Annotated in this window: 92 protein-coding genes and 1 pseudogene (2 of these 93 cut by a window edge); 44 read left to right on the top strand and 49 right to left on the bottom strand. The window is 68.1% G+C overall.

The window, feature by feature from the left end; genetic code table 11:
* On the top strand, nucleotides 1-853 hold the 3' portion of the coding sequence (locus QNM97_RS20810; protein ID WP_283820132.1) for a 3-oxoacyl-ACP reductase. Its footprint begins 515 nt before the window's first position; 853 of the gene's 1,368 nt are visible here — the last part of the coding sequence; its start codon lies off the left edge, out of view; its stop codon occupies nucleotides 851-853.
* The gene (locus QNM97_RS20815; RefSeq protein WP_283820133.1) at nucleotides 853-1,776 is read left to right on the top strand and encodes a MaoC family dehydratase; all 924 of its coding nucleotides are present in this window, start codon (nucleotides 853-855) and stop codon (nucleotides 1,774-1,776) included. The genes QNM97_RS20810 and QNM97_RS20815 overlap by 1 nt, the downstream gene beginning before the upstream one ends.
* Before the next feature lie 72 nt (nucleotides 1,777-1,848).
* Here QNM97_RS20815 and QNM97_RS20820 read toward each other — a convergent pair whose 3' ends face one another.
* The 3 genes from QNM97_RS20820 to QNM97_RS20830 form a co-directional block, all read right to left on the bottom strand.
* The gene (locus tag QNM97_RS20820; protein ID WP_208793909.1) at nucleotides 1,849-2,457 is read right to left on the bottom strand and encodes a TetR/AcrR family transcriptional regulator; all 609 of its coding nucleotides are present in this window, start codon (nucleotides 2,455-2,457) and stop codon (nucleotides 1,849-1,851) included.
* A 70-nt stretch (nucleotides 2,458-2,527) separates the two neighbouring features.
* Nucleotides 2,528-4,963 (bottom strand): helix-turn-helix domain-containing protein, encoded by a 2,436-nt coding sequence (locus QNM97_RS20825; RefSeq protein ID WP_283820134.1) that lies wholly within the window; start codon nucleotides 4,961-4,963, stop codon nucleotides 2,528-2,530.
* Nucleotides 4,954-6,780 carry an Hsp70 family protein gene (locus tag QNM97_RS20830; protein ID WP_283820135.1) on the bottom strand — a complete coding sequence of 609 codons (1,827 nt, stop codon included), beginning with the start codon at nucleotides 6,778-6,780 and terminating at the stop codon, nucleotides 4,954-4,956. Before QNM97_RS20830 ends, QNM97_RS20825 begins: the two co-directional genes overlap by 10 nt.
* 281 nt (nucleotides 6,781-7,061) lie before the next feature.
* Between QNM97_RS20830 and QNM97_RS20835 the strand changes: the two genes are divergently transcribed.
* The 3 genes from QNM97_RS20835 (at nucleotide 7,062) to QNM97_RS20845 (ending at nucleotide 13,980) form a co-directional block, all read left to right on the top strand.
* Nucleotides 7,062-10,307: an IniB N-terminal domain-containing protein gene (locus QNM97_RS20835; RefSeq protein ID WP_283820136.1), complete on the top strand. Its 3,246-nt coding sequence runs from the start codon at nucleotides 7,062-7,064 to the stop codon at nucleotides 10,305-10,307.
* 203 nt (nucleotides 10,308-10,510) lie between these two features.
* Nucleotides 10,511-12,427 carry a dynamin family protein gene (locus QNM97_RS20840; RefSeq protein WP_283820137.1) on the top strand — a complete coding sequence of 639 codons (1,917 nt, stop codon included), beginning with the start codon at nucleotides 10,511-10,513 and terminating at the stop codon, nucleotides 12,425-12,427.
* A complete protein-coding gene (locus tag QNM97_RS20845) occupies nucleotides 12,427-13,980 on the top strand; it encodes a dynamin family protein (RefSeq protein WP_283820138.1) in 1,554 nt (517 codons plus the stop codon). Before QNM97_RS20840 ends, QNM97_RS20845 begins: the two co-directional genes overlap by 1 nt.
* On the opposite strand, the gene QNM97_RS20850 is transcribed toward QNM97_RS20845, so the two are convergent.
* Both QNM97_RS20850 and QNM97_RS20855 read right to left on the bottom strand, forming a co-directional pair.
* Nucleotides 13,949-14,503 (bottom strand): hypothetical protein, encoded by a 555-nt coding sequence (locus QNM97_RS20850; protein WP_283820139.1) that lies wholly within the window; start codon nucleotides 14,501-14,503, stop codon nucleotides 13,949-13,951. The genes QNM97_RS20845 and QNM97_RS20850 overlap by 32 nt on opposite strands.
* Before the next feature lie 31 nt (nucleotides 14,504-14,534).
* The gene (locus QNM97_RS20855; protein WP_283820140.1) at nucleotides 14,535-15,743 is read right to left on the bottom strand and encodes a glycoside hydrolase family 3 N-terminal domain-containing protein; all 1,209 of its coding nucleotides are present in this window, start codon (nucleotides 15,741-15,743) and stop codon (nucleotides 14,535-14,537) included.
* Nucleotides 15,744-15,757: 14 nt separating this feature from the next.
* On the opposite strand from QNM97_RS20855, the gene QNM97_RS20860 reads away from it, so the two are divergent.
* From QNM97_RS20860 to QNM97_RS20880, 5 genes are all read left to right on the top strand, one after another.
* Nucleotides 15,758-16,345 (top strand): universal stress protein, encoded by a 588-nt coding sequence (locus QNM97_RS20860; protein ID WP_283820141.1) that lies wholly within the window; start codon nucleotides 15,758-15,760, stop codon nucleotides 16,343-16,345.
* A 112-nt stretch (nucleotides 16,346-16,457) separates the two neighbouring features.
* Complete coding sequence (locus tag QNM97_RS20865; RefSeq protein ID WP_283820142.1) at nucleotides 16,458-17,699, top strand: DUF6745 domain-containing protein; 1,242 nt, start codon at nucleotides 16,458-16,460, stop codon at nucleotides 17,697-17,699.
* A 65-nt stretch (nucleotides 17,700-17,764) separates the two neighbouring features.
* Nucleotides 17,765-18,268: a DUF8820 family protein gene (locus QNM97_RS20870; protein ID WP_283820143.1), complete on the top strand. Its 504-nt coding sequence runs from the start codon at nucleotides 17,765-17,767 to the stop codon at nucleotides 18,266-18,268.
* 68 nt (nucleotides 18,269-18,336) lie between these two features.
* Nucleotides 18,337-18,537, top strand: coding sequence for a DUF2613 domain-containing protein (locus tag QNM97_RS20875; protein WP_283820144.1), 201 nt, complete (start codon nucleotides 18,337-18,339; stop codon nucleotides 18,535-18,537).
* Nucleotides 18,538-18,581: 44 nt separating this feature from the next.
* Nucleotides 18,582-22,919, top strand: a complete 4,338-nt coding sequence (locus tag QNM97_RS20880; RefSeq protein WP_283820145.1) for an alpha-(1->3)-arabinofuranosyltransferase — start codon at nucleotides 18,582-18,584, stop codon at nucleotides 22,917-22,919.
* A gap of 59 nt (nucleotides 22,920-22,978) precedes the next feature.
* Here QNM97_RS20880 and QNM97_RS20885 read toward each other — a convergent pair.
* A pseudogene (locus QNM97_RS20885) lies at nucleotides 22,979-24,265 on the bottom strand (acyltransferase family protein); the annotation flags it as partial.
* Here QNM97_RS20885 and pgfA point away from each other — a divergent pair.
* Entirely contained in the window at nucleotides 24,189-25,385 is a 1,197-nt protein-coding gene (pgfA, locus tag QNM97_RS20890; RefSeq protein WP_283820146.1) for a cell envelope lipid trafficking protein PgfA, read from the top strand. The pseudogene QNM97_RS20885 and the gene pgfA sit on opposite strands and share 77 nt — an antisense overlap.
* A 29-nt stretch (nucleotides 25,386-25,414) precedes the next feature.
* Here the strand turns inward: pgfA and QNM97_RS20895 are convergent, their stop codons facing one another.
* Nucleotides 25,415-26,680: a polysaccharide biosynthesis protein gene (locus tag QNM97_RS20895; RefSeq protein ID WP_283820147.1), complete on the bottom strand. Its 1,266-nt coding sequence runs from the start codon at nucleotides 26,678-26,680 to the stop codon at nucleotides 25,415-25,417.
* A 131-nt stretch (nucleotides 26,681-26,811) separates the two neighbouring features.
* On the opposite strand from QNM97_RS20895, the gene QNM97_RS20900 reads away from it, so the two are divergent.
* Both QNM97_RS20900 and QNM97_RS20905 read left to right on the top strand, forming a co-directional pair.
* Nucleotides 26,812-27,753, top strand: a complete 942-nt coding sequence (locus tag QNM97_RS20900) for an HpcH/HpaI aldolase/citrate lyase family protein (protein ID WP_079931378.1) — start codon at nucleotides 26,812-26,814, stop codon at nucleotides 27,751-27,753.
* Between the two features lie 28 nt (nucleotides 27,754-27,781).
* On the top strand, nucleotides 27,782-29,554 hold the full coding sequence (locus QNM97_RS20905; protein ID WP_283820148.1) for an MmpA family trehalose lipid delivery protein: 1,773 nt from the start codon (nucleotides 27,782-27,784) through the stop codon (nucleotides 29,552-29,554).
* On the opposite strand, the gene QNM97_RS20910 is transcribed toward QNM97_RS20905, so the two are convergent.
* Nucleotides 29,494-30,627, bottom strand: a complete 1,134-nt coding sequence (locus QNM97_RS20910; RefSeq protein ID WP_283820149.1) for a glycosyltransferase family 4 protein — start codon at nucleotides 30,625-30,627, stop codon at nucleotides 29,494-29,496. The two genes, QNM97_RS20905 and QNM97_RS20910, sit on opposite strands and share 61 nt — an antisense overlap.
* 98 nt (nucleotides 30,628-30,725) lie before the next feature.
* On the opposite strand from QNM97_RS20910, the gene QNM97_RS20915 reads away from it, so the two are divergent.
* Nucleotides 30,726-31,454, top strand: coding sequence for a class I SAM-dependent methyltransferase (locus QNM97_RS20915; RefSeq protein ID WP_283823271.1), 729 nt, complete (start codon nucleotides 30,726-30,728; stop codon nucleotides 31,452-31,454).
* A 475-nt stretch (nucleotides 31,455-31,929) separates the two neighbouring features.
* The gene (locus QNM97_RS20920) at nucleotides 31,930-33,219 is read left to right on the top strand and encodes an HNH endonuclease (RefSeq protein WP_283820150.1); all 1,290 of its coding nucleotides are present in this window, start codon (nucleotides 31,930-31,932) and stop codon (nucleotides 33,217-33,219) included.
* 503 nt (nucleotides 33,220-33,722) lie between these two features.
* Here the strand turns inward: QNM97_RS20920 and QNM97_RS20925 are convergent.
* The 8 genes from QNM97_RS20925 to QNM97_RS20960 all read right to left on the bottom strand — a co-directional run bounded on the left by QNM97_RS20925 (nucleotide 33,723) and on the right by QNM97_RS20960 (nucleotide 44,043).
* Nucleotides 33,723-34,415: a hypothetical protein gene (locus QNM97_RS20925; protein ID WP_283820151.1), complete on the bottom strand. Its 693-nt coding sequence runs from the start codon at nucleotides 34,413-34,415 to the stop codon at nucleotides 33,723-33,725.
* A 49-nt stretch (nucleotides 34,416-34,464) separates the two neighbouring features.
* Nucleotides 34,465-37,017, bottom strand: coding sequence for an ABC transporter permease (locus QNM97_RS20930; protein ID WP_283820152.1), 2,553 nt, complete (start codon nucleotides 37,015-37,017; stop codon nucleotides 34,465-34,467).
* A gap of 3 nt (nucleotides 37,018-37,020) precedes the next feature.
* The gene (locus QNM97_RS20935; RefSeq protein ID WP_502874945.1) at nucleotides 37,021-37,929 is read right to left on the bottom strand and encodes an ABC transporter ATP-binding protein; all 909 of its coding nucleotides are present in this window, start codon (nucleotides 37,927-37,929) and stop codon (nucleotides 37,021-37,023) included.
* 93 nt (nucleotides 37,930-38,022) lie between these two features.
* Nucleotides 38,023-39,051, bottom strand: coding sequence for an esterase-like activity of phytase family protein (locus tag QNM97_RS20940; protein ID WP_283820153.1), 1,029 nt, complete (start codon nucleotides 39,049-39,051; stop codon nucleotides 38,023-38,025).
* Nucleotides 39,052-39,106: 55 nt separating this feature from the next.
* A complete protein-coding gene (locus tag QNM97_RS20945) occupies nucleotides 39,107-40,933 on the bottom strand; it encodes a phosphoenolpyruvate carboxykinase (GTP) (RefSeq protein WP_283820154.1) in 1,827 nt (608 codons plus the stop codon).
* Nucleotides 40,934-41,222: 289 nt separating this feature from the next.
* A complete protein-coding gene (locus QNM97_RS20950) occupies nucleotides 41,223-41,627 on the bottom strand; it encodes a DUF6802 family protein (protein WP_208793891.1) in 405 nt (134 codons plus the stop codon).
* Nucleotides 41,627-43,204, bottom strand: coding sequence for a hypothetical protein (locus tag QNM97_RS20955; RefSeq protein WP_283820156.1), 1,578 nt, complete (start codon nucleotides 43,202-43,204; stop codon nucleotides 41,627-41,629). The genes QNM97_RS20950 and QNM97_RS20955 overlap by 1 nt, the downstream gene beginning before the upstream one ends.
* The gene (locus QNM97_RS20960; RefSeq protein WP_283820157.1) at nucleotides 43,201-44,043 is read right to left on the bottom strand and encodes a hypothetical protein; all 843 of its coding nucleotides are present in this window, start codon (nucleotides 44,041-44,043) and stop codon (nucleotides 43,201-43,203) included. Before QNM97_RS20960 ends, QNM97_RS20955 begins: the two co-directional genes overlap by 4 nt.
* Nucleotides 44,044-44,188: 145 nt before the next feature.
* Between QNM97_RS20960 and trmB the strand changes: the two genes are divergently transcribed.
* The 3 genes from trmB to QNM97_RS20975 all read left to right on the top strand — a co-directional run bounded on the left by trmB (nucleotide 44,189) and on the right by QNM97_RS20975 (nucleotide 49,473).
* Nucleotides 44,189-45,007, top strand: a complete 819-nt coding sequence (gene trmB / locus QNM97_RS20965) for a tRNA (guanosine(46)-N7)-methyltransferase TrmB (RefSeq protein ID WP_502875065.1) — start codon at nucleotides 44,189-44,191, stop codon at nucleotides 45,005-45,007.
* Nucleotides 45,004-45,729 (top strand): NYN domain-containing protein, encoded by a 726-nt coding sequence (locus tag QNM97_RS20970; RefSeq protein WP_283820159.1) that lies wholly within the window; start codon nucleotides 45,004-45,006, stop codon nucleotides 45,727-45,729. The genes trmB and QNM97_RS20970 overlap by 4 nt, the downstream gene beginning before the upstream one ends.
* Before the next feature lie 114 nt (nucleotides 45,730-45,843).
* Nucleotides 45,844-49,473, top strand: coding sequence for an MMPL family transporter (locus tag QNM97_RS20975; RefSeq protein ID WP_283820160.1), 3,630 nt, complete (start codon nucleotides 45,844-45,846; stop codon nucleotides 49,471-49,473).
* A 4-nt stretch (nucleotides 49,474-49,477) separates the two neighbouring features.
* Here QNM97_RS20975 and QNM97_RS20980 read toward each other — a convergent pair whose 3' ends face one another.
* Complete coding sequence (locus QNM97_RS20980) at nucleotides 49,478-50,746, bottom strand: AI-2E family transporter (protein WP_283823273.1); 1,269 nt, start codon at nucleotides 50,744-50,746, stop codon at nucleotides 49,478-49,480.
* A 151-nt stretch (nucleotides 50,747-50,897) separates the two neighbouring features.
* Between QNM97_RS20980 and QNM97_RS20985 the strand changes: the two genes are divergently transcribed.
* Both QNM97_RS20985 and QNM97_RS20990 read left to right on the top strand, forming a co-directional pair.
* On the top strand, nucleotides 50,898-52,073 hold the full coding sequence (locus tag QNM97_RS20985) for a lysylphosphatidylglycerol synthase transmembrane domain-containing protein (RefSeq protein WP_283820161.1): 1,176 nt from the start codon (nucleotides 50,898-50,900) through the stop codon (nucleotides 52,071-52,073).
* 28 nt (nucleotides 52,074-52,101) lie between these two features.
* Complete coding sequence (locus tag QNM97_RS20990; RefSeq protein WP_283820162.1) at nucleotides 52,102-52,590, top strand: DUF3054 domain-containing protein; 489 nt, start codon at nucleotides 52,102-52,104, stop codon at nucleotides 52,588-52,590.
* A 46-nt stretch (nucleotides 52,591-52,636) separates the two neighbouring features.
* On the opposite strand, the gene QNM97_RS20995 is transcribed toward QNM97_RS20990, so the two are convergent.
* A complete protein-coding gene (locus tag QNM97_RS20995; protein ID WP_283820163.1) occupies nucleotides 52,637-54,274 on the bottom strand; it encodes an NTF2-like N-terminal transpeptidase domain-containing protein in 1,638 nt (545 codons plus the stop codon).
* A gap of 639 nt (nucleotides 54,275-54,913) precedes the next feature.
* Here QNM97_RS20995 and QNM97_RS21000 point away from each other — a divergent pair.
* The gene (locus QNM97_RS21000) at nucleotides 54,914-55,678 is read left to right on the top strand and encodes a pirin family protein (protein WP_283820164.1); all 765 of its coding nucleotides are present in this window, start codon (nucleotides 54,914-54,916) and stop codon (nucleotides 55,676-55,678) included.
* Between the two features lie 218 nt (nucleotides 55,679-55,896).
* Here QNM97_RS21000 and QNM97_RS21005 read toward each other — a convergent pair whose 3' ends face one another.
* A complete protein-coding gene (locus tag QNM97_RS21005) occupies nucleotides 55,897-56,466 on the bottom strand; it encodes a hypothetical protein (protein ID WP_283820165.1) in 570 nt (189 codons plus the stop codon).
* A gap of 32 nt (nucleotides 56,467-56,498) precedes the next feature.
* Here QNM97_RS21005 and QNM97_RS21010 point away from each other — a divergent pair, with 32 nt between their 5' ends.
* Both QNM97_RS21010 and QNM97_RS21015 read left to right on the top strand, forming a co-directional pair.
* Nucleotides 56,499-58,493 carry a M13 family metallopeptidase gene (locus tag QNM97_RS21010; protein ID WP_283820166.1) on the top strand — a complete coding sequence of 665 codons (1,995 nt, stop codon included), beginning with the start codon at nucleotides 56,499-56,501 and terminating at the stop codon, nucleotides 58,491-58,493.
* On the top strand, nucleotides 58,477-59,040 hold the full coding sequence (locus QNM97_RS21015) for a potassium channel family protein (RefSeq protein ID WP_283820167.1): 564 nt from the start codon (nucleotides 58,477-58,479) through the stop codon (nucleotides 59,038-59,040). Before QNM97_RS21010 ends, QNM97_RS21015 begins: the two co-directional genes overlap by 17 nt.
* 50 nt (nucleotides 59,041-59,090) lie before the next feature.
* Here the strand turns inward: QNM97_RS21015 and QNM97_RS21020 are convergent, their stop codons facing one another.
* Nucleotides 59,091-60,218, bottom strand: a complete 1,128-nt coding sequence (locus QNM97_RS21020) for an NDMA-dependent alcohol dehydrogenase (protein WP_283820168.1) — start codon at nucleotides 60,216-60,218, stop codon at nucleotides 59,091-59,093.
* 239 nt (nucleotides 60,219-60,457) lie between these two features.
* On the opposite strand from QNM97_RS21020, the gene QNM97_RS21025 reads away from it, so the two are divergent.
* The 3 genes from QNM97_RS21025 (at nucleotide 60,458) to QNM97_RS21035 (ending at nucleotide 64,635) form a co-directional block, all read left to right on the top strand.
* Nucleotides 60,458-62,692 (top strand): MMPL family transporter, encoded by a 2,235-nt coding sequence (locus QNM97_RS21025; RefSeq protein ID WP_283820169.1) that lies wholly within the window; start codon nucleotides 60,458-60,460, stop codon nucleotides 62,690-62,692.
* An 80-nt stretch (nucleotides 62,693-62,772) separates the two neighbouring features.
* A complete protein-coding gene (locus QNM97_RS21030; RefSeq protein WP_283820170.1) occupies nucleotides 62,773-63,729 on the top strand; it encodes a R2-like ligand-binding oxidase in 957 nt (318 codons plus the stop codon).
* A 48-nt stretch (nucleotides 63,730-63,777) separates the two neighbouring features.
* Nucleotides 63,778-64,635, top strand: coding sequence for an alpha/beta fold hydrolase (locus tag QNM97_RS21035; protein WP_283820171.1), 858 nt, complete (start codon nucleotides 63,778-63,780; stop codon nucleotides 64,633-64,635).
* A gap of 21 nt (nucleotides 64,636-64,656) precedes the next feature.
* Here QNM97_RS21035 and QNM97_RS21040 read toward each other — a convergent pair whose 3' ends face one another.
* Together QNM97_RS21040 and QNM97_RS21045 are read right to left on the bottom strand one after the other, a co-directional pair.
* Nucleotides 64,657-64,839 carry a hypothetical protein gene (locus tag QNM97_RS21040; RefSeq protein WP_283820172.1) on the bottom strand — a complete coding sequence of 61 codons (183 nt, stop codon included), beginning with the start codon at nucleotides 64,837-64,839 and terminating at the stop codon, nucleotides 64,657-64,659.
* Nucleotides 64,836-65,141, bottom strand: a complete 306-nt coding sequence (locus QNM97_RS21045; protein WP_283820173.1) for a hypothetical protein — start codon at nucleotides 65,139-65,141, stop codon at nucleotides 64,836-64,838. Before QNM97_RS21045 ends, QNM97_RS21040 begins: the two co-directional genes overlap by 4 nt.
* 271 nt (nucleotides 65,142-65,412) lie before the next feature.
* On the opposite strand from QNM97_RS21045, the gene QNM97_RS21050 reads away from it, so the two are divergent.
* From QNM97_RS21050 to QNM97_RS21070, 5 genes are all read left to right on the top strand, one after another.
* Nucleotides 65,413-66,366, top strand: coding sequence for an ABC transporter ATP-binding protein (locus QNM97_RS21050; RefSeq protein ID WP_208793874.1), 954 nt, complete (start codon nucleotides 65,413-65,415; stop codon nucleotides 66,364-66,366).
* Nucleotides 66,363-67,100: an ABC transporter permease gene (locus QNM97_RS21055; RefSeq protein ID WP_283820174.1), complete on the top strand. Its 738-nt coding sequence runs from the start codon at nucleotides 66,363-66,365 to the stop codon at nucleotides 67,098-67,100. The genes QNM97_RS21050 and QNM97_RS21055 overlap by 4 nt, the downstream gene beginning before the upstream one ends.
* Before the next feature lie 173 nt (nucleotides 67,101-67,273).
* Nucleotides 67,274-68,491: a sensor histidine kinase gene (locus tag QNM97_RS21060; RefSeq protein ID WP_502875066.1), complete on the top strand. Its 1,218-nt coding sequence runs from the start codon at nucleotides 67,274-67,276 to the stop codon at nucleotides 68,489-68,491.
* Complete coding sequence (locus tag QNM97_RS21065; protein WP_283820176.1) at nucleotides 68,491-69,126, top strand: response regulator; 636 nt, start codon at nucleotides 68,491-68,493, stop codon at nucleotides 69,124-69,126. Before QNM97_RS21060 ends, QNM97_RS21065 begins: the two co-directional genes overlap by 1 nt.
* 302 nt (nucleotides 69,127-69,428) lie before the next feature.
* Nucleotides 69,429-70,145 (top strand): slipin family protein, encoded by a 717-nt coding sequence (locus QNM97_RS21070; protein ID WP_283820177.1) that lies wholly within the window; start codon nucleotides 69,429-69,431, stop codon nucleotides 70,143-70,145.
* A gap of 154 nt (nucleotides 70,146-70,299) precedes the next feature.
* On the opposite strand, the gene QNM97_RS21075 is transcribed toward QNM97_RS21070, so the two are convergent.
* Both QNM97_RS21075 and QNM97_RS21080 read right to left on the bottom strand, forming a co-directional pair.
* Nucleotides 70,300-72,471, bottom strand: coding sequence for a 3-hydroxyacyl-CoA dehydrogenase NAD-binding domain-containing protein (locus QNM97_RS21075; RefSeq protein ID WP_283820178.1), 2,172 nt, complete (start codon nucleotides 72,469-72,471; stop codon nucleotides 70,300-70,302).
* 33 nt (nucleotides 72,472-72,504) lie between these two features.
* Nucleotides 72,505-73,716, bottom strand: coding sequence for an acetyl-CoA C-acetyltransferase (locus QNM97_RS21080; RefSeq protein ID WP_208793871.1), 1,212 nt, complete (start codon nucleotides 73,714-73,716; stop codon nucleotides 72,505-72,507).
* A gap of 130 nt (nucleotides 73,717-73,846) precedes the next feature.
* On the opposite strand from QNM97_RS21080, the gene QNM97_RS21085 reads away from it, so the two are divergent.
* Complete coding sequence (locus QNM97_RS21085) at nucleotides 73,847-75,016, top strand: TetR/AcrR family transcriptional regulator (protein WP_283820179.1); 1,170 nt, start codon at nucleotides 73,847-73,849, stop codon at nucleotides 75,014-75,016.
* A gap of 100 nt (nucleotides 75,017-75,116) precedes the next feature.
* Nucleotides 75,117-76,046 carry an adenylate/guanylate cyclase domain-containing protein gene (locus tag QNM97_RS21090; RefSeq protein ID WP_283820180.1) on the top strand — a complete coding sequence of 310 codons (930 nt, stop codon included), beginning with the start codon at nucleotides 75,117-75,119 and terminating at the stop codon, nucleotides 76,044-76,046.
* On the opposite strand, the gene QNM97_RS21095 is transcribed toward QNM97_RS21090, so the two are convergent.
* From QNM97_RS21095 to QNM97_RS21110, 4 genes are read right to left on the bottom strand one after another with little or no spacing between them, the layout of a single operon-like run.
* The gene (locus tag QNM97_RS21095) at nucleotides 76,019-77,122 is read right to left on the bottom strand and encodes a sulfate/molybdate ABC transporter ATP-binding protein (protein WP_502874946.1); all 1,104 of its coding nucleotides are present in this window, start codon (nucleotides 77,120-77,122) and stop codon (nucleotides 76,019-76,021) included. The two genes, QNM97_RS21090 and QNM97_RS21095, sit on opposite strands and share 28 nt — an antisense overlap.
* Entirely contained in the window at nucleotides 77,119-77,901 is a 783-nt protein-coding gene (locus QNM97_RS21100) for an ABC transporter permease (RefSeq protein WP_283820181.1), read from the bottom strand. Before QNM97_RS21100 ends, QNM97_RS21095 begins: the two co-directional genes overlap by 4 nt.
* Before the next feature lie 17 nt (nucleotides 77,902-77,918).
* Nucleotides 77,919-78,686, bottom strand: a complete 768-nt coding sequence (gene modA, locus QNM97_RS21105; RefSeq protein WP_283820182.1) for a molybdate ABC transporter substrate-binding protein — start codon at nucleotides 78,684-78,686, stop codon at nucleotides 77,919-77,921.
* A 57-nt stretch (nucleotides 78,687-78,743) separates the two neighbouring features.
* Entirely contained in the window at nucleotides 78,744-79,163 is a 420-nt protein-coding gene (locus tag QNM97_RS21110) for a TOBE domain-containing protein (RefSeq protein WP_283820183.1), read from the bottom strand.
* A 185-nt stretch (nucleotides 79,164-79,348) separates the two neighbouring features.
* Here QNM97_RS21110 and QNM97_RS21115 point away from each other — a divergent pair, with 185 nt between their 5' ends.
* Nucleotides 79,349-80,362: an ATP-binding cassette domain-containing protein gene (locus QNM97_RS21115; RefSeq protein ID WP_283820184.1), complete on the top strand. Its 1,014-nt coding sequence runs from the start codon at nucleotides 79,349-79,351 to the stop codon at nucleotides 80,360-80,362.
* On the top strand, nucleotides 80,359-81,216 hold the full coding sequence (locus QNM97_RS21120; RefSeq protein WP_283820185.1) for an ABC transporter permease: 858 nt from the start codon (nucleotides 80,359-80,361) through the stop codon (nucleotides 81,214-81,216). Before QNM97_RS21115 ends, QNM97_RS21120 begins: the two co-directional genes overlap by 4 nt.
* Nucleotides 81,217-81,550: 334 nt before the next feature.
* Here the strand turns inward: QNM97_RS21120 and QNM97_RS21125 are convergent, their stop codons facing one another.
* Nucleotides 81,551-82,861 carry an ROK family protein gene (locus QNM97_RS21125; RefSeq protein ID WP_283820186.1) on the bottom strand — a complete coding sequence of 437 codons (1,311 nt, stop codon included), beginning with the start codon at nucleotides 82,859-82,861 and terminating at the stop codon, nucleotides 81,551-81,553.
* Nucleotides 82,862-83,386: 525 nt separating this feature from the next.
* Here QNM97_RS21125 and QNM97_RS21130 point away from each other — a divergent pair.
* Nucleotides 83,387-84,469 carry a sigma-70 family RNA polymerase sigma factor gene (locus tag QNM97_RS21130; RefSeq protein WP_283820187.1) on the top strand — a complete coding sequence of 361 codons (1,083 nt, stop codon included), beginning with the start codon at nucleotides 83,387-83,389 and terminating at the stop codon, nucleotides 84,467-84,469.
* Between the two features lie 12 nt (nucleotides 84,470-84,481).
* Here the strand turns inward: QNM97_RS21130 and QNM97_RS21135 are convergent, their stop codons facing one another.
* Together QNM97_RS21135 and QNM97_RS21140 are read right to left on the bottom strand one after the other, a co-directional pair.
* Nucleotides 84,482-85,639, bottom strand: coding sequence for a GGDEF domain-containing protein (locus tag QNM97_RS21135; protein WP_283820188.1), 1,158 nt, complete (start codon nucleotides 85,637-85,639; stop codon nucleotides 84,482-84,484).
* A gap of 108 nt (nucleotides 85,640-85,747) precedes the next feature.
* Entirely contained in the window at nucleotides 85,748-86,164 is a 417-nt protein-coding gene (locus QNM97_RS21140) for a VOC family protein (RefSeq protein ID WP_283823275.1), read from the bottom strand.
* Nucleotides 86,165-86,326: 162 nt separating this feature from the next.
* On the opposite strand from QNM97_RS21140, the gene QNM97_RS21145 reads away from it, so the two are divergent.
* Nucleotides 86,327-87,031 carry a histidine phosphatase family protein gene (locus QNM97_RS21145; protein ID WP_283820189.1) on the top strand — a complete coding sequence of 235 codons (705 nt, stop codon included), beginning with the start codon at nucleotides 86,327-86,329 and terminating at the stop codon, nucleotides 87,029-87,031.
* Nucleotides 87,032-87,049: 18 nt separating this feature from the next.
* Here the strand turns inward: QNM97_RS21145 and QNM97_RS21150 are convergent, their stop codons facing one another.
* The 4 genes from QNM97_RS21150 to QNM97_RS21165 form a co-directional block, all read right to left on the bottom strand.
* Nucleotides 87,050-88,075 (bottom strand): phosphotransferase family protein, encoded by a 1,026-nt coding sequence (locus tag QNM97_RS21150; RefSeq protein ID WP_283820191.1) that lies wholly within the window; start codon nucleotides 88,073-88,075, stop codon nucleotides 87,050-87,052.
* Nucleotides 88,072-89,289, bottom strand: a complete 1,218-nt coding sequence (locus tag QNM97_RS21155) for an acyl-CoA dehydrogenase family protein (RefSeq protein WP_283820192.1) — start codon at nucleotides 89,287-89,289, stop codon at nucleotides 88,072-88,074. The genes QNM97_RS21150 and QNM97_RS21155 overlap by 4 nt, the downstream gene beginning before the upstream one ends.
* A 97-nt stretch (nucleotides 89,290-89,386) precedes the next feature.
* The gene (locus QNM97_RS21160; RefSeq protein ID WP_208793857.1) at nucleotides 89,387-90,085 is read right to left on the bottom strand and encodes a TetR/AcrR family transcriptional regulator; all 699 of its coding nucleotides are present in this window, start codon (nucleotides 90,083-90,085) and stop codon (nucleotides 89,387-89,389) included.
* Nucleotides 90,082-90,798, bottom strand: coding sequence for a TetR/AcrR family transcriptional regulator (locus QNM97_RS21165; protein WP_283820193.1), 717 nt, complete (start codon nucleotides 90,796-90,798; stop codon nucleotides 90,082-90,084). Before QNM97_RS21165 ends, QNM97_RS21160 begins: the two co-directional genes overlap by 4 nt.
* Nucleotides 90,799-90,919: 121 nt before the next feature.
* Here QNM97_RS21165 and QNM97_RS21170 point away from each other — a divergent pair, with 121 nt between their 5' ends.
* On the top strand, nucleotides 90,920-91,894 hold the full coding sequence (locus QNM97_RS21170; RefSeq protein WP_283820194.1) for an oxygenase MpaB family protein: 975 nt from the start codon (nucleotides 90,920-90,922) through the stop codon (nucleotides 91,892-91,894).
* Nucleotides 91,895-91,910: 16 nt separating this feature from the next.
* On the opposite strand, the gene QNM97_RS21175 is transcribed toward QNM97_RS21170, so the two are convergent.
* The gene (locus tag QNM97_RS21175) at nucleotides 91,911-93,194 is read right to left on the bottom strand and encodes an alpha-hydroxy-acid oxidizing protein (protein ID WP_283820195.1); all 1,284 of its coding nucleotides are present in this window, start codon (nucleotides 93,192-93,194) and stop codon (nucleotides 91,911-91,913) included.
* Nucleotides 93,195-93,264: 70 nt separating this feature from the next.
* Nucleotides 93,265-93,777, bottom strand: coding sequence for a hypothetical protein (locus tag QNM97_RS21180; RefSeq protein ID WP_283820196.1), 513 nt, complete (start codon nucleotides 93,775-93,777; stop codon nucleotides 93,265-93,267).
* Between the two features lie 111 nt (nucleotides 93,778-93,888).
* Here QNM97_RS21180 and QNM97_RS21185 point away from each other — a divergent pair, with 111 nt between their 5' ends.
* Both QNM97_RS21185 and QNM97_RS21190 read left to right on the top strand, forming a co-directional pair.
* Entirely contained in the window at nucleotides 93,889-95,046 is a 1,158-nt protein-coding gene (locus QNM97_RS21185; protein WP_283820197.1) for a sensor histidine kinase, read from the top strand.
* 10 nt (nucleotides 95,047-95,056) lie between these two features.
* Entirely contained in the window at nucleotides 95,057-95,698 is a 642-nt protein-coding gene (locus QNM97_RS21190) for a response regulator (protein WP_283820198.1), read from the top strand.
* A 99-nt stretch (nucleotides 95,699-95,797) separates the two neighbouring features.
* Here the strand turns inward: QNM97_RS21190 and QNM97_RS21195 are convergent, their stop codons facing one another.
* On the bottom strand, nucleotides 95,798-96,418 hold the full coding sequence (locus QNM97_RS21195; RefSeq protein ID WP_283820199.1) for a LysE/ArgO family amino acid transporter: 621 nt from the start codon (nucleotides 96,416-96,418) through the stop codon (nucleotides 95,798-95,800).
* A 72-nt stretch (nucleotides 96,419-96,490) separates the two neighbouring features.
* Here QNM97_RS21195 and QNM97_RS21200 point away from each other — a divergent pair, with 72 nt between their 5' ends.
* Nucleotides 96,491-97,411 carry a LysR family transcriptional regulator ArgP gene (locus tag QNM97_RS21200; protein ID WP_283820200.1) on the top strand — a complete coding sequence of 307 codons (921 nt, stop codon included), beginning with the start codon at nucleotides 96,491-96,493 and terminating at the stop codon, nucleotides 97,409-97,411.
* Here the strand turns inward: QNM97_RS21200 and QNM97_RS21205 are convergent.
* Complete coding sequence (locus tag QNM97_RS21205; RefSeq protein WP_283820201.1) at nucleotides 97,402-98,766, bottom strand: MFS transporter; 1,365 nt, start codon at nucleotides 98,764-98,766, stop codon at nucleotides 97,402-97,404. The genes QNM97_RS21200 and QNM97_RS21205 overlap by 10 nt on opposite strands.
* Nucleotides 98,767-98,823: 57 nt before the next feature.
* The gene (gene ku / locus QNM97_RS21210; RefSeq protein ID WP_502874947.1) at nucleotides 98,824-99,810 is read right to left on the bottom strand and encodes a non-homologous end joining protein Ku; all 987 of its coding nucleotides are present in this window, start codon (nucleotides 99,808-99,810) and stop codon (nucleotides 98,824-98,826) included.
* A 72-nt stretch (nucleotides 99,811-99,882) separates the two neighbouring features.
* Here ku and QNM97_RS21215 point away from each other — a divergent pair, with 72 nt between their 5' ends.
* Both QNM97_RS21215 and QNM97_RS21220 read left to right on the top strand, forming a co-directional pair.
* Nucleotides 99,883-102,330 carry an ATP-dependent DNA ligase gene (locus tag QNM97_RS21215; protein ID WP_283820203.1) on the top strand — a complete coding sequence of 816 codons (2,448 nt, stop codon included), beginning with the start codon at nucleotides 99,883-99,885 and terminating at the stop codon, nucleotides 102,328-102,330.
* A 35-nt stretch (nucleotides 102,331-102,365) separates the two neighbouring features.
* Nucleotides 102,366-103,136 carry a dienelactone hydrolase family protein gene (locus tag QNM97_RS21220; protein WP_283820204.1) on the top strand — a complete coding sequence of 257 codons (771 nt, stop codon included), beginning with the start codon at nucleotides 102,366-102,368 and terminating at the stop codon, nucleotides 103,134-103,136.
* 11 nt (nucleotides 103,137-103,147) lie between these two features.
* Here the strand turns inward: QNM97_RS21220 and QNM97_RS21225 are convergent, their stop codons facing one another.
* Nucleotides 103,148-103,996, bottom strand: a complete 849-nt coding sequence (locus QNM97_RS21225; RefSeq protein ID WP_283820205.1) for an SDR family NAD(P)-dependent oxidoreductase — start codon at nucleotides 103,994-103,996, stop codon at nucleotides 103,148-103,150.
* Nucleotides 103,997-104,138: 142 nt separating this feature from the next.
* On the opposite strand from QNM97_RS21225, the gene QNM97_RS21230 reads away from it, so the two are divergent.
* Nucleotides 104,139-104,876: a metallophosphoesterase gene (locus QNM97_RS21230; RefSeq protein WP_283820206.1), complete on the top strand. Its 738-nt coding sequence runs from the start codon at nucleotides 104,139-104,141 to the stop codon at nucleotides 104,874-104,876.
* A 344-nt stretch (nucleotides 104,877-105,220) separates the two neighbouring features.
* Here the strand turns inward: QNM97_RS21230 and QNM97_RS21235 are convergent, their stop codons facing one another.
* From QNM97_RS21235 to QNM97_RS21270, 8 genes are all read right to left on the bottom strand, one after another.
* A complete protein-coding gene (locus QNM97_RS21235) occupies nucleotides 105,221-107,488 on the bottom strand; it encodes a solute carrier family 23 protein (RefSeq protein ID WP_283820207.1) in 2,268 nt (755 codons plus the stop codon).
* 166 nt (nucleotides 107,489-107,654) lie between these two features.
* Complete coding sequence (locus QNM97_RS21240) at nucleotides 107,655-108,125, bottom strand: DoxX family protein (protein ID WP_283820208.1); 471 nt, start codon at nucleotides 108,123-108,125, stop codon at nucleotides 107,655-107,657.
* Nucleotides 108,126-108,200: 75 nt separating this feature from the next.
* Nucleotides 108,201-109,220 (bottom strand): YdcF family protein, encoded by a 1,020-nt coding sequence (locus tag QNM97_RS21245; protein ID WP_283820209.1) that lies wholly within the window; start codon nucleotides 109,218-109,220, stop codon nucleotides 108,201-108,203.
* A 229-nt stretch (nucleotides 109,221-109,449) separates the two neighbouring features.
* A complete protein-coding gene (locus QNM97_RS21250) occupies nucleotides 109,450-110,955 on the bottom strand; it encodes an NAD(P)(+) transhydrogenase (Re/Si-specific) subunit beta (protein ID WP_283823276.1) in 1,506 nt (501 codons plus the stop codon).
* A gap of 35 nt (nucleotides 110,956-110,990) precedes the next feature.
* Nucleotides 110,991-111,296 (bottom strand): NAD(P) transhydrogenase subunit alpha part 2, encoded by a 306-nt coding sequence (locus QNM97_RS21255; protein WP_006369335.1) that lies wholly within the window; start codon nucleotides 111,294-111,296, stop codon nucleotides 110,991-110,993.
* A complete protein-coding gene (locus QNM97_RS21260; RefSeq protein WP_283820210.1) occupies nucleotides 111,296-112,381 on the bottom strand; it encodes an NAD(P) transhydrogenase subunit alpha in 1,086 nt (361 codons plus the stop codon). The genes QNM97_RS21255 and QNM97_RS21260 overlap by 1 nt, the downstream gene beginning before the upstream one ends.
* A 278-nt stretch (nucleotides 112,382-112,659) precedes the next feature.
* The gene (locus QNM97_RS21265) at nucleotides 112,660-113,904 is read right to left on the bottom strand and encodes a cutinase family protein (protein WP_283820211.1); all 1,245 of its coding nucleotides are present in this window, start codon (nucleotides 113,902-113,904) and stop codon (nucleotides 112,660-112,662) included.
* A gap of 58 nt (nucleotides 113,905-113,962) precedes the next feature.
* Nucleotides 113,963-115,343 carry the 3' portion of an alpha/beta hydrolase family protein gene (locus QNM97_RS21270; protein ID WP_283820212.1) on the bottom strand. Its footprint extends 188 nt past the window's final position, so only the last 1,381 of its 1,569 coding nucleotides appear in the window; its start codon lies beyond the right edge, outside the window; it ends in the stop codon at nucleotides 113,963-113,965.

A 115,343-nucleotide genomic window follows, 5' to 3' on the forward strand; every position in this document is an offset into this window, starting at 1 on the left:
GCTCACCGGCCTGGAGTCGACGCTGCGCTTCGTGCTGTCGGCGAAGTCGGCCTTCGTCGACGCCCAGGTGATCCGGGTCGGCGCCGACGACGCCACCGCTCCCGCGAGCTGGGACAAGCCGCTCGAGGGCAAGGTGGCCGTGGTGACCGGTGCCGCCCGCGGTATCGGTGCGACGATCGCCGAGGTGTTGGCCCGCGACGGCGCCCACGTGATCTGCGCCGACATCCCGGCTGCCGGTGAGGCCCTCGCCGAGACCGCCAACAAGGTCGGCGGCACCTCGCTGCCGCTCGACGTCAGCGCACCCGACGCCGGCGAGAAGCTCGCCGAGCACGCGCTCACCCGCCACGGCGGTATCGACATCATCGTCAACAACGCCGGCATCACCCGCGACAAGTTGCTCGCGAACATGGATGCGGCGCGCTGGAATTCGGTGATCTCGGTCAATCTGATCGCGCCGCAGCAGCTGGTCAACGCGCTCGTCGAGAAGGACGCGTTGAAGCCCGGCGGCGCGGTGATCGACGTGTCGTCGATCGCGGGCATCGCGGGTAACCGCGGCCAGACCAACTACGGCGCCTCCAAGGCCGGCGTGATCGGTCTCGTCGACACCTATGCCCCGCTGCTCGCCGAGAAGGGCATCACGATCAACGCGGTCGCCCCCGGTTTCATCGAGACCAAGATGACCGCCGCGATCCCGCTGGCCACCCGCGAGGCCGGTCGCCTGATGAGTTCGCTGCAGCAGGGCGGGCAGACCGTCGACGTCGCCGAAACCGTTGCCTACTTTGCCAATCCGGCCTCCAACGCCATCACCGGCAACGTGGTCCGGGTCTGCGGCCAGGGATTCCTGGGGGCGTGATGAGCAAGACCATCACCCTCTCGTCGCCGCCGAGCACCGCCGACGTCTACTCCAAGGCGGTCACCGCGATGCTCCCGGTGATCGGCAAGCCCGCCCGGATCCGCGCCGACGCGGCCATCCCGGACCGGCGCTACCGGCTCGGGAACATCCGCATCGATCCGGATCGGCTGCTGGCCTACACCCGGGCGACCGGACAGCAGTTCGGCCCGACGTTGCCGATCACCTATCCGTTCGTGCTGCAGTTCCCGCTGGCCATGAAGATCATGACCGACGGCGACTTCCCTTTCGGCGCAGTCGGTTCGGTGCATCTGGAGAACACGATCACGCGACTGCGTCCGATCGGGATCGACGAGCCGCTGACCATCGAGAATCACGCCGAGAATCTGCGTGAACACCGCAAGGGCATGCTCGTCGACATGGTCTCGGAGATCAGCGTCGGCACCGAGCTGGTGACCCGGCAGGTGGCGACGTTCCTCAAGCAGCAACGCACCAGCCTCTCCGACGAACCGCGCGGGCCGGCTCCGCGGGATCAGGCGCCACCGCCTCCGGATGCGGTGCTCGCAGTGGATCTGGCGAAGATCCGCGAATACGCGGCCGCCTCGGGGGATCGCAATCCGATCCACATGGGCGATCTCACCGCCAAGGCGTTCGGCTTCCCGAAGGCCATCGCGCACGGGATGTGGAGTGCGGCAGCGGCTATCGCCAATGTCGAGGCGCAACTGCCCGACGCCGTCACCTACACGGTGCGGTGGGGTAAGCCAATTCTGTTGCCGGCCAAGGTGAACGTCTACACGCATAGGGTGGACGGCGCCGGGAGCACAGCGAGCGGGCCGAATACCTACGGCGCCGGGAGCTTCGATATCTCGATTCTGAACCGGCGCAAGGGGTATCCGCATCTGACGGCGACCACCCGCACCAACTGAGACACCACGGATACCAGAACTCCCGCCCGGCACTGCCGGGCGGGAGTTCTGCGTTCCTACCGGTGATTCGTCTCAGGAGGGGGTGTGGATTCCGACGCCCTTCAGACCGCGCCAGGTGATGCCGACCAGCAGATCGGTGGCGGTCTCGAGGTCGACGTCGCCCTCGCTCATGCGGTCGGCAACGGCCTCACCGGCGCCGACGAGGGCGATCGCGGTGAGCTCGAAATCGATGTCGAGCGCCCCCTCGACCGTGGTGCCGCGACGGATCAGATCCGACACCATGTCGACGATGTGGCGACGGCTGGTGCTGACGGTGTCGGCGAAGGCCGCCGAGCCGACGGCCACGCGGTAGAGGACCCGCCAGGACTCGCGGTTCTCATCGACATAGCGGAGGAATTCCCGCACCACCGTGCGGGCCTGCTCGCTCTGACGGAGTTTGGGATCGAAACCGACTGCCATCGCGTCGATGAATCGGCCGCCTTCGCGGGCGATACATGCGCTGAACAGCTCTTCCTTGGACCCGTAGTACAGGTAGAGCATCGGTTTGCTAATCTTCGCCTGGGCTGCGATCGAATCCATGGACGTGTCCCGGAAGCCGTTCTCGGCGAACACCGAGACCGCGGCGTCGAGCATCTGCTGCTCGCGCACCGCGCGGGGCAGTCGTTTGGTCCCGCCGACCATGATGGCTCCTCACACTCGCCACACCCCCGCCACGCGGCAGGGATCAGATCATCTTACCGTTCAGTAAGATTCAGCGGTAACCAGCCGCCCGCAACGCGGCGAGGACCTCCGATCGAGACCCACCTCCGAAGCGCCGGCGAATACGGGCGACGTGATGCTCGACGGTCTTGGCCGAGATGAACAACCGAGCGCCGATCTCGGCGTACGTGCAGCCGGCGAGAAGCTCGTGGGCCACCTGCGCCTCACGATCGGTCAACGGCCCCGATGGTGGGCTGAGCTGCGGGGATGGCGCTTCGGCGCTCGTCAGACGCGGGCTCGACAGGTCGGGTGCGGCGGTGTCGGCGCACAGACGGGCGGCGTCCGTCGGTGCGCCGATGGCGACCAGTCCGGCGCGGGCCTGCACCACCCGCGGATCGTCGATCGGTGTTGCGGCGAAGGCCAGATCGTGCACGACACGCGCGGCCGCCGCCAGGGTCGCGGTGCGCTCGTCGCCGGGATTCGCCGACAGTGCCGTCTCGAGCCGGGCGAGCCGGTCCTCGGTGCCCATCCGGTCGCCGGCGGCGGCGCACGCGCGGATCGCGTACCAGTTCCACGTCACCGCCCAACCGCTCATGGTTCCGATTCCGGCGACGACCTCGTCGAATGCGGCGACCTGACCCCGTACGCGCGCCTGTTCGCCCGCTGCGGCGAGTGACAGCCACAACTCGCCGAGGGTGAGGGTGTCGGCGAGCCCGAACTCGACGGCGGCCGCCGCACGCAGTGTCTGTCCGCAGCCGCCGGGAGTCGGCAGCGGGCCGAGCGCGGCGACCTCCGCACGCACCCGATCGGCGGGCGTGGGCGTGACCGGCGCAAGCGTCGGCGCGCCCGCCGCGGTGTGCGGATCGAGCAGCAGCGCAATCCACCGCAGGGCGAGATCACGGCGGTCGGCGTCGAAGACCTCGTCGGCCACCACCCGGGCGGCGAGGACATCCCCGGATTGCACGGCGAGCATCAGCGCGGGCCACGCGATGTCGTCACGATCGGTCAACATCGGCAGCGCCCGCAGCAGTCCGTCGAGCGTAGCGCCGCCGATCGGCTCACCGAACAGGGCTCGCAGCGCGTCGCGTTGCGCCGTGCGCGCGGCCGTCGGCGCCGCACCGGTATCGGTCAGGTAGTGGGCGGCGGCGTCGCGATCCCCGACGTCGAGCAAGGCGCGGACCGCCGTGATCGGTTGCGTCGCAGCATACTTAGGGCCCAGCCAGCGAATGAGGTCGGCGGCGTGCGACGGCCGGCCGGCGGCGAGCGCGATCCGCGCCGCCAGAACGGTCGGGGCGACGTGCGTGACCGCGGGACTCGTTGCAGCTCCGATGATCTCGTCGACAATCTGTGATGCACGGTGGACCTCACCGGCGGCCAGCGCCAGATGTGCTCGGCGCATGGCGATCTCGGACGCATCACCACCGGCGCCTGCGGCCGCGGTCAGGAGCACCTCCGCCTCCGACGCCGACGCCCGGGCCGCCGCCTCGAGCAGCGCCGCACTCACCCGGGGCTCACGAATACCCAGTTCCGCTGCGGCCATCGCATCACCCGGCGAGATCGACCCGACTCCCATGCGGCGCACCACGCTCGCGCGCCGTACCTGCGCAACACGCCCCGGACCCAGCGTCTCCACCAGCGGCCCCTGAGCGGTCGGCACCAGGGTGTCGGCGCTCAGGAGCAGACCACTGCCCCGAGCCCGGTCGACCGCGGTGATCGCGCTCTGCTCGTCGATGTCGAGGACCTCGGCGACCACCGAGGTGTCGAGCCCGTTGCCCTCGACGGCGACGGCGAGGGCGCCGAGCACGGCGTCATCGAGATGCTCCAGGCGCCGCCGGTACGCCTTCCGTGCGAGCACCGCCGCCCTCTCGACGGGATTGAGCGGAGGCGAATCCGGATGTGCCGCACCGAACTCGGATGCCAGCGTCACGAGGATCTCGTCGATGAGGCCCGGTGCACCCGCGCACGTGCGTCGGATGTGGGAGGCCTGCGTCGGATCGAGGTCGACGCGCCGCAGCAGGGCACGATCGAGCACCCACGCGGTCGACACCGGAGTGCACACGCGAACTCCGCCACCCGGACGGGACCGTTGGATGAGACCGGTGATCATGGTGTCGCGCAACCTGTTCTCGGTCGCGGCGAGCACGGCGAGGTGACCGTCGTCGAGCGCCGAACGCAACCGGGCGATGCTCGCGACGGGCCAGGCATGGACGTCGTCGGCGACCACGACGGGCCGGCGACCGTGGGTGTCGGGCGTCTGCGCATCCCGTGGGATGCCGACGACGACCCGCGCACCGGCGGCACGCAGGCGTTCGGCGAGGCTCGTCAGCGCCCGCGACCGGCCGCTGCCGGGCGGACCGACCAGAACGGCGAGATCGAGACCGCAATCGTGGTGGCCGAGTTCGTCGACGACGCGGAGCGCCCAGGGATCGGAATCATCGGCGGGCAGAGGCGCCACGGCGGGGGCCGCGAGGCCCTCGCTCACGGGCACGCCGGAAGTCCGACGAGACCACAGGTGATCTGACCGACGCCACCGAGGACGTCGCCGGGCAACTGGCGCACCGCGCCACCGATTCCGCCACCCGAGCCACTGTTGCCGGAGCCGGAGCCGCCGGACGACGTACCACCGCCGGAGCCGTCGTCGGTGCCGCCGGTGTCGGTGTTCCCGGTGCCGCTACCGCTGCCCGTGCCCCCGTTTGTCGCGCCACCGTTGTCGGTACCCCCGTTGGAGGTCGACGGCTGCGGTGCCGCGGTGGACGCGGCCGGTTGACCGGGCTGCGCGCCGCTCGAGGCGGCCGGGGCACCGGCGGCCGTCGAGGTGGGCGCTCCGGTGGTGGCAGTGCGCCCGGCGGTTCCCGTCGTCGCGGCGGCACCGCCCGACCTCGACGTCGTCGGGCCACCGGCCGCGGCGGACGCCGCCGTCGATCGCGCGGGGGTCGATGCCCCGTGTGCTCCGCTGGGCACCGCACCCTCGGCCGGCGCGGGTGTCGCCGGCTTGGTCGAGCCGACGAGTCCGGTACCCACCGACAATCCGGCGGCAGTGAACACCGCGATGACCGCCACACCGAGCGCGACCAGAACACCGCGCTTGCGATTGGAGAGGCGTTGCGCCGGAGCACTTTCGGAGACCGGTGCCGGTTCGACGGCGTGGATCGGGGCGGGTGCGGGCAGGGGCGCGGCCGCGGCAAGCAGCGCGGTGGCGTCGTCGGGGCCACCGGCAGCGGCAAGACGGTCCGCAGCAAGACAGTCTGCGGAGATCAACGCCGCGCCCACCGCGGCGGCGCCCGACGGATCGGGGTCGAGGATCACCGGGATGTGCAGTGCAGATTCGAGCAGTTCGGAGACGATGGGGACCGACGAGCCGCCGCCGACCGCGACGATCGCCGCCACCCGACGCGGATTGACGCCCGCGGCGGCGAGCGCGTCGCGCACGAGGCTCACCGATTCCAGCACCGGCCCACGCACCAGCTCGTCGACGTCCTCCCGCACGAGCCGGGCCTGCGTGCGATGCTCTCCGACCGAGATGTCCACGGCGGTACCGGTATCCGTCGACAGCCGCTCCTTCGCGGTGCGGCAGCGCCCGCGGAGTTCGGTGAGGTCGGCGAGGATCGAGAGATTGTCGACGGAGGCGCCCAACGTGTGGCCGAGCCCGGTGGCCTCCAGGGTGTGATCGAGCAGTAGCCGGTCGATGTCGCGGCCGCTCACCAGCGTCGAGGTCAGCGGGCGCGTCAACGGTGTCGGATCGGTGCCGGCGGCGAGCACCGTCACCGTGGTGGCGGACGCACCGAAGTCGTAGACGACGACGGGATCACCGTCGGCGAAGGCCCCCGTGCTGTGTTCGGCGGCGGTCACCGCGGTCACCGCCGCACTCGTCCAGTCGCAGCGGTCCGCGGTGAGCCCGGTGGCCGCCTGCACCGCGCGGCCGACGTCGGCGATCACCGCCGGAGACCACCCGTCGGGGACCGCGAACGTCACATGCACGGTCTGGGGGTCCGCGCCGGTGGCATCGAGTATCTCGGTGAGCAGCCGATGGACGGCCTGCGCGTAGAGCGCCTCGGCGAACACCGGATCCCCTGCGGCGTCGACGAGACCGACCGGATCGCCGATGCGATGCAAGAAGTCGTCACGTCCGGCGAGCTCGACCGTCGGACGGGTGACGGTACCCGCCCAGCCGTCGGCGTACGCACCGACCGCGATCGAGAGGTCGGTGCCGATCTTGATGCCGATCGCCAACGCGGTCGCCGCCTCATGATCGCCCACACCCCCGGCCGGCTCGGGTGTCGCGTCATGCCGGATGTCGACGGTCATCGTCTCTCCTCAGTCTCCTCAACCGGCGTGGACGCGCCGGGTGACCCGCAGGTCACACTGCTCATCATGTCGCGACAGCCCGGCGTGTCGTTAGCCGACGGGGCAAAGATGGGGGATTTTCCCCGCATTGGTCACCCGGCGCATGGGCCGTAGGGGGAACACCCCCTCGCCGGGCGTGTCAGGGGGTGGCCGGGCAAGGGGGGATTTTTCCCCGATGTGCCGGCCCGGCGGTCGCCATAGCGTGGTCGTCATCCACCGCATGTCATTTGAGGAGACTTCCCATGAGCAGCAACAATGCCGTTCTCGACTTCATCCTGGGGCTGTTGCGCGACGACGAAGCCCTTGAGGGGTATTGCCGATCGCCGCAGACCGTGCTCGCCGCGGCCGGACTCAGTGGGGTCAGCCCGGCCGAGGTGGCCGCGGCGGCACCGTTGGTCGCCGGCGGCGGCACCGGTGGCGCGCTCGGCGCCATCGCCGGTGCAGGCGGCGCTGTGGGTGCAGGCGGCGCTGTGGGCGGCGGGGCGCTCGGCGGGCTGGGCATCGGCGGCGGGGCATTGGGCGGACTCGGTCTCGGCGGCGCAGCACTGGGCGGACTGGGCCTCGGCGGCGCAGCGCTGGGTGGTGTTGGGCTGGGTGGTCTCGGGCTGGGCGGTGTGAACGTCGGCGGATTCTCTCTCGGCTCCATCGACTTCGGCAGCGTCCTCGGCGGCATCGGGGTCGGCGGCGCCGATCTCTCCGGATTCGCCTTGACCGCAATCGATCTCGGCGGCATCGCCTTCGCCGAGCTGGACCTCGCCGGACAACTCGCGGTCGGACTCGCGGCGACCCTGGCCGCAGGCGTCGGCGCGGGCGGCGCAGTCGCCGGCCAACTGGGTGCCGCGCTCGGCGGCGCATTCGACCTGCTGCTCGGCGGTGACGCCCTGGTCGGGGGTGCACTCGGCAGCGGAGCCGAGATCGGCGGCCACCTGGCAACGACGCTGATCGGTGCGCTGGGCTTCGGCGGCGAGCTCGCCGCCCAACTGTCGTCCTCGCTCACCGCGGTGCTGTCCGTCGGTGCCGGTCTCGTGGGAGCAGGAAGTGCCGAACTCGGCGCCGTACTGTCGGCCGGGCTGACCGCGGGTGGCCAGATCGCCGGAGCGTTCGCCGCGTCGCTGGGCGCCACCCTCGGTGCCGCGCTCGGTGCGGGCGGAGCCCTCGGAGCCGACTTCGCGGCCGGACTGACCGCAGGCCTGGACGCCGCCACCGCACTCGGTGCGAGTCTCTCGGGTGTCCTGGACCTCGGTGCAGGCGCGTCGGCCGCGCTGGGCACCGCGCTGACCGGCACATTCGCCGCGGCAGGTGAGGTCGGTGCCGAACTGACCGGACTTCTCGACGCCGGCGCCGTCGCCTCCCTCGCCGGCGAGCTGACCACCACCCTGTCGGGTGCACTCGCGACCGGTCTGGCCGCCGGCGGTTCGGTGGCCGCCGGGCTCGGCGGTGCGCTGGGCGCCGCGCTGGCCGGCAGCGCAGCCGCTGCCGGTGGCATCGCGTTGACCGCGGGCGCCGGGGCCGGCACCGCGATGTCGGCGGCACTGACCGCGGCACTCGGGATCGGTGGCGCGGGCGGCGCCGGACTGACGGCCGCACTCGACTCCGCCCTTTCCGGCGGCATCTCCACGGCCCTGTCCGGTGGACTCGCGACGGCCCTCGACGCACACACCGACCTGGGCGCCGCTCTCGGAGCAAGCCTGACCTCGACCCTGGGCGCAGGCGGTGCCGTCGCCGGCGACCTCGGTGCCGCGTTGGGTGCCGCGCTCGCCGGCGGAATCGACGCCGACGGCACCGTGAGCGGCCTGCTCGCCACCGGCGCGGGCCTCGACACCGCGCTCGGCGCCACCCTGAACTCGACCCTCGGCGCCACGCTCGGCTCGGCGCTCGGCGCCTCCACCGCACTCGATCTCGGCGGCGCGCTGGCCGGGGTGCTCGACACCGCCGGGGTGGGCGGCGCGCAACTGTCGGCGTTGCTCGACGGTGGCCTCGCCGGGGGGCTGGCGACCGAACTCGGCGCCGTCGGCGGACTCGGCGGCGACCTCGCCGCCGCGCTCGGCGGGTCGCTCGGCGGGATGCTCGCCGCGGCCACCGGCATCGACGGAAGCCTCAGCGGCGCAACGCAAGCCACATTGGGGCAGGTCCTCGCGGCCGACCTGGGTACCGCTCTGGGCGTCGACGGGGCACTGATCGGGCAACTCGGGGGCGCCCTCGACGCAGCACTCGGTGATCAGCTCGCCGGTGGTGGACTGGTCGGGGGTGGGCTGATCGGGGGCCTCGACTCCGCGGCGCTCACCGCGACGACCGGTGAGCTGTCCGGCGCGCTGTCCTCCGCACTCGGCGGTGGCGGCGAGATCGGCTCCGCGCTCGGCGGATCGTTCGGGGCCGTCCTCGGTTCGGCCCTCGGCGGCGACCTCGGCGGCGCCGTCGCGGGCTCGCTCGTCGACGGCGCCGATCTCGGCACCGCTTTGACCTCGGCGCTCGGCGGCGCCTTGAACCTCGACACCGGCCAGGCCGGGTCGATCACCGCGGGCCTCACCTCGACACTCGAAGCCGGCGGCGGCATCGACCGGATCGTCGACGCCGACCTCGTCGCCGTCGCGCAGCCCGCCCTGACACTCGGCCAGAACGGCATCGTCGGCAGTGGTGTGATCTCCGCCGGCGGTGGCGCAGCCCTGCAGACCGCGGCGATCGCCGACGGCCTCGCCGGCGCCGGCTCGGACCTCACCGGCGGTCTGGGGCTCTCGACCGATCTGAACCACACGCCCGACCTCGGACTGGGACTGACGGGCACGTCCGACGCGGGCCACCACCTCGGCGCAACGGTGGACGGGGCGTTGGGCGGCAGCCTCGGCGCGCTCGGCGGCGCCGGACTCACCGGCGCGGGTATCGGCGAGTCGGGCATCGGCACCGGCACCGATCTGGGCACCGGGCCCACCAACGTCGGCAATGATCTGACCGGTGGTCTGGGCCTCGGTGGGGGCGGCGCGGCCGCCGGCGGGCTCGGTGGCGAGATCGGCTCGCACCTCGGTGGGCTGACCGGCGGTGACGCCGGCGGTTCGATCGACGGTCACGGCCTGGCCGGTACAGCACTCTCCGGCCTGCAGAACGCGACGACCACCGAGGGCACCGTCACCGAAAGCGGCCACGGCGCACTCGGATCGATCGCCCAGGTCGGCGCGAACGGTATCGGCCTGGGACCGGGCACCACCGATCCGGGCACCGCCGATCCGGGCTCGACCGATCTGACGGCCGGAGGTTTGGGGACCGGCGCAACCGATTCCGGCGCAACGGGTTCCGCGGCCGCGGACAACCCGCTCGGCCACACCCTCGACGCCACCACCCACGCGACCGGCGATCTCACCTCGGGCCTGTCCGGAGGACTCGAGAGCGGCCTCGGAGGTGGCTTGACCGGCGCCGATTCCGGCACCGAGTCCACGACCCCGCATCCCGATGCCGGACACGGCATCGGGGGCCACGAAGGACTTCTCGGCGGCTGACGACGTCCACCGTCGCGCGCGTGGCCTCACGGCTCGCGCCGCCGAGGAGATGGTGGTCGGTGATCTCCTCGGGGATCACCGACCACATCCCCCCTGCCCTTTCCCTGCCCGCGTGACCGGAGCCGCGGGCAGGGAAAGGGTCTTCGCTTTCTCACCGGGATGCCGCGACCCGAAGGCACCGGTCGGGCTACCGTGGGAGCACCATGTCGCACACATCCGCCGAACAACAGGTCATGTATCCGGCCGCGCCACAAGACAACACGCCGAATACTCCCGCGCCGCACGGCGCCGCGCCCGCTTCCTCCGATCTTCGCCCCACCGGATCGACGATCGCCGATCTCATCGGTCGGGTCGCGGCACTGGCGGCACAGACCCGGCGCGACGACCTGACCGCCCGCTTGCAGGGCGCCCACGCAAGACTCTCCGATCCCCGACTGCGCATCGTCGTCGTCGGCAACCTCAAACAGGGCAAGAGCCAGTTCGTCAACGCGTTGCTGAACCTGGGTGTGTGCGCGGTGGGCGACGACGAGAGCACCGCCGTGCCCACGCTGATCTCCCACGCCGAGCAGCCCGCCGCCCAGCTGGTGGTCGCCGGCACCGACCAGCCGATCCCGATCCCCTTCGACGAGGTCACCGCCGTCACCCCCTCCAGCACCCACACCCAGGGACGCGAGGTGATGCGACTGGAGATCACCGCGCCCGGACCACTGCTGGCCGACGGACTCGTCGTGATCGACACCCCGGGCGTCGGGGGCCACGGACATCCTTATGCCGCAACAACTCTCGGAATGGTCGCGGCCGCCGATGCGGTGTTCATGGTGACCGACGCCAGCCAGGAGTTCACCGCACCCGAGATGGCGTTTCTGCGTCAGGTGGTCGATCTGTGCCCGACCGTGGCCTGCCTGCTCACCAAGACCGACCTCTACTCGCACTGGCGTCGGATCGCCGACGCCGACCGCGGACACCTGCAGACCGCGGGCATCGACATCCCGCTGCTTCCCGTCTCGTCGACGATGCGCGCCCACGCCCTGCGTCTCGGCGACGAACAACTCAATGCCGAGGCGGGTTTCGCCAACCTCTATCGGTATCTCCGGGAAACCGTGGTGCCCTCGGCACGGCGGTCCGCGCGCACCGCGGCCGGCACCGACCTGCGGACCGTCTCCGAGCATCTGGCCCTGACCCTGGGCAGTGAGCTTGCGGCACTGAAGAATCCGGAGACCGCCGATCGTGCGGTGCGAGGTCTGCGCGAGGCCCGGGCCAAGGCCGAGGAACTGCGTCGGTCGTCCTCACACTGGCAGCAGACCCTCACCGACGGGATCTCCGACCTGGCCGCCGACATCGATCACGACCTGCGGGACCGGCTGCGGGCGGTGACCCGGGAGGCCGAGCGCGCCATCGACGACGGCGATCCAGAGAAGGACTGGGATCGGTTGTCGGAGTGGCTGATCGATCAGACCGCGACCGCGGTCGGCGACAATTTCGTGTGGGCGCATGAACGCTCGGTGTGGCTGGCCGAGCGGCTCGCGGAGCACTTCGCCGAGGCCGGCTACGCCGATCTGCCGGCCATCGACATCGCCGGTGTCGACGGCATCCTCGATTCCGTCACCGAGCTCAGCGCGCCCAACACGTCGTCGATGTCGATCACCCAGAAGGTGATCGTCGGGATGCGCGGCTCCTACGGCGGCGTGCTGATGTTCGGGTTGATCTCCACGATGATGGGTATGGCGCTGATCAATCCGGTGTCGGTGGGTGCGGGATTGTTGTTGGGCAGCAAGGCTTATCGCGACGACAAGCAGGCCCGGCTCGCCGATCGCCGCAACAAGGCCAAGGTGGTGGTGCGGTCGTTCACCGACGACGTCAGCTTCCAGGTCGGCAAGGAATCCCGCGACCGGTTGCGCACGATGCAGCGTATCCTGCGCGATCACTTCGCCGAGATCGCCGAACAGGCGGCCCGTTCGATCAACGAGTCGCTCAGCGCCGCGCAATCGGCGGCGGCACTGGAGGATTCCGAGCGCGCCACCCGGGTGGCGACGCTGGAGAGCGAGTTGTCGGCGGTGGCGGCGCTGCGTCGGGCGGCCGAGGAGATCACCGGAAACCAGATCACCGGACCGGCCGCCTGATGAGTCCCGCACCCGGCCGCACTCCCCAGGCTCCCGACCTCATCGCGGCCGCGCGCACGGCCATGGCCGGCGATCGACGCGCACTCGATCGAGTCGAGGAGTGTGAACGACAACTCCACGCGCCCTTGCGGATCGCGCTCACCGGCTCGCTGAAGGCGGGCAAGTCCACCCTGCTCAATGCCCTGGTCGGGCAGGACATCGCGCCGACCGACGCCACCGAGTGCACGCGGGTGGTCACCTGGTATCGCCGGGGCCGCACGGCGTCGGTCACCGCATGCGTCGATGACGGTGCCGCCGTTGCGGTTCCGGTGACCCGCATCGACGGCCGGCTCGGCTTCGACCTCGGGACCCTGACCGCTGATCGTCTCGATCGCATCGAGGTCACCTGGCCGACACGGGCGCTCGAGCATCGCGCGCTGGTCGACACCCCGGGGCTGGCGTCGTTGTCGTCGGACCTGTCGGCGTCGACCGAACGTCTCCTCGCACCCGAGGACGGGCGACCTCGGGTGGATGCGGTCGTCTATCTGCTGCGCACGCTCACCGCCGCCGATTCCGCCATGCTGCGGCGGATCACGGCGGCCATGGGCTCCTCGGCCGGTCCGCTCGGGGTCGTCGGGGTGGTCTCCCGGGCCGACGAACTCGGCGCCGGGCGGGTGGATGCGATGCTGTCGGCGCAGGAGATCGCCGCACGTCTGACCGGCGAACTCACCCGCAGCGGCCTGTGTCACTCGGTCCTCCCGGTGTCGGGGCTGCTGGCGTTGGGGGCACAGACGCTGCGGGAGAGGGAGTTCCGGGCGCTGCTCGCACTGGCCTCGGTGTCCGCCGACGATCTGGAGTCAGCGCTGCTGAGCATGGACCGATTCACCCGCCCGGACATCCTGCCCACCGTCGACCCGCAGGCCCGGCAAGCCCTGGCCGACCGGCTGGGCGTCTTCGGCATCCGACTGGCGGTGACGTTGATCCGATTCGGGACGACGACGTCGTCGGCACTGTCGGCGGAGTTGCTGGCGCGCAGCGGTCTCTCGGACCTCAGCTCCCTGATCACCGTGCAATTCGGTCAGCGGGCCTGGCAGCTCAAGTCGCATTCGGCTCTGCGGACCCTCGACGGAATCCTCGCCGGAAGCCCGGAACCCGCGGCAGCCCAACTGCGTTCGTCGGTGCGACGTGCGCTCGCCGACACCCACGGCTTCCGCGAGCTGCGGTTGATCGGCGCCGTGCGGGCCGGACGAATCGGTCTGCCCGCCGAGACACTCGACGAGTTGAGCCGACTCGTCGGCGACCGGGGCGTGTATCCGTCTGTGCGCCTCGGACTTGCGCACGACGCCACCCCGAATGAGGTGCGCGGCGCGGCGATCGCCGCGGTCGGCAGGTGGCGTACCCGAGCGGCACATCCGCTGGCCGATCCGCAGGTCGTCGACGCGGCCACGGTGGCGGTGCGCAGCGCCGAGGGCATCCTCGCCGAACTCGGACGGCCGGACCCGTCGACCGGCCCGCCCATCAGCCGGGCCACCGGTGCGACCCTCAGCGCAGGGTCGCACCGCCGTCCGGAATGAGGGCCAGCACACCCGCGAGAACTCCGGCGAGCGCCGCCGCCGACGGCAGATAGCGCGACACCCACACCATCGGCAGGACCGTATCGGTATCGGCGGGCAGCGAATTCGTCGTCAGGATCCACGCGACCGCCAGCGCCGTCACGAGCGCCGCCGAGCCGAGCAGCACGGGCCGAGCCGCTGCCGCACCCTGACGCACGAGCAGCGCACCGAGGACCGCCGCGACGACGGCCAGCACCGCGACACCCGCGGCGACCAGCAGCGCGATGGACACGGTGGTGGAGACATCGGCGGCACTCGCGCCCTGATTGTCGGCCGCGAGCTCGGCACGCAGAGCAGTCGTCAACGCGTCACGCGACATCAGCACCACCACCGCGGCGACGACCAGCAGGACCACCTCGAGCACCGCGAACCCGACGGCCAGATGTGTGCGACGCGTGCGCACGACCGGAGGCTGCGCCAACGGGGTGACGGCAACGCGCGGACGTGGTGGCGGTGGCCGATGCGGCGGGTGGGGATCACTCATGCGGGTTCACCCCGCTTTCCTCCGGCGGTCATCAGCACCGCAGTTGTCCCTTCGCCTTGAGGATGCGCACGACCGACTCGTCGACGCGCGACTGGCGCAGTTGCCCGGAACGAACCGCGGACTCGAGGCTGTCGAGGACGGCGGTCACCTTGTCGGTGGTGATCCACAGGGCGATGTCGCCGCCGGCGACGAGGAAGCGCTGCACCGCCTGCGGCAGCGGATACCGCTGGGTGATGGCACCCATCCCCGACAGGTCGTCGGAGAAGACGACGCCGTCGAAGGCCGGGCCGCCGTAGGGCTGCCCGGTCCGCAGCATGCGCATGGCGTTGACGCTCAGGCTGGCCGGTGTGTCGCCGACGGTGAGTCCGGGCACGATCAGATGCCCGACCATCACCGCCGCGTTTCCCGGATTCGCCAGCAGCGTCTGGTAGGGGACGAGATCGCTGCGCTCGAGTTGCGTGAGCGGCGGCGTACGCACGACACCGAGGTGGGAGTCGCCCGAACCGTGCCCGTGCCCCGGGAAGTGTTTGAACACCGGCATCACGCCGGCGGATTGAAGTCCCTCGGCGAACGCCTGGGCGTATCGGGCCACCGTGGCCGGGTCGTCGGAGAACGAGCGGTCACCGATGACCGCGTCGTCGGGTTCGTCGCTGACGTCGGCGTCGGGGGCGAAGTCCACGGTGATACCCAACGCCCGCATCTTCTTGCCCTCACTCGCCGCGAGGGCACGGACCTGCTCGGGTGTCTTGGTGCGCGCGAGTTCACGCGCCGACGGGCTGTCGATACCGAGCGAGGACAACCGGGAGACACGGCCGCCTTCCTGGTCGACGCTGACCATCAACGGGATCGACGAGGCAGCGGTGACCTTCTCGAGGGCGCCCTGGTCGGTGAGGATCGATTTGTCGGTCCAACTGCCGATGAAGATGCCGCCCACCGGCTCTCGCTTGACCAACGACAGCGCGTCGTCGGTTCCGGTCACGCCGACGACGATCGACTGACCCAACTTCTGTCGCAGCGACATTTTCGCCAGCGTCGCCGCACCGCAACCGACGGGCGCGGCGGCACTCGTCGACGCGGGCGGGGACGACCGCGTCGACGCCGACGAGGACGCGCTCGACGATGTCGGCGCGGCCGACGAGGAGGAATCGGTGCCGCAGCCAACCACGGCGATACTGGTCACCGCCACCAGCGCGATCAGGTCACGAACCTGGCGAAAACGGCGTCGTCGAGTTGGGCCCATGGCACGAGTGTTGCATGTACCCTTGGGCAATGGACTCTCGACACCGGGAGCAGGGCGCGCGGATCGACTCCGCCCCGGCTGAGTCCGTGTCCGGCTCCGGTCCGGTTCCCCAGTCGGTGATGATCGCGTTCGACGGCGGCGCCAACTCCGAACGGGCCATCACCTACGCCGCCCACTTCCTGCGGGCGACGACAGCGCACGTGGTCACGGCCTGGCAGCCGGGCACGCTCAATCCGGCCCGGCTGTCGAGTCTCTCGGCCGGCATCCAGCCCTTCGTCGACACCTCTCCGCTCGAACTCGACGTCGATGATGCCCTGCGCACGGAGGCCGCCGAGACCAACACGCGTGGCGTCGAGATGGCGCGGAACGCGGGCCTCGAGGCGACCGGAACGCTGGTGGAGGTGGAGTCGACGGTGTGGGGTGCCCTGGTCGCCGCCGCCGATGCCCTCGACGTCGACCTGTTGGTGACGGGCACCCGCGGCGACTCCGGACTCAAGGCGCTCCTGCGATCCAATGTGGCCTGCCGCGTGCTGAAGCACTGCCACCGACCGGTGTTCATCGTTCCGGCCAAGTGCGACAAGCAATTTCCGGTGACACCGTGATCCCAGGTGACACCGTGATCCCCGCGGCGTCTTGCGCTCACGCGCCGGTGGTGCCATCCTTGACAGTCATGACTACCGGAAAGGCGGCCACCGCCTCCCTCGCGTGAGCCCCGTGCCGTTCCACCCAGCCGGCATCGATCGCCGGAAGATACTCTCCAGCAATCATTTTCCACCAACACCACCAGGTGACTCGGAGTCGTCGGCGATCGCCGACCACCTGATCCACACCCGCGAGGCCTGGCTCGAGCACGGACTCGACACCCGGCGGGCCGATCGCACCACCACCGAAGCCGCGATCTCCGATCTCTACCGGATCGCCAAACACCCTCCCCCACAATTCATCTGGGAGAGTTCGCCGCACGCAGCAGTGCGGTCCATCCGGACCGAGAAGCTCGACACCACGACAGCTCCCGGACGTGACGACGCCTCCAATCGGATCGCCGCGATGCTCACACGCTCACGCGACGCCGTCGAGAAGCGTCTCGATCGGCTGACGCCGACCTTTCCGAATCCGCACGTGAGCCCCGGACGCACACAGACCCTGAGCCCGGCGGAGGCACTCGAGAGCGGGACCGACGTCGTCGACGTCATCCGGGAAACCATCCGGGACTCGTTGCGCACCAGCCTCTTCGACAACATCGGCCGTCCGATCAAGTCGACGCTGCCGGTGATGCCCGGCGTCGGCACGTGGTTCGGTCAGCATGAGGCGCATCGCAGCGCGTTCGGGCTCGTCGTCCACCGATGGGGGTTGGTGCGGCTGCCGCCGGGCGAGGTCGAACTCCTCGAGATCACCACGGCCCTAGCCGTTTCCGCCGGGTGGTGGTGGGCATTCGACGACGTCTGCGTCCTTGCCGAACGGCCCGTATCGGTGCGTACCGAACCCATCCCGCACAGCCCGCACGGCACACGGCGGCTGCATTCCGACGACGGTCGCGCCGTCGCCTACGCCGACGGCTGTGCCGTCCACGCCATTCACGGAACGATCGTGCCGCAGTGGGTGATCGACGATCCGACACCCGAACGCATCGCCGCCGAACGCAACATCGAGATCCGCCGCACCGCGATCGAACGCATCGGCTGGGATCAATGGATCGACGACGCCGGGATGCAGCTGATCGACGAGTCCGACGATCCCGGTAACGAGGCGGCCACTCTCACGCTGTACGCCAGCCCACGGCAATGGCGGACCAATCAACGAATCCTGTTGGTGACCAACGGCTCCCGGGAACGCGACGGCCGACGCCGACGCTACGGCATCCACGTGCCCGGCTGGGTGCCCACCGCGCTGACCGCCGCGGCCTGGACCTACGGTCTCGACGCCGCCGACTACGCCCAACTCGTCCGCCGAACCTGAGGCGCATCCCGCCTACCACCGCACCGGAACACACCACCGCATCAGAACACACGGGAGACACACACATGATTTCACCGGCATCGGCCACCACCACCCTCGCCGAACTCACCGAGCAGAGTGGTCTCGGCGTCCTCGATCACCTCGACACCGCACTCACCATCCCGGTCACCGCAGGGCTGCAGGCGCAGGGCGACCTCCTCGTGGTCCCGTGGCGCATGGTCGCCGCCGCCGAGGCGCGGTCGGGGGCGTCGATGACGCCCACACCGGTGCCGCCGACAGGCATCGAGATCCTCCGTAGCGCCGGCGGCGGCAACCCGCACACCCTGCTCGCCGACGGGGAGTGCACCTGGACCGGGCGATGGTTCGTCGATGGCGACGGCTTGACCCTCGGCGTCGTCGACGCATCGTCGGTTGCCTATCTGCTGCATCCCGAGCACGGCGCGAGCGGGATCGCCCCCGGCCGGTACGTCATCCGCCGCCAACGCGAGGCGGCCGACGAGCTCTACGGACTCGCCTGGCCGTTCAGCCGATTCAGTCGCTTGGACGGGTCCCGGCTGGTTGCCGACTGAACGCGGGCACGGCGAGGCGCCCGCGCACTCACGCGAGCGCTCTGCGCGCCGATGGTAGTTTGGCCACCATGCGCAACAACCGCCTGATCGCCGGAGCCGTCGCCGGAGTTGCCGGCATCCTGGTCGGACTCGGCGCGGTGCTCCTCGGCGGGGTCCTGTCGGCGCAGACGAGCCCGTCGACGGACCTGAACAACATCACTCCGAACAGCGGCTTCGTGCAGGGCTCGGTGGACTACGGATCACGGGGTGGCTCCGGCGACAGCCAGTGAGTTCGAGCGACCCGGCCGCAGTGAGCTCGAGCGACCCGGCCGCAGTGAGCTCGAGCGACCCGGCCGCGCAGCGCACGCTCGACCGCCGCGGTGTGGCCGTCGCCGCGCTGGTCGCGCTGGTCGTCTCGTTCCTGCAGTCGCCCGGCCTGACCGCCGCCGACACCAAACTCGACCTCACCGCCAACCCGCTCGGCTTCCTCGCGCGCGCGGTGCACCTCTGGACGCCGCAGGCACCGCTGGGCCAGGTGCAGAACCAGGCCTACGGCTACTTCTTCCCGCACGGGGCGTTCTACGCGGCCGGTGAGCTGATCGGTCTTGCGCCGTGGGTGACCCAGCGGCTGTGGTGGGCGGTGCTCCTGTTCGTCGGCTTCGTCGGTCTCGTCCGTCTCGCCGAGGCGCTGGCGGTGGGATCGATGGGCTCACGTCTGCTGGCCGGCGCGATCTTCGTGTTGTCGCCGCGGGTGTTGACGACGATCGGCTCCATTTCGTCGGAAACACTGCCGATGATGCTGGCCCCCTGGGTGCTGCTGCCGGTGGTACATGCGCTGGATCGCCGCGACGACACGCCCGTGTGGCGGCACGCGATGCGCTCGGCGGTGGCCGTCGCGCTGATGGGCGCGGTCAACGCGGTCGCCACGCTCGCGGCATTGGGCGTCGCGGTCGTGTGGTTTCTGCTGTGCGTACGCACCGACGTGCGCCGGTGGTGGCGCTTCGGGGTTGCCTGGGCGGCCGGGCTGGCACTGGGGTGCGCGTGGTGGATCGTGCCACTGCTCATCCTGTCGCGGGTGTCGCCGCCGTTCCTGGATTTCATCGAATCCTCGCGGGTGACCACCGAGTGGACGTCGCTGACCGAGGTACTGCGCGGCACGAGCTCATGGACGCCGTTCATCTCCACCGAACGCGTGGCGGGCGCCGTGCTGGTGACCCAGCCCGCCGCGGTTCTGGCGACCGGCACCCTGGCCGCCGCCGGATTGGCCGGATTGTGCATGCGGCACATGCCGTATCGGCGACGCTGGATCGCGATCCTGACGATTGGGCTGCTGCTCATGTGCACCGGATACGCGGGCGGGCTCGGGTCACCGATCGCCGAGCCGGTCCGGGTGTTCCTCGACGGCCCGGGCGCATTCCTGCGCAACGTCCACAAGTTCGAGCCGTTCGTCCGGCTGCCGTTGGTGCTCGGTGTCGCACACCTGTTGGCGCGCGTTCCGCTGCCGGGGTCGGCGCCCGCCCGAGAGTGGTTGGGGGCGTTCGCACATCCGCAACGATCACGGCCGGTGGCCGCGGCGCTGGTCGTCCTCGTCGCCGCGGCCGGCGCCGGCTCGCTGATGTGGACCGGCCAACTCGCCCCCGACGGCGCGTATCGCGCCATCCCGGACTACTGGACACAGACCGCGTCGTGGCTCGGTGCGCACGCCCACGACGGTGTATCCCAGGGCGGTGTCTCCCCGAACGGCGTCGAACAACGGGCGCTTGTCGTTCCGGGCGCACCATCGGCCGACCAGTTGTGGGGATTGACGCGTGACGAGCCACTGCAACCACTTGCCGACTCCCCGTGGGCCATCCGTGACGCGATCCCGCTGACGCCGCCGGGGGCGATCCGGGCTCTCGACTCGGTTCAGCGCGATCTGGCCGACGGGCGGGCATCGCCGGGGCTCGCTGCGACACTGTCCGATCAGGGGATCGGCTTCGTCGTGTTACGCGCCGACCTCGACCCCGACACCTCGCGGTCGGCGCGTCCGCTGCTGGCCCAGCACGCCCTCGACGGGTCACCCGGCCTGACCCGCGCCGCGTCGTTCGGTCCGCTGGTGAGCCAACCCAGCGCCAAGGGTGTGGTGCGCGACAACGGTTTACGCCCACCGATGCGCGCAATCCAGATCTACCGGGTCGACGCGGCGGGCGGAACGGGTCCGTTGCTGACCGATGCCGCGTCGATGCCGCGTGTCGCCGGAGGTCCCGAAGCGCTTGCCGCACTGGCGGATCTGCGGGCACGGTTGGGTGAACCACCTGCCGGCCCCACACTGATGCAGGCTGACGCACAACGCGCAGACCTGCCGTCGGCGCCGGTGATCCTCACCGACACCCCGGCCGACCGCGAGACCGATTTCGGCCGCGTCGACGACCACAGCTCGGCGATCCGTGCGCCCGGCGATCCGCGCCGGACGCAGAACGCGGCGCCGGATTATCCCGTTGCCGGACAACCACTCACCGAAGGGCAGTGGCTTCTCGACAACCAGCCGGACGGGGTGCGGGTCTCGACGTCGGGGTCGGCGGCCGATGCCACCCAGCCCGGGCAGACCTCACCGGCGAACTCCGCGGCCGCCGCCTTCGACGGCGATCCCTCCACGGCGTGGGCGTCGGCGGGTCTCACCTCGGCGGTCGGACAGTGGATGCGCCTCGACTTCGACCGTCCGCGAAGCGATCTCGCCCTGCGACTGACAACAGCGAAGGCACTCGGCCCGGACGTCTCGTCGATCGTGGTGACCACCGAGGCCGGGTCGACCATGGTCTCCGGTCTCCAACCCGGCAAGCCCGTGACGGTCACCGCACCGAGCGGACCGACCCGGTGGGTGCAGATCCGCGCCTCGGCCACCGACGACGGCAGCGCCGGAAACCAGTTCGCGCTCGGCGAGGTCGGGGTCATCGATCTGGCGTCCGGGCTGCCGCTGACCATCCGCCACCGCGTCGTCCTACCCCGGGTTGCACCGGGTACACCGGTGGCGGGATGGCTTCTCACCCAAGAACTCTCCGGGCGCTCCACGTGTGTGAACCAACCCGGTGGCCCGGACGACGACTCACCCGCGGCGCGGGTGCTGTGTGCGTCGGGTCTGGGGTTGAGTCCCGAGACACCGGGGGTGATGACGCGCGCGCTCTCGGTCCCCGACGGCGTCGACGTCACGCCCGCGGTGGTGCTGCGACCCACACCCGGGGACGGACTCGACGCGTTGCTGCGCACGCCGGCAACGGTGCGGGCGACCGGGGCGTCAGAGGTCAACGATCCGCGCGGGTCGAGCCAGGCCGCCGTCGATGGCGACCCCGGAACCGTATGGACCGCAGCCGAACCCACCAAGAAGGGCGACAAACCCACTCTGACCCTGACGCTGCCGGCACCGCAGGAAGTGCAGAGTCTGCGGATCCTCGCGCCCGCCGGCGGCTATCCGGCCGCGCCGACCGAGGTGGCGGTGGATCTCGGGACCGGCCCCCAACGGGTCCACGTCGGCGCCGACGGCGTCGTCGGTCTGCGGCCGGCGGTCACCGATCGCATCACCCTCACGATGCTCGACCGCACCGACCTCCTCGACGTCAACAGTCTCGGATTCGCCAGTCGCGCACCGGTCGGCATCGCCGACATCACGATCTCCCCCGCCCCGCCCACCGCGCCACCACTGAGCAGGCCCATCGACATCGGCTGCGATGCAGGCATCGGGATCACGGTGTCGGGTCAGGTCATCGGCCTGTCGGTACACACCACCGCCGCCGCGTTGCGTGACGGGGAGCCGGTGGTGGCCCGCCCGTGCTCATCGGCGCCGATCCGTCTGCCCGCGGGCGAGCAGGAGTTGTCGGTGAATCCGGGGCGGGCGTTCACCGTCGACACCACCTGGTTGGGCAACACCGCGATGCCCGGTGCGACGGCCGCCGGTGCCGTGACCCGTCCGAAGGTCGAGCAGTGGCAGTCGACTGCGCGCAGCGTGCACGTCGATGCTGCGCCGACCGCCCGGATTCTGTCGGTGCCGGAGAGCGCCAATCCCGGATGGGTGGCCGAATTGGGCGGTCGTACACTCGATCCCGTCGTCGTCGACGGCTGGCAGCAGGGGTGGCAGGTTCCGGCCGGCGCATCCGGCACGGTGACGTTGAAGTTCCGGTGGGACAGCGTCTACCGATGGTCGCTGATCGTCGGATTCGTGTTGCTCGCAGTACTTTTCGCAGCAGCGTTCCTCCCGTGGCGACAACGGGCCGGCCTGCCCCCCGCTCCGGTTCCCGTTGCGCCGGTGGGCGGTACGGCGGTGGGCGGTACGGCGGTGGCCTGCGTCGGTGCGCTCGGTTGGCTGGCCGCGTCGTGGCTGTTCGCCGGATGGTGGGCGGTGCTGATCAGCGTGGTCGCCGGGGCGGCGGTCGTACTCGCCCGGTCGCGGGTGATCGTGGTCGCCTGCTTCGTCGCGATGATGCTCGCCACGGTGGGATTGGCGTCGGGGCCCTGGCATGCGACGACCGGGTACCACGGCTTCTCGTGGTGGGTTCAGTTGCCGGCGTTCGTCGCGGTGTCGCTGGTGATCTCCTCGGCGATGCCGGCCTCGGTACGGCGTTGGTTCTCGCGGCTGCGCGCCCGCCGCGCGCTTTCGCGACGGCGCAACCAGTCCCGGGTCGGTTCCTCGACGAAGGCGTAGCTCGCCGCCGAGATCCCGATCGAGAGCACCGCGGTGAGGCACCACACCAGGATCGTGTTGCCGGAGAACGGCACGATCCCGAAGAGCGGGAACACCACGGCGAGCACTGCGACGTGCCAGATGAAGATGCCGTAGGACCAGCGGCCCAACGCCGCCATGACCGGTGAGATGAGGAATCGGAACCGCGCTCGCACCCGCGGCGAGTTCCCGAACGGCTTCTCGCATACCAGGGGTGCGAGCAGGGCGAATGCGCACAGCGCGCCGAGCGCCATCTTCACGGCGAACTGCCACGGCGCGAGGACGCCGAGCCCGGTGGGTCCGGCGATCGGCGTGCACGCCAGACCGTAGGAGACGACGAACAGTGCCAGCATCGGCCACCGACGGGCACCGATGCGCTCGATGACGCGGGTGATCCTCGACTGCTCACCGAAGTCGGCGGCGCCGGCCACCTCGGCGATGACCAAGCCCGCGACGAACCACGGCAGGTGACCGAACACCCAGTTCGTCGGCTCGGTTCCGTCGGGAAGCGGCAGCGCCCGGGCCACCCAGGCCCAGCCGAGGCTGATCACGCCGAGACCCAGCAGTGCGGGTACCCGGGCGCTCACCCGCGCTCCGCGCAACCACATCAACGCGGCTCCGAGGATCGGCAGCAGCAGGTAGAAGGCCACCTCGACCGACAGGCTCCACATCTGGGTCAGTCCGGCGGTCAGCGACAGCGGCACGAACACCTGGGTGAGCGTCAGATTGGCGAGCCAGACAGTGAGGTCGGCGCCGCGCGCCTCGGGCAGCAGCGTCAGTACCACGACGACGACCACCACGTATGCCGGCCAGATGCGTACCACCCGGTGCCGCAGATATCGCCGCACCGAGGGCGGGCGAGCCTGCCGATGCGCCGCGGCCACCCAGTTGCGCCACAGCAAAAACCCCGACAACGCGAAGAACAGGGCGACGGCCAGATCGAGCCGGCCCAGGATCGGGCCGATCACCGGCGTGCTCACCACACCGGTCTGGAAGGCGACGTGGGTGGTCAGGACGCCCAGCGCCGCCACCGCACGCATGCCCTCGAGTTGCGGGAAGAATCGCCGGTATTCGGGGGCGCCGGGAGCGCAGCGAGCGGGCCCGGTCGACGGGGCGCCGGGAGCGCAGCGAGCGGGCCCGGTCGACGGGGCGCGGGTGGTGCTTGTGGCATCGGGCGTGGGCTGGGTGGACATTCTGGAGAACACCGTAGCCGTCCTGAGGCGGGTGTGGTGACCGCGTACGCTCGCCGTTATGCCCGAGCCCGGCGCCGACGACCGCCCCCGCCCGAGCCGCTGGTCGACGCGCGACCTGCTCGGGCCGACCATCATCTTCTTCGGCGGATTCCTCCTGGCGGCCGCGCTGGCGCTGCCGACACTGCTGGTGGGCCAGCTCGAGCTCATTCCACTCTCAACCGACGTGACCACCGTCGCCACCAGCGTCCCGACCGGTGCCGAGGGCGAATCAGGGTCGCCCGCTCCGACTGCCACCATCCTGGATCGCTGCTCGCTGAACACCCCGACCGCACGTACGCTGCCGGCCACGCTGGTCCGGCAGCAACGCGTGGTCGCGGTCCGCCCGGCCGACAAACGGGTGATCACCCTGCAGGCGGGCACGTCGGTGCAGGGCGACCGCATCTGGCTCGACGGCCGCATCGCCGACGCCGACGCCGCCCGCCCCGGATCCGAGGTGCCACCCGCGTCGGGCGAGTCGGCGTGCACCGATCCGACGTTGTCGGCGTTCAAAGATCGCGTGACCCTCTCGCGCCGCTCCGCGACACCCGATCTTGGCGCCAACAGCAACGGGGCGCAGGGCAATTCGGAGATCCAGTACGACAGCAACGCGGTGCCGGTCGCGGCGCCGGACCGCACCGGCTACACCTACGTCCTACCGTTCGGGGTGAGCGTCGCCGAGCACACCTTCTTCGATCCGACGACCCGGCGGTCGGTGCCGCTGACACCCCAGGGCGACGCGCAGGTCGACGGCCGCAGCGCGCAACGCTTCGTCGCCGAGGTCCCCGACACCGACCTCGACGCCACCCGTTCCGGGGTGCCCGACGGCGCGCCGCCGACCCGGATCACGCGCCCGGCGTCGTGGTTCGGTGTCGGCGGCGATCCGGCGCGACAACTCACCGCGACCCTGCATCAGAGCTCCCGGTGGGAACTGTCGGTCGACACCTCGACCGGCACGATCCTCGACGAGCGGGTCACCATCGATCAGGCCTATCGTCTCCCCGACCCGGCGTTCGGCGACTTCCGCCTGACGAATCTGCAGGCGACCTTCGCCTACGACGACGCCACCCGGAGCCGGTTGTCCGATCTGGCCGGGAGTCTGTCGACGCCGCTGGTGATCTGGGGTCGGGTCGTACCGATCGCCGCCGCGGTCCTCGGCGTCGTCGCCGTGGTCGGCGGGCTGGTGCTGACGATCGGGTCGCGTCGGGCGGGCGAGTAACCCGCTAACCCGAAGCAGCCCAACGATCGTCACGCCGGCCGGCGCACCTCGTCCGCCTCGATGGGCGTGCGGCTCATCGCCCGCACGCAGTCGATGCCGGTCGCCACGGCGGCCGCGGTCACGGCCACGGCGGCCGTCACCGCGAGCGCAACGACGGAATCGACGACGCAGACGATCACGATCACCTCGATCCCGACGACCAGCCAGGTCACCGCGGAGGCGCGGGTGCGATCGGCCGCGATCGCCGACAACAGCAGAACCTGCAGCACGGCCATCGCCGAGCCGGTGTAGGCGAACAGCCACAGCAGTCCCACCAGCGGTCGGTAGGCGTCGCCGACGACGAGTGGCACCAACGGACCCAGAGCGGCGGCGGCCACCGTGAGGATCGCCCCGATCGACGCGACCACCGCCACCGCCTGACGCAGGGCGGTCCGCGAGCGCGCGGGATCGGCGAGCCGCGGATAGAAGACGACGCCGATGGCCTGTGGCAGCCAGAAGGCGGCCTTGGTCGCGACCGCGCCGAGGGCATACACCCCGGCGTCGTCGGGGTGCAGCACGGTTCCCGACAGCAGCAGGTCGATCGAGACCGCCACGATCAGCACCAGTTGCACCTGCGAGGCGCGCAGCACTCCCGCGGCACCCACCCCGGTGGTGGTGGTGTCCGGGTTGGCTCCGTTCACGCCGGGGGGTCGCCGGGTGCGGCCGGTATCGGCGCGGCGGACCACCCCGACCGCCGACCACACGACGGCAGCGGCGACGGCCGTGCCGAGGGTGCCGACGGCGAGCCCCCACGTCGGGCCGGCGCCGAGAGCGAAGGCCACCAGCATCGGCACCGACCGCGCGATGCCGACCGCCCCGAGTACCCACGCCAGCGCGCGGAACTCACCGAGCCCCTGAAGGACGCCCTGACCGGCGGCGATCACCACGAGCAGCGGCGCAGCCGCGAGGGCAGCAGCCGTGGCGGCCGCGCCGGTCCGGGCCACCGCGACGACCACCGGGACGGCAACGAGCGCGAGTACGACGACGGCCGCAACCGTCGTCGCCGTGACCCGGGCGAGCCCGGAACCGCGTCCGCGGACCACCTCGCGGGCGATCACCGACTGCAACGCCAACGCAGGGACACCGAGGACGAGCATCGCCGACAGCAGTCGCGCGAACTGCCCGTAATCGCCCGGCGCAAGCCACCGTCCGGCCCCGACATAGACGACATAGGCCGCGAGATTCGCCGTCATCGACCCGGCGGCCACCGATCCCAGCGCGCCCACCAGCCCGCGCATCCGGATCGCTGTCGCCATGCGCTCAAGTGTGCCGCACCGCGGCGTGCCGAGTGTTCGCGCTGTTGGGGACGTCGGGGCCGGCGGGCACCGCGGCGGGGTGTGAAACGATGGAACGGATTCATCGTCGATCACCACTCGAGAAGGCCAGGATGTACGACCAGCAGAACACCACCGTCGACCCCGACACGAGCGACATCGGCTCGCGGATCGACCCGGTACTCGCGCGCAGCTGGCTGCTCGTCAACGGTGCCCAGTACGAGCGGTTCGCCCCGGCCGCCCGTTCGCGCGCCGACATCGTCGTTCTCGACATCGAGGACGCCGTCGCACCCAAGGACAAGGTCGCCGCCCGCGAGAACGTGCTGCGGTGGCTGGCCACCGAGTCCGACGACCATCCGGGCGGACCGGGAGACTGGGTGCGGGTCAACGGTTTCGGCACTCCCTGGTGGGCCGACGACCTCGACGCGCTGGCCACGACGTCGGTCGGCGGGGTGATGCTGGCGATGGTGGAGTCGGTCGACCACGTCACCGAGACCGCGAAGCGTCTGCCCAACGTGCCGATCGTCGCACTGGTCGAGACCGCCCGCGGACTGGAGCGGATCAGCGAGATCGCCACGGCGAAAGGCACTTTCCGTCTCGCATTCGGCATCGGCGATTTTCGGCGGGACACCGGCTTCGGTGACAACCCGGCCACCTTGGCCTATGCCCGGTCGCGGTTCACCATCGCCGCCAAGGCCGCCCACCTGCCCAGCGCCATCGACGGCCCAACGGTGGGGTCGGGGGCGCTGAAGTTGTCGGAGGCGACCGCGGTGAGCGTGGAGTTCGGCATGACCGGCAAGATCTGTCTGACCCCCGACCAGTGCGCCCCGGTCAACGAGGGGCTGTCGCCGTCGCCTGACGACATCAGTTGGGCGCGTGAGTTCTTCGCCGATTTCGAGCGAGACGGCGGCGAGATCCGCAACGGATCGGATCTGCCGCGCATCGCCCGCGCCACCAAGATCCTCGACCTGGCGCGCGCCTACGCCGTCACCGAGTCCGACTACGACGTCGATCCCGGACACGCGTCGGCCCCCTCCGACACCTACCACTACTGATCCGCGGGCGAGGGAAGACGTTGCGCCCGTGACCAACCCGCGGCTGCTACCGATCCTCTACGGGGTCGGCGCGGTGCTGTCGGCGGTGATCGTCGGACCACTGTTCGGCGGCGGGTACCTGCTATACCGGGATGCGGTGTCGACGCCGCGGTCCTTCGTCACCGATGCCGCGCTCGGGATCGGTCCGCTCGCACCTCGTGCGGTTCCCCAGGATTGGTTCGTGGCGGTGGCCGGGTCGGTCGTCGGCGGCGGCGTGGTGGTTCTGGTGGCCCTCGCTGCCGCGGTGCTGTTCGCGGCGGTGGGGTTCGGGCGCTTGGCCTTTCGGCTGGTCCCCGGGGCCGGACGCTCCGGAGCGGTGGCCGCGGCCGTGGTCACGGTGTGGAACCCCTTTGTCGCCGAACGCCTGCTGCAGGGAAACTGGAGTCTGCTCGTCGGATACGCCGCGCTCGGGTGGATCGTCGTGGCCGTCGCCGATGTCGCCGAGGGGCGCGCACGTGGGCGGTGGGTCGGGTGGGCGCAGGTGGGTGGGTTGCTCGCGGTGGCCGGGTTGACGCCGACGGGGTCGGTGATGGCGGCAGTGATCGCCGGGGTGACCGCGGTGTCCTGTACCGGTATCCGACGGTGGCGCATGTTTGCCGGACTCGGTGCGCTCTGGGTGTGTTCGGCGTTGCCGTGGTTGATGTCCGCGGTGATCGGTAGTGGATCGATCGCCTCCGACGGACCGGCCGGCGTACGCGCGTTCTCGCTGCGGTCCGAGCCGCTGCTGGGTCCGCTCGGCACCGCACTGGGTTTGGGTGGCATCTGGAACTCCGACGCCGTGCCGACGAGCCGCACGATCTGGTGGGCCGCGATCGCCACCGCGTGCTTGCTCGTGGTGATCGTCGCCGGATCGGTGTGGTTGTGGCGCAGCCGTTCCGCGTCGCCGGCTCCGGGTCTGTTGCGTGGTGTGGCAGCGTTGGCGGCGGTCGTCGTGCTGCTGGTGGCGGTGACCGCGGCGGGCCCGGGGCAGGCGGCACTGGGGGCTGTCGTCGACGCTGTTCCCGGTGCCGGCTTGGTGCGCGATACCCAGAAGTTCTTGGCCCTGGTGATGCCGTTCGTGGCACTGGCTTCGGCGGCCGCGGTGGTGGCGCTGCGGCGTTATGTGCCTGCGGGTTTCGCGCTCGCGGCCATTGCTCTGCTGGTGATCGCCCCGTTGCCGGATCTGGCGTGGGGGGTCGGCGGCCGGATCACTCCGGCGCACTACCCCGACGACTGGACGAAGGCTGCCGCCATGGTGCCCGCCGACCGCGGTGCGGTGGCGTTGTGGCCGCCCGGCACGGTGCGCCAATACTCCTTCGCCGAGGGACCGTCGCTGGACCCGACGACCCGGATGGTGCGTGCGCCGGTCATCGAATCGGGCGAGCTACGGGTCGACGGCGTCGTCGTCGATCACGCCGATCACACTGCAGCGCAGGTGAATCGTGTTCTGCGCAGCGGAGCGAACCCGCGTGCGCTGTCCGACCTCGGCGTCGGCTGGGTGCTCGTCGAGCGCGGTCCCCAGACCTCCGTTCCAGCGGAGCTCGCCGATCTGACACCGGTGGTTTCGGGACCCGATCTGATGCTGTTCGATCTCGGCGGGGCGGTGACGCCGCGGGCGTCGTCAATGTCGCGGGGCTGGGCGTGGGCAGGACACGTCATCTGGGCGCTGCTGATGGTCGTCGGCGCTCTCGCCGCGGTCATCGAGAGGTTGGTGAATGTCGTTCAGCGACAGGCGTCGCGCAGGACGCGGAGCATCTCGTCGCACGTCGTCGACCACGAGTAGCGCTGGGACTTGCGCTGCGCCGCGCGGCCGAGCCGGCGCGCCTCGTCCGGGTTGTCGACGAGTTTACGGGTGGCGCTGAGGAACTCGTCCATCCCGTCGACCAGCAGACCGGTCCGCCCGTCGTCGATCGATTCGGCCAGCCCGGCCGAACTCCGATACCCGATCGTGGGCACGCCGTGTTGAGCAGCTTCCATCACGGCGAGCCCCCACCCCTCCTTGCGCGACGGCATGAGGTGAACACGTGCCTGCGCGAGGATCTCATGCTTTCGCACCTCGTCCACGTGACCGTGAAACGTGACCGCCCCGCTCACCCCGAGAGTATCTGCGGTGCTGCGCAATTCGCCGGACCACCAGCCGTCGCCGATGACGTCGAGCTCGGCGTCGACTCCGGCCCGGCGGAGATCGGCCAGCACGGTCAGCGCGTGCTCGACCTGCTTGTGCGGAACCAGCCGGGACAACACACACAGGCGCGGCGTCGATGTGGTTGTGCTCGGCGATTTCACGTCGGCGGGCACGGGATCGAGGCCGTTACGGATCACGTCGATGCGGGCGTCGTGGACGCCGAGACCCACGAGCTCGCTACGCGACGGCCCGGACACCGTCACGTAGCGGCTGCACCGGTGTACCCACGGCGACAGAGTGGACTCGATGAACCAGCCGAGTCGCCCGAGCGCCCGACCGGCGACCGGCCACTGTTCGCGGTGGCAGTGGTGGACCAGCACGACCGTCGGTGCGATGCGGGTCAGAGCAGCGAAGAAGGGCACGCCGTTCTGGGTGTCGATGACCACATCGGGCATACGGCCGGCGAGGGGCCCGCGACCCATGCGGGCGGCCAGCAGGAGACCGAGTGCTCGGGGATACACCGAGATCCGGCCGCCGGCCCGGACGAATCGGATTCCGTCGCGACGCTCGTCGTCGGGAGCACCGGGGTACGCCGCGGTCAAATACGTCACCTCGACACCTCGTCGCGCCAGCTCGGCACCCACCCGTTCGAGATAGGTCTCGCTGCCACCGCCTTGCGGGTGGCCGGTATCTCGCCAGCAGAGGAGCAGCACGTGGGTGGGAGGTGTCATCGCCTCACCAGGGTACCGACCGCGGGGGCGGCGTAGCGGCAGCGTCCGGCCCGTGCCGCAGCGGTAGCATCCCGCCTGTGCCCGCACCGACCGAGAAGATGCGCCGACTCGCGACATTCCGCCGCGCAGCCGGCCTGCTGTCGGACTTCCGGTACGAACAGACCGATCCCGCACGCTTCTATGGCGCACTCGCCCGTGACACCGCGGCCATGGTCGGCGCGTTCGCCGACCTCGACGATTCGGTCATCCTCGACGTCGGCGGCGGCCCGGGCTACTTCGCCGACGCATTCGGTGCGTGTGGCGCCCACTACCTGGCGGTCGAACCCGATCCGACGGAGATGCATGCGGGCGGTCTCGAACATCGCGGCACCGTGCGCGCCTCCGGCCAGGCACTCCCCTTTGCCGACGACTCGATGGACGTGACATTGTCGTCGAACGTCGTCGAGCACACCTCACGACCGTGGCAGATGTGCGACGAGATGATCCGCGTGACCCGCCCCGGCGGACTCGTCATCGTCAGCTACACCTTGTGGTGGGGCCCCTTCGGCGGTCACGAGATGGGCCTGACCCACTACGCGGGCGGCCACAGGGCCGCTCGCTGGTACACCCGACGGCACGGACATCCGCCCAAGAACCTCTACGGCACTTCCCTTTTCGCGGTCACCGCGACGGCTGGCCTACGTTGGGCCCGCAGCCGATCCGACGACACCACGCTGATCGCCGCCTTCCCCCGCTACCTTCCGGCACCGTCCTGGTGGGTACTGCGCGTCCCGATACTCCGCGAGTTCCTGGCCACCAATCTCGTCGTGGTACTGCGCAAGAACTAGCACGACTCGACTCCCCGATGGTCGAGGCCTTCCCCGATGGTCGGCGCCCGCTGGGGAGCCCCCCGGGACAGTCGAGCAACCCGCCCTACCCGACCGTCGCCCCCGACGGCCGAGCAACCCTCTATCCCGATGGCCGAGAACCTTTCCCCCGATGGCCGTAACCCTTTCCCTCGATGATCGAGAACCCTTTCCCTCGATGGTCGAGAACCCTTCCCCGATGGTCGTAACCCTTTCCCTCGATGGTCGAGGTGCGAGCCGCGTGCGGCGAGCCTCGAGACCCGGCGAGACAACAAGCCCCCCAACCACATCCAAAGCTTGGCAAACAAAACCCGGACTCCCTACCACACCCCACCGACAAAGAATGAGCGCCGAAACACGTTGTCCACAAGCAGAATTCACCAAACTTCCCCTTGCATCGAACACCCTGGCGAGGTAGACTCGACCCACACACCGATCAGCCACCGGGGAGGGGCCCATGATCGAATCCACTACCATTCTTGACGCGGAAACCGTTGACGCCGAAGCAGTTTTCACCGCCATCGTCACCCAACTCAGCGACCTGCAATGGAATCCGGACATGACCGGACCCCAAGCCTTCGGCGCCATGAAACAAGTCCTGCTGTTGCGGAACCTGGTCGATCACCACGCCACCACCCTCACCGGCGAACTGGACCGGTTAGGGGTCGCCGACCACAAAACCACCCGACTTCGGGAGTTGTTGATCAGCATGGGTTTCGCACCCGCCGTAGCGGGTCGATATGTGCGGATGGCCGGCACCACCGATATCGATCTGTTGTTGACACATGCCGCTGACGGATCCATCTCCTCCGAACACACCGACGCCATCGTCCGCGGACTGGGCCACATCGACACCCGCTCCCCCGAACCCCTCAACACCGTCCACCGGTGTGAATACCTGCAGAAACTGCTGTCACACTACTTCGCTGGCTTCACCCCCGCCGAGATCATTCTCTACGCCCGGCAGTTGGGGAACGAGTTGGCGGCCGAAACCCCGGGCGGGCTACCGGCCGCCGAGGACAAGAGAATCAACTCCTACACCGACCGCATCACCGACGACGGACGGTTGGAGATCTCGGCGAACCTCGACATCATCGCCGGCGAGAAGACCCGCACCCTGATGGAAACCTTGTCGGCTCCCAAACCTCAACCCGACGGGTCGCCCGACCCCCGCACCCCGGAACAAATCTGTGCCGCCGCGTTCGAAACGATCGTCGAACTCGCGGCACAAGGATTGGCCGACACCACCTTCTCCGCCAAACCCACCAACGGCCTGTTGTGGACCTGGTCGGCCGACAACCCCGCACTCGGCGGGGACCTGCAGAACATGGGAGCCATCACCGAAGCCACCGCGAAAATGCTGTCGTGCGACACCACGATCACCAAGATCATCCTCAACCCCAATGGGGTACCGCTCAGTGTTGGTCAAGAGAAACGCTTCTTCACCCCCGGACAACGCAAAGCCTTACTCGTCCGGGATCGTGGATGCATCAAATGCGGAACACACGCCGGCCGCTGCCAAGCACACCACGTGCACCACTGGGCCGACGGCGGTCCCACCGACCTCGACAACGGCTGCCTCCTCTGCACCAGCTGCCACGACGATGTGCACCACCACGGCTGGGACATCATCATGGGATTCGACCGCCACCCCTGGCTGATCCCACCCGCCAGCATCGACCCGAAACGCCGACCCGTGCCGTCGTATCACCGTAGAACCATGCGACTCGACGACGCAGCAGCCTGACCTACCCTGCCCCACTACCTGATTCCCTGCACCCCGGCATCGCCGGGACCGCATCTGTTGTTTGAGAACTCCATAGAGAAATCCCCACCCGATGGTCGAGGTGTGGTGCCGCCTGTGGCCCGGAATCCCGTCAGCACAAGAGGTCTCGAGGCTCGTCGCTGGCGCTCCTCGGCACCTCGACCATCGGGATGGGACGGCCATCGGGCACGAAACCCGGGGTGGGAACGCCCCCCGCTGGTCGAGGTGCGAGCCGCGTGCGGCGAGCCTCGAGACCGACTGAGCCAGAGCTGGAACCGGACCACCGCGGACCGGAAACCTTTCGACACAACAGGTCTCGAGGCTCGTCGCTAGCGCTCCTCGGCACCTCGACCACCGGGATGGGCGTCTCCCCCCGCTGGTCGAGGTGCGAGCCGCATGCGGCGAGCCTCGAGACCTGCTGTGCCAGAGCCGGAACCGGACCACCGTGGCCCGGACACCCATCGGCGCAGCAGGTCGAGGGATGGTCAGTTCGGCAGATCCGCCACGCAGCGGAGGAGGCCACCGTTGCTCGTGGTTGAGGTCAGCTGTTCGCGACCGTGCATGATGGTGCAGGTCACCGGACCACGAACGACGATTGCGGTGAGTTCGGCCGAGCCGCCGGTGACCGTCGTCGTCATCGACCATGGCGCGGCGGTCACCGGATCGATGACGAACTCCGAACCCTTGCGGTAGCGCACTCCGGCAACGTCACCGCTGCCGGTCAATTGGTAGACGACAGCTCCCGCGGGGACCCGCGAGGTGGTCGTCTCCTCGGTTGTCGTCTCGGTGGTGGTCGTGGTTGTGGGTGTAGTGGTCGACGACGTCGCCGACACCGAACTCGTCGTCGGCGACGCCGTGGAATCACCGCCGCCGCTACTCCGAACGACGAGCACTGCGACGACCACGATCAACACCAGGGCCGCGATGACCGCCAGCACCAGGATCAGGGTTCGCCGACCCCCGCCACCGCCTCCGGACGGCGGCTCACCGTACGGTCCGGTGGGCGGCGGCCCGCCCGGCACCTGACCATAACCCTGCTGGTCATATCCGGTCTGGTCGTATCCAGTCTGGGGATAACCCGCGTCGGGGTACTCCGCCGGATTCTGATCAGGGTCGAACGCACGCGTGTGCGGCGGCGGACGATTCGGGTCCCACGGATCTTCCGGTGGCTGAGTCATGCGCCGATTGTGCCAAACCGCGGCCACCAACCCCGACAACCCGGAGAACTCATCCCTCGGCGATCGCCTCGAGCGGTTTCGTCCGCGCCGCCCGCACCGCAGGCCACAACGCGGCCAACACGCCGACCACGGCCGAGGCGAGCAGCGTCCACCCCATCAAGCTCCACGGCAGCACCGGATCACCGAGCCCCCACCGGGCGAGTGTGCGCACCAGAGCCCATCCGATCACCGAGCCCAGAACGACGCCGAGGACAGCCCCGTAGATCGCGATCAGCACCGACTCCAGATAGATCGTCCGTCTGATCTGGCTGCGCAGGGTTCCGATCGCGCGCAACATGCCGATCTCGCGTTTACGTTCCACCACCGACAGCGCGAGGGTGTTGATGATGCCAAGGACCGCGATGAGCAGGGCGAGCCCGAGCATGGCGTACAACGTCGCGAGCATCTGATCGATCTGCTCGGAGATGCTGCTCTTGTATTGCTCGCGTGTTTCCACCTGCACCGTCAGATATCCCGACGTCGCGTTCTCGAGATCGGTACGCAGCGTGTCGAGGTTGGTGCCGGGAGCGGCCTTGACGAACAGCCCGAACGTGATCCGGCTCGTTTCCGGCATGACCTTCTCATACACCTGCGAGCCGACCATCCACGGCTGCAGCGCCTCGTTGTCCTGGTACACGCCGGCGATCGTGACCGGCACCTGCGACCCGTCGGCCGAGGTGAAGGTCAGGGTCTGCCCACGTTTCCAGCCACGCTCGTTGGCGGTGCGTTCACTGATGAACATCCCGTCGGCCGGCAGCTTGTCGGACGCGCCGTCGAGCATGTTCAATACCGACACACCATTGAGATCACCACCGAGAGCGGCGAACCCGGTGCGCGGCTGACCGTCGATACGCGCCGACACGATGCCGAACGACACGGCGTCGGAGATGCCCGGCACCTTGGTGACCGCCCCGGCCACCGACTCGGGCACCGGCGAATTGTTGGTGCCCGCAACGATGTAGTCGGCCCGGATACCCGCGTCGACGGCCTGATCGACGGTTCCCTTGAACGAGGCGCCGAGGGTGCCGATCACGGCGACCAGCATCAGACCGAGGGTCAGCGCGAACGCGGTCGCCGCGCTGCGTCGTGGATTGCGCACCGCGTTGGTCCGGGCCAGCCGTCCGACCGTGCCGAACGGCGCACCGATCACCCGGCCGAGACCACCCACGATGGGTTTGGACAGTGCCGGTCCGGCCAACACCGATGCAACGATCGCCGCACCAGCGCCGATACCGACCACCACCGCGCGCAATAGGCCTGCGCCCATCGCGCCCCACGCGATCGTGCCGATGGCGATCAGCAAGAAGACGACGCCGACCAGCGTCCGATTGCGGAGCGGCGCAGCACCTTCGGTGACCCCGGCACGCATCGCCTCCACCGGGGACACCCGTGCGGCACGGACCGCGGGCACCCACGCGCTGACCATCGTGACGACGATCCCGACGAACAGCGCGGCGAGCACCGCCCACAGACCGACCTGCAGGGAACCACTCGGCAGACCCGACGCGGAGCCGACCACCGCCTTCAACACCGCGGCCAATCCGATGCCGACACCGAGCCCGACGAGCCCGCCGATGACGCCGACGACGAACGCCTCGAAGAGCACCGAACGCGACACCTGACGCCGGCTGGCACCGATGGCGCGCAGCAGGGCCAGTTCACGATTGCGTTGCGCGACGATCATCGAGAAGGTGTTGTAGATGATGAAGGTACCGACGATGAGCCCGATTGCCGCGAATGCCAACAGGATTCCGGTGAAAATGGTCAGGAACTGGTTGACCTGGGCCTTCTCGTCCGCGCGCACCTGGTCGCCGGTACGCACCTTGTACTCGTCGGTGTCGACGAGCGCCGACACCCGCTTGGCGAGTTCGTCGGCGGATACCCCGGACACCGCGGACATGTCGACCACCGCGACATGCGAACCGTCGGAAAAGATGTCAGACGCGGTTTGCTGGTCGAACTGGACGTTGACGTACCCGCCGGTCGAGGTGGGCAGGTCGACGAGGCCGACGACGGTCACCTCCAACGGCTGCGTACTACCTTGTCCGATCACGAGTTTCGTCTTCGATCCGACCTTCAGGCCACCCTTGTCGGCGGCCGAGGAGTTGAGCACGATCTCGTTCTGCCCATTGGGCGCCCGGCCACCGGGCAGCAGTCTCTCCGAGGAGATCGCCTGATCCGGCGGAATGTAGGCGGTGGCGACACTCGGGGCACCACCGGTCTGCAGCGCCTTGCCGTCGGCGCCGGCGATCGTCACCGGCCCCTGCTGATTGGTGACGATCTTGTCGATCCCCAACTCCTGCTTACGATCCCGGAGCTGGTCGACGACGCTGTCAGGCACACCGTCGGAGGTCGATCGTTGCGGCGTGATCTCGACGGCCACACCTTGTGCCGCGCCTTCGAAGATCGAGTTGAACGCGTGGGAGATGGTGGAGGTGAACACGATCGACCCGGCAACGAACGAGGTACCCAGGACGATCGAGAAGACGGTCAGGAACAATCGGAGCTTGTGCGCACGCAGGTTTCGTAGGGAGACCTTGCGCATCACCGATGATGCGGCCATTGGTCAGCGAGCCTCGTGGCGCCCGCGGGGCGTTCCGTCGGTCGGGTTGACCGGGGCGGTGGCCTGCCCGGCAGCAGGCGCACCGGAATCCGTGGTGCCGGTGAGCCCGTCGACCGGTGTCGCGTCCCCCGGCTTGCCATCCCCCGGTTTGTCATCGAGGTGGCGCATGACCTCGAACACGTCGTCGGCGGTCGGGCGGGTCAGCTCCCGCACGATGTTGCCGTCGGCGAGGAAGACCACACGGTCGGCGTAGGACGCGGCGCGAGGATCGTGGGTGACGATGACGACGGTCTGCCCGAACTCGTCGGTGGCCGCGCGCAGGATCGCGAGAACCTCTCCGGAGGAGCGGGAATCGAGGTTGCCGGTCGGCTCGTCACCAAAGATGATGTCGGGCTTGCCGACCAGTGCGCGTGCACACGCGACGCGCTGCTGCTGGCCGCCCGACAGTTCAGTCGGTAGGTGGCCGAGCCGATCCCCGATGCCGAGGCGGCCGATGACGGTGTCGAACCACTCCTTGTCCACCGGTCGGCCGGCGATGTCGAGCGGCAGGGTGATGTTCTCGGCCGCGGTCAGGGTGGGCACCAGATTGAACGACTGGAACACGAAGCCGATGCGGTCGCGGCGGAGTTTGGTCATCTCCTTGTCGGAGAGCCCGGTGAGGGCGACGTCACCGATGTAGGCGCGACCCCCGGTGGCGTCGTCGAGACCGGCGAGGCAGTGCATCAGCGTCGACTTCCCCGACCCCGACGGTCCCATGATCGCGGTGAACTGTCCGGCGGCGAACTCGATGGTCACGCCACGCAGAGCGTGAACGGCGGTGTCACCTGTTCCGTAGACCTTGGTCAGACCCTCGGATCCGGCCGCGGCGGCGGTGCCGCGCGGCTGCGTCATCTCTGCGTGCGCTGATGTCATGGCCACCACGGTGCCAGGTCGGCGCCGGAATGGCCATCGGGGTTGTCCCTGAACTCACCCCGGTCGCGGGCGTGGCCCGTGTCCGGGTGTGGGTCAGCGACGTGGGAAGCGCACCTCGATCGCGTGCACGCGGGTCGGTCCGGCGAACATGTTGTTGGTGACGACGTAGAGCATCCGGGCCCGATAGTTCTGCCCGCGGACGTCGGGAAGCCAATTGCCCCATGCCATTCCGGACATGTTGCCGGTCACCAGATTCGGCAGCGGGTTGGCCGAGAAGATCTCGGTCTTGGGCATCGCCTTCTCGGAGCCGGAGAGCTTGGCCTTGCCGGTCACCGCGTCGGCGCCGCGGGTGGTGGCCCAGTAGATGCTCGTCACACGTCCGCGACCGCGTTCGAGGACCAGGTAGTCGGTGCTGTTGACGGCGATGACATCGGCGGCGACCTTGTCGGGGTCGGTGCGGTAGACGTACTCGCTCTGTCCGCGACCCGATCCGAAGGTCAGCAGCCGCGCCGCGTTACCCGGGTCCTGGCGCAGCCCGCCGGCGGTGATCACACTGATCTGTCCCCGCGGCCCGACGGCCACCCCGGTGAGTCCCTTCTGGCCGTTGACACCTGCGGTCCGCGTCGGGCGCCACGCAGCGGGCAGCGGGAGATCTCGGACGAACGTACCGAACGGGCCGATCTGACGGACGAACTGATGCGCCCCGCCGCTCACGACGACGTAGCCACCACCGACCGACCGGATGCCCTCGAACTGCGCATCACCGGGCAGCAGCGGCAGATTCAGCGGGCTGAGCACGGTGCCACCGCCGGTGAAGCGCGGGATGCCGAGCTGGCCGACCGACGGGTAGTAGTCGATGTGAGTGGTGTAGAAGCGGGCGGGACCGGCGCGACCGACATCGGTCGAGATCATCGCGTAGTCGCCGTTGGCGGTCTGGTCGATACCCGAAATAGCCCCGAAAGACGGTATGCCGGGCACGATCTCGGTGTCGACATATCGCGAGGTGGCCATGGATTGGCCGGGAACCGGCGAACCGGGCACCGCCGTCGCCACGCCGGATCCGATGGTCAGCGAGACGGCGAGCGCCGAAACGAACGCTGCCCCCCATGAGCGAAGTCTCATAGGGGGCAACGATACCTCAGGAGTCCCGTGTCATCTCAACGGATGATCGAGGCTTTCAGGCGAGGCGCTGTTTGAGCTGGTCGAGCTCGTCGGACAGGCTCGTCGGCAGCTTCTCACCGACGAAGTCGAACAGCTCCTCGATGAGCGGCAACTCGCGGCGCCATTCCTCGGGGTCGAAATCGAGTGCGGCAGCGAGATCTTCGGCGGGCAGATCGAGGCCGGCGACGTCGATTTCGTCGGGCTTGGCGACGATGCCGATCGGGGTGTTGACGCCCTCGTTCTCACCTTCGATGCGCCCGATGATCCACTTGAGCACGCGGCTGTTCTCGCCGAAGCCCGGCCACAGGAAGCGACCGTCGTCACCACGACGGAACCAGTTGACGTAGAAGACCTTCGGGAGCTTCGACGCATCGGCGTTCTTGCCGAGGTTGATCCAGTGCGCGAAGTAGTCACCCACGTGGTAACCCATGAACGGGAGCATTGCCATCGGGTCGCGGCGGACGGTGCCGACCTTGCCCTCGGCGGCGGCGGTCTGCTCGGAACCGACGGTGGCGCCCATGAACACGCCGTTCTGCCAGTCGCGGGCCTCGGTCACCAGCGGCACCGTGGTCTTGCGACGACCGCCGAACAGGATCGCCGAGATCGGCACACCCTGCGGATCGTCCCACTCCTGCGCCAACGACGGGCACTGGGAAATCGGGGTGCAGTATCGCGAATTCGGGTGTGCGGCCTTGTGATCGGACGCGGGCGTCCACTCGTTGCCGAGCCAGTCGGTCAGGTGCGCGGGGGTCTCGCCGCCGATACCCTCCCACCAGATGTCACCGTCGTCGGTCAGGGCGACGTTGGTGTAGAGCGTGTTACCGGCCTCGATCGTCTTCATCGCGTTCGGGTTGGAGTCCTCGCTCGTGCCGGGGGCGACACCGAAGAACCCGAATTCGGGATTGATCGCGTAGAGACGGCCGTCGTCACCGAAGCGCATCCATGCGATGTCGTCGCCGACGGTCTCGGCCTTCCATCCGGGGATGGTGGGCTGGATCATCGCGAGGTTGGTCTTGCCGCACGCGCTCGGGAAGGCCGCGGCGACGAAATACACCTTGTTCTCCGGGCTGGTCAGCTTCAAGATCAGCATGTGCTCGGCCATCCAGCCCTCGTCGCGGGCGATGACCGACGCGATCCGCAGCGCGTAGCACTTCTTGCCCAGCAACGCGTTACCGCCGTAACCCGAACCGTAGGACCAGATCTCACGATCCTCGGGGAAGTGGGTGATGTACTTCTCGGGGTTGCACGGCCAGGGCACGTCGGCCTGACCGGGCTCGAGCGGGGCACCCACCGAGTGCAGACCCTTGACGAAGAAGCCGTCGTCGCCCAGCGCCTCGAGAACCTTCGGGCCGACGCGGGTCATGATGCGCATCGACAGCACGACGTACTCGGAGTCGGTCAGCTCGACACCGAGCTTCGGGTCGTCGGAGCCGAGGGGCCCCATGCAGAAGGGGATCACGAACATGGTGCGGCCGCGCATGCTGCCCCGGTACAGCTCGGTCATCGTTGCGCGCATCTCGTCGGGATCGACCCAGTTGTTCGTGGGGCCCGCCTCTTCGGCAGTCTTGGCGCAGATGAAGGTCCGCGACTCGACGCGCGCGACGTCGGCGGGGTCCGACTTGGCGAGATACGAGTTGGGCTTGCGCTCCTCGTTGAGTTTGACCAGCGTCCCGGCCTCGACCAGATCTGCGGTCAGCCGCTCCCACTCCTCGTCGCTGCCGTCGGACCACACCACCCGGTCGGGCTGGGTCAACTCGGCGACTTCGGCGACCCATGCCAGCAAACCCGCATGTGCGGTCGGGGCGCTGTCGGGATCCAATCCGGGAATGGTTGCTGAGGTCATATCTCCTCCTCGGAGTTGGCCACCATCGATGGTGACCGGGGTACGGCGGCTTATCCCCAGGATACGGTCACCGAACGTCCGCTAGGTGGCGGGGTTAACAGATGCGGTATATGCCACATTTCCATAGGTCCACTTACGACAGCCGGCAATCCCCGAAACTCCGTGACCTGCGATATCACCCCCGAATGACGGTTTGAGATCCTCGCGAAAGTCCGATTCACTCCTTATCGCGCGAGCCCCGCAGGCCCTTGCGCGACCCGTCGGCGGGCTCGTTGCGCGCGCCCGGGTGTCAGTCGAGCCTGCCCGAATCGGTCGGCACCCAGGTGCGTCCGTCGGCGGCCAGACGGTGCGCCTCGTAGTCGCCGTCGGAGCCGATTCGGGTGACGGTGTCGACGCGCCCGTCGTGATCGCGGTCGGTGTAGACGGTCATGCCGTCGGGGCCGGTCCGGGTCAACGAGTCGGCGACACCGTCGGCGTCGGTGTCGACGTCGGCGGGACCGAGATCCCACACCCGACCGTCCTCATACATCCACAGGTGGTCGTCGGCACCTGCGGCGGACTCCTCACCGGGTAGCGGGGTGTCGGGGAGTCCGGCGAGGTGGGCCGCGTCCTCGATCTCCGCGTCGCCATGCCACAGCCCGGCGGCCGCGTCGTCGTCCGGGTCCCCGCCCTCGCCCAGTACGAACGGTTCCATCAGTGCTCACTCCTCATGACCGGCTCACTCCTCATGACCGCGGGTGCGGTGGTCGTCTCGGTCCGTGTTGGCGTTCGCGTCGCCTCGGCCAGCCGTGACGCCACCGCGCGCCGCAGCTCGGTCAACCGAACCGACTCCGAGGTGGCCCCGGCCGGTTGCGCGGCACGCAGCCGGCGCAGGGTCGCGTCGATCTCGGCGACGTCGGCGGCGACGTGGCGGACCCGGCGTTCATGATGCCGGGTGATCTGCCCGGCCAGACGTGACTCGGCCTCGGTGCTCCGTGAGGCGATGCGCTGTTCGAGCCGGCCGCGAGCCTCGGTGAGCACCTCTGCCGAGAAGGACCGCAGATCGGTGCGCCGCGCGGCCGCGCGGCGGATCCGGATCACCCAGAACGCCACGGCCACGCCGATCACCAGGGTCAACGGCATCGAGATCCATTGCAGCGTGTGCACCGACGCCATCGGCGAGACGATGAGGCGTCCGACGCCGACCCCGGTGGACGCACCGATGAGCACCATCAATGCATCCTCGGCGCCTCGACGACCGGCCGGCGGGGCACGACGGACCGCCGCTGCCGCCTGCCCCGCCGGACCGGGACCGCGCCCCTGCTCGTCGCCGTCGACCCCGAGCAGTGCCGTCGCCCCGACGGCCTCGAGCCGGTCGTCGAGGGCGGTATCGACTCGGTGGTTGATCTGTGCGATCTCGGTGTCCAACCAGGTCAGGTGGGTCGCCAGCTCGTCGGGTGTGGCATGCGCACAACGCCGGTTCGCCGCGGCGAGCAGCGCCCGGAATCCGGTCTGTGCGTCGGCGACGGTGGCCGTGCGAACGCCGGCGACCCCGGCGCGTACCGCGGCGAGACGGTCGGTCCGTCCGCGGTCACGGGTGGCCACCAGGGTGCGGCGGCGACGCATCAGTTCCTCCGGGTCGGTGTGCGCGGTGTCGGTCGCGGCGAGATGGTCGTCGCGGATACACCGGTCCAGTGCCGCCACACATGCCGCGAGCCGGGCCTGCTCGACGCGCTGCTCGATCGGGCGCGTCAGACCCTCCTGCATCCAGGCCACCAGGTCGGCGAACCCGGACTCGTCGACCGCGCCGGCCAGCGCAGCCGCCGCTGACACCGCGAACACCGGGAGCTCCTCGGCGGGATCGAGAACGGCGCGGTGCGCGCGCAGTCGTCGCGGCCACTCCCAGAATGCGTCGATTCCGGTACACACGAGGGCCACCGTGCCCACCTCTGTCCGCAACCTCATGAACAGTTCGACCTCGTCGGCGTCGAGATCCGACGACGGGTTCAGCACCATCAGGCCCGCGCCGAACCCGCCGGTCACCGGACCGGAACCGGCCACCGACATCGGCAGATCGGGGGCGACCTCACCGCAGGCGGCCAGCAGATCCTCGACGTCCGTATCCACCGCGCCGGCCACCACAATCGACGCCCCGGGCTCGGGCATGCTCGTCACATCGAAGCCGGTCGCCTGCCACACCTGGTGGTAGATCTCATCAGTACCGGTCCCACCTGTACCGTCGCCACCCGTACCGACACCATCCGGGCTGATCTGCGCCGCGGTCACGTTCACCGCACCACCTCCGGCACGCGCAGCAACTGCTCGATCCCCTCGCGCGCGACCCCTGCGACGGCCAGACCCTCCAGGCGGTCGCGGATCGCGCTCTCCCGACGTGCCCGGACCTCGCCGACACACGCGGCGACCATCGGGACGAGCGCCTCCATGCCGCTGAGCCGGTGCAGCGTCGCGTTGAGACCGGCGGCGTCGACCACCGCGCCGGCACCCATCAGGTCCAGAGCGGTCTCGATACCGAACCGGTCCAGGCGCCGCAGCAAGCCGCGTCGCAGCGTGCGTTCGCGCCCGCCGGGATCGCCGACGAGGAAGTGCCCGGCCATCGACGGCATCTGCTCGTCGCGGGCGACGAGGTCGGCGAGGAAGGTCCACTCCGCCTCGGTGACATCAGCACAGGCGAGAAGGGCCGAGACCGCCGTGACCGGTCGGCCCAGCACCCGGGCGGCATCGGCCGCTGCGTGCGCGGCGTCGCGCGGATCGGGATGGGTGTCGGCCTTGCCGAGGACGACGATCGTGCGATCGACGGGCAACGAGGCAAGGATCTCGTGGTCGGCGCGGCGTACCGCGGCCACGATCACGTGCACCCGGAGATCGGCGCCGTCGATCGCGTCGGGGTCCTCGCCCGGTCCGAGCGCGCCGACCCGCAAGCGTTCGCGCACCGCCCGCGTCATGGTGTCGCGCCCGGTGCCCGGACGGCCGGTGACCGCGATCGTCAGGGCACGCCGGTGATGGCTCGCCGACGCCGACACCTCGGCGCGCACCGTGGCGGGCAGGACGTCACACACCGCCGACGGAGCGCCGTCGAGCACACGCGCCAGCTCACCACGTCGGTCGGTCATTCACCTCTCCCCCACATCTCCCCTGGTCTGGCAGCCTAACCCGGACAAGCCCGACCTGCGTCACAGAAATACACAGGCCCAGGGTGTCGAGGATGACCTCGTCACGGCGATAGGACACGATGGACCGGTGAACACTGACCGACCGGTGCCCCCTGCCGCCGACGCCACCGCGCGTGAGCAGGGCGATTCCGTCCGGAACCAGCCCGCCGGTGAGTACGCCGATCGGTCCCGGCTGTACCCGCGGGTGACGAGCTTCCGGTTCCGCCGCGGCACCCTGACGCCCAACCAGCAGCGCAATTGGGAGACCCTGTGGCCCCGCCTCGGCCGAGATCTGGCGACCGGAGCCGATCAGACGCCGGAGCCGCCGATGGACATGGCCGCCGCGTTCGGCCGGGACGCGCCGCGGATCCTCGAGGTCGGCAGCGGCACCGGGATCTCGACCGCGGCGATGGCGCAGGCCGAACCCGACGTCGACGTCGTCGCCGTCGAGGTCTACAAACCGGGACTCGCCCAGCTACTTGGCCTGATCGACCGGGGCGGCCTCACCAACGTCCGGATGATCCGCGGTGACGCACTGGTGGTGCTGCGGGAACTGATCGGGCCGCGCAGTCTCACCGGTATCCGGGTCTTCTTTCCCGACCCGTGGCCCAAGTCCCGCCACCACAAACGCCGCTTCATCCAGCGCGGCACCGTCGAATTGATGGCCGATCGGCTCGTCGACGGCGGCATTCTGCACATCGCCACCGACCACGCCGACTACGCCGAGTGGATCGCCGAGATCCTGGCCACCCAGGACCCGGCCGCGCCGCACGTCGTGCCGGCGACCCGCCCGACGCCCATCTCACTGAGCCGGCCGACGACGAAATTCGAGGGACGCGCCGAACGCGAGGGACGCGACGTCAACGAGTTCGTCTACGTCAAGCTGCCGCAGGACCCACCCACCAGGGCCGAGGAGAATCGATGAACGACGCCGCACCGACCCCGCCCGGCGGTCGATTCGCCGACACGATCGCCGGCCAGAGCGGCGCCCCGCGCATGCTGCTGGTCTGGGACGCACCGAACATGGACATGGGGCTCGGCGCGATTCTCGGCGGCCGGCCGACCGCGGCACACCGCCCGCGCTTCGACGCCCTCGGACGGTGGATGCTGACCCGGACAGCCGATCTGTCCGGTCGGCGCGCGGTCGGCGACGTGGACCTCGACACAGCCGCCGACGGCTCGGCGACCGGGCGTCCGGTGGAACCCGAGGCGACCGTGTTCACCAACATCGTGCCTGGTAGCGCCGATGTCGTGCGGCCGTGGGTGGAGGCCTTGCGCAACGTCGGGTACGCCGTGTTCGCCAAGCCCAAGGTGTCCGAGGACAGCGACGTCGACTCCGACATGCTCGACCACATCGAGTTGCGCAGGCACACTGTGGGGTTAGCCGGACTGATCGTGGCGTCTGCCGACGGGCAGGCGTTCCGGGAACCACTGTTGGAGATCGTCGCCGACGGTGTCCCGGTCACCGTGATCGGTTTCCGCGAACACGCCAGCTGGGCGTTGACGACCGACGAACTCGAGTTCGTCGATCTCGAAGACATCCCCGGCGTGTTCCGCGAACCGCTACCGCGTATCGGCCTGGACTCGCTGCCCGACGAGGGTGCGTGGCTGGCGCCGTTCCGGCCGCTGTCGGCGCTTCTCCGGTGAGCCGGCCGGCATAACCGCAGGAACGAGGCGTCGGGGGCCTCACGGGCAGTACCTCAGGGAGAGCTCAGGAGGCGCTGCGACAATTCTTCCCCGGACTTTCAGAAAGGACTCGGCGTGTTCGGAGCCATCGGCACATTCGTCTATCGGATGCGCTTCGCCGTCATCGCCGTCCTGGTGGTGTTGATGGGCGGACTGGGGCTCTACGGCCTCGGACTCAGCAAACATCTCAGCCAGAGCGGCTGGTTCGATCCGACGTCGCAGTCGTCGAAGGGTTCGGTCGTCGCCGACACCGCCCTCGGCCGCGATCACCGCTCCGACGTCATCCTGCTGATCACCGCCCCGCCCGGCACCAAGGTGACCGACCCGCAGATCAGCACGAAGGTCGAGAAGTTCGTCGACGACATGCTGACCAAGTACCCGACGATCGTGCAGCGCGCCTACAACGGCGACACCTCCACACCGCAGGGCGAGCAGTCGGCGCTAAGCAACAACCAGCAGGTCATCGACCCGTTCTTCACGCCGACCGACGCCGCGGGCAAGGCTGCGCAGGACATCGTCAGATCCCGCACGATCACCCCTGATCAGCAGCGGGCGTTCATCAGCATCGGTGTCGCCGGCAACGACGACACCACGGTGCTCAACAACTTCAAGGCGATCGAGCCGTTCTTCGACGACATCGCGCAGCGCTACGACCTGCCGGCGGGCACCACGTTCCAGCTCGCCGGTCTGCAGCCGGTCGCGGGCGCGATGGCGCGCGGGATGGACGCCGACATCCATCGCGCCGAGATCATCGCCCTGCCGCTGGTCGCGTTGATGCTGTTCTTCATCTTCGGCGGTGTCATCGCCGCCTGTCTGCCGGTCTTCATCGGTGGCCTGACGATCGCGGGCTCGCTGGGCATCATGAATGCGATCGCCCAGATCACCGAGCTGAACATCTTCGCCCAATCGGTGGTCACCCTGATCGGTCTGGGTATCGCCATCGACTACGGCCTGTTCATCGTCAGCCGGTTCCGAGAAGAGCTCGCCGAGGGGTATTCAACGAAGGCCGCGGTACGAAGAACCGTGATGACCGCCGGGCAGACGGTGGTGTTCTCGGCGACGATCATCGTCGCGGCGATCGCGTGTCTGCTGATCATGCCGCAGGGATTCCTCAAGTCGGTGGCCTACGGCGCGATCGCATCGGTGTCGCTGGCGGCGATCCTCTCGATCACCGTGCTGCCCGCGCTCCTGGCCATCCTCGGGCCGCGCGTCGATGCGTTCTCGCTGCGCTGGATGCTCTCCTACACCCTGTTCCCGATCGTCCGGAAATTCTCCCCGTCCGGTGCCGATCGGCTCGACCACCGCGTCGCCGACCTCACCGGCCGCACCAAGTCGCGCGAAGAGATCGAGAACGGATTCTGGGGTCGGCTCTCGGGCTGGGTGATGAAGCATCCGGTGGCCACCGCGGTGCCCACCGTGCTGTTGCTGCTGGTGCTGACGATCCCGTTCGGCGGCATCAAGTTCGGTGGTATCAGCGAGCAGTATCTGCCGCCGGACAATCCGAGCCGGGTCGCACAGGAAGCCTTCGACAAGTACTTCCCGACCGAACGCACCGAGGACATCAAGCTCGTCATCATGTACGACGAGAACAACTCGTCGGCGGGTAATGCGATCTCGCAGATCGCCGACGAGGCGAACAAGATCCCCGGCTTCACCAAGAAATTCAGCTCCTCCGCCGATGACGGCGCCCTGACCGGCAGCTACGGCTCGTCGGGGCTGCAGGTGCTGCAGATGTCGGCGGGTCTGGTGAATCGCGACACCGCGGGTGAGGCCATCAAGGACCTGCGCAAGATCGATGTGCCCAGCGGTATGCGCATGTGGGTGGCCGGCACACCGGCACTCACCCAGGACTCCATTGATGCTCTGCTGCAACGACTTCCGTTGATGGCACTGATGCTCGTGCTGATCACCGGGCTGTTGATGTTCTTGGCGTTCGGGTCGGTGGTGTTGCCGATCAAGGCGGCGTTGATGTCGGTGTTGGGTCTCGGCGCCACGCTGGGCATCCTGACGTGGATCTTCGTCGACGGCCATGGCGCAGGCATCGCCAACTTCACACCCGGCCCGCTGTTTGCCGCGGTGCTGGTTCTGATCATCGCCATCGTGTTCGGTCTGTCCACGGACTACGAGATATTCCTGTTGTCCCGCATGGTCGAAGCCAGACAACGCGGGGCGTCGACGACCGAGGCGATCCGCGTCGGCACCGCGCTGACCGGTCGCATCATCACCGCGGCCGCCGCCATTCTCGTGGTGGTGACCGGCGCGTTCGGCCTGTCCGAGATCGTGATGATGAAGTACATCGCGTACGGCATGATCGCCGCACTCATCTTGGACGCCACCGTCATTCGCATGCTGTTGGTGCCGTCGGTGATGAAGCTGCTCGGCGACGACTGCTGGTGGGCACCGCGGTGGATGCGCACGCTGCAGCGAAAGATCGGTCTGGGCGAGATCATTCTCGACGAGGAGCCCGACGACAAGCGTCCCGACGCCGTCGCGCCGCGCGCGATCAGTGCGGGCACCCTGGTCTCGGAGGTTCCGACGTCGGTGATGGCCGCGGCGCCGCCGGCCGCGGGTACGCGACGCCGCGCCGGTCGGGCCACGCCGCAAACGGTGGAGCCGGGTGGGACTCGTAGGCCTGCCGCAGCCGGGTCGGGCGCACCCATCTCGGCACCGAACCGCGCACGGCCGCAACGGGTTCCCACGCAGAAGGTTCCGGCGCAGAAGGTTCCGGCACAGAAGGTTCCAGCGCAGCAGGGTCCCGTCCAGCAGGGTCCGGTACCGTCGGCGAGCGCACGACGCGGTCCGTCCGCGCCTCCGTCGGGTGACATGCCCGCGCCGCGCGTCGCGAACGGCCCCCGTCCGGGTGCACCTCGTCCCGTGGCCTCGACACCGGCAGACGCTCCGCCGCCGGCACCGCCGCGGCGTTACTCGCCGAACACTCCCGACCGTCCCGATACCGGTGGTTGGAGCCTCGGCGAGGGCGGCATCCGTCTCAGTGCGGCCGGTCCGGCCGCCGGGGCAGCGGAATCGTCCGGTGCACCGAGTAGTTCGGGTACACCGAGCAGTTCGGGTGCACCGAGTAGTTCGGGTGCATCACGGCCGCAACCGCCGAGCGCGCCGCGCCCGCGGACGGCACCGCAGACGTCAGGCAGACCCCAGCCGGGCACTCAATCCCAGCCGGGTCACCGTCGGGGTCCCGACCTGACCCGCCGCCCGCCGACACCGCAGTCGGGATCCGCACCGTCGGGACCAGCACAGTCGGCACCGGCGCCCGGCAGCGCGAGCGGACCACAACCGGGACCGGTATCACCGCTGTCGCGTCGGCCCGAGCTCGACCAGACCGGTCAGCGCCCGCTGGCGGCATCGTTGAGCCCGGAGGAACGTGCTCGACGCAGCCGCCCGACACCCCCCGAATCGCGCCCCGGCCGCCCCTCCCCCATGGATCGTGGTCTGTCGCAGGGGTCCTCGCGGCTGGTGCCGCCACGCTCCATAGCCGACCCGACGACCACCGCCGACGTCCCCGACCCGGCCGCGGGTCGTACCGGGCCCGATCGTGCGGGTTCGCCGTCGGCCGACGACCCGCGAGCCACCTCACCGGGCCGTGACCGGACGACGTCGGATCGTCACGCCCGCGACGCCGACGACGACGACCGGATCAGCGTGCACGAGTTGCTGCGTCGCAGCCGCAGCGGCCAGACGGGCGACTGAGACCTCAGGCCTTGGGACCGGGATCCCTGGCGCCGGAATCCCTGGCGCCGGTGTCTTCGGGACCGGAATCCTTGGGGCCGGGGTTCTTGGGGCTGGGGTTCTTGGGGCCGTCGCGGTCGGCGTCGACGTCGTCGTCGCCGATCTCCTCGGCGAGTTGTTCGGCGTCGACGATCGCCTGATCGAGATGTAATCGATCCCAGATCGGCGGGTCGGGCGCGGCCTCGAACCCCTTGTCGCCCTTGATCACCTCGGTGAGCGGCGTGCCGCGCAAATAGCGGATCGCGGTGTTGGCGAAGGCGATCACGGGCACGGCGAGCAAGCCGCCGACGATGCCGGAGGCGACGATACCCGCGCCGATCCCGAGGACCACGGCGACCGGATGCAGTCGCACCGAGCGGCCCATCAGGAACGGTTGCAGCACATGGCCTTCGAGTTGCATGACACCGACGAGGATCGCCAGCACGATCACCGCGGTCAACCAGCCCTGGGTGACCAGCGCGATGATCACCGCGAGGCTTCCGCTGATCAGCGCACCGACGATCGGGATGAAGGAGAACAGGAAGATGACCGTGGCCAGCGGAAGCGCCAGCGGCACACGCAGAATCGCCAGACCGATACCGATACAGACGGCGTCGACGAGCGCGACCACGACGGTTGCGCGCACGTACGCCACCAGCGTGCCGAAGCCGGCGACCCCCGCCGCGACGACCTTCTCCCGGGAGCCGCGGGGGATCAGATGCGCGCAGAACTCCCAGATCTGCCCGCCCCCGTAGAGGAAGAAGATCATCAGGAAGATCATCAACAGCAGGCCGGTGACCAGTTCGGTGGCGGTGGTCGCGGTGGCCAGCGCGCCGCTGGCGAGCTTTGCCTGATTGTGTTGCATCAGGTCGATGATGTTGTTGCCGAGATGGTTGACCTGGGAGGGGTCGATACCCAACGGCCCGTTGGTCAACCACTTCCGCGTCTGGTCGACCGTCGAGACCACCTCGTTGGTCAGTTGCGGGAACCCGCTGACGAAGGCGCGTCCGACAAAGGTGAGCACGCCCGCGACCACGCCGAGCGCGGTGAGCATGACGATGACGACCGCCAACGATCGCGGAACCCGGCGGCGATTGAGGTAGTCGACGGCGGGCACCAGGAACGCCGACAGCAGGATCGCCAATGCCAACGGGACCGTGACCTCGTCGAACTTCTTGAACAACCGACCCACGACGTAGATCGCGGCGAGGATCAGCAGAAGCCGCCAACTCCATTCCGCCGCCTTGCGGACCATCGGATGTACCGCCGACCGGTCGAGGTCGGCCAGACCCCGACCCAGTTGGGACGCACCTGGCTGGGACCCGTCGTCACCATCGCCGGACGCGGAGCCCGCCGGGGAACCATCGTTCACGATTGTCAGCGTAGCGGTCGTTAGGGTGATGGCTATGTCATCGGAGCATCCGTCGGTCGGCGCGCATCCGGCTCTGCGTCGCCGATTCTGGTGGCTCCGATGGGTGTTGCTCGCGTTGGTGATCGTGATCCTCGCGGTCGAGGTGGTGCTGATCTGGCCGAAACTCGAGCAGGTTTGGCACCGAACCGGCGATCTGGACTGGGTATGGCTGGTGGCGTGCATGTTCGCCGCCGTGCTGTCGATGGACAGTTTCGCCCAGGTCCAGCGGGCACTGCTGCGGTCGGCCGGGGTTCGGGTCCGGCAGCTGAAATCGTTGGCGGTGGTGCTGGCGGCCAACTCGCTGTCGCAGACGATGCCCGGCGGTCAGGTCTTGGCGCCGGCGTTCACCTATCGCGAAACCCGCAAGTGGGGGGCCACGCCGGTCGTCGCGTCCTGGCAGGTGGTGATGTCGGGGTTGCTGGCGGGGGTCGGCCTGGCCGTCCTCGGTTTCGGCGGCGCCGTGCTCGCCGGTGCCAAGACCAGCCCGTTCTCGCTGATGTTCTCCATCGTCGGTTTCATCGCCGTCGCGGTCGTCCTGCAGTACCTGGCCACCCACCCCGAGTCGCTGCAGTCCACCGGCGAGCGGGTCCTGGGCTGGTACAACCATCTGCGCAACAAGCCCGAGGACTCGGGTCTGGAGCGTTTCAACGAGGTCCTCGAACAGCTCCGCGCGGTGCAGTTGACCCGACGCGACACCACCATCGCGTTCGGCTGGAGCCTGTTCAACTGGGTCACCGACATCGCCTGTCTGATGTTCGCGTGCTGGGCCGTCGGCGTGCACCCGTCGATCTCGGGGGTGATGGTCGCCTACGCCGCGGGCAAGGCGGTGGGCACCGCGGTGCCGCTGCTTCCCGGCGGAATCGGCGTCGTCGACGCGGTCCTGGTGCCCGCATTGACCACCGCGGGCATGCCGGCCGCGGACGCGCTGACCGCTGTGCTCGTCTATCGCATCGTCAGCTACGTGCTGATCGCAGCCATCGGATGGGTCGTGATCCTGGCGAAGTTCCGGACGGGTATTCGCGACAAGGGCGAACTCGAAGCCACCTACGACCGCGAACGCGAGATGGTGATCGACGAACTCGAGGAGCACGACGACACCGGCACATCCGACGATTCGCCCCGCACCGAGGGCCGCCCGGATCCTCCGAATGACGGAACGAGTTCGGCCTGACGAGGATTTCGGACTACCGTGGGTGACCATGTCGAGTCCTGACATGGCCACCAGGGGGGCCCGGTCCCAGTCGCAGGCATCTGCACACGTGCAGTTGCCGGTCACCGCACTCGTCGACATCGTCGCCGTCTCCGTGTTCGTGCTGATCGGACGGGCCTCACACCACAACGGGTTCAACCCGCTGGGTGTGGCGCAGACGCTGTGGCCGTTCCTCGCCGGGACCGCGGTCGGCTGGTCGATCGTCTACGTCTACTCCCACGTCCGTTCCAGCGACTGGTTCGGTCGCGACTTCCGCCCGGAGCGGCTGGCGCCGGCCGGGTTGGCCATCTGGTTCTGCACCGTCACCGTCGGCATGATCCTGCGATACCTGCTCCACGAGGGCACCGAGGTCAGCTTCATCATTGTCGCGACGCTGTTCCTCGGCCTGGTACTGCTGGGCTGGCGTGCGCTGGCAGCCCTCATCCTGCGGCGCACGGCGACCGCCAAGCCACCCCGGCCGGCCGACGCCGCACACTAGCCGGCCACGATCGGGCCTCGGTCCACACCGGGTCGCGATTGATGACTCAGTTGATCCGGAAGTACTTCTGCGCCACCTGCAGTGCCGCGGTCCCCGACTTCGGTCCCTCGGTGTAGATGACGATGACCTTGCCGCCCTGGACGCCGACGAACCACCCGGGGCCCTCGGGGCCGTTGGTGCCGACCAGCGCCCGCAACCCGGGAGCGCTGGTGAGGTCGCTGGCGTCGCCGGTCTTGGCGGTGGTCGTCATCGCGGCCCAGATCGGGTTGGTCAGTCCGGCATCGAGAGGCCCGAGTGACCCGCCGGCGACCTTGGTCGGGACTCCGTTGATGACGTAGGGCGCCACCGAGCTCAACGTGCCCGACGCGCTGCGCGCCATCGCCACGCCGAGTGCGGCCATGTTGGTCATCGACATCCGCGACGCCGCGGACTGCAGATCGATCGTCGCGACGCCCGACCCCTGGGTAGGGGCGCTGGCGCCGGGGATGGTGAACTGCACGCCCAGGCCAAGCCGATCGAGGACCTGATCGGTGGTCTCCTGGTTGGCGCGGGCCGACTTGTCGACGGCGGCGAGCACCGGGTCGAGGGCGGTGCCGACGGGGTAGGCGGCGTCGAGGTTGTTGCCCCGGCCGGCTGCGTAATCGTTCTGTGCCACACCGAGAATCGCTCCGGTTTTGGCGTCGAGCGCCATGATCGTCGCCGGCTGGCCGACCTCGACGGCGGCGTCACCGAGACCCAGCTGCACGCCTTGGTCGACCGAGGTGGACACGGCAGGCCCGGGCGGGCCCTGCTCGCCGTCGAGTCGCTGCGGGGCCATGCCCGGCCCGACCATCTGCACCTGCCAGCCTGCGGTGGCGTCGCGGATAGCCTGCCAGTAGTTGGTCAGACCCGCCTCCAACGGCGAGGACAGGCGCCGGTCGGCCATGACGAGCATGCCGGCCTTGCGCACGGTGACACCGGGCACCGACGCCGGGTCACGGTTCAGTACGGCCATGTCGGAGTTGCGCAGGGTGACCGCGGTGATGGCCTGCCCCGGCGTCTGGGCCAGCTTCTGATTGATCACCGACGGGGTGATCAGGGGCGCGATCGGGGAAAGCGCATTGGCCAGTGCCGTCGCCGAGGCGTTGACGTTGCGGGTCTGGGTGGGGTCGAGGACGATCTCGTTGACCGGCTGCAGGTACATGAACGTCTTGCCGGACCGGCTGGTGACCGTCGGCGCCGGCGTGGCATCGGTGCGGATCTCCCGCAGGTTGCCGCCCGCCGGCAGCCCCGGATAGATCACGGCCGGATCCCAGGTGACCTTCCACCCGGTCGACAGGTGCCGCGCACCGCCGGAGGTGGTCGAGGTGAAGCTGTGGTCGGCGTCGAACTTCCACGTCGTCTGCAGCGAGAACGAGGCGGTGCCGTCGCTGTATTCGACGGGCTTGCGGACCTCGACGTCGACCTCGCGGGCATTCATCGCCTGGAAGGTCTGGGTGAAGGACTCCCCGGCCTGACCGGGTGCGGTGGTCAGCGACGCCGTCGCCGCCGCGTCCTGGCGTCCCCACGCGGCGGCGAAGGCATTGATCGCCGCCTTGGCTCCGGTGTCGGGGGTCGGCGCGACCAACTCCTTGATGCCGAATGCGGCCGCACAGATCAGCACGACGCACGCGGCCAGCACCGCCCACTTCACACGAGAACCCATAGTCACAATTTTCACTCTAGTTACACGCGATTTCGATCCCGTGGGCTTGCAGTCGGGATTCGGACCGGTCACGATCGTGTCTCGTGCTGCGGTTTTGTCGCGGGTGACCGTCTTCGTCAGTGACACGACGCCCTTGTCGGACGCGACGCCCCTCCCTTTGCCGCGGGTCGTCGGGGCGGCGATCGTCGATGCGGACGGCCTCGACGGGGCATCGGCACGCGAATGCCTGGCGGTACGCACAGGGTCTGGGCGGGGAGTCGCGGTGGCCCGAGCGCGCGATCGCGGGGGCATGTCGCCCGCGCGTGGACGTGGACGTGGGGTGGGCATCGGTGGCGCCTGCCGCCGGGAGGGCGGGGCCACCGGATTGGGGGCCGTCGGGTTCGGGACCTGAACCCCGAGCACCGAACGCTGGTCGACCGTCTGCGGCCGGCGCGGCGGGCGGACCGGTGCACCGTCGCCGACGCGCCGGTCGTGAGGTGCGTTCGGCGCGGGCCGCACCTCGGCTTCGTCATCGGCGGCCCGGTGACGTCCCGAGGCCGAGCGTGAGGCAGTCGAGCGTGGGGCAGTCGAGCGTGGAGGTGTGCGGGCAGCGCGGGACGGGCCCGAATCCGTGCTGTTCTCGGATGCCCATAATGGGGTATGGGCTACACGGTCATTCGGGCCGGAGACAGGAGCCTGACGGCGACCGCCTGGCTCACCTCCTACCATTGCTTCTCCTTCGGGGATCACTATGATCCAGCCAACACCCACCATGGTGCCTTAATTGCATCTAATGAAGAATTTTTACCGCCCGATTGTGGTTTCGGATCACATCATCATCAAGAATCCGAGATCGTCACATGGGTGAGCTCGGGCTCGCTGGTCCACCGTGACTCCGCGGGCCATGCGGGCGTCGTGGTCCCCGGTCTGGCCCAACGTATGAGCGCCGGTCGCGGCATCGATCACTCCGAACGCAACGACCCGTGGCCCGACCTTCCCGGGTCGGGGACCTCGACCACGCACTACGTGCAGATGTGGGTCATGCCCGACAGCCACGGCTTGTCCCCCTCCTACGCCCAGCACGACATCTCCGCGGAGCTGTCCACCGGCGCCCTGGTGGCGGTGGCCTCCGGCGATCCCGCCCACGAGGCGGCCATCTCGATCGCGAACGCCGGCGCGACGCTGTATGCCGCCCGACCCGCGGCAGGCTCCACGATCCGGCTCCCCGGGGCCCGGTTCACCCATCTGTTCGTCGTCACGGGATCGGTGGATGTATCGGCGGACGCCGACGACCCGCAGGCAACCATCGAGCTCGGTGCCGGGGACGCCGCACGCGGAACCGACGTCGGCGACGTGGTGCTGACGGCCGGCGAGAACGCCGAGATCCTGTACTGGGCGATGAACTCGGCACTCGGAGAGTTCTGAACCCAGCTTTTGAAGGATTCTGGGCCGCTCGCCTGCTTTCAGTCATTTCCCCAGTAGCCGCGCTCGCTGACCTGGGCTTTTACAGTCGAGCTACTCGCTGGACGACTGAAAACAGGCGAGCGATGCGCGACCACCGCGGACCAACCCGTCTATGCGGTCACCGAACGCGTCGCCAGGTCCGGATCACATCGCTTCGGCCGCAACCACTTCCGAGATCGTCAGTAGTACCGCCCGACCAGCGGCGCGCGTACCCGGTTGTTGTGTTCGTTCGCCGCCGTGCACGCCCAGACCATGCAGCCGATCCACGCCAGAAACAGCGGAATCCCCACCGTGAAGATCGACAGCAGCGCGGCCAGGACGTACACCCCCAGCATGACCAGCCCACCGGTGACCGTGGAGTAGAACATGCCGAGCGGACCGAAGAAGAAGGTCAGGACCAGCGCCACACCGACGCTCTTCTCACTGCCGACCACCACGACCGGCGGGTACTGGCCGACGGGCACCGGAACCGGCATATACCCGTACGGGACCGGCGACGGGTACACCGGACCGGCCACCGGCGGCGGGGCCGGAGCGAGCGGGGCCGGAGCGGGCGGGGCCGCCGGGAACCAGTCGCCTGCGGACGGCAATTGTCCCGAGGACTGATGCCCCGACGGGAACTGGCCGGAGGGCGGGCGCGAATCAGGCATCTCGGGATACATGGCGTGGAACTTACCCAGCACCACCGACAGCCGCCGGTCAATCGCGAGAACCGCATGGATCGCGGCCGAAGCACCGTCGGCGGCCATGCCGGCTGACGGATCGCGACGGCGGTGACAGGATGGAACGCGTGACTGTGTCGAATACTTCTCTCCCCGCTTCCGGACTGGACCTCGACTGGGTCGACGACGCCGTGCGCGTCCAGGACGACCTGTTCACCCATGTCAACGGCAAATGGTTGGAGTCCCACACCATCCCCGAGGACCGATCGGTCGACGGCGCCTTCCACGTGCTGCGCGATCGGGCCGAGGAGAACGTCCGCGACATCATCGTCGAGGCCGCCGAGTCGAATCCCGAGAGCGGCACCGACGCCGCCAAGATCGGCGATCTCTACGGCTCCTTCATGGACACCGAGCACATCGAGGCGCTCGGCATCGGCCCGATCTCCGGCGAGCTCGAGGCCATCGCCGCGATCTCCGACGTGAGTGAACTCTCCGCACGCATGGGCCGGCTGCAGCGGCGCGGCGTCGGCGGGCTGTTCGGGTTCTACGTCGACACCGACGCCCGCCGGTCCGACCGCTACCTCGTGCACGTCGTGCAGTCGGGACTCGGTCTGCCCGACGAGTCCTACTACCGCGAGGACAAGCACGCCGAGACCCGCGACGCCTACCGGGCGCATGTGGCGAAGATGTTCACCCTCGCCGGGTTCGACGACGCCGACGACCGGGCGGCCACGGTGCTGCGTCTGGAGACCGCGATCGCCGGGCACCATTGGGACGTGGTCCGCCGACGCGACGCCGAGCTCACCTACAACCTGATGAGCCTCGATGAGTTCGGCTCCGCGGCATCGGGTTTCGATCTGCATTCATGGTTCGGCGGTCTGGGCACGGTCGGCGACACCACCTTCGCCGAGGTGGTCGTGGGGCAGCCGTCCTTCGTCACCGACGTCTCGGCGCTCGTCGCTGATGCACCCCTGTCGGACTGGACCACCTGGTTGTCGTGGCGGCTGCTGCGCACGGCCGCGCCGTATCTGTCCTCGGCGTTCGTCGAGGAGAACTTCGATTTCTACGGTCGCACCCTGACCGGCGCGGAGACCAACCGGGACCGCTGGAAGCGCGGCGTGGGCTTCGTCGAGAACGCGATGGGCTTCGCCGTCGGACGTCTGTATGTGGCCAAGCATTTCCCGCCCGAGGCCAAGGCTCGGATGGACGAACTGATCGGCAACCTCGTCGAGGCCTACCGCCGCAACATCTCCGAACTGGAGTGGATGACCCCGGCCACCCGGGAGAAGGCGCTGACCAAGCTCGACAAGTTCACCCCGAAGATCGGCTACCCGGCGCGCTGGCGGGACTACGGTGCGCTGACCGTCGATCGTGGTGACCTCGTCGGAAATGTCGCGCGCGCCGCGTCTTTCGAGCAGGATCGGGAGTTCGCGAAGATCGGCGCACCGGTCGACCGTGACGAGTGGTTCATGACGCCGCAGACGGTCAACGCCTACTACAACCCGGGCATGAACGAGATCGTCTTCCCCGCAGCCATCCTGCAGCCGCCGTTCTTCGATCCCGATGCCGACGACGCCGCCAACTACGGCGGGATCGGCGCGGTGATCGGACACGAGATCGGCCACGGCTTCGACGATCAGGGCGCCAAGTACGACGGCGACGGCAATCTCGTGAACTGGTGGAGCGACGCCGACCGATCCGAGTTCTCCTCTCGCACCCGCAAACTCATCGACCAGTACAACGAGTTCACACCCGAGGGTCTCGACGAGAAGTACAAGGTCAACGGCGAGTTCACCATCGGCGAGAACATCGGCGACCTCGGCGGGTTGTCGATCGCGCTCGTCGCCTACGATCTCGCGACCTCGGGGACCGACGTGCCGGAGATCGACGGCCTCACCGGAACCCAGCGGGTGTTCTACAGCTGGGCGCAGATCTGGCGCACCAAAACCCGTGACGCCGAGGCCATCCGCCGACTGTCGATCGATCCGCATTCGCCGCCGGAGTTCCGGTGCAACGGGGTCGTCCGCAACATCGACGCGTTCTATCGGGCGTTCGGCGTCACCGAGGGCGACGCGTTGTTCCTCCCGGACGCCGACCGTGTCCGGATCTGGTGAACCGCATCGCCGTCGACTGATCGGCGGCCACGAGATCACCCGCCGCGAGATGGCCGCCGCCGTGGTGCGGCCGATCGCGGCGGGTGTGATCTTGTTGTTCGGCTACTTCCTGCTGCCCATCAACGCCGCGAGCAACTCCAGGGCTCTCGGCTTCTTCGTCGGTGTCGCACTGCTGATCGCGTTCTGCGGCTACGAGATCCGCCACTTCCTGCGGTCACCGTACCCGGTGGTCACCGCCCTGGAGATGCTGGTGGCGCTGGCCACCTTCTACGTGATCGCCTTCGCGACAATGTATTTCATCTTCTCCGACTACGATCACGGTAGTTTCACCGAGAAGCTCACGCGAATCGACGCGCTGTACTTCAGTCTGACGGTGTTCACGACCACCGGATTCGGAGACATCGCCGCCGTCGCACAGGAAACCCGTGTCGCGGTGTCGATCCAGATGGTCAGCACCTTCGCCCTGCTCGGCCTCGGAATCCGGTTCCTGAGCCTGCTGGTCAGCACACGACGCACACCGACCGGCCACGACGGGCCGGCCGGTTAGCGCGGTGCCGAACTTCGGTGTCGAACTTCGGTATCGAACTTCGGTGCGGGTCAGTAGTCGTCGTCGCCGTAGACGATCATTCCGCGAATGTTCTTGCCCGACAGCATGTCGTCGTAGGCCTCGTTGATCTGATCGTGCCGGTAGGTGGTGGTGATCAGATCCGACAGATTCAGCCGCCCGGCCCGGTACTCACGCAATAGGTTCGGGATCTGGGTACGCGGTCCGGTCCCGCCGAAGATCGCACCCTGGACCCGCTTCTGCAGCAGGGTCAGCTCGAACAGGTTGAGCTTGACGTCCATCGAGGCGAAGTTGCCCATGCCGGTGACGACCACCTGGCCGCCCTTGCCGGTCAGGCTCAACGCCGGCGCGATGATGTCACCGAAGATCTCGCCGACGGTGATCACCGTGGTGTTGGCCATCTTGCCCCAGGTGATCTCACCGAGGACCGGGGCGGCCTCTTCGATCGAGGCGAAGGTGTGTGTGGCGCCGAGCTTTTCGGCCATCTGCAGCTTGAACGGCACCGGGTCGATGGCGACGACGTAGCGCGCGCCGGCCGCGGCGGCACCCTGGATCGAATTGATCCCGACGCCGCCGATACCGATGACGACCACCGTGTCGCCGGTGTGGGTGTCGCCGATCTCGACGGCCGATCCCCATCCGGTGGCCACACCGCAACCGAGCAGCGCCGCCTCGCGCAGCGGGATGTCGTCCTCGATCTTGACCAACGACGCCTCGTTGACGGTGATGTAGGGCGCGAAGGTGCCCAGCAGACACATCGGTGTCAGTGGCGTCCCGTCGGCGGTGTGCAGGCGGTGGGTGTCATCGGAGATCGACAATCCCGTCAGCAACCGTGCGCCCTCGTCACAGATGTTCTGCAGCCCTCGCGAGCACGGTTCGCAGGTGCCGCAGGCCGGGATGAATGCGGTGACGACGTGATCACCTTCGGCCAGCCGGGTGACGCCCGGACCCACCTTGGTGACCACGCCTGCGCCCTCGTGGCCGCCGAGCACCGGCATCGGTGCCGGGCTGTCGCCGGTGCGCAGATGATGGTCGGAATGGCACAGCCCGGACGCGGCCAAGCGCACCTGGACCTCGCCGGCGACCGGGTCGCCGACCTCGATCTCCTCGATCTGCCACGGTTGTCCGGGTTCGCGCAGGATCGCGCCCTTGGTCTTCATGGTTCTGCCCCTTTCTCGGCACAGTCAAATGCCCCGGTCGCCATCGTCGTCCATCCATGCACGCCTCGGCATAGATTTCGTCAGATAGGTTCCCCCGCAGGGCATCTACGCACCGCTCGGCGTCGGCAATGCCCGCGATCGGTACGCAAGTACCGACGCGACCGGTTCACCGCCGCACGCGACCCCTCCGATCCCGCCGCGGCGCCGAATGACTTCCGGACTCGTGAAAGGATGACCGCATGGCCAGTTCGGAAATGCCCGACTCTCGACCTTCCCGGCGCTCGTTTCTGCGCTGGCTGATTCCGGCCCTGCTGATCCTGGTGTGGCTGATCATCGGCGGGGGGCTCGGGCCGTTCGCCGGGAAACTCGCCTCGGTCTCGACCAACGACAACACCGCGTTCCTGCCCGCTTCGGCCGAGTCGACCCAGGTCAACGATCAACTGTCCCGATTCCAGGACACCACCGAGATCCCGGCGATCGTGATCGCGGTCCGCGACTCGGGGATCACCGCGGCCGACCGTGCCTACCTCACCGAGCAGACCCAGCGCCTGCAGGACAAAGAGGGCTTCGCGTCGGCGTTCTCACCGGTCATCGGCTCCGAGGACGGCAAGGCCGCCGAGGTCTTCATCCCGATCTCCACCAAGGGCGAGCCCGCCGACACCGTCAAGACACTGCGGGATTCGCTGGCCAATCCGCCCAACGGCCTCGAGGTCAAGGTCACCGGACCGGCCGGGCAGGTCGCCGACCTCGGCGAGGCCTTCGCCGGCATCGACGGTCTGCTGCTGCTGGTGGCCGGTGCCGTCGTCGTACTGATCCTCGTCGTCGTCTACCGCAGCCCGATCCTGCCGTTCGTCGTGCTCATCTCGGCGATCTTCGCGCTCGGTCTGGCCTCCGGAGCGGTGTACTTCGCCGCCGATCAGGGCTGGCTGGAACTCAACGGGCAGAGCCAGGGCATCCTGTTCATCCTGGTCTTCGGCGCCGCCACCGACTACGCATTGCTGCTGGTGTCGCGGTTCCGGGAGGAACTGATGCACACCGCCGACAAGTACACGGCGGTGCGTCGGGCGTGGCGGGCCACCATCGAGCCGGTGGCGGCGTCGGCGGGCACGGTCATCCTCGGCGTGCTCTGCCTGCTGTTCTCCGACCTCAATTCCAACCGCAGCCTCGGACCGGTCGCCGCGCTCGGCATCGTCGCCTCCTTCCTCGCGTCGATGACCTTCCTGCCGGCCGCACTGGCCCTGCTCGGCCGGGCCGCGTTCTGGCCGTTGCGCCCGCACCTGGTCGAGACCGCCGAGACAAACACCGACGCCGACAACACCGACACCAACAACACAAAGTCCGGCGCCACCAACGCCGACTTCGACGACGCCACCTCGAACACCCATCGCTTCTGGTACGCGATCGCCCAGTGGGTCGCCACGCGCCCCCGTACCGTGTGGATCGCAACGTTGATCCTGCTGGTCATCGGTGCGTCGTTCGCCCCGATGTTCAAGGCCGACGGCATCGCCCAGACCGACTTCTTCCTCGGTGACGTCGATTCGGTTGCCGGCGCGCAACTGCAGGCACAGCATTTCGACGCCGGTGCCGGCACCCCGACGTGGATTCTCACCCGTGCCGATCGCGCCGACGAGGTCGTCGCCGCGACCCGCGGTGTCGACGGTGTCGCGCAGGTCAGTGTGCTCAGCAGCAACGGCGAGCCCGTCGTCCGCGACGGCGAGGTCGCGGTGCAGGCCACCTTGTCGGACAACGCCGAGTCCCTCGCCGCGCAGGACACCGTCGAACGCATCCGCGCCAAGGTGCATGCGATCTCCGGGGCAGACGCGAAGGTCGGTGGTACGACGGCCGTCGACCTCGATACCCGCACCACCGCGATCCACGATCGCAATCTGATCATCCCGATCGTGCTGATCGTGGTCCTCGCGGTGCTGATCCTGTTGCTGCGCAGCATCCTCGCGCCGGTGTTGCTGCTGGCGACCACGGTGTTGTCGTTCGCGACCACGCTCGGTGTGGCGGCCCTGCTCTTCAACGGCCCCTTCGGTTTCCCCGGCGCCGACCCGGTGGTCCCGTTGTTCGCGTTCGTGTTCCTCGTCGCCCTGGGCATCGACTACAACATCTTCCTGATGACCCGGGTGCGCGAGGAGTCGATCCGGCACGGCACCCGCGCCGGCATCATCCGCGGGTTGACCTCGACCGGCGGTGTCATCACCTCTGCCGGTGTGGTTCTCGCCGCCACCTTCGCGGCCCTGGCGGTGATCCCGCTGCTGTTCCTCGCGCAGGTCGCGTTCCTCGTGGCCTTCGGCGTCCTCGTCGACACCCTGATCGTGCGGACCCTGCTCGTACCCGCCCTGTCACTCGATATCGGCAGCCGCATCTGGTGGCCAAGCAGCTTGTCCCACAAGAGATCCGAGCCCGACGAGGACTCCGGCAATTCGGTCGTCACCGGCACCTCGGCGGCGGGGGGAAGTGTTTCCTGAGGGTTACGCGATTTCCAGCCCAACCGGCGGGTAACCCGATAGCGTCGGCTTCACCGCACTGGGAAAGCAGGTGACCAACGATGACTCTCGCCGAACACTCCACCCCGACGCGGGCGGACTTCGCCTCGCTGCGTCGCGGTGGACTGAACTGGGACTCGTTTCCCTTGCGGCTGTTCGTGAAAGGCAATGGGCGGTTCTGGGATCCGGCCGCGATCGACTTCAGCCGCGACGCCGAGGACTGGCACGAGATCACCGACGAGCAACGACGCAGCACGACGTTTCTGGTCAGTCAGTTCATCGCGGGTGAAGAAGCCGTCACCCAGGACATCCAGCCGTTCATGAAGGCGATGGCCGCCGAGGGGCGCTTCGGCGACGAGATGTATCTGTCGCAGTTCTGCTTCGAGGAGGCCAAGCACACGCAGGTGTTCCGTCGCTGGATGGATTCGGTGGGGCTCGACGACGATCTGCAGTCCTTCGTCGCCGACAACCCGTACTACCGCCAGCTGTTCTACGAGGAGTTGCCGCAGAGCCTGCACGTCCTCGACCACGATCCGTCCCCGCTCAATCAGATCCGCGCCAGCGTCACCTACAACCACGTCATCGAGGGGTCGCTGGCGTTGACGGGCTATCACGCGTGGCAGACCGTGTGCACCCGGCACGGCATCTTCCCCGGCATGCAGCGGTTGATCCGGTTCATCGGCGACGACGAGCGGCGCCACATGGCGTGGGGGACGTTCACCTGCCGTCGTCATGTGGCCGCCGACGACTCGCTGTGGGAGGCGATCAACACCCGGATGGGCGAGCTGATGCCGTTGGCGCTGGACATGATCACGTGGGTCAACGAGCAGTTCGACGAGCAGCCGTTCGGTCTGGACAACAACGAGTTCCTCGCCTACGCCGCCGACCGGGCACAGCGACGGCTGCATGCGATCGAGTCGGCCCGCGGTCGCGACGTCGCCGAGATCGATCTCGACTACTCCCCTGCCGAACTCGAGGAGCGGTTCGGTGAGGAGGAGGCCGAAGCGCTCGGCACCTGACGGCCGACCCCGATGACAAACAACTAGAACACGTTCTAGTCTGTGGGGGTGGATGTCTCCTTTGACGCGACCCGACGCGAGCTGACCACCGACAAGGGCGTGCTGCGCTACCACGAGGCCGGCGCTGCCGACGCACCGCCGCTGATCCTGCTCCACGGCTCCGGCCCGGGCGTGACCGGATGGCGCAATTACCGCGGTAACCTCGGCTTTTTCGCCCAGACCCATCACTGCTACGTCATCGAGTTCCCCGGCTTCGGGGTCAGCGATGCGTGGGAGGGCATGCCGGTGCTGACCGCCGGCAAGTCGGTGATCACCTTCATGGACGCACTCGGGATCGCCTCGGCGCCGATGATCGGCAACTCGATGGGCGGCGTCGTCGGGGTGAACCTGGCCATCCGCACACCCGATCGCGTCGAGAAGCTGGTGACCATCGGCGGCGTCGGCCCCAACCTGTTCAGCCCCAGCCCGAGCGAAGGCCTCCGTCTCCTGCAGGAGTTCGCCGACGACCCCGATCGCGACAAGCTCGTCCGTTGGCTGACCGCGATGGTCTACGACCGCACCCTGGTCACCGAGGAACTCATCAGTGAGCGCTGGGAGGTGGCGATGAATCCCGACGCCTTGGCTACGGCCAGAACGATGTACGGCTCAGCATCTTTCGAGATGCAACAGCAGTTCATGGCGACCGCCGACATCCCGCCGTACTGGGCGATGATGCACAAGATCTCCTGCCCGACGCTGCTCACCTGGGGCCGCGACGACCGTGTCAGTCCCCCCGACATGGCGCTGGCGCCGATGCGGCTGATCCCCGACGCACAACTGCACATCTTTCCGCGGTGTGGCCACTGGGTGATGATCGAGGCCAAGGAGGCCTTCGAGGCGACGGTGGCGGCGTTCCTGGCGAGCTGACCGGCCGCTTTGTCTGTTGATCTACTCGGGAAGCGATTCCGGCGAGAGATTCTCGTCACGACCTTCCGCAATGGCGAGAATGTGCGGATCCTGTTGTCGCCCGGCCGCTTTGTCAGCGGCAAGCACCATTCGTGCCGCGGCGCGCCGAGCAGCCGGGGCAAGAGGAGTGCGCCGGGTGTGTAGATCGCGGCGTGCTGTGGTCATGTGCCCTCCTGTCGATCATTGTCGTTCTGATCGCTCGCATTGTCACGTGTTCGGTGATCGAACAGTCTTGTCCGGCCCCAACTCGAGAACACGTCGGCCTCGGTCTTCGTAACCAGCGGCGACGTCTGCAGCTTTGCCATGACGTCGAACCCCAACACCTGGGCATCGGTGTTATCGGACAAGGTGTGGTCGACAGCCCACGCCGCTCGCCGCCACCACTCCGCTCGTCGGTCAGCATAAGTCCGCTGCAGGATGGTTGCAGTGACGCCCAGAACCCCGACGCCGCCGACCACCAGCGTCACCCACGCTTGAGCTGGCACTCCACCGCCTCCACAGATCTCCGACGCCGAGCAATACACCGCGGCATATCCGCCGCCACGGTACCCGGCCACAGCGTCCACGCCGCCGGACTCCGGACCGTTATCCACAACCCGTCCTGATCGGCCTGCCGCACTGGAAGGCCGCGGCCACCGGCACTACTTCGGCGAGCCCACCCGCGTCCACCGATCGGTTGACCGAGGTGTGGTCATCCGGTGGATCCGCTGCCCGCTCGATCCGGCCATGCTGGATGTCATGGCAATGATCGAGGTCGCAGGACTGACGAAACGCTACGGCGACAAGCAGGTCGTTCGTGGTGTCGATTTCGAGGTGGCGCAGGGCGAGATCTTCGGCATCCTCGGCCCCAACGGCGCGGGCAAGACGACGACGGTCGAGTGCATCGGCGGTCTTCGCAAACGCGACGGCGGGCACGTCCGCGTCGCCGGATTCGACCCGGCCGACGAGGACCGCGGTCTGCGGGAGGCACTCGGAATCCAGTTGCAGGAGAGCCGACTTCCCGACAAGCAGACCGTCGGTGAGGTGATGCGGCTGTATTCGAGTTTCTACGACGCGCCGCGCGACTGGCGGGAACTGCTCGAGCGGCTCGACATGCGCGCACACGAACGCACCTATTTCGCCAAGCTCTCTGGCGGGCAGAAGCAGCGGCTGTCGGTGGCACTGGCGCTCATCGGCAATCCGAAGGTCGCGATCCTCGACGAGCTCACCACCGGCCTCGACCCGAGCGCCCGCCGCGAGGTGTGGGGCCTGCTCGAGGACCTCAAGGACACCGGCGTCACCCTGCTGCTCGTCAGCCACTTCATGGAGGAGGCCGAGCGTCTGTGCGACCGCGTCGCGGTGATCGACGACGGACGGGTCGTCGCGCTCGACACCCCGGCGGAGTTGGCCGCATCGGTCCACGCCGACCAACGAATGTCGTTCGTACCCAACGCCATTGTCGACGTCGACGCTCTGAGCGCGTTACCCGACGTCCACCGCATCGACCACAGCGGCGAGAGGGTGATCGTCACCGGAACCGACAACGTGGCTTCGGCGGTCATCATCGCGCTGCACGAGCGCGGGATCGCCTGCCGCAAGCTGCGCGTCGACCAGCCGAGCCTCGACGACGCCTTCCTGGCGCTCACCACCGCAACCGAGCCCGACCCCTCAACCGACGCCGATACCGACACGACACAAGGAGCCCGACGATGAGCGCCGCCACTGCCATGATCGCCTCGGAAGCCCGACTTCTCGTGCGCAACCCGGGTGTCGTTCTCTGGACGGTGATCCTGCCGGTCGCCGCGGCGATCGTGATCGCCTCCATCCCGTCCGCCCGCAAGCCCGTCGGCTCCTTCGGTGGCCTGAGCACCTTTCAGGTGTACCAGCCCATCCTGGTGCTGTTCGTGCTGTCGATGCTCGCCGTCCAGGCGCTGCCCGACGTCCTCACCCGGTACCGGGAAATGGGTGTGCTCAAACGATTACGCACCACGCCGGTCTCCCCTTTCCTGCTGTTGACCGCCCAGTTCGTGCTCATCATGGGGGTGTCGCTGGTGTGCCTCGCGCTGATCGTGGTGATTCCCGGCATCATCTCCGGCCAATGGCCGCACCGTCTGTTCGGCTTCGTCATCAGCTATCTGCTGTCGTGCTGGGCGTTCCTAGGCCTGGGCATGGTGATCGCGTCGTTGTTCCGTAATGCCAAGGTGGCCGCGGGATTCGGTACCCTCGCGTTCTTCGTGTTGCAGTTCTTTGCGGGCCTGTGGATACCGCGGTCGACGATGCCCGGATGGATGCACACGATCTCGAATCTGACGCCCTCGGGTGCGGGCACCCAGGCACTGGTGGACACGGCGACCACGGGCTGGCCCCCGATCGGCTTCTTCGGCACACTGGTCGTGTGGGGAGCACTCGCCACGATCATCGCGATGCGGACGTTCCAGTGGGAGTAGCCGCGTCGGAGAACCGCGCGGCGCTGCACCCTCGCCCGCGTGGCATCACCCGACGCCGCAACCCACGACCACCGAGCACCCGGCCTCGTAGCATCCTGCTGCATCGCATTCGAGAACGCGAGCCCCACGGGCGGTGGATCGACCGCCCGACCACGCTGACCTGGCCGGATACGTTGCTGCCGCCGCAATCGGAGGTATGGGGGCTGCGCGTACTCAACCTCGCGGGACTGGTGGTCGCCCAACTCGTGCCGGCGACACATCTGCACCATGTGATCGGTGCCGTCCTGATGCTGACGTTGATGGCGTTCACCGAATTCTGGATCCGGATCGACATCTCGCCGATGTGGCGTCGGTTCGCGGTGTTCGGGATCACCACCGCCCTGTTGGCCGCCGCGATCGCCGTGACGCCGATGGCCGGGATCGCGTCATGGGCCGGCTACATGCTCTACGCTTCGCTGTTCACCGGGCCGCCGATGCTGCTGTGCGTCGCCGGCTCGTGTGTGCTCATGACCGCCACCCAGCGCAACGGCTGGCACAACCTTGCCGACCCGTGGTGGGCCTCGGTTCTGTGCTGGGTGCTCAACGTGGTGATCGGCCTGGCGGTGGTGGCCGTCATCGATGCGCGCGAGTCCACCCTGCTGCGTCGTCGGGAACTCACCGACGAGCTGATCGCCGAACGCTCTCGCAATGCCGAACTCCAGCAGGAACTCATCGAGCAGGCCCGCCGCAGTGGTGTCCACGACGAGCGGGCCCGGTTGGCGCGCGAGCTGCACGACACCGTCGCCCAGGGCTTCGTCGCCGTCGTCACCCAGCTTGAATCGATCGACGAGGACGATCTCGCCTCGTTGGTACGCGATCGCGTCGAGAACGCGAAAGCCCTTGCACGCGAAGGGCTCGGCGAGGCACGTCGCGCGGTCAACGCCCTGCAGCCGCTACCGCTGGCCGCCCGGTCCCTGGCCACCGCCCTGCAGGAGCAACTCGCACTGTTCTCCCGACGTCACGACATCGCGGCGACGCTACGGGTCGACGGCTCCCCACGCCCGCTGGTGGGCGACGATGCGCTGCTGCGGATCACCCAGGAATCACTGGCCAACGTGGCCCGTCATTCCGGGGCCACCCAGGTGGTGACGACCCTGACCTACCTCGACGACACCCTGCTGCTCGACATCCGGGACAACGGACGCGGTTTCACCCCCGATAAGACGCGGCGTTGTCCGGACGGCGGTTTCGGGTTGACCGCCATGGCCGAGCGCGCCGCGCTGATCAACGGGACACTCGAGATCGAAGCCGAACCGGGAGCCGGCTGTGTCATCTCGGTGGCGGTACCGTTCCCGGCGTCGACCTGCGAGGGCACGCCGCACTCGGCGGATCGAGCGGAGACGAGGCGATGATGCGCGACGCCAGTGATGCGACGATCAGCATCGTCGTGGTCGACGATCATCCGGTGGTTCGCGACGGTATTCGCGGCATGCTCGAGCGGGAGCCGGGGATGTCGGTGATCGGCGAGGCCGCCGACGGAGCCGAGGCACTCACCACGATCGCCCGGCTGCACCCCGACGTCGTGCTGATGGATCTGCGGATGCCCGGACTCGACGGAGTGGGCGCGATCCGAGTCCTGCGAGCCGAGAACCCGGATACGCCACGGATACTCGTGCTCACCACCTACGACACCGACACCGACATCCGGGCCGCGGTCGACGCAGGTGCCGACGGATACCTTCTCAAGGCGACGCCGCGTGCCGATCTCATCGCGGCGGTACGCCGCGCCGCAGCCGGTCAGAGCGTCCTCGACCCGAGTGCTGCGGCAAGTCTGATGAGCCGCAACCGGTTCGAGGCGCTGACCGAACGCGAATGCGAGGTACTGCGCGCGGTGGCCGGTGGCGGCACCAATCGTCAGGTGGCCGCCGAGCTGATGATCAGTGAGGCCACGGTCAAGACGCACCTGCTGCGGCTCTACCCCAAGCTCGGCGTGAAGGACCGCGCCGCCGCGGTGCGGGTGGCCTTCGAGCGCGGCTTGATCCGCTGAGCGTTTATTCGCTTGCGCCCTCGCCACCCGCCCTGGCAGAGTTCACTCCCGCACGAGGGAGTAGCCGATCGCGGGGTACCGCTGATCATGTTCTGCGCGTTGTACTCTCGTGCATCCATTTAAGGTATGGCTACGGTCCGTGCTACGGCACCGGGGTTCGACTCCCCTTTCGGCACCGTCCCCGGGATCACCGGTGGCCTCGGTCCTGCGGCCACGCGTGGAGGTCTCTCGCGTGGCCCCACCGACCCGCCGCCCGCGGGCGGTGTCCGCCGCCATACACCGCCGCCGAAGGGAGGTTCGCCTTGTCCATCATCACATCCGCATTCGCCACGGTCTCCGTCCCGGCCGGCCATTGCGCTCTCGAATACCGTCGTGGACAACTGTCCCGGACGCTGACACCCGGCCAGTACCATCGACGCCGGACGGCGACCTACACCTGGGTCGACATGCGTGCGCGCGTCATCTCGGTTGCACCGCAGGAGATCCTGACTGCCGAGGGGGTGTCGGTGCGTGTCACGGTGGCGCTGCGCGCGACGATCACCGACCCCGTCGCCTTCGTCGAACAGTCCAACGACCCGTGGTCGGCCATCTACCTCTCGGCTCAAGTTGCGCTGCGCGACGCCTGTGCGTCGGTGTCCCTCGAGGATCTGATGGCACGTGGTGATGCAGTCGACATGGGCGTCGTGCTCGCCGCTGCGCGAACGGTCGGTGCGACCGTGGGTGTGGCCGTCGCCGAGGCGCTGCTCAAGGATGTCATCGTGCCGAGTGAGATCCGTTCGGCGGCAACCGAGCTGATCTCCGCCAAGGCACGCGGCCTGGCCAAGCTGGAGACCGCACGAGCGGAGACGGCTGCGTTGCGCTCACTCGCCAACGCCGGCCGTGTGCTCGACGCACACCCGGCACTGGCACAGTTGCGCCTGGTCCAGGAAGCGCCGTACGGCACCAGGCTGGTGTTGTCGGTGGGTGATGCTGCGCAAGTGGGTGATTCGGCTGCCGCGCCGGTGGCCGACGACAACTGACGCAACCGTCGCCACCGACGACGACACCCGGGGAGGAAAGATTCCTCCCCGGGTGTCTCACTCGTCCCCCCAGAGATTTCCCGCGGACGAAAGCGAAAGTGGGGGAAGAAGATTCTTCCCCCACTTTCGCGTATCGCTCAGCTCATCAAGCGGCTCAGTACTTCTCGCCCTTGTTCGCCTTCTCCACCAGCGAGGCAGGCGGCTCGAACTGCGCGCCATACTTCTTGGCCAGTTCGCGCGAGCGCTCGACGAAGCCGGCCAGGCCGCCCTCGTACTGGTTCATGTACTGCACCACACCGCCGGTCCAGGCCGGGAAGCCGATGCCGAAGATCGAGCCGATGTTGGCGTCGGGCACCGAGGTGATGACGCCTTCCTCGATGCAGCGCGCGGTCTCGACGGCCTCGGCGAAGAGCATGCGCTCCTTGAGGTCCTCGAGCGACTGCTGGCTGCTGCCGGAGTCGAACTTCTCCCGCAGACCCGGCCACAGTCGCACGCGCTTACCGTTCTCGTCGTACTCGTAGAAGCCGGCGCCTTCCTTCTTGCCGGGACGGCCCTGCTCGACGAGGTAATCGATGACGGCGAAGGATCCGTGCTGCGGGAATTCCTTGCCGTCCGCCTCGGCGGCAGCCTGGGATTCCTTGCGGATCTTCTGCATCAGGATGAGATTCAGTTCATCGGACAGCTGCAGCGGCGCGGCCGGGTAACCGGCCTGGGTGCCCGCGTGCTCGACCAGTGCCGGTTCCACACCTTCGCCGACGGCCGCGATGGCCTCGTTGATGAAGGTGCCGATGACCCGGCTGGTGAAGAACCCGCGACTGTCGTTGACCACGATCGGGGTCTTGCGGATCTGCAGGGTGTAGTCGATCACCTTGGCCAGCACCGCATCCGAGGTCTTCTCACCGCGGATGATCTCCACCAGCGGCATCTTGTCGACCGGCGAGAAGAAGTGGATGCCGATGAAGTCTTCCTGGCGCTTGACGCCCTGGGCGAGGATCGTGATCGGCAGCGTCGAGGTGTTCGAGCCGAGCACCGCGTCGGGTTCGACGATGTCCTCGATCTCCTGGAACACCTTGTTCTTCACCTCGACCGACTCGAAGGCCGCCTCGATGACGAGGTCGACACCCTTGAAGTCCGCGGCATCGACGGTCGGCGTGATCCGCGCGAGCAGCGCGTCGCTCTTCTCCTGGGTGGTCTTGCCCCGCGAGAGCGCCTTCTCCTCGAGCTTCTCCGAGTAGGCCTTACCGCGCTTGGCTGCCTCGATGTCGACGTCCTTGAGGACGACCTCGATACCGGCCTTGGCCGAGACGTAGGCGATCGCCGCACCCATCATGCCCGCGCCGATGACGCCGACCTTCTTGGCGGTGTACTTGTCGTAGCCTTCCGGCCGCGAGCCACCGTTGTTGATGTGCTGCAGGTCGAAGAAGAACGCCTTGATCATGTTCTGCGCGACCTGACCGGTCACCAGCGACACGAAGTAGCGGGTCTCGATGATGTCGGCGGTGTCGACGTCGACGTAGGCGCCCTCGATGGCCGCGGCCAGGATGGCGCGCGGAGCCGGCATGTTGGCGCCCTTGATCTGCTTGCGCAGGATCGCCGGGAAGGCGGGCAGGTTGGCCGCGACCGACGGATTGGTGACCGCACCACCGGGCATCTTGTAGCCCTTGACATCCCACGGCTGGACCGCTTCGGGGTTGGCCTTGATCCATTCCTTGGCGGCCGGAACGAGCTCTTCGACCGAACCGACGAGCTCGTCGACCAGACCGGTGTCCTTGGCCTTGGCGGCGTTGAATCGCGGGCCCTGCAGGAGCACGTTCATCAGCGCGGCCTGGAAGCCGAGCAGTCGCACGGTACGCACGACGCCACCGCCACCGGGCAACAGGCCGAGGGTGACCTCGGGCAGGCCGATCTGGACACCCTTGATGTCCGCGGCGATGCGATGGTGGGTGTGCAGCGCGAGCTCGAGGCCACCACCGAGTGCGGCACCGTTGATGGCAGCGACGACCGGCTTGCCGAGGGTCTCGAGCCGACGCAGCACCTTCTTCATGCCGTTGGTGCGCTCGGTGATCGCGGTGGCGATCTCCTCTTTGGTCTGGGTCTGCTCGGCGGTCATGTCCTTGAGGTCGCCGCCGGCGAAGAAGGTCTTCTTCGCCGAGGTGATGACGACACCGGTGATGTCGTCCTTCTCCGCCTCGAGACGATCGACCGTGGCGGCAATCGAGTCCATGAACGTCTGGTTCATGGTGTTGGCGCCCTGGCTCTTGTCGTCCATGGTCAGGATGACGACGCCGTCGGCATCCTTCTCCCAATTGATCATGTTGTCACTCATGGTTTTTCGCAGATTCCTTTGGTGAGGTGGCCGTCAGAGACGCTCGATGATGGTCGCGACGCCCATGCCGCCGCCGATGCACAGGGTGACCAGGCCGTAGCGACCGCCGGTGCGCTCGAGCTCGTCAAGGCAGGTACCGAAGATCATCGCGCCGGTCGCACCGAGCGGGTGACCCATCGCGATCGCGCCGCCGTTGACGTTGACCTTCTCGTGCGGGATCTTCAGATCCTTCATCCACTTCATGACGACCGACGCGAACGCCTCGTTCAGCTCGAACACGTCGATGTCGTCGACGGTCAGACCGGCCTTCTTCAGCGCCAGCTCGGTCGCCGGGGTCGGACCCGTCAGCATGATCGAGGGCTCCGAGCCGACCTCGGCGAAGGCCACGACGCGACCGCGCGGGGTCAGGCCGTTGCGCTTGCCGGCCGCCTCACTGCCCAGCAGCACGACCGCGGCACCGTCGACGATGCCGGAGCTGTTGCCACCGGTGTGGACGTGGTTGATCTTCTCGAGGAAGGGGTACTTCTGCATGATCACGTCGTCGAAGCCGGCCATCTCGGCGAGCGCGGCGAAGGCGGGCTTGAGCTTGCCGAGCGATTCCACGGTGGTGCCCGGACGACGATGCTCGTCGTGATCGAGCACGATGACACCATTGATGTCACGAACCGGAACCACCGACTTGGCGAAGTAGCCACTCGCCCAAGCCTTCTCAGCGCGATTCTGCGACTCCACGGCGTAGCCGTCGACGTCCTCGCGGCTGAAGCCCTCGATGGTGGCGATGGTGTCGGCACCGATGCCCTGCGGGGTGATGTAGTGGTCGTACGCGGTCGCCGGGTCCATGAACAGGGCGCCGCCGTCGGAACCCATCGGGACACGGCTCATCGACTCCACGCCACCGGCGAGGACCAGATCGTCGAAGCCGGAGGCGACCTTCGACGCCGCCATGTTGGTGGCCTCCAGGCCCGACGCGCAGAAGCGGTCGATCTGGGTGCCGGGGACGGTCTCGGGCAGACCGCTGTTGAGAGCCGCGGTGCGGGCGATGACGCCGCCCTGCTCACCGACCGGCGACACGACACCCAAGATCACGTCGTTGATCTCTGCGGGGTCGAGTCCCCCGTGCCGGGCGAGAACCTCGTTGATGATCCCCGATGCGAGATCAACCGGCTTGACGCTGTGCAGCGCTCCGCCGCGCTGCTTGCCACGCGGCGTACGCAACGCCTCGTAGATGAATGCTTGATCGGCCACGATGCTGTGTTCCTTTCACATGAACCGGAGACGGTTACCACGACAGGCTAACGCGGAATAACTTATTTGGCCATACCCTGAGGTCAACACTTGATCTGGACCGGCATTTCTGCGCTATGGTCGATTCACCATGCCTAGCCCGAAGCCCACCCGCGCCCGACCGGCCGACCGCAAGCGGCAGCTCGCCGACCACGCGGCGACGCTGTTCGCCGAGCGCGGCTACACCCAGGTCGCCCTCGCCGACATCGCGCGGGCCGCCGGTGTCACCGCACCCTCGGTCTACCGGCACTTCGCCGACAAGCACGCCTTGCTGTTGGCCGCGGTGATGGGTGGCGTGGACGAGTTGGAGGCGTGCACCGACCGGTTGCTCGACGGCACCGACTCGAGCCCGGAGGAACTCGTCGACGCGGTGTGTTCGATCGGGGTGCGCAGGCCCGCGGCCACGTCACTGTGGCGCTCGGCCAGCCAGCACCTCAGCGAGGAGGAGAACCGGGTGATCGTCCTGCGCATCCGCGGCGTCATGCACCGGTGGGCCGGGGTCCTCGCCGCGGGCACCGGCATGCCCGAGCGCGAGGCCGTCGAATTGTGTTGGGCGACGCTGAGTGTCGCCGGAAGTCTGGGCGTGCACAACGCGCGCCTGTCGGCCACCCGGTCGTTGGCCGAGCTCAAGATCCTCGTGCATCGGCTGATCACCCTGCGACCCGACTCCGCCCCGCCGATGGTGCCGGCGCCGGTGATGTCCGGCGGATCCCGTACCCGCCGCGACGAGATCCTCGACGCCGCAGCCGAATTGTTCGCCCGACGCGGCTATGCCGGTGTGGGCGTGGACGATATCGGTGCCGCGGTGGGGATCACCGGTCCGAGTGTCTACCGGCACTTCAGTTCGAAGCTCGCCATCCTCGTCGGCATCGGCCGGCGCAGCGCCACCCGGTTGGAGGCCGGCGCGATGGCCGCTCATTCGACCACGTCGGACAGCGCGAAACTCCTGTCCCTGCTGGTCGATTCGTACGTCTCGACGCTCACCTCCAGCCCGGACCTGTCGGTCGGCTTCAACAACTCGGCGGTCTTCATCGGCCAGTCCGACGCCGCCGACCTCCTCGACGTCCAACGCAACTACGTCGCCCGCTGGGTCGACCTGATGACACGCACTCATCCCGACCTCGACCGGCCGGAGGCAGGCGTGGCCGTACACGCCGCGCTGTCGATCGTCAACGACGCCGTCCGCGTCCGACGCGGCACCTCGCGCCCCGACTTCCCGGCCCGGATGGCGTATCTGATGAAAGGCGTCCTGGGGGTCTGACGGACGCGGCCCGCCATCGTCCCCGCGACGTCGCCATCGTCACAGCGCGTCGCCACCGTTGCTAGACTCACCGGGACCACGACGACGGGAGCCCGCCCCGATGAGTTCCGCCGCTGACTCCGGTGAGCCACGCTTTTCCCGCGACGAGCTCATCGCCGAGCTGGGAATCTCGCCGGAGTACGCCGAGAGGCTGTGGAACGCCTTCGGTTTCGCGCATCGGACCACGACGGACAAGATCTTCACCCCCGACGAGGTCGACGCCCTGCGGCTTTTCGCCAGTTCCGAGGAGACCCTGCCGGAGCAGGCCCAGATCGCCACCGCCCGGGCGATCGGCCAGACGATGTCGCGGCTGACCGAGTGGCAGGCCGACCAGATCCTGGATCTCGATCGCGATCCCGACGTCCCGTGGACCCGCGAGCAGATGATCGGCGCCATCGACGTCATCCAGCGGTTGATCTGGCGTCGTCACCTCAAGCTCGCGCTCGATCGCGACGTCGCCCGCGACTCCGACGAGAAGCACGATCTCGTGGTCGGTTTCGCCGACATCGTCGGCTACACGAGCCTGTCGCGACGCATCGGGATGGGCGAACTCGAGGATCTGCTCGAGAACTTCGAGGAACGCACCTTCGACATCGTCACCGACCGCGGTGGTCACGTCGTCAAGACCCTCGGAGACGCGGTCATGTTCAGCTTCGACGACAGTGCCGAGGCGGCCGCTGCGGCGCTCGCGATCCAGCGACTCAGTGACGACGGACCGATTCCACCCCTGCGGGTCGGGCTCGCCCGCGGTGCCGTCCTGAGCCGGCTCGGTGACCTCTTCGGTGAACCGGTCAACATCGCTGCGCGACTGTGTGGTTCGGCCCGGCCGGGTACCGTCCTGCTCGACGAGGCCCTGGCCGCCGACCTCACCGACGCCGAACCCTTTCACCTGCGGTCGATCTCACCACTGTCGGTGCGGGGGTATCGCAAGCTGCGAGCCAAGGTTCTCGAGGCCAACAAGTACTACGAGGGCGATCCGGCCGCGCCGTAGACCGAGACCTCGGTGGCCTTCACGCTCAGCACGACGTCGGTGCCCGGACTCAGATCAAGGTCGACGACCGACGCCCAGGTCACCTCGGCCCCGACCCGGTGTGCGCCGCATCGAGTGCGGACCAAAGCCCGATCACCCTGCGGTATCACGTCTTCCACGACTCCGTGCCAACTGTTGCGCGGACTCCCCTGCGGTGGCCGCAGATACACCGCCACCGCGCGAGGCGAGAATGCCGCCGCTGCCCGACCGGCGGCTGCGGATTCGGCCGCGGTACCGACCACCCGGATGCCGTCGTCGGCGACGACGGTATCGACACCACGCAGCTGCCCGACGATCAGGTTCGTTCCGGCCAGTGTCGCCGCGAACGCCGATTCGGGACGGGTGAGCACCGAGGTGGTGGGCCCGGTCTGCACGATGCGGGCGTCGTCGATCACCGCGATCCGATCGGCCAGGCTGACCACGTCGATGAGATCGTGGGTGACCAGCACCGTCATCCCGGCACGGTCGGCGAGGAGATGGCGCATCAGCGAACGCATCTGTTGGGCCACATCGACATCGAGCGCGGCGAACGGCTCGTCGAGCAACAACACCTCGGGTTCGGTGGCCAGCGCCCGAGCGATCGCGACCCGCTGCGCCTGCCCACCGGACAGCCCCGACGGCATGCGGTCGGCGAGGTCGGCGACCCCGACCGCGTCGAGCCAGCGCTGTGCCCGATTCCGGATGTCCTTGCGCGACAACCCGGCCGCCGCCGGGCCGAATTCGACGTTGCGCCGCACCGACAGATGACCGAACAGTCTGGCCTTCTGCTCGAGCAACACCACCGATCGACGGTGTGGTTCCACAAAGGTCCGGTCGCCCTGCAGAATTCGCGATCCGACCGCGACCCGGGAGTCGGGGGTGCGACGCAGGCCCGCCACGATCGACAGCAAGGTCGACTTCCCGGCTCCGTTCGGGCCGATGATGCCGAGGGTGTCGCCGGGCGCGACCTCGATATCGGCGACCAGATCGGGGACAGTGCACCGCACCGATGCTCGAAAACCCTGCTGCTCCAGCGAATTCATAGCCATACCGGTCACGCCGCCACCACGGTCGAGCGTCGCAGGTGGACACCGACGACGATCACCAGGGCCACCACCATCAACACCAGGGCGAGCGGCAACGCCTGACTGGGGTCGTTGATCGCGTCGAGGTAGATCTTGAGCGGTGCGGTCTGCGTGGTTCCGGGAAGGTTCCCGGCGAAGGTGATGGTGGCACCGAACTCGCCGAGCGCACGGGCGAATGCCAGGACCCCACCGGCCAACAATGCCGGACGCGCCATGGGCAGCGTCACCCGCCACAGGGTCCGCGTCGGCGACGCGCCGAGAGTCGCCGCGATCCGCTCGAACCCCTGATCGCCACTGCGCAACGCGCCCTCCACACTGAGTACCAGAAATGGCAGTGCCACAAAGGTTTGCGCGATCACCACCGCCGGAGTGGTGAAGGCCAGCGTGATGCCGACGCGGTCGAGGTACTGTCCGACGAGACCGTATCGACCGAGCGCGTAGAGCAAGGCCACTCCCCCGACCACCGGGGGCAACACCAGCGGCAGCAGCACCAGTGCGCGGACGATCCGCACGACGACGCCGTCGTAGCGGGCGAACACGATGGCCATCGGCACCCCGAGCAGCACGCAGACCACGGTGGACACCACCGCGGTGACCACCCCCAACCGCAGTGCCGCAACGGAATCCGGTGAGGTCACCGAGGAGACGAAGATCCCCCATGGCATCCGCACGATGATCGCCAGGGGCCCGATGAGGATCAGCGCCACCCCCAGCAGGGCGGGCAGATGAATCCATCGGGGAACGCGGCGCATCCGGAGATCGGCGAGGGTCAGTTCGGCGCGACGAAACCGGCGTCGGTGAGGATCTTCTGTCCGGTCTCGCCGAGCACGAAGCTCATGAAATCGGTTGCCTGCTGCTGATGTTTGCTCGCCTTGAGCGTCGCGATCGGATAATTGTTGACGACCTTGGCGAAGGCGGCATCGTCGACCACCGTCACCTTGCCGGGCACCGTCTTCGCGTCGGTGACGTAGACCAGTCCGGCGTCGGCCTCACCGGAGGTGACCTTGGTGAGCACCGCGGTTACCGACGACTCCTCGCTCACCGGCTTGACGTCGACGCCGGTGTTGCGTTCGACCTCCGCGGTGGCCGCACCACAGGGCACCTCCACGGCGCACACCACCGTCCGGATCGACGGATCGGAAAGGCTCGCGAAATCCCGCACCTGCTTGGGATTTCCGTTCGCGGTCACGATCACCAGTGTGTTGCGGGCGAAGACCTGCGGCGCGTTCACGAGACCGCCGAGCTTACCCATGGTCGGTTCGTCGGCGGTCGCGATGACATCGGCGGAGGCACCCTGCTTGATCTGATTCACCAGCGCCGACGACCCGGCGAAGTTCAGCGTGACATCAACGTCGGAATGCTGCTTCTCATAGGCGGTCTCGATCTCGGTGAACGTCTTCTTCAGCGACGCCGCCGCGTAGACCGTCAGCGGGGTCTTGTCGTTGTCGTCGGAAGAACAACCCGCCGCGAGGCCGGTGATGAGCGCTGCGGCGCTCGCCAGGCACGCCAAGCGGGTCACACGTCGAACCGTGGTCATCTGTACTCCTAGTCGGGGGTTATTGGAGAGATCGGGATCAGCTCAAGAGAAATCGCGTCACAGATCCGCGGCCGAACGCTCGACGATGACGGTGGTCGCCTTGACCACCGCGGTCGCCACGACACCTGGCTCCAGTTCGAGTTCGCGGGCCGCCTCGGCGCTCATCAGCGAGGTCACGGCGAACGGCCCGCATTGCAGACCCACCTTGGCCATCACCCCGTCCATCTCGACATCGGTGACCAATCCGGTGAACCGGTTGCGCGCCGAGGTCAGCATCGGCGATGTCGCGGCATCGGCGTGCGCGCGTTCGACGGCGATCTCGGCCAACCGCACCCCGTCGACCGTCGTGACCCCGCCGGCCGACCCGGCAGCGTTGTCGGTGCTCGCGGGTAACGTTCCGGCCGCAATCCATCGCCGCACGGTGTCGTCGCTGACTCCCAGCAGAAGCGCCGCATCACGGATCCGGATCGAGGGCATGGCACGTAGCTTATCCGCAGAATCGGGGAGATCGCCGCTCACCATCCGTATTCGCGGCATTCGACGGGTGTTTGCTCGCTCACCGATGAATTGCGCATGCGCTCGCGGTCCATACCTGCGAACACTGCCGGCGCCGAGAAAATCGCTGGCCAACCCACCCGTTCCGTCTACTAGCGTGGAGAACCATGACCGCAGCACCCTCCTCAGGAGCCGCAACCGGCGACCATCCCGCGATCGAAGCCGTCGATCTGGTCAAGACCTTCGGCGACTTCACCGCCGTCGACGGCGTGTCGTTCTCCGTGGCCCCGGGATCGGTTCTCGGGCTGCTCGGACCCAACGGCGCAGGCAAGACGACGATCGTGCGCATGATGACGACGCTGTCCACCCCGACCAGTGGCACCGCGCGCATCGCCGGTCACGACGTCATCACCGAACCCGACGCGGTGCGCCGGAACATGGGGTTGACCGGGCAGGCCGCCACCGTGGATGAGATCCTCACCGGTCGCGAAAACCTCAAGATGATCGGCGGGCTCTACGGCATCGGCCGTCGCGACCTCGCCCGGCGCAGCGTCGAGCTCCTCGAACAGTTCTCATTGACCGATGCCGCCGACAAACAGGTCCGCTCGTACTCGGGTGGCATGCGCCGACGACTCGACCTGGCCGTGAGCCTCCTGGCCGCACCACCGGTGCTGTTCCTCGACGAACCGACCACCGGCCTCGATCCGCGCAGTCGCAACGAACTGTGGGACGTGTTGCGCGAGTTGGTGAAATCCGGGACCACCTTGTTGCTGACCACCCAGTACCTGGAGGAGGCCGATCAGCTCGCCGACGACATCGTCGTCATCGACCGCGGCGCGATCATCGCCCACGGCACCCCGCTGCAGCTGAAACAACAGGCAGGCGCGGCCAGCGTGGTGATCACCGTCTCCGACGACGCCGACCTCCCGCAAGCACGGGACCTGCTGTCGCGCAGCGGCAACGAGGTCTTCGTCGACGAGAACGCGCGGACCGTCACCACCGCTGCCGCGGGATTGTCGGATCTGACGCGCATCGCCGGCTGGTTCGACGACTCACAGATCGCCGTCGACGACCTCGGCCTGGTTCGTCCGAGCCTCGACGACGTCTTCCTCTCCCTCACCGGCCATCGCGCCGAAGACGCCTCTGCCGACGATGAGTCGGCCAACGAAGGAGCAGCATGACCACCACGAGCGCCTCCACCACCGCAGCCGCCCGTACCGACCGGCCTGCGGTACACCAGACGAATCTGGCGCAGCAGTCCTGGATCATGGTGCGCCGCAATCTCATCCATACCCGACGCATGCCCGAGATGCTGTCGGACGTGACGATTCAGCCGATCATGTTCGTGGTGTTGTTCGCGTTCGTCTTCGGTCCGGCGATCAGCCTGGGCGTCCCCGGGGTGAGCTACAAGGAATATCTGCTGCCCGGCATCATGGGTCAGACGATCGTGTTCACCGCGTTCATCGTCGCCACCGGGATCACCGCCGACCTGGAGAAGGGCATCGTCGACCGATTCCGGTCGTTGCCCATCCGCCGGTCGTCGGTGCTGGTCGGACGCAGCATAGCCAGCCTGATCCACTCCTCGATCGGCATCGTCGTGATGGCCCTGACCGGGCTGATCATCGGATGGCGCATCACCACCTCGGTCGCCGAAGGGGCATTGGGTTTCGCACTGGTGCTGCTCTTCGGTTTCGGCATGATCTGGTTCGGCGTGCTGATCGGCTCGTGGCTGCGCAGCGTCGAGGCCGTCAACGGGTTCATGTTCTCGATCCTGTTCCCGATCACCTTCGTCTCCAACGCCTTCGTGCCCACCCAGAACATGCAGCCGTGGCTGCGGGCGATCGCCGAGTGGAACCCGATGTCGGCGCTGGTGCAGGCGATGCGAGTGCTCTGGGGCAACGGCCCCGACGCCGCAGCCGACGCCGCCTGGCCGTTGCGTCACCCCGAATTGGCAACGCTCATCTGGGCGATCATCCTGACCGCGATCTTCTCCCCGTTCGCATTGCGCAACTACGCCAAGCGCACGGCCGACTGACCCGGCCAGGTCGTCGATCGGGGACCGTCGCCCCCATCCATCCCGATGGGCGACGTGCTTACCACCGATGGTCGAGGTGCGCAGGAGCGATAGCGACGAAGCCTCGAGACCCCTTGCGCCGACGCCGATTCCGACCCAGCACCAACCGACGGCGGTCTCGAGGCTCCTCGCCCCAGGGGCTCGTCACACCTCGACCAACGATCAGGGGAGACCATCGATCCGGGGGGCACCCCGACCACCCAACCATCGACCGGCCCCCCACCCCGATGGTCGAGGTGCGTAGGAGCGATAGCGACGAAGCCTCGAGACCCCTTGTGCCGAGGCTGTTTCCGAATTACTCCGTGACCGCGAGCGCGGCGAGCGGATCGCTGTAGACGGCGTCGAGGGAGACCGCACCGGCCGCCTGTTGCTGCACCGTCGTGCCCGAATGCGAGACGCGCACATCACGGTTGGGGACCACCGAGGTCTCCCGCAGCGATCCGGCGACGACGGGCAGGGTCGTCGGGTAGTCGGTGAAGGCCTGCCCACCGAGGATGACGTGATCGGGGTTGAAGATGTCGGCGATCAGCGCCACCGTACGACCGAGTACCTGTGCTCGCTCCTCGAGCAGGGCGCGGGCGGTCGCGTCACCGCTACGGGCCATCGCCACCACTCCCTCGATGTCGTTGACCGGCAGATTCAGCGATTGCGCCGCCTCGACGACGCCGGTATCCGACACGGTGGGCTCCAGCCGACCGGTGCGGTTCGGGTCGAGGAGCGTGGTACCCGACGCAGGGAAGTGCCCGATCACCGGCGGCCCACCGGCAGGGGTGTGCACGGTGCCATCGACGCTGAACGCGATACCGACCATCTCGCGGGCATAGAAGTACAGGAAGCTCGACCGCTGATCGGCGTCGGACCCGCTGGGGTTCACGACGAGCTCGGCGGCTGCCATGGCCTCCACATGCGAGGCCACCGACACCGGCAGACCCACCGACTCGGCGATGACCTGCCCGACGGGAGCGTTCTCCCAGCCCAGGCGTGGATGATCGACGAATCCGCCCGACGACACGCGGCCGCCGACGGCGACGCCGGCCCACAGGACGCGACGAGAGGTCCAGCGTCCGAGGAAGCGCTGGGCGCTCTCGCCGATCGCAGCGAGCGTCTGTTCCGGGGTATCGGCGATCGGGGTGGGGATCTGGATCGCGCCGACGACACGGTGGAGCAGATCGTGGGTGGTGATGGAGGTGACCTTGTATCCGATGTGGATACCCAGGGTCAGAAACGTCGAGACATTGAGTTCGAAGGGCAGTCGCGGCCGCCCGATGGCGCCGGCCGGTGCGAGATCGGCACGTTCACGCAGCAGTCCGGCCTTGAGCAGTGCGCCGACCTGTCGGTTCACCGTCGAGATCGACAGTCCGGTGAGTTCGGCGGCCTCGTCCCGGAACACCGGCCCCGAGAGTCGGGCGGTGCGCAGCACCAGCGCAGAGGGCTTGGTGGAGAGTTCGAGTTGCGGGGTCGCTACGTGGATGCCTCGACCCCCCTTGCGCAGCGCCCGCGTATCGACCCGGGCGGAACCACCGGGGATCGGACGGGGCCGGACGATGCGCGGCGAGGCGGACGTCGGAGCGGCGGTGCGGGTGCGGTGGTCGATCGTTGCGGTCATGAGTGAATGTGTCCTCGTGAATGTGCCACAGGCTGCCATCGGCGTCCAACGGTCGAGTGTCTCGACGGGGGCTGCGGCGCCGAGGCTTTCAGCACCGCGAATGGCGTTGTTGTGGGAAGGGTTGTCAAAGAGACGAAGGAGATCGCGGGCGTCGGGAAAGCACGCTGAGAGACTCGGCGATCAGGACATTCGACAACAACACAGGACACGAGCGAACGGCAGACGACAACCCAGGGCGGTGATCATGTAGGTCACCTCCGGGATGCGGCTGTTCTCGCTGCACGTCATGGACCTCAAGCTAGCAATCGGCGCACCGCATCCGCAAGCTCGCACGTGCACACGTCACACCTCGGCAACACGCGCCCTGACCTGCACACATGGGCGCTCACGGGCGATGATAGGCCGACCGTGGTGCGTCGAACCAGGTTTGACGCACGCCGCACAAAAGTCGCCGGGGCCCGCCACCGCGTCGTGAGTCTGCCAATCGCCTGGAAGCTGTCGGGGGGTCGTCGTAGCCTTGTCTGCATGTCCGTCACCCCCGCCACTCCCCCGGCGACGACTCTGTCCTCCGGCCCCACCGACGCCGAGTTCCTGGCGGCCACCGAGCCCTTCCGCCGCGAGATCATCGCCCACTGCTACCGCATGATGGGGTCGCATCACGACGCCGAAGACCTCACCCAGGAAACCTATCTACGCGCGTGGCGGGGGTATGCGAAGTTCGACCGGCGCGCGTCGGTCCGCACCTGGCTGCACAAGATCGCCACCAACACCTGCTTGACGGCGCTGGGCAGCAGCCAGCGTCGCCCGTTGCCGTCCGGACTCGGCGGCGACGCTTACGACCCCACCGACACCCTCACCCAGGACCACGAGGTCCCCTGGCTCGAGCCGTACGCCGGCACGGTTGACGAGATCACGCCGGGCGACGACGCCGACCCCGCCTATGTCGTCGGGGCGCGCGAATCCATTCGTCTCGCGTTCATCGCCGCCCTGCAACATTTGCCCGAGCGTCAGCGCGCTGTTCTGATCCTGCGGGATGTGTTGCAGTGGAAGGCAGCCGAGGTCGCCGAGACCATCGGCGTCACCACCGCCACCGTCAACAGCCTACTCCAACGCGCTCGGGAGCAGCTGAAAAATGTTCGCGTCGAAGAGGATTCGAAGTCCACACTCGATGACGACGCGAAGCGCGAGTTACTCGCCAAGTACGTGTCGGCCTTCGAACGCTACGACGTTGACGCCATTGTCGACATGTTCACCGATTCCTCGATCTGGGAGATGCCGCCGTTCACCGGTTGGTATCTCGGTGGCGAAGCCATCGGCACGCTCATCCGCGGCAATTGCCCTGCCGAGAAGGCAGGCGACCAGATCCTGCTGCCCACCATCGCCAACGGGCAGTTCGCCTTCGGTTTGTACATGCGCGAGCCCGACGGCGTCCATCGGCCGTTCCAGCTACAGGTTCTCGAGTTCGACCCCGAAGCCCGTGCGGTCGCCCACGTCGTCGCCTTCTTCAGCGAGACCCTGGAGCAGGACTTCGCCCGCTTCGGGCTCCCTGCCACCCCGTACGACGCTCCTGCCGCAAGCATCCCCAGCGCTTTTCACCAGCCGGACTGAGTCACCAACCCGTCAGGCGATGTTCTCCGACGCCGCACCATCTCGCCGCGGGCGCCCGCGACCCTTCGCCCGGTACATGGCCTGATCGGCTTGTTCCATCAGCTGGTCGAACAGGTTGGCCGACAACGGCTCTGCAGCGGTGGCGATTCCGGTGGACACCGTGATCGGCGGATCGGGGAACGCACTGATGGCGCGGGCGGCGGCCCGAGCGCATGCCCGGAACCGGTGATCGCCGACCCGGCCGATGACCACGAATTCGTCACCACCGACACGCGCGATGAGTGCCTCGGGACCGAAGACCTCGGTGAGTGCCGCGGCCACCCGGGTGAGCACGGCGTCGCCGGCACCGTGCCCGAAAGTGTCGTTGACATGTTTGAAGTCGTCGACGTCGACCAACATCACGCCACACGCATCACCGATAACCGGGTGCGCCACTGACTCGGCGTCTTGGCGCGCCAGATGGTCGTCGAGGCCACGGCGGTTGGCGACGCCGGTCAACGGATCGCACAGCGAGTCGTCGGCGTTCGTCCGCATCACCCAGTAGGCGAACTGCACGACCGGCAGGCCCGCACATACCATCATCTCCCCCAATGCCTTCGGCATCCCGACCCCGACGAGCACGGCGATACCCTGCTCCCGGCCCAGCAAGATCAGCAGGACCACGAGCACCACGCCCGTGACGGTGAAATGGAAGGCCTGCACGCTCGGGGTGGAGAACAGTGCCACCACGATGCCGAGGACGGCGAAGAACGAGATGCCGGCGATACCGGTGATGCGGTCGGAGTGTTGCAGGCAGGCGGCGCCGATGGTGATGTCCCCGACGATGACCAGCCCGACGATCTCCCGCTGGCTCGGCCACGGCCCCAACCACCGCAGCGCCCACGGCACTCCCACCGCCGCGCAGATCCACATGACCAACCGGCTGCTCGAGTAGGCCAGTTGCGCGCCCACGATCGCATTGAACAGCACCGCCAGAGCCATCACCAGCCCGCCGAGGGCACAGCAGTACGCCAGAAATCGTCCCCACCCGCGCCGCGCGCAAAACTCGCGTAGCCACCGGCCCTCGTCGCCGGAGCGTGACCATTCGCGAATGAGGTCACGAACCGGCCGGCGACCGACTCCACTCTGTTGTTGCCCTGCGTGCGACTTGCCTGTGTGCGTCTTCTCCACCTCACAGTCCTCCCCACCGCATCCTGAGTTCACCCCGAACCTTCGCGGTTCACTGAAACAAAGAGTCGCGTTCGGCAGGCGCAACGTTACTGCCGAGTCAGCTATCGGTCATTCGCTTCGGCAACCCAGCTCGCCGGCGATCTGCGCGCCGTCCATCCACACGAACTCCCAGGCGTGCCCGTCGGGGTCGCAGAAACTGCGGGCATACATGAAGCCGAGGTCGTCGGCGTCGCGCAGCCGCGTGGCCCCGGCGTCGAACGCCGCATCGGCACATCGGTCCACCTCTGTCCGCGACGACGCCGACAACGCCAGGACCGCCTCTCTTCCGGCACGCAGATCAGCCACCGGCGACGAGGCGTAGCCGCAGAAACGGTTGCGGCGGTGCATGATCACCATCGTCTGCTCATTCACTGGCATGCAGAGGGTGGACGCATCGCAAAACATCTCGTCGAAGTCGAAACCGAGCCTGCAGAAGAACTCCCGCGATCGCGAGACGTCGGCGACCGGCAGATTGACGAACATCATCGGCACCACCACCGGACGCCCGGCGTGGAGCCGCACCGCGCGGAGCATGGTGTCGGGGAATCGCACATGTGCATCGTCACCAAGGACTGACCCGCCGGCACCCGCGAAGTCATCGCCGACCCTCGAGGTCCCCGACACCGAGGCCACCAATAGGCTCGCTTCATGGGTGTCATCTATCTGGTGCGGCACGGTCAGGCCGACCCGCAGGCATACGGGATCGTCGGGTCGCAAGCCTCGAGCGCCTCCGGCGAGGTCGGCGGTCTCACCCCGACCGGGATCGTGCAGGCCGGTCTCACCGGCGATCTCCTGGCCGCACAGACGGTACGGATCACGACTGCCTTCTGCGGCGATCTGCCGCGTCAGCGCGACACCCTCGCCGGGGTGCTGAGCCGCTTCGACGACGCCCCCGAGGCGGTCATCGACCCCCGCTGGAACGAGTACGCGCTGCCGGCCCTAGTGGGCGAGGCGAGCGCAGCGGAGTTCGCCGACGGTCGCAACTATCAGAAACGGCTCGACGATTCACTGTCGGCCTGGATCGATCGCGACGGCACCCCGGATGTCGCGCACGACGGCAGCGGCGAGACCTACCGCGCATTCCGCGAGCGGGTGGACGCCGCCGGACACGACGCCGCCGCGCGCGCGGGCAGCGGCCAGACGGTGCTGGTGGTGTCCTCGGCGGGCGTGATCGCCCAGTGGATCGCCGACCTGTGGGATGTGCCCCCGCAGCGGTGGCCCGCGGTCGCACGCGCGATGATCAACGCGTCGGTGACCAAGCTGATCGTCGGACGCCGCGGCGTCTCGGTGGTCTCGTTCAACGAACACACCCACCTCGACGACCGCGACGGCGGCGTCGCGACCTTCCGGTAGGGGCCTACCCCCACGCGCTCACCCCACGAATCGCAGCCCCGCCGCGATGAACTCCGCCGTCGCCTCCGAGGCCTTCTCGGCGCCGGCCTCGGGAGACGCGCCTGCGCGGGCGCGGTGACTGATGCCCTCGGCGATCACACCAAGTTTGAGGCTCGCCAGCGCGAGATAGAAGTCCCAGTCCCCCAGGTCGTTTCCGGTCGCAGCCACGTACCTCTGAGCGATCTCGGAGGCCGAGGGATACCGCGGACTGGTCCATGCGGCGTCGAATCCGAGAACGGTGTCGAAGACCGGTTCCCGGTAGATGCACATCAGAGCGACGTCGGTGATCGGGTCACCGAGCGTCGACATCTCCCAATCCACCACCGCGGCAACCTTTCCGGGGTCAGTGGCCTCGAGGATGGTGTTGTCGACGCGGTAGTCGCCGTGCACGATGGTCGCGCGGGCGTCCCGTGGGACGCGGTCGGCGAGGATGTCGCACAGCCGCTCCACGTCGGGCAGCTCACGGGTCTTGACGATGCCCCACTGACGCGCCCACAGTTTCACCTGGCGGCCGGCAAAGCCTGCAGGGCGTCCGAATTCGCCGAGCCCGACCTTCTCGTAGTCGACGGCATGCAGCGCGGCGAGCGTGGCGACGAGACCGTCGAGATTGCGGTCGACCTCCGCATCAGAGAGCGCGTCGAGTTCTGCTGCGGTCCGGATGACGGTTCCGTCGATGAATTCGACGACGGTGCACGGCGCACCGAGGATCGCACCGTCGGCGTCGAAGGCGACGGTCGGCGCCACCGGGACGTCGGTGGCACCGAGCGCGCTGGTCACCGTCCACTCCCGCGCCATGTCGTGCGCGGACGGTGTGAGGCCGCCGGTGGGCGGGCGCCGGGCAATCCACTTCTTCACGCCGTCGGTGACCGAGAACGTCAGGTTGGACTTGCCGCCGCTGACCAGATCGATCTGCAGACCACCGGCGACGTCGACGTCGTTGTCCTCCAGGAACTTTCGCAGTACCGCGGGATCGAGGACGCTCCGGGGATCGAATGCGGTGCTCACTTGGCGGCCTCCGCGGCCGCAGCAGCCTTGCGGGCACGCCCGATGGTGCGACGGGCGATCGCCCACCGGTGCACCTCGGACGGTCCGTCGTAGACGCGGAAGGGCCGCAGTTCGTTGTGCAGGCGGGCGAGCGGCAGGTCGTCGGAGACGCCGGTGCCTCCACACATCTGGATGGAGCGATCCGCGATCCGGGTGAATGCCTCGGCGGCAAAGGTTTTCGCTATCGACGTCTCGTTGGACGCGTGGCCGCCGTAATCCAGTTCCGCACACGCCTTGACCAGCAGCGCACGGGCGGCCGCTAGGTCGATCTCATTGTCGGCGATCATCTGCTGGATCATGCCGAGGTCGGCGAGTTTGCCGCCGAAACCCTCACGGTGCGAGACATAGTCGACGGCGACGTCCTGACAACGCACCGCCGATCCCATCCAGCGCATCACGTGCGTCATGCGCGCCGGACCGAGCCGCACCTGTGCGTAGCGGTATCCCTCGTCGACCTCACCGAGCACGTCGGCATCGGGGACGAAGACGTCGGTGAACCGGACCTCGCAGTGACCGCCGACCATCGACCGGTCGGTGGTGTGGATGTGGCGGCCCACGGCGATGCCCTCGCGGTCGGCCGGAGCCAGGAACATCGTCGCACCGCCCCGGTCACCGGGCGAGCCGGCGGTGCGAGCCATGATGATGAAGAATCCGGCGCCGTCGGCTCCGGTGATGAATCGCTTCTCGCCGTTGATCTTCCAGCCGCCGTCGACCTTGGTCGCGGCGGTGGCGAGGGCGTTGGGGTCCGAGCCGGCACCGGGCGACGGCTCGCTCATCGCGAACGCCGAGCGCACATCACCGGCAGCCAGGGGCGCGAGATAGGTGTGTCGCTGTTCCTCGCTCGCGATGTGGGCGAGCATGTGCACGTTGCCCTCGTCGGGCGCGCCGATGTGCAGCGCCACCGGGCCGAAGGTCGAGTAGCCGGCCGCCTCGAAGACCGGAGCGCGATCGGACATGTCGAGGCCGAGACCGCCGAATTCCACCGGCGCGTGGGGCGCGAAGATGCCCTCCGCCTTGGCCTTGGCGTTCATCTCCCGGCGGATCTCGTCGCCGCCTGCGGCTTCGATGTCACCGGCGAAGCGCTCCTCGATCGGCAGCACGTACTCTTTGATGAAGCGGGAGGTCTTGGCGACCAGATCCTCGACGTCGGCGCCGTAACTCAGGTCAATGGGCATTCGGTCTCCTCAACTGAAGCCCGATCAGCCGATGCCGACCGAGCGTTCGCTCTGTCGAGACCACACCCTGCCACCCCACCGGTCGTGGGTCAAGCGCTCAGCCCCGTCGGTAGCCGACGATCTCGCGGGCGAGAACCAGGTTCCGCCGGATCAATTCGTCGGCGCCGAGTTCGCCGTCGAGCTTGAACCAGGTCGACACGCCGACGCACATGGTCGCCACGGCACGCGCGGCATCCTTCGGGTACTCGGTCTCGAAGTCGCCCGCCTCCACCCCGGCGAAGACGATCTCGTCGACCATGTGTTGCTGCCGATCCCGGTGCCCGATGTAGGTGGGCTTGTAGGAGTCGTCGAGGCTGCGGATCTCGGTCGATCCGACGAAGGCCTGTTCGCGGCGGTACATGTGGAAACGCAGCAGCGACTCGACGACGGCGTCGAAGCGTCTCACCGGCTCGGGCCCCGCCTCGCGGATCGCCTGCTCGGAGCGGGCCAGCAGATCGGTCATGGTGCGCTCGAGCAGGCCCTGCAGCAGCGACTGCTTGGACGGGTAGTGGTGATACAGCCCGGGCACCGACAGGCCGGCGCGTGCGGCGATCTCCCGGACCGAGGTGCCGTGATAGCCGTGCTCGGCGAACGCGGCCAGCGCGGCGGCCAGCGGCACCGGCAGCTCGGCCTCGCCGTAATCGCGCCACGACGACGTGGTCTGTACACCCTCCGAGGCATGTGTTCCCTCGGGAACATCCGACCGGGAATCCGCTGCCGCCTCCTCGACCCCTGTGTCACCCACTCCGTCGCTCATGGCTCCAACATATCGTCACCACCGTCGGTGACCGCACCCACCAGCGACATCATCAGCCGCACGCTCAGCGCGACGAGCTCGTCGCGACCCAGCGGGATCTCCTCGTCGAGCCATGTGGAGACCAGACGACCGAGCCCCCCGACCTGGAACTGGGCCGCGGCGATGGCTTCCGGACCGACCTCCGTCGCGAGCGCATCGGAGGCGGTGTGCAGGGTCAACATCGCGAACAACCCGGTGGATTCGTTGCGTTTGGCGGCCACGACCGGCGACAGCAACGACGGCGAGAACAGCAACTGCCCCTTGCGCCGGTCGGCGTCGACGATGTCGACGATCGCACCGACGGCACCGGAGACCTTGCCGGCCACGCCGACGCCGGCGGCGAAGGCGGTCAGCGCCGCCTCCGAGATCTCCTCGATGACCCGGTCGAACGTGGCCGCGACCAGGGCGTCTGCCGATTCGAAACTCTCGTAGAAGTAGCGCGGGTTGAGCCCGGAGGCGCGGCAGATACCGCGCACCGTGACCGCCCCCTCGGCATCGAGGAGCTCCAGCGTCGCGTCCATCAGCGCCTCACGGCGACGGGAGATGCGCTCGTCGCCGTCGACGCCCCCATAGGAACGCAGCGGCGCACCGGCAGCCTGTGGGTCGGCGCGCACGGCACCCGGTTCGGACTGCGGTGTCTCATCGCGCGAGGAGCCGTCGGTCACGGCCCCCATCTTGTCATCCTCCCTTGACATCTTTCGGCGAGAACAGGTTCAATCAATCGGGAAACATCCGTTACCAGATTGCGCGACTCGAGGGGTTTCGCGCACATCCGGTCCGATCGGAGGTCGGGACATGACCACACAAGACGCCGCAGCACTCGGCAATTCAGGGCCACTTGGTGATTCAGCAGCACTCGGCGATTCACCTCTGGCGCACGACAGCGCCCTCGAGGCCAACCTCGCCGCTCCCGCCCCGGATACCGAATTCCTGCCGCGCGCGGCGCGGATGTCGCGTGCCGAGCTCGACGCCCTGCCCGCGGCGAACATGGAGATGCTGGGCATCGCGACGCTGGCCGGTCCGGCCAACGTGATCATGCAGCTGGCACTGCCGGCCGTCGGCTACGGCGTCTACGAGAGCCAGGTGGATTCGGGCAACCTGTTCAAGCATCCGGTCAAGCGCACCCGCACCACACTCGCCTACCTCGCGGTCGCGGCCAGCGGCGACCCCAAGGTGCGCAAGGCCTATCGCCGCGCGGTCGGACGCTCGCACGCCAAGGTGCGCTCCACACCCGAGAGCCCGGTGAAGTACAACGCCTTCGATCCCGAACTGCAGCTGTGGGTGGCGGCCTGCCTCTACAAGGGCTGGGAGGACGTGCAGCGCATCTTCGGTGACCCCGACGCGATCACCGAACAGGCCTACCAGGCCGGTGTGGTCATGGGCACCACCTTGCAGATGCCACGGGAGATGTGGCCGGCGACCCGCGCAGACTTCGACGACTACTGGAACGGCATGATCGACCGGCTCGAGATCGATCCGGTCATCCGCGAGCACCTCATGTCGATCGCTCGCATGGAGTTCGCCCACCCACTCGTCTCGCGGCTGTTCGGATGGCATTCGGAGATCTTCACCCTCGGCTTCTTGCCCGAGGGCTTCCGCGCCGCCATGGGCATCGAGATGAAGCCGTGGCAGCAGCGATTCTTCGACGTGCACAACGCGATTGCCCGCGCGATCATCCAGCGCCTGCCGAAGCCGTTGCGCGCCTTTCCGTTCAACCTGCTGCTCGCCGACGTGAAGTGGCGGATGCGGACCAAGCGCCCGCTGGTCTGAGGTCGCGGGCGGGGTGTCAGATCCGCCGCAACGCGTCGGCGTCCACCTCGTCGACCGAGGTGACGCCGGCCAGTCCGAGCGTGAGATCCAGCTCCGCGATGATGTTGGCCACCACGTCCCGGGCACCGTCGGCGCCGTCGATCGCCAGCCCGTACATGTGCGGGCGACCGATGCACACCGCGTCGGCGCCGAGTGCCAGCGCCTTGAACACGTCTGCGCCGGTGTAGATCCCGGAGTCGATGAGGACCTTGCACCGCCCGTCGACGACCGGTGCGATATCGGTGAGCGCGTCCAGTGAGCTGATCTCACCGTCGATCTGGCGGCCACCGTGATTGGACACGATGATGCCGTCCACCCCCGCGTCGACGGCAGCGCGCGCGTCGTCGGGATGCAGCACGCCCTTGAGGACGATCGGCAACGACGTCCGCTCACGCAGGGAGGCGATCTCGGTCCAGCTCAGCGACGGGCGCGAGTAGATGTCGAGGAAGGTCTGCACACCCACGCGCGGTTCGGGCCGGATCAGGTTGCGCAGCAATGTTCCCGGCGTGTTGCGGGCTATGGAGAACAGGGTTTTGAGGGCACCGAGGGAGATCTCGGGTCTCTCGCCGGACGCATCTGCGGCGCGGTCGGCGACGATCTCGGTGAACCGTGGGTCGGAGGTGTACTGGGCGATGCCCTCACCCTTGGCGAAGGGCAGCGAACCGAGGTTCAGGTCCTGGGGCCGCCATCCGAGCATCGTGGTGTCGAGCGTGACGGCGACGGCCTGGGCGCCGGCGTTCTCGGCGCGGCGCAACAGCGAGTCGACGAGATCGTCGTCGGTGGACCAGTACAGCTGAAACCACCGTGGCGCACCGGATTTCACACGATCCATCTCGGCGGCCACCCGTTCCATCGGCGCACTGCCCTGATTGGAGAAGATGTAGGGCACACCGAGTTCGGCAGCCGCGTGCCCGATGTGGACGTCGGCGTCGCGCATGGCCAGCCCGCCCGCCCCCACCGGCGCGAACAGGATCGGCGCGGGCAGCCGGGCGCCGAACAATTCCGTCTCGAGGCTGCGCTGCGACACATCGCGCAGCACTCGCGGCACGATCGCCCACCGATCCAGGGCGGCCCGGTTGGCCGCCATCGTCCGGCCCTCCCCCGCACCGCCGGCGATGTAGGCCCACGCCCGCTCCGACATCGCCTTACGGGCACGACGCTCGAGTTCGGCGAAGTCGGTGGGCACGGTGGGGCGCCGGTCGTGAATGCCCGCGGTGTAGATGTCGTTCTGGCGGATGCGTCCCCACCCCGGCGTGGTCATCGCGACCTCCTCGTGTCGGCAGCCCGTGCGACGTCCGTCGTCGGGCATCGCAGTCGAAGATACGCACCGCTCACCCGGCGAGGCTGTGTGCGGTCCGGCCGTGGGCGAGCACGCGCTTGCGCGCCACGAGCCCCTGCACCCCGAGGCTGATGCCGAGGAACACCAGGATCGTCGCGCTCTCGAGCCCGCCGAGGCTGCCCCGTGGCTCGCCGAAGACCGTCGGGCCGAACACCGCGATGGCGAGGTGGGCGCCGATGGCGACGAACCACAACCCGATGGTGATCGCATTGCCCCGCCGCACCATCACCCCGGCGGCGTTGCGGTAGATGTGCATCGTGTGACCGCGCGGCACGGCGATGAGCGCGGCCACCACGAACCCGAGCAGTGTCGAGACGACCTCCCCGACCGTCACCCGCGGTGCGTGTTGGAGGTAGTTCACGGAGCTGATGACGCCGATCACCAGCAGGATCGCCGGGAGTTTCAGCGGGTTGTCCTTGATGGGCCGCTCGGTGAGTTGGCGGTAGAAGATGTAGCCGAGGACGATGACGCCGACCGCGATCGGCAGGGCTGTGTTTGTGGTCATGCCTTCACTCTCGCCAACTCTCGCGGCGAGGTCGTCCACCCCGGGGTGGATGCCGGGTTGATCTCTGCGCGTGTGACTCCGCGAGCGGGCACACCCTCGATACGGTGAGTCGTGCCCAGCATTGCGCGTGTTCTCAACCCCGGGCGGGCGAGCCCCGACGTCCTCGCGGTGCGGTACGCGGTCTGCGCGCTGGTGATCGTGTCGACGGTGCTCGACACGACGTCGGTGTCACCGTGGCGCGCGGCGCCGGGCTGGATCGCCACCGCGGTTCTCGTGGTCGCTCTGGCGCGCGGCGGCATACAACCCATGACCGCGCAACGCTTCCTCGCCGCCACCTCACTCGGTGACTCGGCGATCGTCATCGGGGCCGCCTCGGTCGTCGGCGTCGCCTTCGCCGGCGGCGCGACCGTGTGGGTTCCCCAACTCGGCGTGGCCGCGTCCGCGCTTGCACCCGTTGCCCTCCCCATGACCGCCGCCCTGGCCGCCGTCCCGATGCTCGCGCTGACGGTCCATTGGTCACAACTGCATCAATCCGGGTGGACCCTGCTGGTGAATCTGATGGTCGCCGTGGTGGTGTTCGGATGGGTGCATCTTCGGCGCTACCGGCGTGAGATCGCCGAAGTCGCTGCAGCACAACGGGAGATCATCGATACCGAGCGCGCGCGTGCCGTCGAGGCGGAGAACCGTCGGGTGCTCGCCGCCCAACTCCACGACGTACTCGCCCACACCTTGTCCGGGTTGATCATCACCCTGCAGGGCGCCGCGCTCATCGCCCGATGCGAGGGCGTCTCTGCCGATCTCGCCGAGAAGCTGGACACCGCAACGAACTTGGCGAAGGACGGCCTCGGTGAGGCACGAGAAGCGGTCCGATCGTTGCGCGACGGACCCGCTGCGAGCGCCGCACCGTTGAGCGCCTGGCTGGAGCCGACCCTGAAACGCCTCGGTACCGCAACCGGATTGCAGGTGACGGTCGCGGGTTCGCCCGACGATCTCGACGCCGAGTGGAGCGCCATCGCCCGATCGGTGGTGATGGAGGGGCTGACCAACTCGTTACGCCACGCGGCGGGCGCACCGGTGCGCATCGAGTTCGGACCCGAGGGCCTCCGGATGCTCTCCGTCGGCGATCCCGACGGGTTCACCGATCGCGAACACGACAGCGGCGGATACGGTTTGGCCGGTCTCGCCGAACGGGTCGCCGCGGCCGGCGGTAGGCTGACCCACGGCCCGTGCGAGGAAGGATTCGAGCTCATCATGGCGGTGACGACGTGAGGGTGACGACGTGACGGTGACGGTGGTGATCGCCGACGATCAGACCGTGGTGCGCGAGGGCCTGCGGTCGATGCTCTCGCTGTTCGACACCATCGAGGTCCTCGGGGTGGCGGCCTCGGCCGAATCCGCCCTCGACCTCGTCGCCGGGACCGACCCCGACGTACTGCTCACCGACCTCCGCATGCCCGGTATCGGTGGCATCGAGGGAATACGACGGCTGCGCGCCGGAGGATCACGCACTGCCGCAGTGGCGTTGACGACCTACGACGACGACACCACGATTGTCGAGGCCCTCGACGCCGGGGCCGTCGGATTCCTCAACAAGGACGCCGATCCCGAGGCCATCGAGGCGGCGGTGCTCGCCGCGGCCGGCGGTCGGTCCATGCTCGACGAGAAGGCGTTGCGCGCGGTCTTGTCCCACGAGCGGTCGGCAGCGCCGGCAGCACCGACCGAGGCGCCCGACGGTCTCACCGAACGCGAGGTGGAGGTGCTCGGCCTGATCGCGCAGGCGATGTCGAACCAACAGATCGCCTCCCACCTCGTCGTCGGCGTGAGCACCGTCAAGACCCACGTCAACCACCTGCTCGCCAAGACCTCATGCCGCGACCGTGCGGCGCTGGTGGCCTACGCGTATCGGCACGGGCTGGTCTGAGCCCGCGAGGCGCTGCGAATGTGTGCCGACTTCGGGTTTGTGTGTCCTGCAGGACACACATCGCCGAGGTCGACACACAAACGCACCGGTGTCGACGCCCTACGCCGACCCCACCAGCGCAGCGCCCATGCCGATCATGACCACGGCGACGACGGCGTCAAGGATGCGCCATGCGACGGGTTTGGCGAAAATCGGCGCCATGCGACGACCACCGCCGCCAAGCAGGGAGAACCAGATCAGGCTCGCGCAGCAGGCGCCGATCGCGAAGGCCCACTTGCCGTTTCCGTGGCTGTTGGCGATGGCACCCATGGTGAGCACGGTGTCGAGATAGACGTGCGGATTGAGCCAGGTGAGGGCCAGCGCCGTGCCGATCGCCACCCAGCGGCCCGCCGTGGTGACCTCGCCGGCATTGTCGACAATCGCCTCCCGACTGCGCAGACAGCGACGGGCGGCCATCAGCCCGAGCACGATCACATACGCCCCGCCGAGGTACTTGGCCGCGGTCACCACGCTCGGGTGGGCGCTCACGAGCGCACCGAGGCCGGCCACCCCCGCGGTGATGAGCACGACGTCGGAGATCGCGCAGACCGCCACCACCGGGGCCACATGGACGCGTCGCACACCCTGCTGCAGAACGAAGATGTTTTGCGGTCCGATCGCGATGATCAGCCCGGCGCCGGTCAGCAGGCCGGCCAGCGCCGGCAGCAGGAAAGCGTTCATGACAACAACGCTAGGAGCGTCACAATCCGAAGACCAGCGAATGTTTCTCAGGAATCATTAGAGTGACTTCATATGAATGTCAGTCAGGACGGCCTGCGGACGCTGGCGACCGTGTTGCGTGCCGGCACTTTCGAGGCCGCGGCGGCACAGTTGCACGTCACGCCGTCGGCGATCAGCCAGCGCATCAAGGCCATGGAGCACTCCGTCGGTCGGGTCCTGGTCCAGCGCACCAAACCGGTGCGGGCGACGCGTGACGGGGAGGTGTTGCTCCGTCTGGCCGAACAGTGGGAACTGCTGGCCACCGAGGCGCGGCTGGAACTGGCGGGCGCGCCCTCCGACGGCGCTCACGACGCCAACCAACCCCTCGTGCACCTACCGATCGCGGCCAACGCCGACTCGCTGGCCACGTGGCTGCTGCCCGCGCTGGCCCGCTTTCATCACGGCCATCCGGCCGCCGTCGAGGTGATCCGCGACGACGAGAGCCGCAACGCCGACCATCTGCGGACCGGTGAGGTGCTGGGGGCGATCAGCTCGGTCCCGGACCGCATCCGCGGCTGCCGGATGCAGACGCTCGGCGTCATGCGCTACATCCCGGTGGCCACCCCGGACTACCTGGCCCGATGGATGCCGGACGGTCCGACCGAGGCCGCGTTGGCCCGGGCGCCGATGGTGCAGTACGACCGCAGCGACAATCTGCAGCGCGAGGTACTTCGCATGCTCAGTCCGTCACCGGCCGATCCGCCGGCGGTCTACATCCCGGCCTCCACCGAGTACCACCGAGCGGTCGAATACGGGATGGGCTGGGGAGCGGTGCCGCGGGTGCAGATCGCCGACGCGCTCGACTCGGGACGCCTGGTCACCTTCACCGACCGGCGCGTCGACGTTCCGCTCTACTGGCAGTACTGGAAGCTCGCCTCGCCCCTGCTCTCGGCACTGACGGAGTCGATCGTCGAGGCCGCCGCGGAGTTCCTCGGCGCGGCAGATCAGTCCTGATCGGACGCCCTGACGTGGTCGGCGTCGACATATGCCGACGCCGACATCTCGTCGTGCATCACCGCGACGGCCGGCCCGGGAGTGGACAGATCGAGCGGGTGATCGATCTCGTCACGCCACAGTCGGGCCGCGACGTAGAAGACCGCCGCGAAGGGGACCGGCGCCAGTCCGCACACCACGAACGTCGCGGTGAGTCCGATCGCGTGGCTGACCGGAGCCGCCAACGCCATCGACACCGGCATGAGCACCACCGAGACGAAGAAGTCCAGACTGGCCACCCGGCCCAGCAGCGCAGGCGGGACGCGGCGCTGTAACAGCGTGCCCCACAACACCATCGGCCCGTCGAACAGCACCCCCATGATGAATCCGGCGATGATGAACACCCACGTGTGCCCGGCAACGCCCATGAGCACCAACGGGATCGACGACCAGCCCCACAGTCCGAACATCAACGTGAGGTATCGCCGCGGCATCGGGATCGAGGCGAACACCAGCGAGCTGATCGCAGCGCCGGCGCCGAAGGCTGCAAGCACCAGCGAATGATCACCGGCGCCGCCGTGCACCCGCTCCTGCAACGCGAACGGGATGAGTACCTCGATCGGCCCCATCGTCGCCAGCACGAGGATGGTCGCGAAGAACAGCGTCGACCACAACCACGGGGTGCGCCACATGTAGGCGAATCCCTCCGCCAGATCGCTGACGATCGAGGCAATCGCGGGACCGCGCAAGGTCTTCGGGTCACGACGCAACGGCACGGGACGCATCCGCAGATAGCACAGTGCCGAGCCGACACTGGCCACCGCGGCGACCAGCGCCGCCTGGGCGGGCGCGGCCGCGGCGATCACCGCTCCGGCGATCATCGGGCCGGCCGCCTGGAACAGCACCGGCCGGACGATGCCCTCGATGCCGTTGGCGGCCTGGAGTTCATCGGCGGCGACGATGCCCGGCAACAACGCCGAGTATGCGGGGTAGTACATGCCCGTGGTGATCCCGCCGAAGACGGCCGCCACGGCCACGATGGGCATCGTCAGGACGCCGCCGATCGCGCAGAACGCCACGACCGCGAAGACCGCCATCTTGACGATCTCGAGCCCGATGATGATGAAACGCTGCGACACCCGGTCGGCTAGCACGCCGCCGGCCAGCGTCGAGATCACCATGCCGACCGCGGCCAGGCCGGTCGCCAGCGACACCTGGCCCGGTCCCCCGCCGAGACCGATAACCTGCCACACCAGCGTGATCGTCCACACGCCGTCGGAGAACAGGGCGAACATCAGGCCCGCAGCGAGCAACCGGTACTGCCCACCGCCGAAGGGGCGCAGCGCGCGCGGCAGGGTGGACGTCGACGAACTCACCTCACGAGCTTGCCCGACACCGGGCGTCGGCGGCCACCGATTTTCGCCGCGCGCGACTCAGCTCGCGCGGCGTGAGGTCTTCTTCGCCGCGGTCTTCGACTCGTCGTCGGATCCCGACGACGCCGTCTTCTTCGCCGGAGCCTTCTTCGCTGCGGCCTTCTTGGCGGGCGCCTTCTTGGCGGCCGCCTTCTTTGCCGGAGCCTTCTTGGCGGCCTTCTTCGCCGGCGCCTTCGATGCGCCGGCGTCGTCGGCCTCCTCGGCCGGCCCGCGGTCCTTCACCGATGCCCGCAGCGCGGCGAGCAGATCGGCGACCTCGGAGTCCTCATCCTCGGTGGAATCCTCCTCGGCTTCCGGGAATGCCTCGGAGCCATCGGATTTCGCGTCGATCAGTTTGGCCAGCTCTTCCTGATAGGTATCGGAGAACTCGCTCGGGTCGTAGTCCTGCGCCATCGAATCGATCAGCGACGACGCCATCGTCAGTTCCTGGTCCCGGATCTCGACGTCGTCGTCGAGGAACCCGAAGTCGGGCTTGCGGACCTCGTCGGGCCACAACAGCGTCTGCAGCGTCATCACGCCGGGCTCGATGACCCGCAGTGCCGCCATCCGGGTGCGGTTGCGCAGGGTGAACGACGCAATGGCGAGCCGGTCGGTTTCCTGCAGCGCCCGCGCGAGCAGCACATAGGCCTTCGGTGACTTCGACGACGGTTCGAGATAGTAGGGCTTGTCGAAGTAGATCGGATCGACCTGGTCGACCGGCACGAATTCCAGGATCGAGATCTCCGGGCTCTTCTGCACGGGCAGGGACGCGAGATCGTCCTTGGTGAGGATCACCGTGTCGCCCGCCGAGGATTCGTAGGCGTTGGCGATGTCGGAGAACTCGACCTCGGTGTCGGTACCCTCACGGACCCGTCGATAGCGGATGCGGGTGCCATCGGAGGAGTCGACCTGATACGACTTCCGGTCGTGGCTTTCCGTGGCCGAATAGACCTTGACCGGCACGTTGACCAGACCAAAGCTCAGATCGCCCTTCCAGATCGAGCGCATGGTCGCCATTGTGCCATCCTCACCCGGTCTCTGCGGGTCCCACGCCCATCTCGGACGTGGCAGGCTTGAACCATGGCGTCCGGGCAGACACTCGAGGTGGATGGGCACACCATCTCGGTGACCAACCTGGCCAAGGTGCTCTATCCGTCGACCGGCACCCGCAAGTTCGACGTGATCGACTATTACGCGCGGATCGCCGAGGTGATGCTCCCGCATCTCGCCGATCGTCTCGTCACCCGCAAACGCTGGCCCAACGGCGTCGACTCCACCCCGTTCTTCGAGAAGTCGGTCCCCGAGGGCATCCCCGACTGGGTGACCCGGCGCGGAGTCGAACACAGCAGCCGGATCATCGAGTACGTCGTCGCCGATTCGCCCGCAACACTGGTGTGGCTGGCGCAGATGGCGGCACTCGAGTTGCACACGCCGCAGTGGCGACTGCCCCGAAACGATGCCCTCGCCGACTTCGCCGCCGAGGGCCCCAGGGCCAATCGTCTCGTCCTCGACCTCGATCCCGGGCCCGGGGTCACTCTCGCGCAGTGCGGTGACATCGCCCGTGACATCCACGACATGCTCGACGCCGCCGGACTGGATTCGTACCCGGTCACCAGTGGCGGCAAGGGAATTCACGTGTATGCGAGGTTCCCGACCCCGGTGTCGGCGGATTCGGCGCGAACGGTCGCCAAGCAGATCGCCACCTCACTGGCCCAGCAGCAGCCCGATCGGGTCACCGCGACCATGGCGAAATCCGAACGGCCCCACAAAGTATTCATTGATTGGAGCCAGAACAGCGCGTCCAAGACCACACTCGCGCCGTATTCGCTGCGGGGCCGCGAGCAGCCGTGGGTGGCTGCACCCCGGACCTGGGACGAGATGGCCGATCCCGACCTGACGCAGTTGCTCTACACCGAGGTCCTCGAACGGATCGAGGAGTATGGGGATCTCCTCGACGGACTCGACGACGATGGGCCGCCGGCCGGACCCGACGACTTGGGCGACTCGGGCGATGCGGTTGATATTGCGGTACAGCCCGATTCGGGCACCTCCGAGAGTGGTCAGGTGATCAACCTGCGCGAGTACCGCCGCAAACGCAACGCCGCGGTCACCCCGGAGCCCTTCGGTGACAAGAAATTCAGGGACACCGAATTCACGAAGTCACGATCCGGCAAGGACGAGGCCCGGGTATCACGTGGGCAGGAGCCGGGTGGGCCGATCTTCGTGATCCAGGAGCATCACGCCCGGCGCCTGCATTACGACTTCCGGCTCGAACACGATGGTGTGCTGGTGAGTTGGGCCGTGCCGAAGAACCTGCCCGACGATCCCGACCAGAACCGTCTCGCCGTGCAGACCGAGGACCATCCGATGGACTACGCCGACTTCTCCGGCGACATCCCGGCCGGCGAGTACGGCGGCGGACATGTGGAGATCTGGGATCGCGGCACCTATGAGACCGAGAAGTGGCGCGCCGACGAGATCATCGTCCGGCTGCACGGTGACCGCATCCAAGGCCGGTACGCGCTGATCAAGACCGGCGAGAAGAACTGGCTCGCCCACCTGATGAGCGACGAACCACGCCCGATCCTGCCGGAGAGCCTGCGCGATCCACGCCCGATGCTGGCCACCGATGAATCCATCGACAAACTCGACTCGAAGGACTGGGCTTTCGAGGGCAAGTGGGACGGGTATCGTCTCCTGGTCCGCTATATCGGTGGCGAATTCAAGCTCACCTCGCGCTCCGGCCTGGACATGACCGCCGACTTTCCCGAACTCGCCTGCATCACCGACGAACTCGGACTGATCGATGTCGTCCTCGACGGTGAGGTTGTCGCCCTCGATGCCACCGGCCGCACCAATTTCACATTGCTCGCCGGACGCAGATCCGCCGACGAGGACGTCACCCTCAAGTTGTATCTGTTCGACCTGCTCTACCTGAACGGGACGTCGCTGCTACGCAAACCGTGGTCGCAGCGTCGCGAGCTGCTCGAGGAACTTGCCCCGGCCTTCCGCCGATCCCGCTACGTCGAGGTACCGCCGCTACTACCCGGGCCGGGCGCGGCGGCCGCCGAGTACAGCCGGGAACACGGGATGGAAGGCGTTGTCGCGAAACGCCGTTCGTCGACCTATCAGCAGGGGCGACGATCGAATTCGTGGCTCAAGCACAAGAACTGGAGCGACATCGAAGTCGTGATCGGCGGCTGGCGTCCGGGCCGCGGGAACCGCGCACACACCATCGGCTCTCTGCTGCTCGGCCTGCCCGAGGAGACCGGCCTGCGCTACGTGGGCCGCGTCGGTACCGGCTTCACCGAAGCCCAACTCAACGCTCTCGCAGAAGAACTCGAGCCGCTGACCATCCGACGGTCGCCGTTCCTGGACAAACTGGACCGGCCGGTCGCGGCGAATGCGGTGTGGGTACTGCCGAAGATCGTCGGCGAGGTGCGGTTCATGGACTGGACGAGCACCGGTCATCTCCGACATCCGAGCTGGCGGGGAATCCGGCGTGACAAACTCCCCGGCGACCTCTGACACACCCTCACTCCACTGCGATCGAAAGGACGATGATGACCGAGACCACCGGAGAGATGCTCACCATCACTGCGGCCGACGGGCCCGCCGAGGCGTACATGGCGCGGCCGGTGTCGGCCGACGCCGACGCCACCTGGCCCGGAGTGCTGTTTCTCATCGACGCGATCGGTCTGCGTCCGCAGATCGAGACGATGGTCGATCGGATCGCTTCGTGGGGCTATGTGGTGTTGGCGCCCAACGTGTTCTACCGCAGCGGCAGTGCTGCCGAGACCTCGCCGGACGGGCCGCTCCTCGACGATGACAGCCGAGCCGCCTTCTTCGCCGGGGTGCGACCCCGCATGCAGGCGCTCACCACCGACCTTGCCCGGCGTGATCTCGGCTCGTACCTCGATGCGCTGCATACGCAACCCGGGGTGCGGCCCGGTGCCATCGGTGTAACCGGATACTGCATGGGCGGACGGTTGGCACTGTTGGCCGCCGCCACCCGTCCCGATGATGTTGCCGCCGTGGGCATGTTCCACACCGGCGGGGTGGTGACCGACGCTCCCGACAGCCCGCATCTGTCACTGGGCGACGTGCGCGCGGAGGTCCTCGCCGTGCACGCCGACCATGATCAGTCGATGCCCCCGGAGGCGATCGCCCAGTTCGAGCACGCCCTCACCTCGAGCGGGGTGACTCATCACGCGAGCGTGTATCCCGGTGCCGCGCACGGCTACACGATGGCCGACACCGTGCCGTACAACCACGACGCGGCCGAGTACCACTACGCAGAGCTACAGAAGCTGTTCGACCGTACGCTGCACTGAGCCATCGAACGTCACAACCCTTGACGTTCCCGCTGGCCGGCGACGAAACGTGTGGCCATGGTCTGCATGAGCCCGGGCGAGAACCGCGCGAACCGCCAGGCCATCCGGGCCTGCGCGGGCACCACGAGCAACGGTTGATTGCGCTCGATCGCCCGAAGGGTGTCCGACGCCAGGCGATCCGCCGGATACGGCGTCCGAATCCCTTGGTCCGAAAGGTAATACGTCCTCCCGGTGAAGCCACCGACGCCGTCGGCGTCGAGCATCGGGGTCTCCACCGCAGCCGGGCAGACCACGAGCACCCCCACCCCGTGCGCGGCGGCCTCGGTCCGCAACGCCAACGACAATCCGACGATCGCGTGTTTGCTCATCACGTAGCTGGTGAGCAAACCGGCCGCGGTGAGCCCGGCCATCGACGCGGTGTTGACGATATGGCCCGAGCCCTGCCGGATCATGTGCGGATACGCCGCGGTGACACCGTGCACGACGCCGCGGATGTTGACGTCAATGACCGCGTCCCACTGCTCGGCGGTGAGTTCCTCGGTGTTGCCGCCCAGTGCGATCCCCGCGTTGTTGAACATCAGGTCGATGTGTCCGTGCTCGGCGACCACCGAATCCACGACGGCCCGTACGGCGTCGGCGTCGGTGACGTCGAGCCCGACGGCACGGGCCAGCCGCGATCCGGTCGCCTCCACTGTTCTCGTCGCTGCCTGCTCGTCGATGTCGGCGCACCACACGTGGGCTCCGGCCCCCGCGAGCGCCCGCGTGAAGGCCGCGCCGATCCCCGACCCGCCGCCGGTGACGACGGCCGTCCGGCCGGCGAGGGTGTGCCCGTCTCGACCTGCTTGCCGACGCCGCCTCATCGGACCAACCTTGACAGTGGGCGCTTCGAGTGTCAATGGCGTGGGTGCTCTGCGACACACCCGGCACTGCGCGTTCGCCCCTCGGCGCGCTCGCGTGATCTGATGCGGCTAGCCTCAGGGGTCAGTCGACAAGGGAGTGTGAGTGTTCGTCGTTGCCCATATCAGCGACCTCCATTTCAACGGAACACGGTTCAACCGTGCCCGGATCGAGTCGACCCTGAGTTACCTCAACGCGCGTGCCGACGGCATCGACGCGTTGCTGGTCACCGGCGACATCGCCGACGAGGGCACACCGCGCGAGTACGTCGAGGCCTACCGCGTCCTGGATTCGCCGCTGCCGACGCTGGTCACCGTCGGCAACCACGACCAGCGTGAGAACTACAGCGAGGTACTCGGCGACGAGCGCAGCACGGCACCGGTCAACTCTTCGTTGCTCGTCGACGACGTGTTGTTGCTGTCGGTGGACAGTTCCATCCCCGGTCGCAACGACGGCTACCTCGACGACGACACCCTCGCGTGGATGTCCGCGCAGATCGACGCCGTCGGCGCCGATACCCGCGTCCTGGTGGCCTTTCACCATCCTCCGGTCATCATCGGCATGACCTTCATGGACACCATCCGCCAAACCGGTGAGGAGCGCCTCGCCGAGCTCGTTGCGACCCACCCGAACATCGTCGGTTTCGTCTGCGGTCACGCACATTCGGCGTGCGTCACCCGCTTCGCCGACCGGCCGCTCGCCATCGCCCCGGGCGTCGCCTCCACGTTGAACCTCCCGTTCGAGGGCACCGAGATCATCAACCGGGGCCAGCCACCGGGCATCGCATTCCACCTGATCGACGGCGACCGCCTCATCACCCATTTCCGGGCGGTGATGTTCTGAGCCCTCCCATCGATGGGTGAGGCGTGACATCCCCCGATGGTCGATGCCGCCCCGATGGTCGAGGTACGAGCGCCCACCCCCGAGCGGATCGATCCGTCACGAACGCCCCCTCCGATGGTCGAGGTGCGAGCCGCGTGCGGCGAGCCTCGAGACCACCTGCCACAGAGCCGTTTCCGACACCACGCACACCGAATATCCTTCAGCACAAGAGGTCTCGAGGCTCCGTCGCTAACGCTCCTCCACACCTCGACCACCGGGGAAGAACCCCCATCCCCCGATGGTCGAGGTGCGAGCCGCGTACGGCGAGCCTCGAGACCTCCTGCCACGGTGCCGGTTTCGGACCACTAGGATTCGACGGTCGCCTCCCGCTCCAGCATCCGGCTGACGTGGTGGCCCACGCCGGCGGCGTGCAGACCGGTCTGCGACACCTCGTAGACGCGGCCGGTCCGGATGTCGAAGTACAGACCGATGATTCGCAGGGAGGATTCGGCGGCGGCGCGGCCGGCGAGGTGGTGCCGACTCAGGGTTTCGACCTGTTTGGCGACGTTGACCACGGCGAGCTGGTCGATCTCGGTGAAACCCATGGCGGCAGCGGCACGTCCGGCCGGATGCCCCAGACGCATCGCGCTCACACTGGGCACCCCATGGCGCAGCCAGCGGGCCATCGACGTGTCGGCCGGAGCGGTATCGGCCTGCAGATGCAATGCGCGCATCGCGCCGCAGGACGAATGTCCGCACACCACCACCGAACTGACACCGACCTCGCTGATCGCGAAGTCCAGGGCGGCCTCGATCGAGCAGTCCGCGTGATCACCGGTCGGCACCAGGTTGCCCACGTTGCGCAGGGTGAACAGGTCACCCGGTCCGCTCGAGGTGATGATGTTGGGCATGATCCGGGAATCGGCACAGGTCAGGAAGAACGCGTCGGGCTCCTGATAGTCCACGACGTCGGACAGGTGCCCGCGCAGGACCTCGGCATGATCGCGGTGGTACTCGGTGACACCGGCCATGATCGAGCGCAACGGCGCCGGAACCTCGCCGACCTGCTCGTCGTCGGCGACGGTCGATCGGCTACGCCACGGGGTCAAGCCGACGATGCCGCCGGTATGGCGTCGCGGCGGAGCCTGCCAGGCGTGTTCGATTCGGGCACGGCCACGTTCGAGGATGATCACCTCACCACCGGCCGCGCGGCGAGCCCGAATCCAGTCCTCGAGCATCTCCGACGCGGCGTGGTCGAGGAAGTCGGTGTCGAGCTCGATCGTGACAGGCGCACCCTCCGGAATCCGGCGCAACAGGCTGTTCATCCGAGGCAGCGACAGGAAGCTCAACGAGCCACGCACTCGGACGATGTGGCGGCCGTCGGGCTGCTCCTCGGTATGGGTGTCGGGGCGGATGACGCGCCACAGCACCAGAACCACGGCCAGTGCCAGACCGATCGCAACACCCTCGAGCAGATTGAGGAACACCACGGCCGTCACGGTGACGCCGTAAACCCACAGATCACCGGTCCGCAGAGCGGTTTTCATGTGTGCGAGCTTGACCAGCTGCATGCCGATGACCACCAGCAGCCCGGCCAACGCGGCGGTCGGGATCTGCTCGACGAGCGCGGTGAGGAACACCGCGAAGACGAACACCCAGACCCCGTGCAGGATCGCCGACCACCGCGTCCGCGCACCGGTCGCGACGTTGGTGGAGCTGCGCACGATGACACCGGTGACCGGTAGCCCGCCGAGCACACCCGACACCATGTTCGCGCTGCCCTGCCCGAGCAGTTCGCGGTTGAAGTTGCTGCGCGGACCGTCGTGCATCTTGTCCACGGCAACCGCCGACAGCAGCGACTCGACGCTGGCGATCAGAGCCACCGTCAGCACGCCGAGGATGAACGCCGACCAGTTCCCGCTCGGGAGCTCGGGGAGCGCAATGGACTCGAAGAAGTTGCCGTCCAGTGTGATTCGCTTGACGTCGAGGCCTGCGATCATGGCCACCACCGTGGCGAGGACGATGGCACCGAGCGGACCGGGGACCTTGCGGACGGTCGCGGGCAGCCGCGGCCACGCCAGCAACGCGGCGATGACGAGAAGTCCCACCGACGCCTCCGCGACATTCAACTCGATCAATTGATCGGGTAGTCCGGTGATGTTGGCAACCGCCGAACTCGACGAACTCCCGCCGAGCAGAACATGAATCTGCTGGAGCGCGATGGTGATTCCGATACCGGCGAGCATCGCGTGTACCACCACCGGTGCGATCGCCAGTGCCGCCCCGGCGATTCGGCTGAGCCCGAACAGGATCTGCAGCACACCGGCGCACACGGTGATCGCGCAGGTGACCTTCCACCCGAAGTTGGCGACGAGCTCGGCCACGACCACCGTCAACCCGGCAGCCGGACCCGAAACCTGAAGGGGACTACCGCCTATCACGCCGGCGACCATACCGCCGATGACTGCGGCGATGAGACCGGCCATCACCGGGGCACCCGAGGCGATCGCGATTCCGATCGACAGCGGCAACGCCACGAGGAACACGACGAGCGATGCCGGCAGATCGTAGCGAATCACTTCTCGTATGGCCGGTCTTGAATGTATGTGCGATCGATCCCCGATTTTTGGCATGGGTCCGAAAGTACCGATAGCGCGTTACGTCCGTGTTGACCGATACGTGTGAAATGGGGTGAGAACAGCCGAAATACGGTGACGACTGTGTGCGACGTCACCGTACTTGGGGCGCGTGATATGACATTGGCATCACGTTCACCCACAAACAAAAGAATGCTTTGTATTAATTCCGTCGACGGAGTCCGAGAACGGCGAGCAATTCGGGCCGGCGCAACACCAGACCGATCCACAGCAGCACCCCGAGATACACCGCAAACAAGGTGCTGCTGAACACCGGCGATTCGATGCGCATGTTCGCCGTGACCGCTCCCCCGAGGTACGCAGTCAGCCCAAGGGCACCGAGAACGGCAGTACGCGGGATGAGGAAGACGATCAGGCACACGGCGAGAACGATTCCCATCACGGTTGCCTGTCCGAGCGGAAAGCCCAGCGACTCCATCGAGTCCACGACGGCCTGGGGCCGGGCCAGCTTGCCCGCGACGTCGAAAACCAGGAACGCCGCCACCACGACGGTGATGACGATCCCGACGATGCGCGCCGGTCGTCGGGATCCGTTGGGGGCGCCCGGGGCGGCGGTGGTGCCGACGGCGGTGGTCGAGTCGATGGTGTTCATGATGTCCTCCGGGGTGGTCATCCCCGCCCTGGTGGCGGGGTGGGTACCACTACAGACCCCTCGGCACGCGAGAACTCATCGGTCGAACCGACCGCTCTATTGTCCGCCGCTCGACCCCGACTCCAGTAGCTCCTTGAGGATCTTGCCGCCGATGTCGCCGATGAGACCCGGCCCGACGTCGGGTAGTTGATCCGAGGGCAGCAGCAGGCTTCGGCTCGCCGGGATGCCCGCGGTACGCGTGGCCTCGACGCGAATACCGGTCTGCTTGTCCTTGGGCAGCGGCGTCGCGTTCTTCGCGAGATCGGTGTCGGTGGTGATGGATTGCACCACGCGCAACCCGGTCGCCGCGAAATCGGCTGCGGCGCGACGGATGTGGTTGGGCGAGGTGGCCAGAACGACGTCGCCGATACCGCGCGTGGCCAGGAGCTTGGCGGTGTTCTGCGCGTTGGCGACGGTGGAGACCGAGGAGTCCTCGGTGAGGATGCGCGAGGCGTCGATCCCGTTGTCGGTCAGCCACTTCTTCATCACCGCGGCCTCCGTGACCCCATTCTGCGGCTTGCCGCCGGTGACGACGATCGGGGCCGTCGGCATCGCTGCCGCCTCGGCCTTGCCTGCCGCGAGACGCTTGATCAATTCCGGGGCGGGCTTACCCTGTGGCGACAGCCCGAAGCCGAGGATGACGATAGCCGGATTCCCCGACACCGTCGTGGGTTCGGTGCTCGGCACGATGGCCGCGGCCGCGGTGACGCCGTCGATGATGGACCGAGCGGTCTTGGCCAGCAACGGATTGATCACCGACAGTCGATTCACCGCTGCCTTGCCGGCTGCGGCGTCCGACACCTGGTCGGCCCAGATGGCTTGCAGCGCCAGGGATTGCCCGTCGGCCGGCGACAGTGTCAGCGCCTGCTGGAGATCGGCGAGACCGGCCGGCACGTCGCCGGCGGAGAACTTCTGCTGCGCGGCGTTGTAGAGGGTGGCCGGGTCGACGCTGACCGCTGCCGTCGTCACGTGATGCTCCGATGACGACGGCAGGGTTCCGACGACGACACCGGTGATCGCCGACGCCGCCAGGACGACGCCCGTGGTTCGACGAAACCTTTTTTTCACTCTGGTCACACCAGTCACTGGAGTAACAGTAGGGCGCGGTGGGTGCGGCTGCCAGCCGGAGCCGGTCTCATCTCGATAACCGTCGGTCTCGGTTCGACAACACCGGAACACGACGACACCGGAACACGACAGCCCCGATACACGACGGCGCCCCGCCCGGGCGGCGAACACCGCGTCGCACAGGACTCACGGTGGTCGCTCCGCAGGCGGGGCGTCGGGGTGTGGCGGTCAGGGCTCCTTACAGAGCCTTGAGCTCCTCGATGACCGAGTCGACGGACTTCTTCGCGTCGCCGAACAGCATGGAGGTGTGATCGAGATAGAACAGCGGGTTCTCGATGCCGGCGTACCCGGAACTCATGCCGCGCTTGAGCACGATCACCGATCGCGCCTGGTCGACGTTGAGGATCGGCATCCCGTGGATCGGCGAGCCGGGATCGTTACGCGCCGCCGGGTTGGTGACGTCGTTGGCGCCGATCACGATCGCGACATCGGTGCGAGCGAACTCGCCGTTGATGTCGTCCATCTCCTTCATCGCGTCGTAGGGCACATCCGCTTCTGCCAGAAGCACATTCATGTGTCCGGGCATACGGCCGGCGACCGGGTGGATGGCGTACTTGACCTCGACGCCCTTGGCCTCGAGCAGGGTCGCCATCTCCTTGACGGTGTGCTGGGCCTGCGCGACCGCGAGACCGTAGCCCGGCACCACGATCACCTGGTTGGCGTAGGCCATCTGGATCGCGGCATCGGCGGCCGAGGTCGCCTTGACCGTGCCGCCCTCGGCTCCACCGCCACCGACGCCGGCGTCGTCACCGCCGCCGAACGCGCCGAAGATGATGGCCGGGATCGACCGGTTCATCGCCTTGGCCATCAGGTTGGTGAGAATCGAACCCGAGGCACCGACGATCATGCCGGCCACGATCATCGCCTGGTTGTTGAGCGCGAGACCCGCGGCCGCTGCCGACAGACCCGTCATCGCGTTGAGCAGCGAGATGACCACCGGCATGTCGGCGCCGCCGATCGGGAACACCACGAACAGGCCCATCACACCGGCGACCACGAGCAACGCCACGATCCAGTACCACGGCGTCGCCGACGTCGAATCGGCCGAGACACCGATGTAGACGGCGATCGCGATGGCCGCGATGGCCAGCACGATGTTGGCGAACTGGAAGGCCTTGGCCGCCTTGACCAGCTTCTTCTCGAAGTTCTTGTTCAGCAGTTCCTGCAGCTTCGCGAACGCCACCAGCGAACCCCAGAAGGAGATCGAACCGATGATCGCCGCGAACAGCGACCCGACGATGACGTGCACGTTGGGTGTCTCGTGCAGGTGGGTGAAGCCATCGGACTCGATGTACTCCGACCACGCGATCAACGCGACGGTGCCACCGCCGACGCCGTTGAACAGCGCCACCAGCTGCGGCATCGCGGTCATCTTGGTCTTGAGTGCCGGCGGAATGCCCAGCGCCACACCGACCAGGAGGCCGACGACGATCAGAATCCAGTTGATTCCCGGCACCCCGGCATCGCCGGCGTTGTTGTAGACACCGAGCAGGGTCGCGACGATGGCGATTCCCATGCCGACCGCGGCGATCCAGTTGCCACGCACAGCGGTCTTCGGGCCGGTCAAGCCCATCAGGCCGTAGATGAACAGGGAGAACGCGACGATGTAGAGGGCGGTGACGCCGTACCCCAGGGCATCGGAGACCTGCCCGGAGTCGCCGCTGAAATTGGCAACCGCCGGAATGTAGGGAACGTAGGTAGAAGCAACGACGGTGGCGCTCACTTGGTGGTCTCCTTCTTACCCTTGAACATGCCCAGCATGCGGTCGGTGACGGCGAACCCGCCGACCACGTTGAGCGTTCCGAACACCAGCGCGACGAACGCGATGATGCGCACACCCCAGTTGGCGTCGGCGGGCAGCGATCCCAGCACCACCAGCGCACCGAGCACGACGATGCCGTGGATGGCGTTGGTCCCCGACATCAGCGGGGTGTGCAGGGTGTTGGGGACCTTCGAGATGACGGCGAAACCCACGAATCCCGCCAGGACGAGAATCGCGATATTGGCCAATAGTTCGGTGTACATCAGGCCGACACCTCCTTGTCGCGTGTCACGCACGCGGCGGCAATGACCTCGTCCTCGAAATCCGGTGCCAGCGCGCCGGATTCATCGAGCATCAGATCGATCAGGGCGAACACGTTCTTGGCGTAGAGCTCGCTGGCGTGCTCAGGCATGGTGGCCGGCAGGTTCAGCGGCGAGGTGATGGTGACGTCGTGCTTGACGACGGTCTGCCCGGGCTCGGTGAGCTCGCAGTTGCCGCCGGTCTCCCCGGCCAGATCCACGATCACGCTGCCCGGCTTCATGCCCTCCACCGCAGCGGCGGTGACCAGGCGCGGAGCCGGCCGACCCGGCACCAACGCGGTGGTGATCACCACGTCGAAACCCTTGATCGCGTCCTCGAGTGCCTGCTGCTGCTGGGCCCGTTCGTCCCCGGTCAATTCCCGGGCGTATCCGCCCTCACCGGCGGCGTCGATACCGAGATCGAGCCACTGGGCACCGACCGAACGCACCTGCTCGGCGACCTCGGGCCGCACGTCGTAGCCGGTGGTCCGCGCGCCCAGACGCTTGGCCGTGGCCAACGCCTGCAATCCGGCCACACCCACTCCGAGGATCAGCGCGGTCGCCGGCTTCACCGTGCCCGCGGCGGTGGTCAGCATCGGGAAGAACCGCGTCGACAGATCTGCGGCGACGATGACCGATTTGTAGCCCGAGACGTTGGCCTGCGAGCTCAGCGCGTCCATCACCTGTGCGCGCGAGATACGCGGGATCGCCTCGACGGCGTACGCCTCCACTCCCGCATCGCGCAGTGCACCGATCTTGTTGTCGGCGTTGCGTGGAGCCAGGAAACCGATCAGCTTCTGGCCACTGCGCAACTTGCCGATCTCGGCGTCGGTGGGCGGCGATACCCGCAGCACCACATCAGCCGAATACGGATCGCCGATCGTCGCCCCCGCGTCGACGTATTCGGAATCCGGGATCAGCGCCCCGAGACCGGCCCCCTCTTCCACGATCACGGGGACTTTCTTGCCCACCAGCGACGCGACGACCTTCGGGACCAGCGCCACACGACGCTCTCCGGAGGCCGTTTCGCGCACGACACCCACACTCATTGCTATTCGTTGTCTTTCGTTGTCGTCGGTTGTCAGCGACTCATCACGTTGCGACTTGTCAGATGTGCATCGACGACGACGACGAACGATCGGCCCGGTCGGTGCGCTGATCGGCCGTGCCGCAGCGATGCGGTCGGGGTGGGGCAACGGATTGCGTCGCCACCTGAGAAAAACGTGCGACGAACATAGCATGACCTCAGGTGACGCTGATCGTGGGCGTTGAATTGCTCACTTTTGCTTGACTCGGCGCACACCGGTCGTCGGCGTCCGTGAAACGGTCAGCGAGCGGGATGGCCGAGCGAGGCGAGCAGTGCCGCGAGTTCGGCGGGCGTCGGCAGCCGCGGCGGCTGCGTCCGGGCGGCCGGGCGGGTCGAGCCGATCCGCGGCTGCACGGCCGTGGCCGGGTGCGCGCGCCGCTGGGCCGCCCGGGCATCGGGATCGGTGACCGGGACATCCCAGCCAAGGCGCGCGAACAGCGACTGCTGCACCTCCCGCGGGGTCGGCACGCGGTTGCCCGCGGCGTCGGCCGACGGCTGTCCCGGTTCGGGCACCGGGATCAGGCGGTCGAGTGTCTCGTCGAAGTTCGCCGGGAGTGGCACGCCTTCCTTGCGCAGCCACATGCCCCAGGGGTTGCCGCCGTCGAGGACGACGTAGGTGGTGTTGCCCGACGACCAGGTGCGCTCGACGGGAAACTTGTTGACCTGATCGCCGAACTTGCCGTGGATGGTGGCACCGGGTGCGAGGTAGAACACCCAGCCGAGTGGATCGGCGATTGGATTGGCCATGTCGCACACCAGATCTCCCCTGATGCAATAGGAGATGACGCGGGTGGTGCCGGTGGCGGCCGGGTCGCGCGGGCCGTTGGTGTAGGCGCCGGGCAGCACGCTCGGGAAGACGTTTTCGGCTCCGGTGCCGGGGAAGCGGGTGTCGGCGCCGGTCACCACGACGACGTTGCCGTCGGGGATCGCGCCGGGCACCCCGGCGGCGTACTGCTGATGGAGCAGGTAGGCGACGTTCATCGCGACCGCGGACCCCTGTGAATATCCACTGAGGACGATGGTTCCCCTGCGTCCCTGGGCAATCCACGCGCGCTGCGCGTCGGCGAGTCCGGTGGCGGTGCCCTCGTCGACCGAGGTGTTGTACGCGTCATGCCCGACGATGCCCACCGGTCGTCCGGCGACGGTGAAGCCGAACGCCTCGGGATAGTCGACGATCTGCACGTTCGGCCGATAAGGGTCGAAGAATCCGAGTCCGACTGTGCGCTCGTACTGATCGGCGCCCGCCGGTGCGGAGCCTCCGACGATGTCGTGGGCGCTGATCGGATCGAAGTCGGTGGTACCTGGCGCGAGAACGACCGTCGAGTCACGGCCGAGATCGGGTGGCAGCCAACTCGGCTGCTGTCGGATCGTGGGCAGACCATCGTCGGTCGCGGCGTTCGCCGGGACGGCTCCCGCGGCCATCGGGATGACCGCACACACGGCCGCGGCACATACCGCGGTGACACCCACGAAGACCCGACGCACGCGACCCACCTTTCAACCGGCCCCCGCGGCCGACCCTATCGGGGTCGGCGGGTCGGCGCTATCGGGCCGAGGTCGTCGTGGGCGTGTCGTCCGAATTCGACTGAAGCGACCGGGTCTGGGACGACTCGGGCTGGGACGATACCGTCTGGGACGACTCGGGCCGGGACGTCGTTGCCGTGACCGTTGTCGTTGTCGTTGTCGTTGTCGTTGTCGTCGGAGTCGCTGCTGTCGACGTGGCGGTGGTGGTCGGCGCAGTGGTAGATGGTTGTGCGACAGTCGTTTCGGCCGAGGTGGTCGCAGCTTGAGGCGACGCAGCCTGGGTCGACGCCGCCGAGGTGGTCGCGGTGGCGCTCGCCGACGTCCTCGATGCCGACTTGTTCGATACCGTCGGCGCGGGCAGCACCGAGCTGTAGTCGGCGTGGCACGCCGACGGGGTGGCGGCGCAGGCGTCGGGGTCGTGCACGGGGATGTCGAGGCCGAGCCGCGCGTACAGCAGTTCCTGCAGTTCTCGGGGCGTCGGTACCTCGTACGCGCTCAACTGTTGCCGAAGGGCGTCGGGCATCGGGATGCGCAGGTCGGCGAGGGTCGACTGATGACCGGGCATGGGCACCGGCACGAGGGTGCTCAGGACGTCGTCGACTTCCTTGGGGACCGGAATCCCGAGGTCGCGCAACATCATTCCCCAGGGATTTCCACCGTCGTAGACGATGTAGGTGGTGTTGCCACTGTCGCTCGTCCATTCCTTGGCGATGGAGTACTCGTTGATCCGGTAGGTGAGAAAGGCGTGCACGTAGAAGCCGGGGAGCAGGTAGAAGAACGTCGAGACGGGATTGATCAGCGGGTTGCCGACGCCGCAGGTGGCATCGCCGCGCACGCAGTAGGAATAGACCGCGATGTCGCCGGTGTCAGCGGGGTTGCGGTCGCCGTTGGTGTACATGCCGGGCAGAAAGCTCGGGACGACGTTCTCGACCCCGGTGTGCGGGAATCGTGAGTCGGCGCCGACGATGACGGCGAGCTGGTCGTCGGGGATGTCGCCGATCCCCTGAAGGTTCTTCTGGTGCAACAGGTATGCGACGTTCATCGCGATCGGTGCGCTCTGCGAGTAGCCGTTGATGACGACGGTGCCCGCCGGTTTCTGGGCGTGTGCGGTTTCGGCGTCGCGCACCCCGTTGATCGATCCGACCTCCACCGAATGGGTGAAGGTGTCCGAGCCGGCGAGATAGATCGGGAAGCCGAACGGGTCGATGCCGAACGCGGCCGGGTAGGAGACGATGTCGATCGACGGCGCGGCGTGCGGGTCGACGATCGTCTTGCCGTCGGCGTCGGTGGTGACGCCGCCGAACAGACCGATACCGAGGGTCCGGGCGGTCTGGTCGCTGCCGTCGTAGTCGGTGGTGCCGGGGATCAGGACGACCACGTCCCCGTTGTCGAGGTGCGGC

It is taken from the genome of Gordonia sp. L191 (assembly GCF_030077625.1).
GTDB classification, from domain to species: domain Bacteria; phylum Actinomycetota; class Actinomycetes; order Mycobacteriales; family Mycobacteriaceae; genus Gordonia; species Gordonia polyisoprenivorans_A.

Excerpts from the sequence above, each read along its gene's own strand:
- QNM97_RS21160 (WP_208793857.1), bottom strand. The coding sequence starts at position 90,085 with ATGAGCGACGGAGTGGGTGACACAGGGGTCGAGGAGGCGGCAGCGGAT.
- QNM97_RS21065 (WP_283820176.1), top strand. The coding sequence starts at position 68,491 with ATGCGCGACGCCAGTGATGCGACGATCAGCATCGTCGTGGTCGACGAT.
- QNM97_RS21090 (WP_283820180.1), top strand. The coding sequence starts at position 75,117 with ATGAGTTCCGCCGCTGACTCCGGTGAGCCACGCTTTTCCCGCGACGAG.
- QNM97_RS20915 (WP_283823271.1), top strand. The coding sequence starts at position 30,726 with ATGCGCCGACTCGCGACATTCCGCCGCGCAGCCGGCCTGCTGTCGGAC.
- QNM97_RS21220 (WP_283820204.1), top strand. The coding sequence starts at position 102,366 with ATGACCGAGACCACCGGAGAGATGCTCACCATCACTGCGGCCGACGGG.
- QNM97_RS20985 (WP_283820161.1), top strand. The coding sequence starts at position 50,898 with ATGTCATCGGAGCATCCGTCGGTCGGCGCGCATCCGGCTCTGCGTCGC.
- QNM97_RS21040 (WP_283820172.1), bottom strand. The coding sequence starts at position 64,839 with ATGACCACAGCACGCCGCGATCTACACACCCGGCGCACTCCTCTTGCC.
- QNM97_RS20920 (WP_283820150.1), top strand. The coding sequence starts at position 31,930 with ATGATCGAATCCACTACCATTCTTGACGCGGAAACCGTTGACGCCGAA.
- QNM97_RS20875 (WP_283820144.1), top strand. The coding sequence starts at position 18,337 with ATGCGCAACAACCGCCTGATCGCCGGAGCCGTCGCCGGAGTTGCCGGC.
- QNM97_RS20820 (WP_208793909.1), bottom strand. The coding sequence starts at position 2,457 with ATGGTCGGCGGGACCAAACGACTGCCCCGCGCGGTGCGCGAGCAGCAG.
- QNM97_RS20945 (WP_283820154.1), bottom strand. The coding sequence starts at position 40,933 with ATGACCTCAGCAACCATTCCCGGATTGGATCCCGACAGCGCCCCGACC.
- QNM97_RS21225 (WP_283820205.1), bottom strand. The coding sequence starts at position 103,996 with ATGAGGCGGCGTCGGCAAGCAGGTCGAGACGGGCACACCCTCGCCGGC.
- QNM97_RS21120 (WP_283820185.1), top strand. The coding sequence starts at position 80,359 with ATGACCACCACGAGCGCCTCCACCACCGCAGCCGCCCGTACCGACCGG.
- QNM97_RS20830 (WP_283820135.1), bottom strand. The coding sequence starts at position 6,780 with ATGACCGTCGACATCCGGCATGACGCGACACCCGAGCCGGCCGGGGGT.
- QNM97_RS21085 (WP_283820179.1), top strand. The coding sequence starts at position 73,847 with ATGCCTAGCCCGAAGCCCACCCGCGCCCGACCGGCCGACCGCAAGCGG.
- QNM97_RS20845 (WP_283820138.1), top strand. The coding sequence starts at position 12,427 with ATGAGTCCCGCACCCGGCCGCACTCCCCAGGCTCCCGACCTCATCGCG.
- QNM97_RS20930 (WP_283820152.1), bottom strand. The coding sequence starts at position 37,017 with ATGGCCGCATCATCGGTGATGCGCAAGGTCTCCCTACGAAACCTGCGT.
- QNM97_RS21145 (WP_283820189.1), top strand. The coding sequence starts at position 86,327 with ATGGGTGTCATCTATCTGGTGCGGCACGGTCAGGCCGACCCGCAGGCA.
- modA (WP_283820182.1), bottom strand. The coding sequence starts at position 78,686 with ATGACCACGGTTCGACGTGTGACCCGCTTGGCGTGCCTGGCGAGCGCC.
- QNM97_RS21165 (WP_283820193.1), bottom strand. The coding sequence starts at position 90,798 with ATGGGGGCCGTGACCGACGGCTCCTCGCGCGATGAGACACCGCAGTCC.
- QNM97_RS21075 (WP_283820178.1), bottom strand. The coding sequence starts at position 72,471 with ATGAGTGACAACATGATCAATTGGGAGAAGGATGCCGACGGCGTCGTC.
- QNM97_RS21175 (WP_283820195.1), bottom strand. The coding sequence starts at position 93,194 with ATGACCACGCCGGGGTGGGGACGCATCCGCCAGAACGACATCTACACC.
- QNM97_RS21240 (WP_283820208.1), bottom strand. The coding sequence starts at position 108,125 with ATGACCACCCCGGAGGACATCATGAACACCATCGACTCGACCACCGCC.
- QNM97_RS21110 (WP_283820183.1), bottom strand. The coding sequence starts at position 79,163 with ATGCCCTCGATCCGGATCCGTGATGCGGCGCTTCTGCTGGGAGTCAGC.
- pgfA (WP_283820146.1), top strand. The coding sequence starts at position 24,189 with ATGCCCGAGCCCGGCGCCGACGACCGCCCCCGCCCGAGCCGCTGGTCG.
- QNM97_RS20815 (WP_283820133.1), top strand. The coding sequence starts at position 853 with ATGAGCAAGACCATCACCCTCTCGTCGCCGCCGAGCACCGCCGACGTC.
- QNM97_RS20995 (WP_283820163.1), bottom strand. The coding sequence starts at position 54,274 with ATGGGTTCTCGTGTGAAGTGGGCGGTGCTGGCCGCGTGCGTCGTGCTG.
- QNM97_RS21005 (WP_283820165.1), bottom strand. The coding sequence starts at position 56,466 with ATGGCCGCCGACGGTGCTTCGGCCGCGATCCATGCGGTTCTCGCGATT.
- QNM97_RS21030 (WP_283820170.1), top strand. The coding sequence starts at position 62,773 with ATGACTCTCGCCGAACACTCCACCCCGACGCGGGCGGACTTCGCCTCG.
- QNM97_RS20910 (WP_283820149.1), bottom strand. The coding sequence starts at position 30,627 with ATGACACCTCCCACCCACGTGCTGCTCCTCTGCTGGCGAGATACCGGC.
- QNM97_RS21260 (WP_283820210.1), bottom strand. The coding sequence starts at position 112,381 with ATGAGTGTGGGTGTCGTGCGCGAAACGGCCTCCGGAGAGCGTCGTGTG.
- QNM97_RS21235 (WP_283820207.1), bottom strand. The coding sequence starts at position 107,488 with ATGCCAAAAATCGGGGATCGATCGCACATACATTCAAGACCGGCCATA.
- QNM97_RS21025 (WP_283820169.1), top strand. The coding sequence starts at position 60,458 with ATGGCCAGTTCGGAAATGCCCGACTCTCGACCTTCCCGGCGCTCGTTT.
- QNM97_RS20895 (WP_283820147.1), bottom strand. The coding sequence starts at position 26,680 with ATGGCGACAGCGATCCGGATGCGCGGGCTGGTGGGCGCGCTGGGATCG.
- QNM97_RS21170 (WP_283820194.1), top strand. The coding sequence starts at position 90,920 with ATGACCACACAAGACGCCGCAGCACTCGGCAATTCAGGGCCACTTGGT.
- QNM97_RS20970 (WP_283820159.1), top strand. The coding sequence starts at position 45,004 with ATGAACGACGCCGCACCGACCCCGCCCGGCGGTCGATTCGCCGACACG.
- QNM97_RS21215 (WP_283820203.1), top strand. The coding sequence starts at position 99,883 with ATGGCGTCCGGGCAGACACTCGAGGTGGATGGGCACACCATCTCGGTG.
- QNM97_RS20960 (WP_283820157.1), bottom strand. The coding sequence starts at position 44,043 with ATGACCGACCGACGTGGTGAGCTGGCGCGTGTGCTCGACGGCGCTCCG.
- QNM97_RS21020 (WP_283820168.1), bottom strand. The coding sequence starts at position 60,218 with ATGAAGACCAAGGGCGCGATCCTGCGCGAACCCGGACAACCGTGGCAG.
- QNM97_RS20840 (WP_283820137.1), top strand. The coding sequence starts at position 10,511 with ATGTCGCACACATCCGCCGAACAACAGGTCATGTATCCGGCCGCGCCA.
- QNM97_RS21000 (WP_283820164.1), top strand. The coding sequence starts at position 54,914 with ATGGGCTACACGGTCATTCGGGCCGGAGACAGGAGCCTGACGGCGACC.
- QNM97_RS21200 (WP_283820200.1), top strand. The coding sequence starts at position 96,491 with ATGAATGTCAGTCAGGACGGCCTGCGGACGCTGGCGACCGTGTTGCGT.
- QNM97_RS21115 (WP_283820184.1), top strand. The coding sequence starts at position 79,349 with ATGACCGCAGCACCCTCCTCAGGAGCCGCAACCGGCGACCATCCCGCG.
- QNM97_RS21140 (WP_283823275.1), bottom strand. The coding sequence starts at position 86,164 with ATGATGTTCGTCAATCTGCCGGTCGCCGACGTCTCGCGATCGCGGGAG.
- QNM97_RS20835 (WP_283820136.1), top strand. The coding sequence starts at position 7,062 with ATGAGCAGCAACAATGCCGTTCTCGACTTCATCCTGGGGCTGTTGCGC.
- QNM97_RS21155 (WP_283820192.1), bottom strand. The coding sequence starts at position 89,289 with ATGCCCATTGACCTGAGTTACGGCGCCGACGTCGAGGATCTGGTCGCC.
- QNM97_RS21195 (WP_283820199.1), bottom strand. The coding sequence starts at position 96,418 with ATGAACGCTTTCCTGCTGCCGGCGCTGGCCGGCCTGCTGACCGGCGCC.
- QNM97_RS21100 (WP_283820181.1), bottom strand. The coding sequence starts at position 77,901 with ATGCGCCGCGTTCCCCGATGGATTCATCTGCCCGCCCTGCTGGGGGTG.
- QNM97_RS20860 (WP_283820141.1), top strand. The coding sequence starts at position 15,758 with ATGTACCCTTGGGCAATGGACTCTCGACACCGGGAGCAGGGCGCGCGG.
- QNM97_RS20925 (WP_283820151.1), bottom strand. The coding sequence starts at position 34,415 with ATGACTCAGCCACCGGAAGATCCGTGGGACCCGAATCGTCCGCCGCCG.
- QNM97_RS20900 (WP_079931378.1), top strand. The coding sequence starts at position 26,812 with ATGTACGACCAGCAGAACACCACCGTCGACCCCGACACGAGCGACATC.
- QNM97_RS21050 (WP_208793874.1), top strand. The coding sequence starts at position 65,413 with ATGGCAATGATCGAGGTCGCAGGACTGACGAAACGCTACGGCGACAAG.
- ku (WP_502874947.1), bottom strand. The coding sequence starts at position 99,810 with ATGCGCTCGATCTGGAAGGGCGATCTGAGCTTTGGTCTGGTCAACGTG.
- QNM97_RS21130 (WP_283820187.1), top strand. The coding sequence starts at position 83,387 with ATGTCCGTCACCCCCGCCACTCCCCCGGCGACGACTCTGTCCTCCGGC.
- QNM97_RS21055 (WP_283820174.1), top strand. The coding sequence starts at position 66,363 with ATGAGCGCCGCCACTGCCATGATCGCCTCGGAAGCCCGACTTCTCGTG.
- QNM97_RS20980 (WP_283823273.1), bottom strand. The coding sequence starts at position 50,746 with ATGGTCCGCAAGGCGGCGGAATGGAGTTGGCGGCTTCTGCTGATCCTC.
- QNM97_RS20940 (WP_283820153.1), bottom strand. The coding sequence starts at position 39,051 with ATGAGACTTCGCTCATGGGGGGCAGCGTTCGTTTCGGCGCTCGCCGTC.
- QNM97_RS21180 (WP_283820196.1), bottom strand. The coding sequence starts at position 93,777 with ATGACCACAAACACAGCCCTGCCGATCGCGGTCGGCGTCATCGTCCTC.
- QNM97_RS20935 (WP_502874945.1), bottom strand. The coding sequence starts at position 37,929 with ATGACATCAGCGCACGCAGAGATGACGCAGCCGCGCGGCACCGCCGCC.
- QNM97_RS21255 (WP_006369335.1), bottom strand. The coding sequence starts at position 111,296 with ATGTACACCGAACTATTGGCCAATATCGCGATTCTCGTCCTGGCGGGA.
- QNM97_RS20855 (WP_283820140.1), bottom strand. The coding sequence starts at position 15,743 with ATGGGCCCAACTCGACGACGCCGTTTTCGCCAGGTTCGTGACCTGATC.
- QNM97_RS20990 (WP_283820162.1), top strand. The coding sequence starts at position 52,102 with ATGTCGAGTCCTGACATGGCCACCAGGGGGGCCCGGTCCCAGTCGCAG.
- QNM97_RS20850 (WP_283820139.1), bottom strand. The coding sequence starts at position 14,503 with ATGAGTGATCCCCACCCGCCGCATCGGCCACCGCCACCACGTCCGCGC.
- QNM97_RS21010 (WP_283820166.1), top strand. The coding sequence starts at position 56,499 with ATGGAACGCGTGACTGTGTCGAATACTTCTCTCCCCGCTTCCGGACTG.
- QNM97_RS21125 (WP_283820186.1), bottom strand. The coding sequence starts at position 82,861 with ATGACCGCAACGATCGACCACCGCACCCGCACCGCCGCTCCGACGTCC.
- QNM97_RS20870 (WP_283820143.1), top strand. The coding sequence starts at position 17,765 with ATGATTTCACCGGCATCGGCCACCACCACCCTCGCCGAACTCACCGAG.
- QNM97_RS20950 (WP_208793891.1), bottom strand. The coding sequence starts at position 41,627 with ATGGAACCGTTCGTACTGGGCGAGGGCGGGGACCCGGACGACGACGCG.